Origin of the sequence: Qipengyuania sp. NPDC077410, from assembly GCF_044543405.1 — a bacterium.
Lineage (GTDB): Bacteria > Pseudomonadota > Alphaproteobacteria > Sphingomonadales > Sphingomonadaceae > Qipengyuania > Qipengyuania pacifica.
Map to the genome: position 1 here is coordinate 226178 of NZ_JBITWB010000003.1, position 114648 is coordinate 340825.

Genomic DNA, 114648 nt, shown 5'->3' on the forward strand with positions numbered 1-114648 from the left:
GAGAAACTTCATTGCGAGAGGATGGGGTGGGGCCTAGGTGGCGCATCCCAGAAGAAACGGCACCGCAAACTGGCGGTGCAGACAAGGAAGATCCGGATGGCGACAGTCGCCCCGAATGACGCCGACCTGACCCAGGACGGCCTCCCCGCAAACCCCGAAAGCGTTGTCGTGCGCTTCGCCGGCGACTCTGGCGATGGCATGCAGCTGACCGGCGGTCAGTTCACTCTGTCGACTGCGCTGGCCGGCAACGATCTGGCGACCTTTCCCGATTTTCCGGCAGAAATCCGCGCTCCTCAAGGGACGCTGTTCGGGGTTTCGGCATTCCAGATCAATTTCGGCAGCCGCGAAATCAACACCGCGGGCGATGCGCCCGATGTGCTGGTCGCGATGAACCCCGCCGCGCTCAAGGTGAACCTCGCAGCGCTCAAGCCCGGTGGGTTGATCATTGCCGACACCGGTGCCTTTACCAAGCGCAACCTCGACAAGGCGAAATACGATGCCAATCCGCTGGAGGATGGCAGCCTGGCGAAGTTCGACGTGCTCGCCTTCGACATCAGCGAAAAGACGATCGAGGCGGTCAAGCCTTATGGCCTCGGCAACAAGGATGCGCTGCGGTCAAAGAACATGTGGACGCTCGGCCTTGCCCTGTGGATGTTCGATCGGCCGCGCGAGCCGATCCACGACTGGCTGAGGGGCAAGTTCAAGTCCAAGCCCGATATTGCCGACGCCAATATCGCCGCGCTCGACGCGGGCCATGCCTATGGCGAAACGGCGGAACTGTCCGGCCCGCTTAAACAGCTTCATATCGAACCTGTGCCCAGCGACCCCGGTCTCTACCGGACCGTCACCGGTGCCGAAGCCGTCAGCCTCGGCCTCGTCGCAGGCGCGCAGCTTGCCGAATTGCCGATGTTCTTCGGCGGCTATCCGATCACCCCAGCTTCTGCGATCCTGCATCATCTGGCGCGGCTCAAGGAATTCGACGTCACCACCTTCCAGGCGGAAGACGAGATCGCCGCGATCTGTGCCGCCATCGGCGCGAGCTATGCGGGCAGTCTCGGCGTAACCTCCTCGTCGGGTCCCGGCATCGCGCTCAAGGGCGAGGCGATGGGCCTTGCCATCATGACTGAACTGCCGCTGGTCATCGTCAATTCGCAGCGCGGCGGCCCGTCCACCGGCCTGCCGACCAAGACCGAGCAGAGCGATCTCTATCAGGCGGTCTATGGCCGCAATGGCGATGCACCGATGCCGGTGATCGCCGCCAGCAGCCCGGGCGATGCTTTCGAATGCGCGATCGAGGCCTGCCGGATCGCGGTGCAGTACATGACCCCGGTTATGCTACTGACCGATGGTTACATCGCCAATGCCGCCGAACCGTGGAAGGTGCCGGACCCGGCCGATTTCGCGCCGTTCCCGGTCGAATTCCTCGATCAGCCCAACGACGGCGAGAATTTCCTGCCCTACAAACGGGACGGGAAGGGTGCACGTCCCTGGGTCAAGCCGGGCACACCCGGCCTGATGCATCGCATCGGCGGGATCGAGAAGCACGAGCTGACCGGCAATATCGATTATTCGCCGGACAACCACCAGCGCATGACCGATGCGCGCAAGAACAAGATCGACGGGATTGCGAAGGAATTGGCCCCGCAAGGCGTCACCCTCGGCCCGGACGGCGACGATGCCGGCGGCAAGCTGGCCGTGGTCGGCTGGGGTTCGACCTTCGGCCCGATCCGCCGCGCGGTCGACAATTGCCGCCGCAAGGGAATGGACGTCAGCCACATCCACGTCCGCCACATCTGGCCGATGCCTTCGAACACCGGCGAGCTGCTGCGGAAATACGACAACATCCTCGTGCCCGAAATGAACACCGGCCAGTTCAAGACGGTCCTGCGTGATCAGTTCCTTGTCGATGCTACGCCGCTGACCAAGACCAGCGGCCAGCCGTTCCAGATCGCCGAACTGGAAGAAGCGATCAGCAAATATTTCGACGGTATTCCGGATAATGAAGGCGGTCAGGTCCTAGTCAACGACGACCAGTTGCCGAGCCCCGATGGAGGCGCAGAATGAACGCTCCTGTAAAGATCGAAACCACGCTCAAGGACTGGGAAACCGACCAGGAAGTTCGCTGGTGCCCGGGCTGCGGCGATTATGCCATCCTCAAGGCCGTGCAGCGCACATTGCCGCAACTTGGCGCGGATCCGGCGAACACCGTGTTCATTTCCGGCATCGGCTGCTCCAGCCGTTTCCCCTATTACGTCGAGAGCTACGGTTTCCACACCATTCATGGCCGTGCACCCGCTTTTGCGACCGGCGCCAAGCTGGCCAATCCGGATCTCGATATCTGGCTGGTGACCGGTGACGGCGATGGATTGTCGATCGGCGGCAATCACTTGATGCATGTTCTCCGCAGAAACGTGAACATGCAGATCATGCTGTTCAATAACGAGATCTATGGCCTCACCAAGGGTCAGGCTTCGCCGACCAGCCGGGAAGGGACCAAGTCGCCTTCGACCCCCATCGGCAGTTACGATCATCCCGCACGTCCAGCCGCTTTTGCGCTCGGTGCCGGGGCGCGCTTCGTGGGTCGCGGGTTCGACGTGTCCAAGAACCTTCCCGATGTACTCAAGGCGGCCCATGCCCATCAGGGTGCTGCCTTTATCGAGATTTTCCAGAACTGCATCGTCTACAACAAGGATGTTTTCAACGACTTCGCTGCACCCAAGGGCGCGGAAGATCAGCAGCTCTGGCTCGAAAACGGCCAGCCCATGCTGTTCGCCGGCGGCGCCAAAGGCATCGCCCTGAACCATGAAACCCTCAGCCTCGACGTGGTCGATGTGAATGATGGCGATTGGGAAGCGGCGAAGGTGATCGTGCACGATGTCACCAACCGTTCCATAGCGCATATGCTGGTCGAAATGCCGTTCGGTCCGTTCCCGATGGCGCTCGGCGTGCTCTATGACGATCCACGTCCGACCTTCGAAGCTGCCGCCATGGCTGAAAAGGCTGCGGCGAGCGAAGGCAAGGAAGCCAATCTCGCCAAGCTGCTCGGCAAGGGGCAGACGTGGACGGTGAGCGGCACGACTCAGGACCCGGTCTGAAACCGCTTCGGCAGAATATTGCTTTAATATGAACGATTAGCCTCCTGTCCCGTTGGGAAGGTGAAGACGTCGCGTTTTGCGACGATCTCTAGAACAGGAGGACGTTTTGAAAAATCTCACTATTCTCGCCCTGACCAGTGCTGCCCTGGCCCTTTCCGCCTGTGCGGATAACGACGCCGATGAGACGGCCGTTACCGACACACCCGAAATGGCGACCGAAACGGGCATGATGGCAGATGACGCGATGCCAGTGGGCGGCGAACTGTCCGAAAATCAGCAGACTGCCTATGATGCCATGGACCGCCAGGCTGTGAGCGACGAATATGACGCCAATCGCGACGCGGAAATGGCCAGTGCGAGCGAAAGTGACAGCAGTCCTTCTATGGACGCGTCGCAGTCCAGCGATGATGCGAACGTGAACCCGATACCGCCGCGCTCGGAAATGGATTTTGCCTATCTTGACCGTAATTCGGACGGGAAGCTGTCGGTTGCGGAATATGCGATTTGGGCTGTACCCGCCAATCCGAATACACCTGTCTCCAACGATCAGACGAAGCCTTACATTACGACGGCGCAGATCAACGAAGCGGGACAGACATTCTTCTACTTCGATGAAGATGGCGATAGCTACCTCAGCGACGGCGAATTCTCGGCTGCCCGGGACAGCTCGCGCACGCCGGGTTCTTCCAGCATGTAATTATTGAATCGAAGCCGATTTACTGCGGGGCGGCGATATTTCGTCGCCCCGTTTTGTATCTTTCCTACTTGCAGCGTACCAGTTACGCGCTTTGATATGGTTTTCTTTCAGTCATGTTCTGGCGAATATGTCCGTAAGGGTAGGGCTCCTGCGTCCGAATTTGGTGGGGGGGAATCCTGCATCAGGACTGTGTCAACTCCGTCAACCTGCGGCGGGAAAATGCCCGCGAATCTTGATCTGAACGCCGATGGATAATCTGACGCATAGCCTGGTCGGGGCATTGCTCGGTCAGGCAGGTCTCAAGAAGAAGACGGGTCTGGCCATGCCCGCACTGATCATCGGCGCGAACCTGCCTGATGTGGATGCGGCCTGTTTTTTCTGGCTCGATGGTGTCGAACATCTCGGCTTTCGCCGTGGTATTACCCACGGTCCGCCCGCCTTGGTGCTTCTGCCACTCATCCTCGCTGGATTGCTCTGGGGTTTCGATCGCTGGCAGGCAAGGCGTGGCAGGCGGCCAGCCGCGCGGCGACCGGTGAATTTCAAATGGCTTTATCTGCTCAGTCTTATCGGTTGCTTGACGCATCCGGCGTTCGACTGGCTGAATTCCTACGGCATTCGCCTGCTCGAACCTTTCAGTCACCGCTGGTTCTACGGCGATACGCTGTTCATCATCGACGTGTGGCTTTGGGCGCTGCTCGGCTTCACCACGTGGTTTTCGCTTCGTCGCGAAAAGCGCGGCGGGGACTGGATGCGGCCGGCCCGGATCGGAATACTGATCGCGATGGCCTATATCGGCGGCAATTGGGCGACGTCCCGCTCGATGAGCGAACTGGGCAATATGAACGTCGCCTATGGGAAGCCGATCGCAGCGCCGGTGCCCGTGGCCTTCTGGCAGCGGGACATCATCTTTCCCGATCCTGACGGCAGATACGAGATTTTGCCGTGGTTCTCGGGCCCGTCCAGTCATGTCGAGGTCCGGCATTTTGGCGATGCCTATCTCCCGTCGTGCCGACTGTCCGAATTGGCCAGGACGGACACCCAGGTCGAAGCATTCCTCTTCTGGTCGCGCGCCCCGTTCGTTCAGCGCGACAATAATGGGGCGCTGGCGCTGCGCGACGCACGCTTTACCGATCCGCGTGCGGCGGGCCAGTTCTCGGTCTCGCTGCCGCGCGACGCGTGCTCCGATTTCTTCAGCGAACGGCCGGTTCCTCCCGCTCCGCAGCTTCGTGATCCGCTACCGCCCGAACCGGCCGGTACAGCACCGCCGCCGCAGTGAACGACCACGCAGCACCGCCTAGCCAGCCGGCGACCACATCGCTGGGATAATGCACGCCAAGCATCACGCGGCTCCAGGCGATCATCGCCGACACGATCATTGCCGCGCCGATAAGCGTGTAGCGTACCGAATGCCGGTTGCTGAGCGACGCGAAGGCCAGCGCCATACCGATATAGATCATGGCCGATCCGAAGCTGTGCCCGCTCGGAAAACTGTTGCCGCCAGCCTCGGTCAGGTGTGGCACGATCTCCGGGCGTGGCCGACCGATCAGCCATTTCATGACATTGTTGAGCATCCAGCCAAGAAAGACGGTCGCCGCGAACAGGAAGGCCTCGCGTCGCAAGCTCAGGAACAGTAATGCCGTTACCGCGCCGATCACTATCAGAGTGCTCAGGAAGATGCCGCCCAGGGAAGTCACGTCGCGGACTGCCTCGTGGATGCGTGAACTGCCGACGGGTTCCAGTGCGGCGCCGGTACGATACAGATGAAGGCCCCACTCATCGAATGCGCCGGTTTGTGCATGTGTGACCAGATAGACCATGAGCGCCCAACCGACCCACAGTATTGCTGCCGCCAACAAGGCTTTGCCACGGTCAATCGTGAAGCCGCGCTCCGGCAGAACAACAGTTTCGGCGGCCAGATGCTCGGAATCGTGAATGATGTCGCTCATGCAGTCAGGAACAAGCGCGCCGTGATCCGGGTTCCGCAGGCATGAGTTCTGTTCAGATTGTGTGGCTTCGGCGCGACTTGCGTCTGGCCGATCAGCCCGCTTTCCACGCCGCCGCCCAAGCCGGTCCGGTCGTCCCGGTCTATGTTCTGGATGACGATCGGGCCGGGGACCACGCCTATGGCGGGGCGAGCAGGGTCTGGCTGCATCACTCGCTCGATAGTTTGGCGCGCAGCTTGGGAGCGCATCGTTCGCGCATCTTGCTGCGCCGGGGTGATGCACCGCAGGTGCTCGCCGCGTTGGCCGATGAAATGGGTGCGGCCTGCATCCATGCAATGCGCCATTACGAACCCTGGTGGAAAGAGGCAGAGGACGAACTGCGCGATGCGCTAGGGGGCGATTGCAAGCTCTGTCTCTACGACGGCAACTATCTTCTTCCCCCTGGTAGTGTGACAACGGGTTCGGGAAGCCCGTACAAGATCTATACGCCCTTTTCGAAGGCGATGCTTGACGTCATGCCGCCGCGCGATCCTCTGCCGGAACCAGGCACGATGCATTCGCCCGATAGCTGGCCGGACAGTGCCGATCTGCAAGACTGGAAGTTGCTGCCCGCAAAGCCAGACTGGGCGGGCGGGATCAGCGATTTCTGGGATTTTGGAGAGGCCGCAGCGCACGATCGGCTCGATTGGTGGGCCGACGAAGTGGCCGATTACGACGAGGGGCGGAACCTGCCTTCACAGGACATTACCTCCCGCCTGTCGCCGCACCTTCACTGGGGCGAGATCAGTCCGGCGCAGGTGTGGCACAAGCTCAAAGATAAGCGCTCCGACGGATGGCGTACATTTGCGAAGGAACTGATCTGGCGCGATTATGCGCAGAACGTGATCGATCAATTCCCCGACTATCCGCGCGAAAGTTACCGCGATTACGACGAGCGTAAATTGTGGCGCAACCCGGACGCGGGGCACCTGATCAATGAGGATCTGGAATGCTGGCAGAAGGGCATGACCGGTTATCCGATCGTCGATGCCGGCATGCGACAGCTTTGGCAGACCGGCTGGATGCACAACCGTGTCCGGATGATCGCGGCAAGCTTTCTGGTGAAACACCTGCTGATCGATTGGCGTTACGGAGAACAATGGTTCTGGGACTGTCTCGTCGATGCGGATTACGGCAACAACGGCGTCAACTGGCAGTGGATTTCCGGTACCGGGGTGGACAGCAATATGTTCGTGCGGATCATGGCGCCGCTCACGCAAAGCGAGAAATTCAACTCTGCAGATTATATCCGGGAGTATGTGCCCGAACTGGCCGACCTGTCCGACGATTGTATTCACGATCCGCCCGATGAAAAGCGCGGAGATTATCCGTCCAAGATGATTGGTCACAAGGAGGCGCGCGAACGGGCACTGGAGGCGTATCGCGCGGCCAAGTGATGCTTGAGCGGGACGGCCGGACGCGCCATAGGACCGGCGATGGACATGCCGACAACCCAGCGCGGCCGCGAGCTGCTTTCCGGATCCCAGCGTTTTGCGCGCAAGCCCGGTTGGCTTGCCAGGATCACCGCGCCGGGTTTCGGCAAGATCCTGGACCGGATAGACGCCGCGCTGACTTCCGGTGCAATTTACGGTGTTTTGCCGGATGGAACTCGTCGCGTGCTCGGCGGCCGCGCTCCAGGCTTCGAATGCGAAGTCCAGCTGCGCAGCTGGAACGCTCTCGTTCGTCTTGCCAGCAACGGCTCGGTCGGCTGGTACCAGGCTTGGGAAGCGGGTGAATGGTGGAGCCCGGATCCGGTTCCGCTCTTCGCGCTTTTCATGCAGCATGCAGGGCGACTGGGCGATACGGCGCGTGCCAAGGGCCCTTTTCGCCATGCGCTCAAGCTGGCCCATCTGATCAATCGAAACACCCATGAAGGCGCGCAGAAAAACATCAGCGCGCATTACGATCTGGGGAACGACTTTTACCAGGCATGGCTCGACGCGACGATGAGTTACTCATCCGCTCTCAAGTTGCGCCACGAGGGGCTTGAACCGGCGCAGCGGCGTAAATGGGACGCGCTGGCATCGCGCATCAGTGACGCTCCGAAAGTGCTTGAGATCGGGTGTGGATGGGGTGCGCTCGCCGCGCATCTTGCCTCTCGCGGCGCTTCTGTCACCGCGATCAGTTTGTCCGATGAGCAACTAACATGGGCGCGCGACCATCACGACGTCGCAGTGGATTTCCGCAAGCAGGACTATCGCGATACCGCCGGGCAATATGACGCCATCGTCAGCGTCGAAATGGTCGAAGCGCTTGGGCGTGAATACTGGCCCACATTCATGGATTGCGTGGCGCGGAATCTGAAACCGCGTGGCCGGGCGGCCATCCAGTACATTTCGATGCGCGACGACCTGTTCGAAGATTATGCGAAAAGCGCGGACTTCATCCAGGCCTATATATTCCCCGGCGGTCTTCTCATCAGAACCAGCGAGTTCCGGCAACTTGCCGAACAGCGAGGCTTGTCGTGGCAGGATCAGAAAGACTTCGGTCTGGACTACGCCGAAACGCTGAAGGAGTGGCGTCACAACTTCGATGCCGCGCAGGCAGAAGGGCGGCTGCCGCAAGGGTTTGATGATGGGTTCTGCGATCTGTGGCGGTATTATCTGCAATATTGCGAAGGTGGTTTTCGCGGTGGCGGGATCGACGTGCACCAGGTCACGCTAGTCAAACAGGGAGAAGACAAATGAAACGGCTCTTGATCTCGACTGCCGCATTGGCGCTGGCCGGCTGCGTTTCGACTAATACCGATACGCTTGGCTCGGCAGCACAAACGCCAACAGTTACGCAGTCGACGCCCGAGGATATGGCGAGCCTGGATCCAAGCGATTCCATACTGTTCTGGAGCGACGACCGCCGATCCGAAGCCTTTCGCGACATGGAGGCGCACTTCCCCGGTCTCGAAGTTGCTCCGGCATCTGTCCCACGCCCTTTGCCGCGTTCGACACAGACCTTGCCGGACACGCTTCAGAGTTCGATCCGAACCTATATGACGAGCAGTCACGCTGCCGGGTTTATGGTGCTGAAAGATGGAAAGATCGTGTTCGAAGATTACGGTCTTGGTTTCGGTCCAAGCGGGCGCTGGACCAGCTTTTCGGTGGCAAAGAGCTTCACATCGACTCTGCTTGGGGCGGCGATCAAGGATGGCTTTATCGAAAGCATCGATACTCCCGTTACCCAGATCATTCCGGCCCTCGCTGGCACGGCGTATGAAGGCGTAACCGTCGGCCAGATCGCGACGATGACGTCGGGGGTGGCGTGGAACGAGGACTACAGCGACCCCGATAGCGATGTTGCAAAGATGCTCGGCATCACGCCCGTAGCTGGCGAATCGCAGGCTGTTACCTACGCCCGCACACTCCAGCGCGAAGCGCCTGCGGGCGAGAAATGGGTCTACAAGACCCTCGAAACCAACCTTCTTGGGCTGATCGTGGAAGAGGCGACTGGCAAGTCCCTGGCGGCCTATGCAGCGGAAAAGATCGTTGAGCCGGCCGGTTTCGAAGGTGGCCTATTCTGGATGCAGGATCTGACCGGCGGAAATATCGGCGGTTGTTGCCTTTCGTTGCGGCTCGCCGATTATGCGCGAATGGGCCAGTTTGCACTCGAGGGAGGCAAAGGAGTGGTGCCCGAAGGCTGGTTTGTCACCGCCGGATCGCCGCTGGTCAACTTTGGTCCCCAAGCTCCAGGTTTCGGCTACGGATATCAGTGGTGGACTTATCCAGGCGGCAATTACGGCGCACAGGGCATTTTCGGTCAGGCGATTACGATCGTACCAAAAGAGAAGCTGGTCGTCGCAGTTGTGAGCAACTGGGAGACCGCGACCAGCAGAACCGACCGAGAAGGCTTTCGGGAGCTGGTTGGAAAAATCACCGAAGCACTTGAGGAATAGATCGGCGAAGAATGATGACGGTGGCCTCGGGGCGCGCCGTCATCGCTTGTCACTAGGATGGATTGCCTGTCCGATGCTCGGATGGCGGCCCCAACGTGCTACTCGCTTTGCTCGCAGCGGAATGTCAGTAGGAGCGGTAAGCTCCGTCGCCGCTGTACCGGGCAAGAATGGACTCGTGGACAATCGGGCTCAGCAGTTCGCTGAAAGCGCAGCCGACCATGCAGCTCTCCCACCAGACAACCTGCGCCTGCAGCGATTCCAGACCGGGAAGGGTAAGCCAGCAAAGCTGCCCTTCGTGCATGCGATTGAGTGCTGCCGCCGAAAACCCCGAAATCGAGAGGTCGTGCACAACGGTCTGAAACGCCCGCCCGCCGCTAGCACGCAACTGGCCTGGGATGGTGAGCTTCGTACGCGGAGCACAGCGATCTTCCTGCGCTACGAAGGAGTAGCGGTCGTGTGTATGGTGGATCATGGCTTGCGCCCTTCCGCGGTAAATTCGAAATCGAAACGTCTCGCGTATACGCGACGCGCACTATCGAATATCGCGTTTCAGGGTTGCAAATTCGTTAGGACGGCTGGTTAATTCAGCCTTCGACGCGCTCTCGGTGGAAGCCCTCGAAATCGTTAACGAGTAACTCGACCAAGCGCTTTGCAACCTCTTCGGGCGCCTTTACCGTTTTCGGATCCTCACCCGGATAAGCCTTCGCGCGCATTTCCGTACGAGTCGCGCCAGGATCGAGCACGGCCACTCGTACCTTCGAAATCTTCTCGACCTCCTGCGCATAGCTTTCGAGCAGATTGTCGAACGCGGCCTTGGTGGATGCGTAGGCGGACCAGTACGCGCGCGGGGATGCACCGACGCTGCTTGTCAGGCCTATAACCCGCCCTGCGTCGGCGCGCTTCAACAGCGGATCGAAATTGGCGAGTAGTGCTTGGGAGGCAAGGAAGTTCACTGTCAGCGCCTGGCTCAACTGCTTCCCATCGATTTGCGTAACCGGTGTCAAGGTTGGCAGATAAGCTGCTGACAGAACAAGATAGTCGAGCCTATCCCACCGGCTGCCGATCGCCGAGGCTAGGCGCGCGATTCCGTCACTTTCAGCCAGATCGACCGGCGCGATTGTCGAAGCGCCACCGGCTTCGTGAATGGAGTCTTCCACCTTTTCCAAAGCGCGGACATCGCGTCCGGTGAGGACCACATGTGCCCCGGCTGAAGCGAGTGCAGTTGCGGTCGCAGCGCCGATGCCTTTGCTGGCCCCCGTTACCAGCGCGAGGCGATCTTCCATCGGTTTGGTCATCAGGCGACCTGCTCCGCCGGGAACGCAAGCTGCTGCTGCCGATCCTCGCGCCGCGACAGATCGGTCAACGAGGTCGGATAATCGCCCGTGAAGCAAGCATCGCAGAATTGCGGGCATGCGGAATTACGCGGCTTTTCACCCACCGCACGGTAAAGCCCGTCGATCGACACGAAGGCTAGGCTATCAGCCTTGATAAATTCCCGCATGGGTTCGACATCCATGCGGGCTGCCAGCAACTTGCTGCGTTCAGGCGTATCGACACCATAGAAGCAGCTGTGTGCCGTCGGCGGGCTGGCCACGCGGAAGTGAACTTCCGTAGCTCCGGCATCGCGCATCATCTCCACGATCTGCAGGCTGGTGGTGCCACGAACGATGCTGTCGTCGATGAGCACGATCCGCTTGCCTTCTACCAGAGCCCGGTTGGCATTGTGCTTGCGTTTGACGCCGGCATGGCGGGCGCCGTCGCTAGGCTGGATGAAGGTGCGTCCAACGTAGTGCGAACGAATGATCCCGAGTTCGAAAGGAATTCCTGATTCCTGCGCATAACCGATGGCTGCCGGAACGCCGCTGTCAGGCACGGGAATGACGAGATCAGCTTCGATCGGCTTTTCCCGAGCGAGCTCTGCGCCGATGGCCTTGCGCGCTTCGTAGATGCTGCGCCCGTCGAACACGGAGTCAGGACGGCTGAAATAGACATGCTCGAAAATGCAAGGCCGGGGGGCGTAATTGCCGAAGGGATGCAGCGAATCGACGTTGCCATCGAAACCCACCTTGATCACTTCGCCCGGCTCGACCTGGCGAACGAATTGCGCACCGACGACGTCGAAGGCGACTGTTTCGGAAGCGAAGACGGTCGCATCGCCCATCCGGCCCATCTGCAAAGGACGAATGCCGAGCGGGTCGCGACAGGCGATCATTCCTTCCGGAGTCATGACGATAAGCGCGTAAGCGCCTTCGAGCAGACGCAGGGCATCGATCAGCCGGTCCATCGTCGTCGGATAACGACTGGTTGCCACGAGATGGATGATCACTTCGGTATCGCTGGTCGATTGGAAAATCGACCCACGCCGGACGAGATCTTCGCGGAGCATGCCCGCATTGGAAATATTGCCGTTATGCGCCACAGCGAAACCGCCGCTCGCAAGATCGGCATACAGCGGCTGAATGTTGCGCAGGCCGGAGCCACCGGTCGTCGAATACCGCACATGCCCTGCGGCCATCGTACCGGGCAATTCGGCGATTGCTTCCTGAGAGGAAAAATTCTCCGCCACGTGACCTAGGCCGCGGCGCGTGTAGAATTCGGCGCCGTCGAAGCTTGTTATGCCGGCAGCTTCCTGACCGCGGTGCTGAAGCGCATGCAGGCCGAGCGCGGTAGCGGCAGCGGCATCGGTCGCATTGATGGCACCAAAGACGCCACACTCTTCGCGCAGCTTGTCGCCATCCTCGTCGAGAAACGGGTGGGTAATATTCATCGGAAGGCCTGTCTGCCGCGGCTGATCGGGATGCGCGCTCCAATGGCGATGTTACGCGTCGATTACAAGGGCAGTGCGACGGTTGACCTGTCTCGCCGCATGATTTCATTGCGCGGAAAGGTTCGTCTGCCTACAGGCCTGTTACCTGCAGGCAAAGACAAGGGACGTCTTGATCCTCTCTCCTTTCGAATGGACCATCGCCAAACGCTACTTGCTTCCGGGCAAGGGCGAGGCATTTATTGCGCTTGTCGCGAGCATCTCCATTGGCGTCGTGATGCTGTCTGTTGCCATGCTCGTCGTGGTGATGAGCGTCATGAACGGCTTTCGCGCAGAACTGCTGGACAAGATCGTAGGCCTCAATGGCCATGCCATCGTTCAGGCCTACGGCGGGCGCATGGACGATTGGGAAAACATCCTCCAGGAAGTGCGGCAGACACCTGGCGTGGTGCGCGCCTCGCCTCTTATCGAACAGCCTCTATTGACCAGTTTCAATGGAAGGGTTGAGGCGATTCTGGTGCGCGGTAACACCCCGCAGGACATCCGCAATCTGTCGTCCAAGGTCGTGAGCGGCAATATCGATGAGCTTGCGCCTGGAGCGCGGAAGGTCGCCATCGGCATTCGCCTCGCGGAAAATATCGGTGCGCGCGTCGGCGACACCATTACCGTTATCAATCCGCAAGGACGTTCCACTCCATTTGGCACACTGCCCAGACAGGTCGGTTACGAAGTGGCCGCAATCTTCGAAGTCGGCGTTTACGACTATGATGGGGCGTTTGTAGTCATGCCGATGCAGGACGCGCAAACGCTGCTGCTACTCGGCGATACCGTTCAGATGATCGAGGTCACCGTCAACGATGCCGACAAGGTCGGCGAAATCCTTGCCCCTGTACAGCGTTCGCTCCAGGGACGTGCGGTGGTATCGGACTGGAAGACCATAAACGCGACGCTGTTCGAGGCCTTGCAGGTGGAGCGAGCCGCAATGGCGTTCGCATTGAGTTTCATGGTCTTGGTTGCGGCATTCAACATTCTTTCCAGCCTCGTCATGCTGGTTCGCGCAAAGACCCGGGACATCGCTATCATGCGCACCATGGGCGCGACCAGGCAGAGCCTGATGAAGATTTTCGTGACAACCGGCTTCACGATCGGTGCCATCGGGACATTGGCCGGACTTGCATTCGGTTTCCTGATACTCGCCGGACGCAAGCAGATCGTCGAGGTCATCGGCGCGCTGACCGGGCAGAACCTCTGGGACCCGCAGTATCGTTTTCTGACGACAATCCCTTCCAAGATAGACGGTATGGAGGTCGGCATGATCGTGTTGCTCGCGCTTCTGCTCAGCTTCCTTGCTACCCTTTACCCGGCATGGAAGGCCGCAAGTACCGATCCGGTACAGGTGCTCCGTTATGAATAGGCGCGGTGTGGAACCAGTTGTCGAACTGAAAGGCCTGACACGCAGCTTCCAGCAGGGCGGCGTAAAGATCGACGTTCTGTGCGGGGTCGATCTGGCGATTATGCCCGGCGAGATAGTAGCCCTTCTCGGCCCTTCGGGTTCGGGTAAGTCGACCCTGTTGCAGGCTGTTGGCTTGCTCGAAGGCGGCTTTGGCGGCGAGATCGTGATCGGCGGTCAATCTGCCGAGAAATCAGATTCGCGCGCGCGCACCGTGCTTCGCCGCGAGCATCTGGGGTTCGTCTATCAGTTCCATCATTTGCTCCCCGATTTCGATGCGCGCGAAAATGTGATCCTGCCGCAGCTGGTTGCGGGCACCCCGCGCGCCGAAGCAGAAGCGCGCTCGGAACAATTGTTGACTGCGCTTGGGTTGGGCCATCGGCTCGACCATCGCCCCAGCCAGCTTTCGGGCGGGGAGCAGCAGCGCGTGGCCGTAGCCAGAGGTCTTGCGAACAAGCCGGATCTGGTGCTGGCTGATGAGCCGACTGGCAATCTGGATGAAAAGACGTCGGACAAGGTGTTGGCTGAATTCCTGTCGCTCGTTCGCGGCGAAGGCAGCGCGGCCCTGATCGCGACGCATAACGAACGCCTGGCCCGTAAGATGGACCGCGTGGTTCGATTGCACGAAGGGTTGCTCGAATAGAGGGGGTTGCTCGAATAGAGGACCCACATCGCTCTTTGCTCGTTGATCGGGAAAGGAGATTTTGATGACCGACCATCCAAGTACTTTCAAGGGCGAGGATACCCACCGCGAGGGCGTGCAGTGGGACGACCGCGCAGAGATCCATTCCGCCGAAGACGGCCAGGGTATTCTGGACGGTGGCAAGGGATTGCGCGGAGGCACCCTGGCCCAGATGGTCTCGCAAGTGATGGCCTATCCACCCGCTGAGCGCGGCCGCTTCGTCATTCAAAAGGCCGGAGACCATCGGCTCGATTTGGCTGAGATAGAGGCGCTCGCCGCGCGGGACGACTTCCCGGGTTGATGCTTTACCCCGGCCTTACCATGAGCTCAGATTCGAAGGACTGACCTGCCATGACAACCATTGCTGACTTCACCGTCATAAATAACAAGGGTGAGCAGATCGATCTGAAGCAGAAGCTGGGTAAGATCATTCTTGTCGTGAACACCGCGAGTAAGTGCGGGTTCACACCACAGTACGAGGGGCTCGAAGAACTATTTCAGCAGTACCGGGAACAGGGTTTCGAAGTGCTTGCCTTTCCGTGCAACCAGTTTGGTGGGCAGGAACCGGGCAACGCGAGTGAAATTGCCGAATTCTGTAAAGTGAACTTCGGACTGACCTTTCCCCTAATGAAGAAAGTCGACGTGAATGGCGACGACGCGAGCCCCTTGTTCGACTGGATGAAGGCCGAAAAACCCGGTCTCATGGGGTCGAAGGCGATCAAATGGAATTTCACCAAGTTCCTGATCGACAGAGAGGGCAATGTGGTGAAACGATATGCCCCGACCGACGCACCCAAGTCGATTTCGAAGGATATCGAGAAGCTCCTCTGATCTTCAGGTGAGCTGTGGAGAAGTGAGGCCGGAAGTGACTGGTGAATCGCCGCCGTAATACGCATATTGCAGTGCATGTCGTTCAAGCCCTTCGTCCCTTTCCGTATCCTCTCCGCCTACACCATGCTGGAGGGCGCGATCGACCCGAAGGCGATGGCAAAATTGGCCAAGGAACGCGGCTTTCCCGCTATCGCCATTGCCGATCGCAACGGCCTTTACGGCGCAGTCATGTTCGCGAACGCCTGCAAGGCGGAAGGCATCCAGCCGATCATCGGGACCCTTCTTGGTGTTGCGCGGGATAGCGAAGGGAAGCAGGTCGACTACCTGCCACTCTACGCGCAGGACGAGCAGGGGTACGACAATCTCTGTCATCTCGTCAGCCGCGCCCATCTGGAACGTCCGCTCGAGTTCGAACCCCATGTTCGCCTGACCGATCTTGATGGCCACACCGGTGGGCTCATAGCATTCAGCGGGGCAAGCGAGGGCGCGCTGACGAAGCTTCTGGCCGAGGGACAGCGGAGCCACGCAGAGATCCTCCTGCAAAAACTTCAGGAGTTGTTTCCCGAACGGCTTTACATCGAGTTGGCTCGCCGTGGTAACGAGGTGGAAGAGCGGGCAGAGGCAGCGCTGGTCGAGTTGGCCTACGACCGTGACCTCCCTCTCGTCGCCACAAACCCTGCAAATTTTGCAGAGCCGCATATGCATAAGGCGCATGATGCCATGCTGTGCATTGCCGGATCCACGCATATCGACGCCGACGAGCGGGCGAAGTCGAACCCGGAAAGCTATGTAAAAACCTATCACATGATGGACGAGGCTTTCGACGATCTGCCGGAGGCTGTTCAGAACACGCTCGTCGTGGCGCAACGCTGTGCCTATGCGCCGCCATACCGCAAGCCGATCCTGCCCAGCCTTGCAGGTGACCTCGAAGGCGAGGCGCGAATGTTGGCGGAAGATGCCCACAGGGGTTTAGAAGCGCGTCTCGAACCGTATGGCGAGATGTCCGACGACCAGCGAAAGATTTATTTCGATCGCCTGAAGTTCGAAGTCGATATCATCAATCAGATGGGCTTTCCGGGCTACTTCCTGATCGTTGCCGACTTCATAAAATGGGCCAAGGACCACGATATTCCTGTGGGCCCGGGACGTGGTTCGGGTGCGGGTAGCCTCGTCGCATGGGCTTTGACCATCACGGATCTCGATCCAATCCAGCTCGGTCTGCTGTTCGAACGTTTTCTCAACCCCGAACGCGTCTCGATGCCCGATTTCGATATCGATTTCTGCGAAACGCGGCGGGGCGAGGTGATCCGTTATGTCCAGCAGAAATACGGCCACGATCACGTCGCTCAGATCATCACTTTCGGTAAACTGAAGGCGCGCGCCGTTTTGCGCGACACCGGCCGCATCCTGCAGATGAGCTATGGGCACGTGGATCGCCTCTGCAAGATGGTGCCGAACCATCCGACCGACCCTTGGACGCTGCCAAGGGCGCTGAACGGGGCCGCCGATTTCAAACGGGAATACGACAACGACAATGAGGTGAAGCGCCTCGTCGATCTCGCCATGCAGCTCGAGGGCTTTCCGCGTAACAGTTCGACCCACGCCGCAGGCGTGGTGATCGGTGATCGCCCGCTCGCCCAGCTGGTGCCGCTTTATCGCGACCCGCGGTCGGACATGCCGGTTACGCAATACGACATGAAGAATGTCGAAAGCTCCGGCCTCGTCAAATTCGACTTTCTCGGTCTCAAGACGCTGTCGGTTCTCAAGAAGGCCACCGACCTGCTCAAACGGCGTGACATCGAGATCGATCTTTCGCTTCTGCCGCTCGATGACGCAAAGGTCTACGAGCTCATGAAGAGCGGCAATACGGTGGGGGTTTTCCAGCTTGAATCGGAAGGCATGCGCCGTACGCTGACGGCGGTAAAGCCGACCAATTTCGGCGACATCATCGCGCTTGTTTCGCTATATCGTCCGGGCCCGATGGATAACATTCCGCTGTTCGGCAAGCGCAAGGCCGGTCAGGTGGAAATCGAATATCCGCATGCCAAGCTGGAAGGCATTCTGGCCGAAACCTACGGGATCTTCGTTTACCAGGAACAGGTTATGCAGGCCGCGCAGATCCTTGCAGGATATTCCTTGGGCGACGCCGACCTTTTGCGCCGCGCAATGGGTAAGAAGGTTCAGGCCGAAATGGATGCGCAGCGCGAACGTTTCGTTGATGGCTGCAAGAGAGTATCCGGTATCGACAAGGGCGAGGCCAACGCGCTGTTCGACTTGATCGACAAGTTCGCAGGCTACGGTTTCAACAAGTCTCACGCCGCAGCGTATGCGTTGCTTGCCTATCAGACGGCTTGGCTGAAGGCGCACTATCCTGAAGAATTCTACGCCGCCTCGATGTGCTTCGACATGCATCAATCCGAAAAGCTGGCGATCTTCGTCGACGATGCTCGGCGCAGCGGCATCAAGGTGTTGCCGCCATCGCTGAACTATTCGGAAGCGGAGTATTCGGTCGAGCAGACCGATGACGGTTATGCAGTGCGTTATGCATTGGCTGGCATACGCAACGTCGGCGAGCGAGCTATGGAAGCGATCGTCGAAGAGCGCGAGGCTGCAGGGCGTTTCAAAAGCCTCAAAGATTTGTTCGAGCGTCTGCCCAAGGGCTCCATGAATTCTCGCCAGCTGGAGGCGTTGATCAGTGCCGGGGCGCTCGACGAATTCGAACCGAACCGCGCCAAGCTGTTCGCCAATGCCGACATGCTTTTGGCAGTGGCCGACGCCGCAGAGCGCGAGCGGTCGAGCGGACAGGGCGGATTGTTCGGAGGAGAGGCCGCGCCGGTCGAGGATACATTGCGCCTCAAGGAAGTCGAGGACTGGTCGCTCAGTGAAGCGCGTCACCGTGAGAAAGAGAACATGGGGTTTTCTTTCAAGGAACATGCCACGGCGGTTTATCGGGAAATTTCCAGCGCGCAGGGCGCCCGCTCGCACGCATCTCTGATCGCAGGGGGCGTTCCCGGTGGGGGACGGATGACCGCCGTGATGGCGGTGCAGGTCGAAGGGGCCAGCAAAGGCACTACCAAGCGCGGCAAGCCGTTTATCCGCGCGGACTTTTCCGATAGCTCGGGCCAGTTCAGCGCCGCCTGCTTCGAAGAAGGTCTAGTCGACAGATTCCTCGAATGGGCGGACAAGCAAACCTGCGTGAAGCTCGATGTGGAGCTCGACAGTCCGAGCCCCGATGAGCCGCCCCGCATAACCGTGCGGCATGCCGTCCCGCTCGATGCCGTCCGGGGAAGCATGGCGATGTTGCTGACGCTCGAGGTAGAAAGCGTCGACGCGCTGAACCAGTTGGCAATCGAACTCGGTGAAGACGGGGCAGGGGGCGATGAAGTGATGGCCACATTGCTCACCGGCGATCTGGCGCCGCCCGTCATGCGCCTGGGGCGGGCATTTTCTATCGATGGTGACCTCGCCGAACGCTTGGCAAGCGTGCCCGGCCTTGCCAAGGTGCAACTGACCGCGCGACGAGGAAAGGCAAACTTGCGCCTCGTTGCCTGACGGTCGAACCGACGGGTGAGAGGAGAGTTTATGGCGTTTGGTGCGATGCAGGACTGGAGCATGCGAATTTCGCATGTGATCGATCATGCGGCTCGGGAAGCATCCGGTCGCGAAATCGTAACCCACTGGGCCGATGGCACCGAAACGCGGACGGACTGGGCGGGCATCCATCTGGACGCGCGGAAAATGGCTCAGGCGCTGTTGGCGCTTGGCCTGACAAAGGGTGATCGGGTGGCAAGCCTCGCGATGAACCATTCCCGGCATCTGGTGAGCTGGTTCGGCGTGGCGGGCATGGGCGGGGTGCTCCACACCTGCAATCCGCGGTTGTTCGAAGACCAGCTCGAATACATCGTCAATCATGCCGAAGACAAAGTCATGATCTATGACGCGGCGTTCCAGCCTATCATCGACAAGATGCGCGACAAATGGCCGACGGTCGAACATTACATCTGCTTCGACAGCGGCGAGCATACGACCAGTTTCGAAGACTGGATTGGCGAGCAGGACGGCGAGTTCGAATGGGTCGAGGGGGACGAACGCGATCCCTGCATGATCTGTTACACCAGCGGCACCACCGGCAATCCCAAGGGTGTTCAGTACGAACATCGTTCCACGCTGCTGCACGCGATGGCCGGGCTGCAAACCAGCGCATTCAATTTCAGCGGATCGTCCGTCATGTTGCCGGTGGTCCCGATGTTCCACGCCGCCAGCTGGGGCCTGCCCTATTCGGGGGCGATGGCTGGGATCAAGTTCGTCTTTTCCGCCGTGAACGACCCCGCGGTGCTTTGCGACCTGATGGATCGAGAGGGGGTGACCGACAGTGCTGGTGTGCCGACCGTCTGGCTGGCGACATTCCAGTATTGCGATGCGGAGGGCAAGGATCTGCCCAAGCTCAAATCGGCGACGATCGGCGGTTCCGCTGCGCCGCGGTTCATGATCGAACGGCTGATGAAGAACGGTACGCGCGTGCAGCACGCATGGGGAATGACCGAGACTTCGCCTATCGGGACGGTCGGCGGTCCGACGGCGAACTGGGACGAACTGACCTTCGAAGAGAAGGTGGAAAAGACGATGAAGCAGGGGCGGCCGATCTTCGGCGTCGAACTGCGTACGGTCGATCTGGACGACCGGTCGACCGTTCTTCCGCGCGATGGCGAAGCCAGCGGTGCGCTGCAGATACGCGGGCCGTGGATCATCAAGCGCTATTTCAAGGCGGAAGAGGACGCCACCGATGCGGACGGCTGGTTCGACACCGGCGATGTGGCGATCCTGCATCCCGATGGGACGATGCAGATTACCGACCGCACGAAGGACGTCATCAAGTCCGGCGGCGAATGGATCAGCTCGGTGGAACTCGAAAATGCAGCGGTGGGCCATCCGGCCGTGGCGGAAGCGGCGGCTATCGGCATGCCCCATCCCAAGTGGGACGAGCGACCCGTTCTGTTCGTGGTCAGGAAATCCGGCGCGGAATGCAGTGCCGAGGACGTGACCGCATTCCTTACCGACAAGGTCGCCAAATGGTGGCTGCCCGATGCGGTCGAATTCGTCGACGACATCCCGCACACCGCCACCGGCAAGATCAGCAAGAAAGACCTGCGCGAACGCTTCAGCGACTATACGCTGGGCTGAGGAGGACGCACCATGACACAAAGCTATATCGACCCGAGCAAGACCAATTTCGAAGCATTCAAGGACCTGCCGCGCGATCAGCCGATCCATATGCTGAACCTGCTGCAGTACCGGGACCAGGCGGAATATCCCGAAGGCCATGACAATGCCGGCAAGGACTGGAGCGGGCGCCGGGCCTACAAAGAGTATGGCAAGACCAGCGGCCCGATCTTCCGCCGGGTGGGCGGCGAAATCGTCTGGCGCGGGGCGTTCGAGGCGGTGCTGACCGGGCCGGAAGCGATGCGCTGGCACGATGGCTTTATCGCGCAATATCCCAGCGCGGCCGCGTTCTTCGAGATGATCAAGGACCCCGAGTATCAGAAGGCCGTGGTCAATCGCACCGCCGCGCTGGCCGACAGCAGGCTGGTTCGCTTCAAGCCAGGAGCGATGGGCGAGGGGTTCTAGCCTCCAAGCCTGCGAAAATTTTCACAGTAGCCGCAACTGACCGCCGACGGCCGGTGGGCGGAACCGGGTGCAGTCCAGTTCGAATTTCGATTTGCCCACGCCTGCGCGCTTGCAGGCGAGGCGGAACCTGGCGCGGAAAAGATCGGCCCAGACACCGGTGGGTTTCATGCGGGTGAAGAAGTCGGGATCGTTGTCCCGCGCCTGCCCGTCCTTGGCACGGATCGAGCGGACGATGTTCATGACCTTGTCGCCGCGTTCCGGAAAATGGACCGAGAGCCATTCCCGGAAGAGGGGCGCGACTTCGTGCGGGAGGCGCAGGGGTATCCAGCCGACGCTGCCAATGCCGAGCTGGCCCGCGCGCTGAACGATGTCTTCCATGAATTCGTCGGTAATGGCGGGGATCACGGGAGCGATCGAACAATGGACGGGTATGCCCGCTTCGGCGAGTTTGGCGAGGGCGGCCAGACGCTTCGCCGGAGCCGCCGCACGGGGTTCCAGTTTGGCCGATAGCCGGGGGTCGAGGCTGGTCACCGATATTGCGACCGCAACCAGCCTCTGTTCGGCCATAGCACGAAGCAGGTCCAGATCGTCGCAAACACGATCCGATTTGGTTGTTATCGTCACGGGGTGACGAGCATCGAGACAGACTTCGAGCACCTCGCGTGTGATGCGATAATCCCGCTCGATCGGTTGGTAGGGATCGGTATTCGTCCCCATGGCGATGGGCCGCGGCCGATATTTCGCCTTGGCCAGAGTGGCCCGCAGGATTTCGGCGGCATTGGGCTTGGCGAACAGCTTCGTTTCGAAGTCCAGACCGGGAGACAGATCGTGATAGGCATGCGTCGGCCTGGCAAAACAATATACGCAGCCATGTTCACAACCCCGGTAAGCGTTCACGGACCGATCGAACGCGATATCGGGCGATTGATTGAAGCTCAGGATCGTGCGGGGACGTTCTTCGGTCACCTGAGTGCGCAGCTTGACCGGCGGGCCGTCCAGCGTTTCCATATGATCGCGCCAGTCGCCATCGACTTCGCGCGTGGCGAGGCCGAAGCGTGTCGGCACATCGGCGCCCTGTGCGCCGCGTCCGGGAATCGCTGGTTCGAGACGACGTTCCATGGGCAAGAACATACAGCGAACAAAAGAGCTTTGCCAGCCTGTTTTCGCAAGCCTTGACAGCTATCGCCGCGCATCTGACCGCGGCGCTCCGAAGGGTGAGCGGGGGTGCGGTGCGGCCCGGTGCGGCGAGCTGCGCACAAGCATTCGCGAGACGGCGCAGGTTGACACAGTTGACAGGGTCCTGGGGCGTGCCGAGGCCAAAGGTTCACTAGCGGGTCGATCGACCGTCTGGCATGCCAGCGTCATCACCTGTGCAAGCGCGGAAGGATCGACGCGTGGCTGCCGGACCCTGGTGGGCAGTCCGGGAGCGGTCGGCGATGCGGGCCATCCACACAGGGCATCGACAGTGTCGAAGGTGTCGACAAGCCGGCGATCCCATTCGTGCCCCGCGTCTTCCCGGGCCTGTGCAGCCACTTCGTCGCATTCGTCATCGAGACCACCCAGGAATTCGGCGCTGCTTTCGCTGACCGTCCAGCCGCTGTCGTCGTCGTCCTGATCGTCGTCCTCCGCCGCGCCGTAGAACACCTCGAGCTCTTTCTCGCGATGATTGCGGCGAGCTTCATCGCCTGCCGCGGCGACAGCATCCTTGCGCGCGGGCGGCAGGGCCAGTTCGCCAGTGGCGACACAGTTCAGCAATTCGTCGAAGCGACCGGCATCGGCGCAGGCGGCATTGTCACCGACCATCGCGTCGAGGCGTGCCAGATGTGCCAGCAAAAGCCGCGCATCGTAGCGCCGGCGCGTGCCGACCAGCTCCCCGCGATAATAGATCTGTTCTTCCACCCCTTCGATGGCGCGTTCTGCCAGAGCCTGGACCCCGTTATCCCGCGCCAAGACCAGCGCAGCGGCCCAGCCACGAGCGAAGAACGGATCGCGGCGACGCAGTCGATAGGCCGCTTCGGCGGAGAGATCGACCGCGCGGCAGGCGGCGCGGGCATTCCCGTGAGCCGCCAGCCGGTCGAGAAAGCGCGCCTTCAATTCGGGCGTCCAGTCGCGCGCCGGGACATGGGCAAAGGGTTCGGTAATGTCGGTCATGATCCGCGTCTCCTGTCGGGAATGGAAGCGAATCAGGTCTGTTATGCAGCCGGAGCCGAGTAGGAAAATGAATTCTTGCAGAGGTTCGGCTTGCCGATCGGTGGCGGCATCATGGGTTGCCGGGTCGCCCCCGGCTGCTAGCAATAAAGGCGAAGGCTATCTTTCCCGGAGGCGGGGCATCAGTTCGACGAAGTTGCAGGGACGGTGGCGACTGTCGAGCTGATGCGCAAGGATGCGGTCCCAGCCGTCTTTCACTGCGCCGTTCGAGCCGGGCAGGGCGAAGATATAGGTGCCGCGGGCGAGCACGGCGCAGGCGCGGCTCTGGACGGTGCTGGTGCCGATGGTTTCGTAACTGATCCAGCGGAACAGTTCGCCGAAACCGGGAATGTCCTTGCTCTTGACCTTGTCGAGCGCTTCCGGCGTCACGTCGCGGCCGGTGAGGCCGGTGCCGCCGGTGGTGATGATGCAATCGATCTGTTCGTCGTCGATCCAGCGATGAAGGTGCGCGGCGAGCTGGTTCACATCGTCGCGGCTTATATCGCGATCGGCGAGTTCGTGGCCAGCATCTGCGATGCGTTGGGCAAGAATATCGCCCGACGTGTCATCGGCCGAGGTGCGCGTGTCGGATACGGTCAGCAGCGCGATACGCACTGGCTTGAAGATGCGGCTTTCGTCGATTGGCATAAGCGTGTTCCTTACCTGGCCCGCGGAAACATGGGCCAGTCGTTTTCGGCCAGATCGACCCTGCTTGGCGCATCGGCATCCGCCTGGCGCAGATACATCCAGTAATTGCGCATCACGATGGCGACGTATCCGCGCGTTTCCCAATAGGGGATGCTTTCCATGTAGAGCAGCGGATCGCCCTGATCGCGGATTTCATTTTCCCAGCGCGAAACGGGCGTGGGCCCGGCATTGTACGCCGCCATGACCTTGGGCAGCTTGCCCTGCGTAAAATTGGACGAATTGAGGGATTCGAGCGTGCGCTGGCCGAAGGCGAGATTGACGGCCGGGTCCTTCAGATCCGCGCCCGAGCTCATGTTGATCGATGCGGCATATTCCCGCTGCGTGATCGGCATGATCTGCATCAACCCGATGGCACCGGCCGGGCTGACCACGGTTTCGCGAAAGTTCGATTCCTGCAAGGCATGGGCGAAGGCGAGGGCAGGGTCCACGCGCCATCCACCGACCGGTGCGCGGAAGGTGACCGGATAGCGCAGGCTGGGATGTGCCCCTTCGCCGCGCGGGGCATTATAGGCCATGAAGGTCTGCGCACCCGTGAGGCCCAGCGCACGCGAGAGCCGCGACAATGCGCCGTAATCCTTCGGGTCGCCCGTGCGGACCAGCCAGACGAGATCGTCCGCCGCCGCATCGCGCCGCCCGACTTCCGCCAGCATGACGGCCTGCCGGACCGCGTCTTCCTGGCGCAGATGTTCCCAATCGGCCTGTGTCAGATCGGGCAAGGCGTGGGTCCGCGGAAGGTCGCGGCCCATCTGTTCGTGGGCCAGCATGCCATAGAGGGTTTCCGGGAAGCGCGCGGCGCCGCGCAATTGTTCGGCAGCCTTTTCAGGGAAGCGGCAGCGGATGAATGACCGGCTGGCCCAGTAATGCGCCGCTGCGGTCAGTTCCGGATTGGCGGAGCCGGACGCGCTGCGCTGGAAGGCTTCTGCGGCCTTGTCGCAATCGCCCAGCCGCCATGCGGCGAGCCCGGCGACCCAATCGCCTTCGGCGACCCAGGCACCACTGCCGCCATCGCGGGTCGTATCCGCCATGGCCCAGGCCTGCGCGTCCTGATTTTCGATGTAGTAGCTGAAAGCGACGCGGTAGCGCCATTCCGCCCGCGCATCGCGCGACAGCGTGGCATCCACACCGTCCAGCAGCAGGCGGGCACCATTCGGATCGTCATTGGTGATCCGTTCGAGGATCGCGGCCTTTACGCTTTCCGGCATCGTACCGTCGTTGACCGAACTGGGCCGGATACGCTTGGTCGACCCGGGCTGGCGGACGAGATCGCGTGCCGGGCGCAGATAGGGCGGGTTCACGAGCCCGCGCGTCTGGCCAAGGCGGACGATGGATTCCGCCTGCGGCAGCGCGGAATAGCGCGACAGCCAGCTTTCGATGCGCGGCAGTTCGATGCGCGGACTTTGCGGATGGAGGTAATAGGTCGCCAGTGCCGCGCCATGGAGCGGGCCGTCATCGCGACTGGCCAGCATGACCTCGACCCTGTCCCAGTTCTGGCTGTCGATCGCTTCGAACAGCGAGCCGTAATAGGCGCGGTCGTCCTGCGAGAGGAGTTGCGGGAGGGAAGCCGCGTGCGACCGGGTGAAATATTCCACGCTCCCCTGCGCAAGGGCCGGGGCCGCGTGGAGGGAGGTGGTGGCGGCCAAAGCGGCGGCGGCGAAAATGCGAAGGGTCATCAAGTCCAGTCCAGCCATCGGTTCCAGAAAGTTTCCCGCCGGGCGGCCGAGCGGGCAAGGTTGCGCAGGTCAGGGGCGGCGAGCAGGGGGTAGATCTTGCCGTCACAGTCCAGCGAGAGGGGATCGCGCGCATCTTCGGGCGTCTTGCCGAACAGCGCGAGTTGCGCGCGTCCGAACAGGATCACGCGCTGCGGGGCGGCGAGCGCGATATGGGCCCTGACGATTTCGCCCAGACCGGCACCTGCGAGCTGACCCCAATCGGGCAGGGCCATTGGAGCAGGAAGGGCGCTGGCGATGTAGGCTTCGTGCTGGCCTATGCCCATTGCCGCGATCATGGCATCGACGAATTTGGCGGCGCCGCCCGTCAGCAGTCCTTCGGCATCGTCATCGAAGGGCTGGGGCAAAAGCAGCATCAGCTTCGCGCCTGCAACGCCCCGCGGTGGAATGCGCCGATCGAGCGCGCCATCCGCCAGCGAAGCTTCCGACATCCACCATTCGCGAAATTTTTCGAGCGTGTCGGGAAGGGCGGAGCGATCGATCTGCGTGGCCGCACCTTCGCCCTGTTCGAGCGCGCGTTGCAGCGGGGTCTTGCGCTGTACCGGGGGCGGTGCGGGCGGAGGAGGAGCCGTTACGGCATCGTCGGCCTCCGGCTCGATCAGCCAGCCACTCGGCTCGTCCAGAAAATCGGCATCGACGCCAGCCTCGCGCCACCAGTCGAGCGCGCCTTCCAGGCTTTCGAGCGCCGTGACATCGCGCGAATTCGGGGGATCGGCATGCATCATTACTTGGGCGCGGGTCTTGACCTCTAAAGCGCCACCAATCAAGGCATTCGCAACAGTAAAGCGACGAAAAGAGAGAGACATGAGCGAACGCGAATCCATGCCCTGCGATGTCGTGATCATCGGTGGAGGCCCGGCAGGCCTCGCCGCGGCGATCCGGCTGAAGCAAGTGAACGCGGAACTCGAAGTCGTGGTGCTCGAAAAGGGCAGCGAAATCGGCGCGCATATCCTGTCGGGCGCGGTGGTCGATCCGCGTGCGCTGGACGAACTGCTGCCCGAATGGCGTGACCAGGGCTGCCCGATGGCGGAAACTCCCGTGACGGAGAACCACCACTGGGTGCTGTCCGAAAGCGGAAAATCCGACCTTCCCGAGATGCTGCTGCCGCCTTTCATGAGCAATCACGGCAATTATACCGGATCGCTGGGCAATATGTGTCGCTGGCTGGCCGAGCAGGCCGAAGGTCTGGGCGTGATGGTCTTCCCCGGGTTTCCCGCCGCAGAAGTGCTGTTCGACGACAAGGGTGCGGTGACCGGTATCGTCACGCAGGATATGGGCATCGCCGAGGATGGCAGCCACAAGGCCGATTACCAGCCGGGCATGGAAATCCATGCGAAATACACCCTCTTCGCAGAAGGGGCGCGTGGCAATCTGACCAAGCAGATGAAGGCGAAATTCGACCTCGAGGCCGATTGCGAACCGCAGGTCTACGGTCTCGGCGTCAAGGAATTGTGGGACATCGATCCGGCCAAGCACGAGCCCGGCCGCGTGATCCATACGCAAGGCTGGCCACTGAGCGAAACCGGCACCTGGGGCGGGGGCTTCCTCTATCACCAGGCCAACGGTCAGGTGGCGCTCGGCTTCGTGACCGCGCTCGATTACGCCAATCCGTATGTGTCGCCCTATCAGGAATTTCAGCGCTGGAAGCACCATCCCGACATCGCCGCGATCCTCGAAGGTGGCAAGCGTGTGTCCTATGGCGGGCGCGTGATCAACGAAGGCGGCTGGCAATCCGTGCCCAAGCTGGCCTTCCCCGGCGGCGCGCTGATCGGCTGTTCGGCCGGTTTCGTGAACGTCCCGCGCATCAAGGGCAGCCACACCGCGATGAAGAGCGGGATGCTGGCCGCGGAAAGCATCGCTGCGGCGATCGCCGCCGGTAACGAGCATACCGAGCTGATGGATTACGATGCCGCCGTGCGCGACAGCTGGATCGCAGACGAGCTCAAGAAGGTGAAGAACGCGCAGCCCGCCGTCGCCAAGTGGGGCGAGGATCTGGGTACGGTCATCGCGGGCATCGACATGTGGATGCGCACCCTGAAGATCGGACTGCCGATCACGATGAAGCATCACCGCGATTACGAGATGCTGGAGCGGGCCGACAACTTCAAGCCGATCGCCTATCCCAAGCCCGACGGCGTACTGAGTTTCGACCGGCTGACAAACGTGAGCTTCAGCTACACCAATCATGCCGAAGATCAGCCTTGCCACCTGAAGGTCGCGGACATGGAACTGCAGCGCGAGAGTGAGCTGGAAGTCTTTGCGGGCCCTTCCGCCCGTTATTGCCCGGCGGGCGTGTACGAATGGATCCTGGAAGACGGCGCGGAGCCCAAGTTCCAGATCAATTCGCAGAACTGCATCCACTGCAAGACCTGCGACATCAAGGATCCGAACCAGAACATCACCTGGGTCACGCCCGAAGGCGGCGGCGGACCGAACTACCCGAATATGTAATCGTCAGCGTTGCTTTCTCCATCATTGCGAGGGGGAAAGCGACGCGGCAATCCGGGCGATAACGCCAGGGATTGTTTGGCTTCGCTCGCAATGACGGGGAATTTTGGCGTGGCCCATGTCGAAACCGCATATGCCAAGATCAACCTGGCACTGCACGTTCGCAGGCGGCGGGACGATGGCTATCATGAGCTCGAGACGCTGTTTGCCTTCGTCGATGCGGGGGACGTGCTGACAGCCACCAGCGCGGCGCAGGATGCCGTCACGGTCATGGGCGAGTTCGCGGGCGGTCTCGACAACCCGTTCGACAATCTGGTGGCAAGGGCGCTGGGCAAGGTGCCGCGCGCCGACGGGCTCAGAATCACGCTGGAGAAAAACCTCCCTGTTGCGGCGGGGCTCGGTGGGGGCTCGGCGGATGCCGGCGCCGTTTTTCGCATCGTGAAAGAGCTCCATGGTTTGCCGGACGACTGGCACGAGCGCGCAACTGCACTGGGCGCGGATGTACCCGCTTGTGTCGAAAGTCGTACCTGTATCGGGCGCGGCACCGGCACCGAACTCGAACCGGCAGATGACAGTCTGGCGGGCACACCCGTTCTGCTGGTAAACCCGCGCGTCCCGCTCTCGACAGGGCCGGTGTTCAAGCATTGGGACGAGAAGGATCGCGGCGCCTTGCCCGATGGCGATGCCCGCACGATCACTCTCGACGGGCGAAACGATCTCGAAGCACCCGCCCTTTCGCTGTGCCCGCAGATCGGCGGGGTGCTTGCCGCCTTGCGCGGAACTTCGCCGTTTCTCGCCCGTATGTCCGGTTCGGGCGCGACCTGTTTCGCGCTGTTCGATGACAAGTCAGCGCGGGACGAAGCGGCGGATCGCATGGCCGCCGACCATCCCGGCTGGTGGCAGATGCGAGGAAAGCTCAGATGATCGACGGTCGGCCCTATCGCCAGGTGAATGTGGACGACATTCGACCCGGCGGATTGCTGGTAGTGGCCGATCACGCATCGAACCATGTTCCAGCGGGTATCGAACTGCGGATCGATCGCAGGCTGATGAACGATCATATTGCGATCGATATCGGGGTGGAAGGCGTCGCGGATCGTCTTGCCCGCCGCCACGATCTACCTGTGCACATCGCGACCGTGAGCCGTCTCGTTTGCGATTTCCACCGCAAGGAAGACGAACCTGCCGTTGTTCCGACGACCAGCGACGGGCACCTGATCCCGGGTAATATCGGCGCAGATGTGGAAATGCGGCTCGCACGTTATCATCGACCATATCACGACGCTTTGGCGGCGTTGATCGAACGCGCCCGGCCGCGTATGCTGGTGGCAGTTCACAGCTTCACGCCCAGCCTTGCAACCAGCGACGAAGAGCGACCCTGGGAAGTCGCCCTGCTGTACAATCAGGATGAGAGAGCGGCGCAACATGCCATTCGGCTGTTTCGCGAACAGGGTCTGACAGTGGGCGACAACCAGCCCTATTCGGGCAAGCAACTCAACGCCACGATGGATCGCCATGCCGAGGCAAATGGCATTCCCTACTGCACGGTCGAGATACGACAGGATCAGATCGATACGGCCGCAGGGCAGGCACGCTGGGCGGTAATGCTGGCAGACATCATGGGGCGCGTCGCGCTGGAGGTGTAAAGCCGAGCTTGGCCGGACTACGGGCATTCTTCCGTTAGCGTAGGCTTCGCTGTCTGCTAGGCTTCGCCTTGAAGCCAAGAGAGACCTGCCATGCCCGCCTATCGTTCCCGCACCACCACCCACGGCCGCAACATGGCCGGCGCGCGCGGATTGTGGCGCGCGACGGGCATGAAAGACGGTGATTTCGGCAAACCGATCATCGCGGTGGTCAACAGCTTTACCCAGTTCGTGCCGGGGCACGTGCATCTCAAGGATCTGGGGCAGCTGGTCGCACGCGAGATCGAGGCTGCGGGCGGCGTGGCCAAGGAATTCAACACTATCGCGGTGGATGACGGGATCGCCATGGGGCATGACGGCATGCTCTATTCGCTGCCGAGCCGCGACCTGATTGCCGACAGCGTCGAATATATGGTCAACGCCCACTGCGCCGATGCGATGGTGTGCATTTCGAACTGCGACAAGATTACGCCGGGCATGTTGATGGCCGCGATGCGACTGAACATTCCTGCCGTGTTCGTCAGCGGCGGTCCGATGGAGGCAGGCAAGGTTGTGGTGAAAGGCAAGGAGGTCGCCCTCGACCTGGTGGATGCCATGGTCGCCGCGGCGGACGAAGCCTATTCGGACGAGGAAGTGACGGCCATCGAGCAGAATGCGTGCCCGACCTGCGGCAGTTGCAGCGGCATGTTCACGGCCAATTCGATGAATTGCCTGACCGAGGCACTCGGTCTCTCGCTTCCCGGTAACGGTTCGCAGCTCGCCACGCATGCCGACCGCAAAGGTCTGTTCGAACGGGCAGGGCGGCTGGTGGTGACGCTGGCGAAGCGATATTACGAGGAGGATGACGAGAGCGTCCTGCCACGTTCCATCGCCAGCTTCGAAGCGTTCGAGAACGCGATGAGCCTCGACATCGCGATGGGTGGCTCGACGAATACCGTGCTGCACCTGCTTGCCGCCGCGCATGAGGCGGGGGTCGATTTCACCATGAAGGACATCGACAGGTTGAGCCGCCAGGTTCCCTGCCTGTCGAAGGTCGCACCGGCGAAAAGCGATGTCCATATGGAGGACGTCCACCGGGCAGGCGGCATCATGGCAATCCTCGGCGAGCTGGAAAAGGCAGGCCTGCTTCACACCGCGTTGCCGACCGTACACAGCCCGACCATGGCCGATGCGCTGGATGACTGGGACATTGGCCGCACGCAGAACAACAAGGTCCGCGAATTTTTCGCCGCGGCGCCGGGCGGGGTGCCGACGCAGACCGCCTTCAGCCAGTCGCGCAGGTGGAAAGAGCTCGATACGGACCGCGAAAACGGAGTTATCCGGAGCGCTGAACACGCATTCAGCAAGGATGGCGGGCTGGCCGTGCTCTATGGCAATATCGCGCGCGATGGCTGCATCGTTAAGACCGCTGGGGTCGATGAGAGTATTCTGAACTTCTCGGGCCCAGCAAAGGTTTACGAGAGCCAGGACGACGCGGTGACGGCGATCCTGACGGGGCAGGTTGTCGAGGGCGATGTCGTGGTCATCCGGTACGAAGGGCCGCGGGGCGGACCGGGCATGCAGGAAATGCTTTATCCCACGAGCTATCTGAAATCGAAGGGGCTGGGCGCAGCCTGCGCCCTGCTGACCGACGGCAGGTTTTCGGGAGGAACGTCAGGCCTGTCGATCGGCCACGTGTCGCCCGAAGCCGCGGAAGGCGGCGCGATTGCTTTAGTCGAGGAGGGGGACAGGATCGAAATTTCCATACCCGAGCGCACGATCAATCTTGCCGTGTCCGACGAAGTTCTGGCCGAGCGGCGCGCCGTCATGGAGAAGAAGGGCTGGCTTCCCGCCCAATCGCGAGACCGGCGGGTCTCGCCAGCGCTCGAAGCCTATGCTGCGATGACGACTTCTGCGGCGCGCGGCGCAATCCGGGATGTGGGCCAGTTGAAAACGCGCTGAGACTTGCCCCCGAGCGCCGTGCGTGGCAGCGGCTACGCATGACTTTTCCGCAACGATCCCTCTGGGTTCTTCTGGTTGCATCGCTCGGTCTTGGAGCGTGCGAGGTTTCGCCCGAGATTGCGAGCGAAGGTGGATCAACGATTTCCTGCGCGCTGGGTGGGGCAACCGACTTCACCGGCGAATGCCGTCTCGTCGAAGTAAGCGATGGCAGTGCGAACTACCTCATCATGCGGCACCCGGATGGCGGTTTCCGCAGGCTCGCACACGCCGAAACGGTGTCCGGCCTGGCCGAGTTCGACGGCGCACAGAAGGCGGAAAGCTGGCGCGAAGGGGACGCGGTCGTGCTTGCGATCGGAGAGGATCGCTATCGCTGGGGCCAGCCCGTACGTGACTGAGCCTGTGCTCACCGTCGCCGAGATGCGCGAGGCGGAGAAAGCCGCAATGGATCGCGGGACCAGCGAGTGGGAGCTGATGCAGCGTGCCGGGACCAATGCAGCGCAATGGGTCATGCGCATGGCTGCAGGGCGGCCGGTCACGATGCTTTGCGGACCCGGCAACAATGGCGGTGACGGTTACGTGATCGCGGACGTGTTGAGCCGGGCGGGGTACGAAGTGGACGTGGTTGCGCCCATAGAGCCGAAGAGCGAGACCGCTCGCAGGGCGCGGTCCGCCTTTCAGGGCAAGGTCACTCTTGATGGCGCTCTGCGCACAGGCGTGGCGGTCGATTGTCTGTTCGGGTACGGCCTGGATAGAAAGGTCGAGGAGCCGTTCTCGAAAATACTGGAGAAACTGGCAGCATCCTCCTGTTATAAAATAGCTATCGATGTCCCGAGTGCAGTTCAGAGTGACGCTGCGCGTGTGCTTGGCCCGCTTCCTCGATATGACCTGACGCTGGCTCTCGGCGCGTGGAAGCAAGCCCATTTTCTCATGCCGGCCGTGCCAGCGATGGGCGAGAAGCGACTGGTTACCATCGGGCTTGAGTTCGAAGATGTTTCATCGACGGTTTCCGCCGCGCCGACGATAACTTCGCCCAAGCCCGATGCCCATAAATACAATCGCGGGCTGCTGGCCATCGTGGCAGGGGAAATGCCCGGCGCGCCACTGCTTGCCGCGGAGGCAGCCATGCGCGCGGGGGCGGGCTATGTGAAGCTGTTCAGCGATCATTCTCATCCCGATGCGCCGGCCGAACTCGTGATCGAGCAGGGCAGCCTCGCCGATGTGCTTTCCGACGGGCGGATTTCGGCGTTGCTGATCGGACCGGGACTAGGCCGCGACGACGCGGCTCGTGAAAGGCTGGCCAAGGTTCTGGAAAGCGGAAAACCGGCAGTGCTGGATGCGGATGCGCTGCATCTTCTCGACCCGGAACTTCTGGCGATGGCCGACGCCAAGACCTTGTGCGTTACGCCTCACGCAGGAGAGCTGGCAAAACTCTGCGAGACGTTTGGCGTCACGGCGGAAAGCAAACTCGGTCGGGCTCGCGCATTGGCGGATGTCACCGGCCTGACCGTGCTGGCAAAGGGGCCCGACACCGTTCTTGCGCATGACGGCATGACGTCATTTTTCCCTAGAGGCTCAAGCTGGCTATCCGTGGCAGGGTCCGGCGATGTACTGGCGGGGATCCTGAGTTCGCGGCTCGCAACCCATGGTAATCCGCGGCGTGCAGCCGAAGAGAGCGTATGGCTGCATCACGAAGCGGCGCGCCTTGCATCCCCGGCATTTTCTGCAGGGGAACTTGCTCACGCGGTAAAACCGGCCATGGCGTCCTTCTTGTGAGTGAAACCGAAGAAATCATCCGCATTGCTGCGCGCGGCGATGGCGTCACCGCGTCGGGGAGGCACATTTCCGGCGGCGTTCCGGGCGACACCGTGGGCGAAGATGGCACACTGACGGCAGGCCCGCATCACGCCGACCCGCCGTGCCGACATTTCCCGGTTTGCGGTGGGTGCCAATTACAGCATGTCGATGAAGAGGCGCTACGGCAGTTCGTGACAGACCGCGTCGTCGGAGCCGCCAGGGCTCAGGATCTCGACGTTGGTGAAGTGCTTGCGACGCAGCTGTCGCCGCCACGGTCGCGCCGACGCGCCACCTTGCATGCGCTGAAGACCGCGCAGGGCGCCGTGCTGGGTTTCCGCGAAAGCGGATCGCACCGAATTGTGAACATGCAGGAATGTCATATTCTCGTGCCCGAGCTTTTCGCCCTGGTCGAGCCGCTGAGAAGACTGATCGGTCGTTATGGCGGCCGGCAAGCGGTCGACGTGGAATTGACGCTGGTCGATCAGGGCGTCGATTGTACGCTGAAGGGTATCGAGGCCGATGGGCTGGCTGCGACCGAAGCTCTGCTGGACTTTGCGGGTGAGAATTCCCTGGCTCGCCTTTCTGTGGACCGCGGGTTTGGCCCGGAAACAAGCTGGGAGCCCGAGCCGCTTACCGTTGGGCTGGGCGACATTGCGGTGCCCTTTCCTCACGGTAGCTTCCTCCAGCCCACAGTCGATGGCGAGCGTGCACTGGTCGCCGATGCGTTGGACTTTCTCGATGGCGCAACGACCGTGGCCGATCTTTTTTCAGGCCTCGGCACGTTCGCCTTTGCCTTGGCGGGGCCGCGGAAGGTGCTGGCAGTGGAGGCTGCGCGCGATGCGCATCTCGCCTGCAAGGCGGCTGCGAATGGGCGGCGGATACCGGTGCACACGCTTCATCGTGACTTGTTTCGCAATCCGCTGCAGGCAGAAGAGGCGAGCCGGTTCGGCGCATTGGTTCTCGATCCTCCCCGGGCGGGTGCGCGGGAGCAGGTGGTTCAGATTGCGGCGAGCGAGGCCACGCGCGTGGCATACATCAGTTGCAACCCTGTCAGTTGGTCGCGCGATGCCAGAGTACTGGTTGATGCGGGCTTCCGGCTCGAGAAGCTGCGGCCAGTCGGGCAATTCCGCTGGTCGACGCATGTCGAACTGACCAGTTACTTCACGCGCTAGCGGCGCAGAACCTCGAGGATTTGCGCGCGCAGCCACTCGCTTGCCTGCGGCGTCGAATAGGCATGGTCCGCACCTTTGCAGCGCCTTATCCGCGTGTCCGCAGCGTCCCATCGTTCATCGAACAACTGGGCCGTCCTGTCGGTCTCGGCCAGGAGGATATGAACGGGTCCCGTGGAGCCCGCTATGCCCGCGCGCATCTGATCGGCAAGCGAAGAGGGCGCGGCTTGTTTCTTCGAAGCCTGGCGTAATCCGCGCGCGAGCTTCTTCAGATCGACCTGGCCAGACGCCAGGCGCAGCAGTTCCTTGGGGTTTTTCAGCTTTTCGACATAGCGCGAACGCACTGCAGCAGGCGGCGGTATGTTGTCGCCGTCGTTCTCGATCGTCCACGGATTGCTGAGTACGAGGGCATCACATTCGGCGCCGGCATTTAGCATGAGTGCGCTTGCCGCGTCGCAATTCCCGAACCCGACGACGCGTTCGACCTGCGGTGCCAGTGCACGAAATGCAAGAAGAGCGGCTTCTATGTCTTTGCGTGAATTGCGAAATCCGCGGTTTTGACCCTCGCTGTCCCCAATCCCTCGCCTGTCGAAGCGAAACACCGGAAAACCCGCACGGGCGATGGCGGCAGCAAGGCGAGCTTGAGAATTGAATGCGCCTGCACGAACTTCATTGCCGCCGCTGACGAGGAGCAGCCCGGTCGTTCCGGGCGCACTGTCGAGTGTCGCGCCGCAGCGCGCGTCCTGGCACTCGAAAGAGAACGCGAGCCGTTTCATTTGCTAGGGTCTGTTGCGACGATGGAGGCAAGCGCTGTGGCCTGTGCGAGATCGAAATCGTTTTCTGCGCGCAGCCAGAGCGGCGTTCCGCCCACATCCGCTTGGTCGACGACTGAATAGCCCGGCGGAGCAGCGGAATCTTCGGTTTCGAGTTCTGCGAACAATTCAGGGCCGAGCGGCCACCCGGCAAGTGTGATTCCGCGTTCCCGGCCGGTTTTCCGGAGTTCTTCCGTAATCTCTTCCCGCCCGGCTTCCCGCGCGCTCAGGATGCGCGCCCGGAGCATGTTGCGCAGGATCTGTTGAGGGTTCGGTGGGGCATACAGCCAGCCTCCACCTTCCTTTGGCACCAGCCAGCAACCAGACCGGACGGCGAGAATGTGGGTCGTCGAGAAAGTCTCCACCGCAGCGGCGATGCCGACCCGCCAATGAGCGAGCGACTGGTTGTCCAAGTCCGCCAGACTCTCGTTCCATCCCGGCAGGTCCGGTAGAAAGCAGTCTACGCCGCGCGAATGGAGTTTTCGCATTGTTTCAACGATTTGGTGGCGCAATCTGTTCGCTTCTTCGAACAGGGGAGGGATTACCAGTATCCGTTTTTCGCGCGCTTCGTCGAAACCAAGCACCATTTCCTCACCCACGCCGCCATCGGGCAATGGGCAAGACCAAACTGAATACATGGAGGAGGTCAGCCCTCGATCACCTTCGCTTCGGCAAAGGCAAGGAGGCCGCCGAAGTTTTCCAGCATCTCTCCGTCGACATCGTCATCCTCGATTACAATGTCGAGCCGGTCTTCCATTTCGGTCAGCAATCCGGCCACCGCCATAGAATCGAGCTCCGGCAGATGACCGAACAGGCCTGTGTCTCCAGTGAAGCTGTCTACCTGATCCTGATCGAGCCCGAGAACATCGCGCAGGATCGCGCGGAGCGTCTGGTCGATATCGCTGCGGCTCGGCCCGGTAGGCTCGGCTTGTGCGGTTTCGGCAATCATTGCTTCGGCGTTCCCTGTCGTTGGCCTTCCACTCGAGGCGAAGGCCTTAGCTGGGGCGATTGTGCGGTGCAAGGTGGCGTACAAACGCCTTGGCGATGGCAGGCCAGGCTCGCGGCTGGCGCCAGTCGAGGCAGGTGAGCCTGAAGCGGGGTCGCACCTGTTCCATCCAATCGCGTTTGTAGGCATCGCTGCCCGTCCCGAAATCGACCAGTTCGACCCCGTCGGTATCGATGACATATTCGAATAGAGCGGCACTGAGCGTCGTGCCGGCCGATAAGGGTGTCGCGGCTTCAATGTGCGCGAGCTTGTGAATATAGGCCGTGCCGTTTTCGACCGTCCAGAACTGCGCGGCGACTGGGACGCCGTCCGCGCGCGCAATGCCCAGCCGGATGCGACCGGCTGCGCCTTCAGCCGCTGCGAAAGCTTCGAGAATATCGGCCCGCTCTTCTTCCGGTTTCCAGCTTTCCGAATAGATCGCCTTATAAGCGGCCCAGGCTGTTTGGTCGAACTGTGTGAGGATATCGACGTCGACCTTCTTCGCCTTGCGTTTGAGCGTGGTGCGCATTTTGCCAGGGCGTCCGGCCCAATATTCGGCAAATGTTCGCCCAGCTACGGGCAGGACGTGATTTTCATCGCATTGATCATGCAGCACAAACCAACCCGCCTCCCGGAAAGTTTGCTCCATCTGTTCGGCCGTGCCGTCCTCATCGGGAAGAGGGGAGAGTATGACACGATGCGTTCGCGACCGTAGATCGCGTGCTAATTCGCGAATTAATTCTTGCGACTTTCCAATAGGTCGCCACGTAAAGCTGAACCAATTCGTTAACGAAGAAAGACCATTTGCGTGCCGCTGGAGCGGAACCACCACCCGGTCGTCGCTCCGTTCCGCCAAAGCGAACAGGGGTTGCTCAAGCAGGGCGTACCATTCGAGCCTGTCGAAAGGGCTGCTGGCCGACAGATCAAGGCCTTGCAGTTTGGTAACCGTGTCGTGATAGCTGACTGCGATGTCCAACGGCTTTCCCTCGGAGCGTTAATGCCTGATCCCACGCCCTATCCGCTCGATCAACTGGCCGAGCGCGGGAGTGCACAGGCACCTGCGCTGGTGCTGCGCGATCGCACGCTTACCTTTGAGGAGTTGAGGAAACGTGTCTCGCTTCTGGCCGGATGGCTGGCAAGTCGTGCGGTCAAGGGCGATAGAGTGGCAAGCTGGGCGGCGAAAGGCGAGCTGACTTGCCTGCTGCCATTGGCAGCGGCGCGGGCGGGGCTGGTGCATGTGCCTATCAACCCGCTGCTAAAACGGGCGCAAGTTGCGCATATTCTGGCCGACAGCGGCTCGACCATGTTGATGGGCACGAAGGCGCGCCTGATGTCTCTGGAAGATGAAGATCTACCGCCGGGCTGCGAGGCCCTTGATGAGAGCGAAATATTCGGGTTGGCAGAGGCTGAAGGCGCCGAGTTGCCCCCGTCCCGCCACGATCCCGACGAACTGGCGGCAATCCTTTACACAAGCGGTTCCACCGGCAAGCCCAAGGGCGTGATGCTGAGCCACGCGAATATGTGGCTTGGTGCCGTCAGTGTGGCGAATTATCTTGGCGTTGCAGCGGATGACGTCGTGCTGGCAGTCCTTCCTCTGAGCTTCGATTATGGCCAGAACCAGTTGCTTTCGACATGGTATGCCGGAGCTTGCGCGGTTCCGCTCGACTATCTCTTCCCCAGAGATGTGGCCAAGGCCTGCGCAAAATATGGCGTCACGACGCTTGCCGCTGTCCCACCACTGTGGGTCCAGCTAACCGAGATCGAATGGCCTGCCGAGGCAATCGCCGGGATCCGGAGGCTCACCAATACCGGTGGGGCCCTGACGCGCGAATTGGTACGTGAGCTACGCGCACTCTTCCCGGAGGCACGCCTGTTTCCAATGTACGGCCTGACCGAGGCTTTTCGCTCGACCTATCTCGATCCGGAGCTGGTGGACACGCATCCAACCTCGATGGGCAAGGCGATACCCTTCGCGGAAATCCTTGTGGTCGATGACGAAGGCAAAATTTGCGCGGCTAACGAGGAAGGCGAGCTGGTGCACTGCGGGCCACTGGTGGCGCAAGGATATTGGCAAGATGCGGCGCGGACTGTGGAACGCTTCAAACCCGCGCCCGCTGGCTCAAGATATGGCGGAACGGCCGTATGGTCTGGCGACCGTGTTCGGCGGGATGAGGACGGATTTCTCTATTTTGTCGGGCGGCGTGACGCCATGATCAAGAGTTCGGGCAATCGTATCAGTCCGCAAGAGCTGGAAAGTGCTGCGCTGGCGACCGGATTGGTCGCAGAAGCCGTGGCTCTGGGAGTCAGGGACGAGCGGCTAGGGCACGCCATCCATCTGATCGTCAGGCCGACGCCGACTGCGCTCGACAGCGAGGAAGCGCTCGTGAAAGAGCTTAAAAAGGAACTGCCCAACTTCATGCAACCGCATGTCATTCACTGGCGCGACGAGATGCCGGTAAACCCCAACGGCAAGATCGACCGGACAGCATTGGCTGCGGAGATCGGCGCATGAAGCCGCTGGGGCCCATTCCGCCTGGTTTCCAGGCGATTGACGGTGAATTGGCCGTTGGTGGAAAGCCGGTGAGCCATTGGGCCGAGCAAGCCGGCAGAACCCCGTTGTTTGTGTATTCGCAGACACGGATAGAGCAGCGGTTCGCCCATCTTCGCGAAGCGATGCCAGATCGATTGAAGATAAATTATGCCATAAAAGCAAATAGCTTTGCGCCACTTCTTTCATTCGTGTCGAACCTGGCCGATGGATTGGATATCGCCTCCGGTGGTGAACTGGAAATGGTTCGGGCGACGGGTTTCGATCTGTCTCGCGTGAGTTTCGCCGGTCCCGGCAAGCGCGATGTCGAACTGGAAGCCGCTATTATGGCTGGCGTGACATTAAATCTGGAAAGCGAGGCGGAAGCCGGTCGCGCAATTGCCATCGCCGAACGCCTGGGCTTGACCCCATCGCTGGCGGTTCGGGTGAACCCCGATTTCGAACTTAAAGGTTCGGGCATGAAGATGGGGGGCGGGGCGAAACCGTTCGGCGTCGATGCCGATCGGGTTCCAGCCCTGATCAGGAAGATTGTAGAGGCGGGGTCCAATTTTCGCGGATTGCATATCTTCACCGGAAGTCAGGCTCTTTCCGCCGAGGCGGTAATAGACATGCAGTTCAAAGTCCTCGACTGCGCGGATCGTCTTGCGCGGGAAGCAGACGTTCCATTGCCCAAGCTCAACATGGGCGGCGGTTTCGGCATTCCGTATTTTCCAGGTGACGAACCGCTCGACGCCCACGCGGTGGGGCAGGCGCTCGAGGCGCAGTTTGCCGCATTGCCGGACACTCTGGCGGATGCTGAACTTTTTATTGAGCTCGGGCGTTATCTTGTTGGCGAGGCGGGAGTTTATCTCACTCGCGTGGTCGACCGCAAGGTGAGCTACGGCGAGACCTATCTCGTCACCGATGGCGGCCTTCATCACCAGCTGGCAGCCTCCGGCAATTTCGGCACGGTAGTACGACGAAACTATCCGGTGGCCATCGCCAGCCGGTTCGACGTGCAGCCGGAGGAAGAAGCCAATGTCGTGGGGTGTCTGTGCACCCCGCTGGACCGTTTGGCGGACAAGGCGCACCTGCCACGGGCCGAGGTAGGAGATCTGATCGCGGTGTTCTGCGCGGGCGCTTACGGTGCCAGTGCGTCACCCAGTGCCTTTTTGGGACAGGGTCCTGCAATAGAGATGCTGGTCTGATCAAAACCGACTAATGCAAAATCGCCGTGAAATCTGCGGTTTCGACGGCCTATGGCTAACAGTCTGTTCACCTATTTCGGGCATTAGCTGTTCCATAACGGGGAGTATCGGGCGCGCAACTCGTTCGATGCTTTCCAGGACGATGCCAGGGAAATGATTAATGCGCTTAACCCGAATTGCTTCGCTTACAGCCGGATGCGTTGCCGCTACGCTTGTTCTGGGCGGCTGCGCGAGCGGGCCTGAAACCGAGCTTCCTCCGGCAACCTTCGTCGCCATGCAGGAAGGTCCGGGCGAGGAATATGTGATCGGTCCGCTCGATGAGTTGACCATTCACGTCTGGCGCAATCCGGAACTGGGTGCCGAAAAAATTCAGGTGCGCCCCGACGGCCGAATTACCATTCCGCTTGTGAAAGACATGCCGGCAGTGGGCAAGACGCCGTCCATGCTGGAGGAGGACATCCGCCTGCAGCTGAGCCAGTACATCGAAGATCCGCTGGTGTCGGTCATCGTCAATGAATTCGCCGGTACATTCAGCCAGCAGATCCGCATCGTGGGCGCGACGGAGAAACCGGCTTCGCTGCCGTACCGGGCCAACATGACCGTGCTCGACGCGATGATCGCGGTGGGCGGCCTTTCGGAATTCGCTGCCGGCAATCGTGCGAAACTGATCCGCTTCGACAAGCAGGTTGGAAACCAGCGCGAATATGCGCTGCGCCTGACCGATCTTTTGAAGCGCGGCGACAGCAAGGCCAATGTTCTCCTGCAGCCGGGTGATGTGATCATCATTCCCGAAAGCACCTTCTAAGGATCAGCCGGGGCATGCAGGAAGTCTTCGACGAGATCCGCAGCGCGCTGCATACGGTTTGGAACCGCCGCTGGGTCGCGCTCGGCGTGGCCTGGGTTATTTGCGTCCTTGGCTGGCTGGCGATCGCATTCATCCCCAACAGCTATGAAAGCAGGGCGCGGATCTACGTCGAACTGGAAGATGTCCTGTCCGAACAGCTCGACATATCCGGCGATGGCAAGCAGGCCATCACCAAGGTTCGCCAGACCCTGGTAAGCGGGGTCAATCTGGAACGGGTGATCCGCACCACGAAGCTGGGCGAGAAAGTGGTGACGGATGCGGAGATGCAGGCCGCGGTCAAGAGCCTGACTGAAAGCATCGTCGTCAAAAGCGAGCAGGACAATCTGTTCGAAATTACCGCCACCATCGGCAAATCTAACCTGAGCGATGCTGAAAATGCCGCGCTCGCCAAAGATGTGGTTCAGAGCCTCATCGACATTTTTCGGGAATCGAACGTAGCCGGCAATCGCGGTGAAGTGGCGAGCACGATCGCATTCCTCGACGAGCAGTTGAACGATCGCAAGGCCGAACTGGAATCGGCGGAGCAGCGCCGTCTGACGTTCGAGGCGCAGAACCCCGATCTGGTGGGCGGCACGGCAACGGTCGCGGGGCGTCTGCAGGGCATGCGCACCGAAATGCGAGGTGTGGATGCCGATATCGCTGCTGCGCAAAGCGCGCTTGCCGCCATCAACGGGCAGCTTGCCAGCACGCCGCGCAGCATCATGACGGCCGATAGTGGCGGTGCCCGTAACGCGCTGGCTCAGGCGCAGTCGCAGCTTGCCGCCATGCGTGCGCGCGGCCTCACGGACAGTCATCCCGACATCCAGTCGCAAAAGCGTCAGGTGGAAGCGCTGCGTGAACAGGCTGCAAACGAGCCTGCCGGAACCGGCGGTTCGCCCAACCCGGCCTACACATCGCTTCAGTCCATTCGTGCCGAACGGCAAGCCAATGTCCAGGCGCTGGAGGCACGCAAGGCGGCCTTGCAATCGGATATTTCGGCGCTGATCGCAGCGCAGGCGGATGAGCCCGCCGTTGCCGCCGAGGCCAACCGCATCAGCCGCGATTATCAGGTGCTCAAAGACAAGTATGATGAGCTGCTGAGAAACCGAGAGGAAATGCGCCTTCGTGGTCAGGTTGAAACCGAGCGCAGTGCGTTCAAGTTCGAAGTCATCGACCAGCCGACAGCTCCGCGCAGGCCAGCGGCACCGAACCGCCCGTTGCTCTTGTTCGTGGTCCTGATCCTCGGCATCGGAGCCGGTTCGGCCGTCGCCTTCGTCATGGGGCAGCTCACGTCGAGCTTCACCACATCCGACAAATTGCAGCGCACGCTGGACCTGCCGGTCATCGGGACCATTTCCCGATCGATGACCGACGCCGCACGGCGACACGAAAGATTGCGGTTGAAACAGTTTCTGGCGGGCGCCGGTGGGCTGGGGGCAGTCTGCTTCCTGCTGCTGGCAGTCGAGATGATCCAGGTCGGATCGGTGGCCTGAGGGGATCGTGTCAGTGAACAAGCCAACGAATATCGTACCGCCCAAGGAAGACGCGGGTAAGGACAAAAGCGCATCGCTGTTCGAACGCGCCAGTGGTGCATTCGGTCTTGATGCTCTCGTTCCGGCAGCCGTGCCTAGCAAGCTTGAGGGGGAGCAGGCGAAGAAGTTTGCACCAAAGCGCAAGCCGGAGCCGGCCTCAAAGCGTGTTGCAGAGACGCCCAAGCGGCGTGCATCCGACTGGATCGGTGAGCCCGCGCAGTCGGTGGATGTTGCTGCGCCGGCGGTGGCAGCGCCTGCAGAGTCGGAAACTCCGGCCGTAAAGTTCACCGGTCCCAAACACGAAGTGGTGCGGTCGCTGCTGCGGGAGAACGGCCTGATCGATCCCGACGGCGGCGCATCGACGCTGCTCGAAGAATTTCGCATCGTTAAGCGTCAGGTTCTGTCGGCTGCGAAGGCGGAGGGAAGCCCTAAGGCGCGCCGGGTGCTGGTGTGCTCGCCGCATCCCAACGAGGGAAAGACCTTCTGTGCGCTCAATCTCGCCATCGCTCTGGCAGGCGAGCGCGATCTGGAAGTGCTTCTCGTCGACGCCGATTTCGGCAAGCCGTCGATCATGGACAAGCTGGGCCTGGACGCCGGCAAAGGCTTCATGGACGTTCTTGCCAATCCGGCGGCTCACATCGAAGATTTCGTCGTCGGCACCGATATTCCTGGGCTCTGGGTGCTGCCTGCCGGCCAGCGCACAGGCCGCGATAGCGAATATCTTGCCAGTGAACGCACCTGGTCCGTCCTCAACAGGCTGACACGCGGCGCCCCGAACAGGATCATCGTGTTTGACAGCCCGCCTACATTGGCAGCCACACCTGCCGCCGAACTTGCCAAGCACGTCGGCCAGGCGCTGCTCGTCGCGCGCGCGGACATGAGCAGCCGCGCTGCGCTTGAGGATGCCATCGATCTCCTGTCGGCATGTCCAGACATCAAGCTGGTGCTCAATGATGCGACATTCAGCCCGAGCGGACGCAAGTTCGGAAGTTACTATGGATATGGGGAATAACTCCATGTCTTGTAACGAAAAGGTGTTCTGGTTTGCGCGTGGCCTGCTGCTCCTTGCGATGATGGTTGCGGCGCCGTTGCAAGCCCAGACTTACTCGGGCAAGGATACGACTGCGAACGAAAGCGAAGTCCCCTCGAATGGCCGCGGGCGCATGTCCATCGATCCGTACATCGAATTCAACAATATCGCCGCTTGGCAGATTTCGCCGGTGAGCGACGTGGTGACCTATACGCAGCTTGCGGCCGGCGTTGATGCAACGATTAACGGCCGCAACAACGGCGGCAGCGTTTCACTGCGTTACGAGCGCAATTTCGCCCATCAGTCCGACGGCGCGGATTCGGATACGATTACGGGTCTGGCCCGGGGTTACGCCTCGATCATTCCGCGGGTGCTGACCGTCGAGGCAGGTGCGCTGGCCAGCAGCACGCGCGTCGATGCTCAAGGGCGCTCGGTGTTCAACCCTATCGTGGACGACAATCTGTCGACCCAGACCTATTCGGTCTATGCCGGACCCAACCTTCAGACACGCGCCGGCGATGTCGATATCAGCGCGAATTACCGCATTGGCTATACCCGCGTGGATGGTCCCGATTTCGTGACGGCAGGCGGAACGCCGGCGGACTTGTTCGACGACAGCATCACCCACAGTGCAACGGTGAGGGCCGGAACGCGCCCATACCGTCCCTTTCCGGTGGGCGTTGGCGTAGGTGCCGGCTTCTATCAGGAGGATGTTTCCAACCTCGATCAGCGGGTGCGCGACGCTTATGTACGCGGCGATGTGACCGTTCCGATCACACCGACGCTGGCCTTCGTGGCGGGGGTCGGTGTCGAGGATGTAGAGGTGTCGAGCCGGGACGCCCTGCGTGATGCGGATGGCAATCCGGTGATCGACACAAACGGACGCTTCGTCACGGATCCCGCCGCCCCGCGTGTCATCGCTTACGATGCAAGCGGGCTGATCTGGGATGTCGGCGTCGTCTGGAGCCCCAGCAGCAGGACCCAGCTCGAGGCGCATTTCGGGCATCGGTACGACAGTGAAACATTCTACGGCAGCTTTAGCTGGCAGCCGAACCGCCGCAGCAACCTGCAGATTGCCGTATATGACGGTATTCAGGGCTTCGGTGGACGTCTCAACAACGCGATCGCAGCCTTACCGACCGATTTCAGTGTGATCCGCGATCCGATCACGGGCGAGCTGACCGGCTGCGTTAACACGGTCGACGGTAACGGGTGCATTGACGGTCTGTTCGGATCGCTGAGATCATCGGTCTTTCGCGGACGCGGTGTAGTCGCAAGTTACAGCAGGCAAATCGGCCGGATGACCGCCGGCATCGGGGCCGGATACGACCGCCGCAGGTTTATCGGTGCGCCGGGAACCGTGCTCGAGCTTGCGGATGGCGTAGTCGACGAAAGCTATTACGTGACTGCAGGCGTGTCCGGGCCAGTGGGCTCGCGGGCTTCCTTCGCCATCAACACCTTCGCCAGCTGGTTCGATAGCGGTGCGTTGGGAACGGATAGCGTGCGCGCCATCGGCGCCTCGGGAAGCTATACCGAAGAGATATATCGCAACCTTTCGGCACGTGCCGCCGTCGCCATCTCGATGCTCGACAGCGATCTTGCACCCGATAACTTCACAACTGCATCGGCCCTTCTCGGCCTGCGTTACGATTTCTGATAGGACAGCGCGCCATGTACGAAGAGTTCTACGGTTTCAGCGAGCGCCCCTTCCAGCTCACGCCCGATCCGGCTTTCTATTTCGAGAGCCTCACGCACAAGAAAGCGCTGAGCTATCTTGGCTACGGCCTCAATCAGGGCGAAGGTTTCGTCGTCATCACCGGAGAGGTGGGTTCGGGCAAGTCCACGCTTGTCGCGCATCTGAAGCAGAAGCTCGATGCCGAACGGATGACCGTTGGCGAAGTCGTGACAAGCGCCCTGGACGATGACGAGATGATCCACGTTGCGGCGCGAAGTTTCGGTCTCGACATCGCCGGCGGTGACAAGGCGGCTGCGCTGGCGGCGATCGAATTATTCCTCCACGAAGAGGCACGCAATGGCCGCCGTGTACTGCTGATCGTTGACGAGGCCCAGAATCTCTCGATCGGCGCCCTCGAAGAGCTGCGCATGCTGTCGAATTTTCAGCTGGGCTCACATCCGTTGCTTCAGACATTGCTGCTTGGGCAGCCAGAGTTCAAACAGCTTCTGGCCCAGTCGGATGAACTGGAGCAGTTACGCCAGCGGGTCATCGCCTCCCATCATCTCGAGCCGATGCAGCCCGGCGAAATCGAACCTTATGTGATGCATCGCCTTCAGCATGTGGACTGGACGGGTTCTCCGGAATTCGATGGCAGCATCTGGGTAAGGCTGCACAAGACGACGGGTGGGATACCGCGCAAGGTAAACCAGGTCATGACGCGCCTCCTTCTGCTCGGAGCCGTCGAAGAGAAATCCGTGCTGGACACGGACATGCTCGACGCAGTCGTCGAAGAGATGACTGGTGATGCCGCTGCGGCTGCCGAAGATGCAGCTGCGAAACCGCGTCCTGACCGGGATCTCCCAGCTGCAGACGCGATCGCCAAGGTGAAGGACGAAGCGCGGCGTCCGGCCGCCGATGCACAGGGTGATGCGGAAACCCGCAACAAGGGCTTGCTCGACCACCAGATCGAAGCGATCGAAGCGGCCTTCGCGCACCGTGACAAGCACATGATGGCACTGCGCCGCGAAGTGGAGAAATTGGGACAGAGCAAATCGTCGGGCGAAGTGCCGGACGATCTCGGCCAGCGTCTTGTCGCTATCGAGGCCAGGCTCGACGAGCAGGAGCGGTCCTTGCGCCATGTCCTCACCATGATGATCGACTATTTCGAAACGCAGGGTTCGCGCGCAGCGGCCTGAGATGGCGAGGAGCGAGCGTTGAGCGACAATATGATCGTCAACGGCCTCTCGGTCGACGTGGAAGACTGGTTTCAGGTCGGCGCGTTCGAAAACACCATTTCGCGTGCAGATTGGGATGGGCTGGAACTGCGTGTGGGGGACAACGTTGCACGCATTCTCGACCTGTTCGACGAAGCCGGTGTGAAAGCGACGTTCTTCACCTTGGGCTGGGTGGCAGAGCGCAACCGTGCAGCGATGCAGTCGATCGTCAACCGGGGCCACGAATTGGCGAGTCACGGTTACGATCACACACGGGTCTTTACCCTCACGCGCAACCAGTTTTTCGCCGACCTTGCCAAGGCGCGCTCAATTCTGGAAGATGCCAGCGGAAAAGCCGTTACCGGCTATCGTGCGCCCAGCTTTTCTATCGATGCGCGCAATCCATGGGCGCATGAAGTCCTGGCAGAACATGGCTATGCCTATTCGTCATCGGTCGCTCCGGTAGTCCACGATCACTATGGTTGGCGCGAAGCGCCGCGTTTCGCATTTGATCCTGTGCCCGGCAGTGATCTCGTCGAAATTCCGGTCACAACTGCGCTGTTTGGTAAACGCCGCCTTGCAGCAGGCGGTGGTGGGTTCTTTCGCGTGCTGCCCTACAGCTTCACCCGCTGGGCGATCAGGCAGGTCAATTCCGATCACCGACCCGCGGTATTCTATTTCCATCCATGGGAGGTCGATCCGGACCAACCGCGGGTGTCCAACGCTTCGGTGCGATCGCGGTTGAGGCATTACACCAATCTATCCAGAATGACTGGCAAGTTGTCCGACCTGCTCGGCGATTTTGCCTGGGGTAGAATGGACGAACTCGCGGCAAAGGAAAGATCACGCAGCGTGAAGTGGGCCGCATGAACGCGCCGATCAGTCACACCGCGACTATTCGGCAGGCGGACTTGAGCGACAAGGCCGACGTGGCACGGATCGAACGCTTTGTAGCGGAACGCGGCGGCAGCGTCTTTCACCGTCCGGCATGGCTGCACGCGGTCGAGCGGGGCACGGGCAATTCAGCGGTGGGGCTGATGCTGGAGCGCGGCGGCGGCGTCGTAGGCTGGTTGCCGCTAACCGAGATTCATTCGGCGATCTTCGGGCGCGCCTTGGTATCGAGCGGTTTCGGTGTAGGAGGCGGGGTATTAGTCACGCGCACCGAAGATGCGGAGAAATTGTGCCGGGCGGCGCAGGAAATAGCCCTGCGCCGTTCCGCCTCAACAGTTGAATTGCGCGGCGGAACCGCTCCGCCCGATTGGCTGGTTATCGATGGCAAGCATGCAAACTTCGCTGCGGATCTGGCGGAAGACGACGATGCGCAATTGCTCGCTATTCCCCGGAAAGCACGCGCTGAAGTTCGCAAGGGGTTGGCGAATGACCTTTCGGTGAGCATCGGAAGTGACGGGCAGGAGCGATCCGCCCATTACGCCGTTTACGCCGAAAGCGTGCGCAATCTCGGGACGCCGGTGTTCCCGCGTGGTCTCTTCGATGCTGTTTTGGATATCTTCGGAGATGATGCGGACATTCTGACGGTTCGCCAACAAGGTGTTCCAGTGGCAAGCGTGCTGTCCCTCTATCATGACGAAACGGTCATGCCGTTCTGGGGCGGCGGAACCTGGGCGGCGCGCCACCTGCGCGCCAATGAGCGGATATATTACGAACTGATGTGTCACGCCCGCCGGAGGGGATGCGTTCGCTTCGATTTCGGGCGCTCGAAAGTCGGAAGCGGGCCGTTCGCGTTCAAGAAGAACTGGGGGTTCGAACCGCAGCCCTTGACCTATTTCACCTGGTCGGCGCCGGGCACAGCAGCGCGAAATGTCGATCCGACTGATGAGGGCTATTCCGCCAAGATCGCTCTTTGGAAGCGGTTGCCTTTGCCGATCGCGAACCGGCTGGGTCCTTGGATCGCGCGTGGGCTGGGCTGACATGGGAGAGATACTGTTCCTTGCGCACCGCGTTCCCTTTCCGCCGGATCGCGGCGACAAGATCCGCTCGCATCACTTGCTCAAGGGTTTGGCTAAACTGGGGCCTGTGCATGTAGGCACCTTTGGCGAAACATCGCATGATATGGCGCAGAAGAGCGACCTTGCGTTGGTTGCCAAAACACATGCGCTGATCGAACGCACCAAGCCGCTGCCGCAGGCGGGTATCGAAGCGGTGTTGAAGGGTAAGCCGGTCAGCCTCACCGCCTTCGATCACGCTGCTATGCGCCGCTACGTTGCCAAGACTTTGGGCAACCACCGGATCGACACGATTTTCGTCTTTTCGAGCCAGATGGGGCAGTACATTCCGGACGACTTCGCGGGTAGGGTCGTGATCGATCTGTGCGATGTGGATAGCGCCAAGTTCGAAGCTTATGCCGACGCCGGCCAGCGCAGGTGGATCAATCTCCGCGAGGGGCGGCTGCTTGCCACAGAAGAGATGCGGTTGGCCAACCGTGCGGATACCACCTTGCTGATCAGCGATGGCGAGGCCGCGCTTTTCCGGTCACGGATCGATAGGTTGGAAGAGGCCGATATTCGGGCGCTTGGCAATGGCATCGATGCCGAATTCTTCGATCCGGCACATGTGCCGGTGCAGCCTGATCTGGAAGAGGGGGAGGGGCCCCAGCTGCTGTTTACGGGTCAGATGGACTATCCCCCCAATGTGGCTGGGGCGGAATGGATGGTAGAGAATGTCATGCCCGAACTGCGCAAAATGCATGATCGGGCGCGTTTTCATATCGTGGGACGTGCACCTGTGGCGAGCCTCAGGAACCGGCATGGTGAAAACGGCGTGCGCGTATGGGGGGAGGTATCGGACATCCGGCCTTTCCTGAAATCTGCCGATCTCGTCGTGGCGCCGCTGCTGATAGCACGCGGGGTGCAGAACAAGGTTCTGGAGGCCATGGCCATGGCGAAGGCGATTGTGCTGACGCCGGGTGCGGCCACCGGAATAGAAGCACAGGACGATTTTCACTTTGCGGTGGCACACCCCGATGCGCCTGAAATGCTGCGGCGGATCGCGACGCTGCTGGCGGATGAAGGCACGCGCGCCGAGATGGGCAGGGCCGCCCGCGATTTTGTGCTGGCGAACATGAGCTGGGACAGCGTCGACATTGAACTTGAGCGTTTGCTCGTGAGCGGCGACACTGGACGCGATGCAGCCTGACCTTGCCATTACCGGACAATCGATTGCGGGCCGCGGCCGCAGCGCGGCGCTGTTTGCGTTGGGTTGGGCGGGGCTGTTCGCAGCTACGCTAAGGGAATGGTCGGCGATGGCCCATCAGTGGTGGAACATCGACACCTACAGCCATATCCTCCTGATCCTGCCCATACTGGCATGGCTCGTCTGGATACGCCGGGATGAAGTGGCACGGGTCGAGGCCCGGGGCTGGTGGCCGGGCTTTCTTTGCTGCCTGCTTGGTCTTGCCATCTGCTTCGTCGGTCGGTCGGCTGACATCAATCTGATCGCGCAACTGGGCGTGATCGTGGCATTCCAGGGTGCGACCTGCGGGATACTCGGCCTCAGAGTTGGGCTCATCCTCGCCTTTCCTCTGGCCTACATGTTCTTCCTCGTTCCTTTCGGAGACGAGATCATTCCGCCTTTGCAGTATGTCACCGCAGAAATGGCAACCGCACTCACACGGTTCAGCGGTGTCGAAACGGTCGCAGATGGCATCCATATCGACACGCCTGCCGGACTGTTTATCGTGGCGGAGGAATGTTCGGGGGTGAAGTTCCTCGTTGCCATGGTCGCGCTTGGGGTGCTGGTTGCATACAGCTGCTTTGCGAGCTGGAAACGCCGGATGCTGTTCCTGCTGGCCTGCGTGATCGTGCCGATCGTGGCCAACGGCATTCGGGCATGGGCAACGATTTTCATTGCCCAGTATGTCGGCGCGGAAGCCGCCGGCAGTTTCGACCATATTGTCTACGGCTGGTTCTTCTTCGGTATTGTCATCGCCCTGGTTCTGGGAGTGGCCTGGCGCTGGTTTGAGCGCGAGCCGGAAGAGGCAGGCTGGAACGCGCAGCAGGTTTCGGCCCTGCCAATGTTGCAAAGGCTGGAAGGCAACGGTGCCAGTCCCGCGCTTGTCCTTGGCGCGACACTTACTGCCGCTTTGGTCTTTGCCGTAATGCCGCGGCTCGGCTAGGCCCGCTCGCATATGTGCGGGATCGCCGGGATTTTCCATTACGAGACGGTAAAGCCGGTCGATCCCAAACGGGTCGAACGGATGACCGACGCGTTGGCGCACCGCGGTCCCGACGGTAGCGGCGTCTGGACTGCACCGGGCGTCGGACTTGGTCACAGACGCCTGTCGATCATCGATCTCGACGGATCCCCACAGCCCATGCGTTCGGCAGACGGGCGCGCCGTGATCGCGTTCAACGGCGAGATATACAATTATCGCGAACTGCGCCGCGAACTGGAGCGCGGCGGAGCACATTTCCGGACCGATGGCGATACCGAGACCATTCTTGCCGCCTGGCAGAAATGGGGCGTGGATTGCCTGTCCCGGCTCGATGGGATGTTCGCATTTGCGCTCTACGACATCGACCGGCGGCAGCTCTTCCTCGCCCGCGACCGTTTCGGGGTAAAGCCGCTTTATCTGGCGCAACTGGAGGGCGGCGCGCTCGCCTTCGCCAGCGAAATGAAGGGCCTTCTGGCCAATCCGCTGATGCGCCGAGTGATCGATCCACTGGCGATCGAAGATTATATGACTTGGGGCTATGTGCCCGATCATCGCGCCATCCTGAAAGGGGTTGAGAAGCTTCCGGCAGGACATTTCCTGCTACTGGATCATGGCCGCGCGCCTGGCCCGCCCCAGCAATGGTGGGACATGGATTTTACCAGGCGTGAGACCGGGCGAACCGAAGACCTATCTGCGCAGCTTCTCCACCTGATGCGCGAAGGCGTGACGAGCAGAATGGTTTCCGACGTTCCTCTGGGCGCGTTTCTGTCCGGAGGCGTCGACAGTTCATCCGTCGTCGCGCTGATGAGCGAGAGCAGCGCCGCGCCCGTCACCAGCTGTTCCATCGGGTTCGATGTCGAAAGTGTCGATGAGACGGCTTACGCGCGACAGGTCGCCAAACTGTTCGCCACCGACCACCACGAACGGATCGTATCCTCCGACCAGTTCGGCGATGTCGACCGGATCGCGGCGATCTTCGACGAGCCATTCGCGGATGCGAGCGCGCTGCCGACCTTACGGGTATGCGAATTGGCGCGCGAACATGTGACTGTGGCATTGTCGGGCGATGGGGCCGATGAGGCGTTCGCCGGATATCGACGTCAGGCATTCCATGCACGCGAAGAGCAGGTGCGCTCCGTTCTACCGAGTGGGCTGCGCGAACCGGTGTTCGGAACGCTCGGACGTCTGTGGCCGAAAGCGGACTGGGCACCGCGACCGCTGCGCGCGAAAACTACCCTGCTGTCTCTCGGGGGCAGCGGTGAAGCTGGCTATGCACGGGCTTTGGCAATCCTTTCGCCCGAGCAGCGCGAATTGCTTTATGATGCGGCGTTCCTGCGCGAACGTGGCGATTATCGGGCGGAGCAACCGCTGGAAAAGCTGATGCGAGATGCGCCAGCGCGAAGCGGTCTCGACCGGGCGCAATATGCCGATCTCAAGTTCTGGCTGCCCGGAGACATCCTGACCAAGACCGACCGGACGAGTATGGCAGTAGGTCTGGAGGCGCGCGAGCCGCTGCTGGATCATCGCCTGATCGAATTCGGTGCGCGTCTGCCGCACCGTGAGCGTCTGCGCGGTACGAGCGGCAAATGGCTCATGAAGCGCACGATGGAGCGCTATCTGCCCGACGACATATTGTATCGGCAGAAGCAGGGTTTCGTCACGCCGCTGGCGGAATGGTTTCGTGGACCACTGGCAAGCGAGGCGAGGGCGATCGCATCCAGCGAGCTGCTCACGGGCAACGGACTGTTCGCCCGCAAGGCGCTTGCACGGCTTGCGGACGAACATATTTCGGGGCGGTCCGATCATGGCCGCGTCCTATGGCAATTGCTGATGCTGGAGCGTTCGCTCCGTCATCTCAAGCCGAGCGCTTAGCGCGCGTCGACCAGCACGATCTCGGCGTCTTCGAGCGCTTCGACAAGGATTTCCGTCTCGCCGGTCACAGCGATGCCATCACGTGGTTGAGCCTCGATCCCGTTGACCTTTACCCGTCCCGTGGGGGCAACGAGATACTGGTGGCGTTCGCCCGACGTGGTCCATGTGGCGGTCTGTCCAGCAGCGAGTGTCGTTGCGGCAACCTTGGCGTCGGTACGAATGGGGAGGGCATCGTCGACTTCGGGCGTGCCGCTCGCAAGAATGGCAAACCCGCCTTCGCGCGTCGCTTTCGGAAATTCGCGCTGACCCCAGCCCGGCTTTTCGCCCGTACGATCAGGGATGATCCAGATCTGGAAAAGCGTGGTGTCTTCGCTTTCCAGATTATATTCGGCATGGGTGATACCGGTGCCTGCGCTCATCACCTGAACATCGCCGGCGGCGGTGCGGCCTTCGTTACCCAGGCTGTCACGATGAGTGATCGCTCCTGTGCGCACGAAAGTGACAATCTCCATGTCGCGGTGCGGATGCGGGGGGAACCCGGATTGACCCTGGATCGTGTCATCGTTCCAGACCCGGATGTTGCCCCACCCCATACGGTCGGGATCATGATAATTGGCAAAGCTGAAATGATGACGCGCATCGAGCCAGCCGTGATTGGCGTGCCCAAGGGAAGCGAAAGGACGAATATCGATCATGGTCAAAGTCTCACATCGGCGGGGTGTTAACGCCGGTATGCGCCTGATGTGGGACCGACGAGAGAGCCGTCAAGAAACACCGCTGTAACTGCCCCGGCAGGCTTAGGCGACACCGTGACCGCGAGCCATGTAGTCGCTGCTCTGCATTTCCTTCAGGCGACTTACGGTCCGTTCGAATTCGAATGCCCCGTCGCCGGCGGTATACAGGTTTTCCGGTTCGGCGGCAGCCGTTGCAAACAGCTTCACATTGTTTTCGTAGAGCGCATCGACCAGCTTGGTAAACCGGATGGCCTCGTTGCGGTTGTCGGGCGACATGGCGGGAATTCCGACAACGATCACGGTATGGTAGGCATGTGCGATGGCGAGATAGTCTGCCGCCCCGCGATTTTCGCCGCATAACCGCTTGAAGCTGAAAACACCCACGCCCTTGAGGCTTTTGGGGACGTGCAAGGTCCGCCCGCCACCGAGATCGAGATCGGCGCTGGGCACGTTGGCGGCATCTTCCGGCTTGTAATCGGTCAGGCGGAAGAAGGCTTCGCGCACCTGCGCAGTGGCATCATCCCCGAGCGGGGAATGCCAGGTTGCGATGTCCCCCAGCCGGTCCATTCGGTAGTCGGTAGGCCCATTGAGCGAAACGACATCGAGATCTGCCTCTATCAGGTCGATGAAGGGCAGGAAGAGGGAGCGGTTCAGACCGTCCTTGTAAAGATCGCGGGGAGGCCGGTTGCTGGTGGTAACGATCGTAACACCCTGATCGCGGATAAGAGCCGTGAAGAGGCGCGCCATGATCGCGGCATCGGCCGTATTGTTGACGACCATCTCGTCGAATGCGAGGCAGCGCACGTCCTGCGCGATATCGCGAGCGACCTTGCCAGTCGGATCGCCCGGATCGGATTCACGGCGCTCGCGAATGCGGCGATCGACCTCCAGCATGAACTCGTGGAAATGCGCGCGTCGCTTTTCATCGATGCCCAGAGTTTCGACGAAGAGGTCCATGAGCATGGATTTGCCGCGGCCGACGCCGCCCCACATGTAGACGCCCTGCGGGTTAGCCTTTCTGGCGCGGAACAATTGCGAAAGCAGACCGCCTGAACTTTCCGCCTCCAGATCCTTCTGCAGCCGGTCCAGCCGTTCGGCAGCGCGGCGCTGGTCGGGATCGGAACGCAATTCGCCAGCGGCGACCAGCCGCTCGTAGCGGGTGAGCATACCGGTCATGAGGCAGGGCGACGCTTCATCTTCTTTACGATACCGGAGAAGCTGGCAACGGTATGATCTTCCTGTTCCACGATACCGCGCACGAATACCATGCTGCCGGTCTCCCGAACGATTTCGCACACCGCATCGAGCGGGCGATCGGGTTTCCCGCCGCCGACGAACTGGGTGGAAAGTTCCACTGTCACCGACGGGCCGGCATTGCCGGATCCGATCGTGTGCATGGTGGTAAACAGGCTGATGTCGATCAGCGACAGCGTCACCGCACCATGAACGATGCCCTGCAGGTTTTCATGGCGCCGCTCAGGGAACATGCGCAGGCGCGCTTTCCCGTCATCGTCCACACGGGTGATGAGCTTGCCCATCACCGCGCCGTTGAACAGCGTCCGATCTTTCAGGTTCCAATGCCGCCAGCCGGGATTTTCCGGATCTGGACCGTGTTCGAAAACGTCGTCGGGTAGTGCCAAGGGATCAGATCGCGCGTTCGGCGATCATCTTCTTGGTTTCGGCAATCGCCTTCGCTGGGCTTAGCCCCTTGGGGCAGACGTTCGCGCAGTTCATGATCGTGTGGCAACGATACAGGCGGAACGGGTCTTCGAGCTGGTCGAGACGTTCGCCGGTCATCTCGTCGCGGCTGTCCGCCAGCCAGCGATAGGCCTGCAGAAGGATTGCAGGGCCGAGGAATTTGTCGGAATTCCACCAGTAGCTCGGGCATGCGGTCGAGCAGCAGGCGCACAGGATGCATTCGTAGAGCCCGTCCAGCTTTTCACGCTGTTCCGGCGTCTGCAGACGTTCCTTGCCCGATGGGGTCGTCGATACCGTCTGCAGCCAAGGGCGGATGCTGGCATACTGGGCATAGAAATGCGTGAAGTCGGGAACGAGATCCTTGATCACGTCCATGCTGGGAAGCGGCGTGATCCGCACTTCACCTTTCAGATCTTCGATAGCGGTAGTGCAGGCGAGACCGTTCTTCCCGTTCATGTTCATTGAACACGATCCGCAGATCCCTTCGCGGCAGGACCGGCGGAAGGTCAGCGTCGGATCGATTTCGTTCTTGATCTTGAACAGGGCGTCGAGAACCATCGGACCGCAATCGTCCAGATCGATCTCGAACGTGTCGTAACGCGGGTTTTCCCCGCTGTCGGGATCGTATCGGTAGATCTTGAACTTGCGGATGCGCGCGCCGCCTTCGGCCTTGTGGTCGCGGCTCTTGCCGGTGATCTTCGAATTCTTGGGAAGGGTGAAGGTCGCCATGTGCAGTATCGGTCCTGTTGCTTGGTGAAACCCATTAGCGCTTGTGGCGCATGGTGCAAGGGCGTGCGCATGCACAATTCGACGAGTTGGCCCGGCAACTGCCGCACAGAGACGCCGGGAACCGCTTGGCCGGGCAATGGTCTGAACAGATATCATGGCGACAGAAAAGACAGTGCGCCGGGCCGCGATCTTTGGCGCGAGTGGTGGCATCGGGAACGCACTTGCGACGGCTCTGGCAGATCGCGGCGCGGATGTCTGGGCGGGCAGTCGCTCGGGCCGGGCGGTTGACAGTCGGTTTCGGGGGTTCCGGTTCGACCTGACTGACGAGAACTCGATTGCTGCTGTGGCGGAGCAAATGGCCGAAAATCCGCCCGACATGGTGCTGGTCGCAACCGGTGTTCTGACACTTGCCGACGGGACCGGGCCCGAGCGATCGTTCCGCAAGCTCCGCGCAGAGGCCATGGAAGAAGCGTTTCGCATCAATACGATCGGACCTGCGCTTATCGCCAAGCATATGCTGCCGCTGCTGGCGCGCGATAGGTACGCGTTCTTTGGGGCGTTGTCGGCCAGGGTCGCATCCATTTCCGACAATGGACTGGGTGGATGGCACAGCTACCGCGCCAGCAAGGCGGCGCTCAACATGCTCCTGAAGAATTTCGCGATCGAGATGAAACGGACGCACAAGGGTGCGGTCGTGGTCGGCCTGCATCCCGGGACCGTCGATACGGACCTTTCCACGCCGTTCCAGTCCAACTTGCCGGATGGTCAGGTTGTCCCCCCCTGCGCAGGCGGCGGCCAACCTGCTCGCTGTGATCGATAGCCTCGAACCGGGCGACAGCGGGAAGCTGTTCGACTGGCAGGGAGCGGAAATTACTGCCTGAGGGCTGGGTGAACTTTACGGTGTAAGCAGGCGATCGCACCGTTCCCTCGTCCCTTTACGGACAGGAAGAAACGACTTGTCGCCGTCAAGAAACAGCGTAGCCTTCGATTTGTCGCGCAACCGGAGGATATTGCGCTGTGGGGATGAAAGCCTGGTACGATGACCACGTGATGCCGCGAGTGATCACGGCTGCATGCGGGCAAGAAGGGATCGAGAAGCGGCGGCGCCAGATCGTGCCTCTCGCCCGAGGCCGGGTTTTCGAGATCGGCTGTGGTGGCGGGCTGAATCAGGCACTTTACGACGCCGACGCGGTCACATCGTTCTCCGGCATAGACCCGCATGCGAAACTTCTAGATGGGGCTCGTAACCGCGCCCGCGCGAAGGGCTGGAATGTCGATATTCGCCAAGGTGTGGGGGAGGACATCCCTTTTCCGGACGGATCTTTCGATACCGTAGTATGCACTTACACGCTGTGTTCGGTCGATGATCCCACGAGTGTGCTATCCGAATTGCGACGGATTCTAGCTCAAAATGGAAGGCTTCTGTTCCTGGAACATGGGCGTGCGCCCGATGCGGCGGTCGCTCGTTGGCAGGAGCGGATCGAACCGGTGTGGAAGCCATTGGCGGGCGGCTGTCATCTGACCCGCCCGATCGGCTCTGCCCTGCGAGCGGCAGGCTTCGCTGTGGAACCCCTCGGCCAGGCCTATCTTAAAAAGACGCCCAAGGTGATGGGGTGGATGGAATGGGGTGTAGCGCGCAAGGCGTAAGGATCGACGAGCCATCGGCCCGCCGATCCTTTTCATGACCTAGTCGTCTCCGAAAGTCCGCTGCCACCAGCCGCGCTTCGGCGCGGGGGCCTCTTTCGGCTGTTCAGGGGCTGCGTCCGGCGTTGCCGGCAGATCGGCTTCAGGCTGTGCTTGCGAAGCTTCGCTCGCAGGGTCAGCCTCGGCCTTGGCAGCCGTCTTCTTGGCGGGAGCCTTCCGGCGTGTCCGCTTCGGTTTTTCTTCTTCGATAGCCGTTTCAGGCTGCTCGGGCGCAGCTTCGACAGCAGGTGCTTCGGCGTCGGCCTTTTTCTTGCGCGGTGCGCGCTTCTTCGGCTTGGGCTTTTCGGCCTCTTCCGGTTCCGCTGCCGCTTCGGGCTCGACCTTCTTCTTGCGGGGTGCGCGCTTTTTCGGCTTCGGTTTTTCTTCGGCTTCCGTATCGGCAGCAGCCTCGGCCGTTTCCGGTGAGTCTTCGGGGCCAGCGACAACAGCCATGTCTTCTACGACCGCTTCGGAAACTTCACCGAGTTCATCGGTGTCTTCCGAAGTCATATCGTCCGACTTCTTTCCGCGACCACGTCCGCCACGGCGACGGCCACTGCGGCGACGGCGCTTCTTCGGCTTGTCGTCGCCGTCTTCATCATCGCTTTCGTCGCGCGTCTCGTCCGAAGCTTCGTCGCCGTCGTCGTCATCATCGCCGTCTTCGTCGTCGCGCTGGCGATTCTTGTTGCGACCACGGCCACCGCGCCGGCGGCGGCGCTTCTTGCGGGGACGATCATCGTCGTTCTCGTCCTCGTCGGTTTCCTCATCCTGCTCGGGCAGGTCTTCTTCGTCGTCGTCGTCTTCCTGAACGATAGGTTCGAAGCGCGGGGCATCTTTCGGCTTCGGCCCGTGGCTCGAGACGGTCATCTTCGCGCCTTCTTCCTCACCCTCGGGCACGACTTCGACCGTTACGCCATAGCGCTGTTCAATCTCCATGAGATCGGCGCGCTTTTCGTTCAGGAGATAGATCGCCGCTTCGGTGCTGGCGGCAAGGCGAATGATCGATCCCTTGCCCTTGGCCGCTTCGTCTTCGATCAGGCGAAGGGCGGACAGACCTGCGGAAGATGCAGTGCGGACGAGACCGGTACCATCGCAATGCGGACAATCACGAGTGGTCGCTTCGAGCACGCCGGTGCGTAGACGCTGGCGGCTCATTTCCATCAGGCCGAAGCTGGAGATACGACCGACCTGAATACGGGCCCGGTCGTTCTTGAGCGCTTCTTTCATCGCCTTTTCGACCTTGCGGGTGTTCGAATGATGCTCCTGATCGATGAAATCGATGACCACCAGACCAGCCATGTCGCGCAGACGCAGCTGGCGAGCGATTTCGCGCGCTGCCTCGAGATTGGTGTGAAGCGCCGTCTGCTCGATATTGTGCTCTTTGGTCGAGCGTCCGGAGTTGATGTCGATCGACACCAGCGCTTCGGTCGGATTGATTACGAGATATCCGCCCGACTTAAGTTGAACGACCGGATCGTACATGGCCTTCAGTTCGTCTTCCGCACCGTAGCGCTGGAACAGAGGCACCGGATCAGAATACTGTTTAACCCGCCGTGCGTGGCTGGGCATCAGCAGCTTCATGAATTCCTTGGCCGATTTGTAACCAGGTTCACCCTCGACCACGACTTCTTCGATGTCGCGATTGTAGATGTCGCGGATTGCGCGCTTGATAAGGTCGCTGTCCGAATGGATCAGTGCCGGTGCGCTGGAGGACAAGGTACGTTCGCGAATTTCATCCCAAAGGCGGGCGAGGTAGTCGAAGTCGCGCTTGATTTCCGTTTTGGTGCGGCTGAGCCCAGCCGTTCGGACGATAAGGCCCATCGATTTGGGCAAGCTCAGATCGGAGACGACCTGCTTGAGCCGCTTGCGGTCAGATGCCGACGAGATCTTGCGGGAGATACCGCCACCATGACTGCTGTTCGGCATGAGGACCGTGTAACGCCCGGCCAGGCTGAGATACGTCGTTAATGCAGCACCCTTGTTGCCGCGTTCTTCCTTGACGACCTGGACGAGAAGAACCTGGCGGCGCTGGATGACGTCCTGGATCTTGTAGCGACGGCGCAGCGCCATGCGCTTGGCGCGGGCTTCGTCGACTTCCTTGGCACGGCTCCGGCCACCTTTGCCCTGACGGCGTCCACGGCCGCGGCGGTTGCGGTCGCGACCTCGCGATCGACCGTCTTCGTCGGAATCCTCATCGGACGAATCGTCATCGTCATCGTCGCCATTTTCCATGTGGCCTTCTTCGATCGTAGCGACATCGTCCTTGTCGGACGTATCGACTTCTTCGAGGCCATCTTCGGCAAGGTCTTCGGCGAGCGCTTCGGAGCTTTCATCATCCGCGTCGTACTCGTCGCCCGGCATTTCGCCGCGTTGCTCTTCCTCATCGCGCAGTCGCTGCTCTTCTTCTGCAGCTTCGGCTTCCGCAGCGAGCAGGGCTTCGCGGTCTTCCTTGGGTATCTGGTAATAATCGGGATGGATTTCGCTGAAAGCCAGGAAACCGTGACGGTTGCCGCCAAAATCTACGAACGCTGCCTGAAGCGACGGTTCGACCCGGGTTACTTTAGCTAGATAGATGTTTCCTTTGATCTGCTTGTGATCGGCAGATTCGAAATCGAATTCCTCAATCCGGTTGCCTTTGAGCACCGCCACCCGGGTTTCTTCCTGGTGGCGCGCATCGATTAGCATGCGCGTTGCCATTGATATGTCTCCAGCCGCGACGGGCCAGGTGTGATCCTGAATCTGCGCGGCGTATTTTGTTGGAAAGTCCGCGGCCCGATCCGGGCTTCGCGGTGTTTGTGAACCGGCCAGTTCCAGCAATTGCATGGGGCCGGGTATTTGTGAGTGCCAAGCTTGCCTTGCGCATCTGCAGCGCTGTCCGGCCCGAAATAGCGGCAAAGGCAATCGCCTGCGCTGCTGTTATCGGGGAGAAACGGGCCATGTCCGGCATCAACCTGTATTAATTTGGGCTTTCACGGCGGAAGCCGTTGTGGCCTGAAAAAGAACGGCTTTTTTCGGTGACCCTCTTCGTCGCGCAATATTCGCGCCGATCGGAGGCACCTCGTAACCGATGAGCCATCGCTAGCACCGTGGGTTTCGCACGGCAACCATATTGCGTCATTGGATAACAAGGCGGTAACCGTGCCCGTAATGACGATGCGCGCGCAAATCCTTTTGCTGACGTTGCTGCCGCTCGCAGTGCTGGCTGTGTTCGCCATGACACCCGTGCGTATTCCCGTGCCTGAGATAGGTCGGGGCTACGTCGTTCATATCGAACTTCCCGTTGCGGATACGCCAGGATCGCTTCCAGACGTGGCGGGGGCGAACAGCGCACCGCTGGTTGTGATAGATGCCGGCCACGGAGGACATGATCCCGGGGCGGCGGGTCAAGGCTATCGAGAAAAGACTATCGTGCTCGATCTGGCGAGGGCACTGCGCGACGAGCTCGAAAAAGGGGGTGGGGTGCGCGTCGCACTGACGCGAGACGAGGATCGCTACCTTGTTCACGCCGAGCGGGTCGATATCGCCCGCAAGCTCGGTGCCGATCTGTTCATATCGATCCATGCCGATAGTGCCGGAGACGCTGCCGATGTAACGGGGGCCAGCATCTATACGCTGTCTAACCAGGCTTCCAGCCAGGCGGCTGCTCGTTTCGCCGAACGGGAGAATGCATCCGACCGATTAAACGGTGTCGATGTCGGCGGTGAGAGCGACGCTGTAAGCACCATACTGGTCGAATTATCGCAACGCAGGACGCAGGAAAAGTCGGACGAGCTCGCCCGGCTGATCCTTCGCGAGGCTGACGGGGTCATCGATTTTCATCCGCAGGCGCGCCGATCGGCAGCACTGAAGGTTTTACGCGCGCCAGACGTGCCATCGATCCTGTTCGAAAGCGGCTTTATTACCAACGAAGAGGATGCGCAGCGTCTTGCTTCTCCCGAAGGTAGAACACGGTTCGCCGAAGTCATGGCGCGGGCTATCCGCATTTATTTCGCGCGACAGCAAGAAAGCTGACCGGCTAACACTCTTCGTTCTGGCGAATTACAGAATTGGCGTGCTAGAGGCCGATCCCATACCATGTCCGAGCAGTCAGCCCTTCAATATTATCGCTATCGTATCATGCGCGACCCCAAGCGCCTGATCGATTGGTTCAATGACAATTGGGCGCATAGCCGCAGGCTGCGCTTCGCATGTTACCTTGGCGGGTTCGCCATCGTCATGCTCCTGCTGGCATGGGCGACGCTCGGTCGCAATCTTCCCGACGCCGAATCGCTGCTGGAATATGAAACGCCGTTGCCCACGGTAGTGCGCGGCATCGATGGCGAAATCGTCAACACTTATGCCCGCGAACGGCGCGTCCAGCTCCAGTATGTGGATTTTCCGGAGAAACTGATCGACGCGTTCCTTTCTGCCGAGGACAAGACCTTTTTCAGCCACGGCGGGGTAGACATTACCGGAACGGCAAACGCGGTAATCGATTATGCCACGAAGTTTGGTTCCGGCCAGCGCGCGGTGGGTGGCTCGACCATTACCCAGCAGGTCGCCAAAAACCTGCTGCTGGGCGACGAATATTCGGTTACCCGCAAGCTTAAGGAAATGGTCCTCGCCACGCGCATCGAAAGCGTTCTGACCAAGCAGGAAATCCTCGAACTGTATTTGAACGAGATCCCGCTTGGGCGACGCAGCTTCGGTGTGCAGGCTGCCGCTCGCGCTTACTTCGACAAGGATGTCGGTGATCTCGATTTGAACGAGATGGCGTTTCTGGCCATCCTGCCCAAGGCACCCGAGCGTTACGGCCGCGCCCGCTATCACGACCTTGCTATCACCCGCCGCAACTTCGTGCTCGACCAGATGGTCGCCAACAATTTCGTCACGGCCCAAGAAGCCGCTGCGGCCAAACGTCAGGATCTGGGCCTCGTCCAGCAGCGCAGCGAGCGTTCTGCCGATGCCGGCTATTTTCTCGAAGAAGTCCGCCGCCAACTGATCGATAAGTTCGGCGAGACGGCAGACGATGGCCGAAACAGCGTTTATGCTGGTGGGCTGTGGGTGCGCACTTCGCTGGATACCGAGCTTCAGCTTGCGGCACGCGACGCGCTGCGCAAGCAGTTGATGAGCTATCATGGCAATCGCGGCTTTACGAAGCCTATCGCGACACTCAATCCCGACAATGGCGATCTGACGTCGCAGTTGGCGTCATCGAACATTTCGATCAATTACGAAGACTGGCGTGTGGGCGTGGTGACTGCCCCCGGGCGGATTGGCTTTTCCGATGGCGAAGAGTTTGCCTTGTCGGGCGGGCCTTCGTCGCTGGCCGTCGGCGATGTTGTTGCTGCGGTCAAATCCGGTAGCGGTTATGCGATCCGCGGCGTGCCCGAAGTATCGGGCGCATTTCTGGCAGAAGCCCCACAAACCGGACGCATTCTCGCAATGCAGGGCGGCTTCGATAGCCGACTTGGCAGCTTTAATCGCGCGACCCAGGCGCTTCGACAGCCCGGTTCCACCATCAAACCGTTCGTCTATGCTTCCGCGCTCGATCACGGCATGACGCCGGCCACGCAGGTCCCGGACCAGACCTTCTGCGTGTGGCAGGGCGCCAATCTTGGCGATAAATGCTTCCGCAACTTCGGTGGCGGGGGCGGCGGTGTCCACACTTTGAGGTGGGGTCTCGAACAGAGCCGCAACCTCATGACGGTCCATATCGCGGACGACACCGGCATGGACAATGTGATCAAGACGATCGACCGCATGGGGATCGGCAAATACGAACCGTATTATTCCTTCGCCCTGGGTGCCGGCGATACGACCGTTGCGCGAATGGTGAATGCCTATGCCGCACTGGCCAATTGGGGGCGCCAGAATGATGGTTCTGTCATAGACTACGTCCAGGATCGCGACGGCAAGGTAATCTATCGGACCGATCGTAGGAATTGCACCGGCTGCAACATGGCTGAATGGGATGGACAGCCGATGCCGCGTTTCGAAGTTTCAGGCAGGCAGGTGCTCGATCCGCGGACTGCATTCCAGATGGTTCACATGCTGCAGGGCGTCGTAACCCGCGGGACAGCCGTGCGTCTGCGCAGCCTCGACCTGCCGCTTTTCGGAAAGACGGGCACCACCAACGGCCCTACCAACGCCTGGTTTGTCGGTGGCTCGCCCGATATCATCGCAGGCATGTATGTCGGTTTCGATCAGCCCCGCAATCTTGGCGGATGGGTGCAGGGCGGCAATACGGCTGCGACAATCATGAAGCGCTTTATCGAGGCGACGAAGGATCGTTGGCAGGCCGAAGATTTCGTTGCACCGCCGGGCGTCCGCATGGTCAAGATTGATCGTCGCAGCGGCAAGCGCGTGTTCGAAGGAACGCCTTCGGACGAGCCGACAGCGTCGATTATCTGGGAAGCTTTCAAGCCCGATACGGAGCCACCGCGCGCCACACGGTCGGACGAGATTGCAGCCAAGCGTAATGAGATTCTCGAACTCATTCGTCTGGCGAGGCAGGGTGCGCAGCGTGCACAGGCCAACCAGGATGGCGTCCGTGCCGACGACTTTGTCGAGGAGCAGGGCGGAATATATTGATCGCGGCTTGGCAGGGGCGCTTCGAAGGTCCATTATAGGTGCCATGAAGATACTGCGCACAGTCATCGTTGCGGCCGCCCTCGGCCTTTCCGCTTCGCCCGCTCTCGCTGCTTTGGATAAAGGCGCGGAGGCACCGCGGTTTACCGCGCAGGGCGCGATGGCAGGCAAGCCGATCCGGGTCGATCTGGCCACTTCGCTCAAAAAGGGCCCGGTCGTCCTCTACTTCTTTCCGGCAGCTTTCACATCGGGCTGCAATCTGGAGGCCCAGGCTTTCGCCGAGGCAATGGATGACTTCCGCAAGGCGGGGGCTACCGTGATCGGCATGACCGGTGGCAATACCAATCAGTTGCGCGAATTCTCTGCCAAGCATTGCGCAGGCCAGTTTCCCGTTGCTACCGCGTCTAAGGACCTGATCGAGCGCTATGACGTTTCGCTGGGCCTTGGGGCAGACAAGGCCGGATGGAGCGACCGAACGACTTATGTCATCGATCGCGATGGCAAGGTGGCTTTTTCTTATTCGAACCTGAAGCCACAGGAACATGTGGCACGCAGCCTCGCGGCGGTGCGTTCGCTCGCGCGCAAGTAAGCCGCCTGCAGCATCTTCCCCGCGCCGCGCGTCTGCGCTAGGCGGCGCGCCCGCACATCTTTTGCCAGGAGAGTTCCATGCGTGCCGAAGGGCAGGCCCATATCGAAAGGATCGAAGCCGCATTGGCACTGGTCCGCCAGTCGCTCGACTGGGAGCGGGCGTTACGCCGGCTCGACGAGCTCGATGCGCGCGTTCAGGACCCCAATCTGTGGGATGATCCGAAGCAGGCGCAGGCTGTCACGCAAGAGCAGAAGCGCCTCGAAACGGCGATCAATACTGTCCGCGAGATCGAGGCCGAGATGGCAGATGCCATGGAGTTCGTCGAAATGGGCGAAGCCGAAGGCGATGCCGAAGTGGAGCGGGAAGGGCTCGATACTCTGGCGAGTCTGGGCGAACGTGCCGATCGCGACAAGGTGCAGGCTTTGCTTTCAGGCGAGGCTGACGGGAACGATACCTATCTCCAGATCAACGCGGGCGCGGGCGGTACCGAGAGCCAGGATTGGGCGGATATGCTCCTGCGCATGTATGCGCGCTGGGCGGAACGTCGTGGTTTTAAAGTGGAAACTGTTGAATATGCGGCCGGCGAACAGGCCGGGATCAAGAGTGCGACTCTGCTGATCAAGGGCGAGAACGCCTATGGTTATGCCAAGACCGAGAGCGGTGTTCACCGCCTAGTTCGCATAAGCCCATACGACAGCTCCGCGCGGCGCCACACCAGCTTCAGTTCGGTATGGGTATATCCCGTGATCGACGACGACATCGACATCGAGATCAATCCATCGGATCTGAAGATCGATACCTATCGCGCGTCCGGAGCGGGCGGACAGCACGTTAACACGACCGACTCAGCTGTACGAATCACGCACCAGCCCACCGGCATCGTCGTCGCGAGCCAGAACGATCGCAGCCAGCACAAAAACCGTGCGACCGCCATGAACATGCTGAAAGCGCGCCTTTTCGAGCGCGAGATGGCAGAGCGCGAGGCCGCGGCTTCGGGGGAATATCAGGAGAAGAGCGAGATCGGGTGGGGGCATCAGATCCGGTCCTATGTTCTCCAGCCGTATCAGATGGTGAAAGATTTGCGCACCGGTGTGCAGTCTCCGACGCCGGATGACGTATTGGATGGTGCGCTTGATCAGTTCATTTCGGCTGCCTTGGCGCAGCGAGTAACTGGCGAGACGGTCGATGTGGAGGATGAGGATTGAAACCCGTTGCGGCCTTGATCCTTCCGCTTGCCATGCTTGGCGCGTGCAAGGGGCAGGTTCTCGTCGGTGACGACGAGCCGCGCTTTCCTGAGCCAGACAGGGCTGTGTCCGACCTGGGTTCGAACCAGTTTTCGACTGAAGACCAGCGAGACAGTCGCGGCGAAGCGAAGACGGTGATGGACCTCGCCGAAATAGAAGACGGAATGACGGTGGCCGATATTGGCGCTGGAAACGGCTATTACACCGTCCGACTTGCGGAACGGGTTGGCGCGGATGGGCGGGTGTTGGCGCAGGATATCGATCGCGATGCTCTCAACCATTTGGGCCGGCGGATCGAACGGCAAAGGCTTGAAAACGTATCGATCCGGCAGGGCGAGCTGGCTGATCCCAAGCTGCCGGAAAACAGTTTCGACCGCATCTTCATGGTGCACATGTATCACGAGATCGCACAACCTTACGAATTTCTGTGGCGCATGTGGCCTGCCTTAAGAAAAGGTGGGCAGGTGATCGTGGTCGACATCGATCGTGCGACGGACAAGCACGGGATCGATCCCTTGCTGTTAAGCTGCGAGTTCAAAGCCGCAGGGTATGAACTCGTCACCTTCAAAGATTCGCCTGAACTGGCCGGGTACTATGCACAGTTCAAGGCAGCCGCTACGAGGCCGGAACCCGGAGAGATACAGCCATGCCGCGGCGAACGTGCCGCGCTGGGCAACGAGGCGCAGGGCGCCCGCAAAGAAAAGAAAGCGTAATTCAATGAGTTTCAAGGGTCTGGAGCCGATAAGCTATGGCGGCAAGGAAGTCTGGCCACTGGTCGAAGGTGGCAAGGGCGTTTCCGCAACCAACCATCTGAGCTCCGGCGCATGGGCAGCAGCGGGCGGCATTGGAACTGTCAGCGCAGTCAATGCTGACAGCTACGACGACGATGGCAATCCGATCCCCCAAGTTTACCCGCAGGCGACGCGTAAGGAGCGGTTCGAGCAACTGGTTCGTTATGCCATAGACGGCGCGACCGAACAGGTGAAGCGCGCCCATGAAATTTCCGGTGGCAAGGGCGCCATCAATATCAACGTGCTGTGGGAAATGGGTGGTGCGCAGCAGGTTCTGGAAGGTGTGCTCGAAAACTGCCCGGGATTGGTCACCGGCGTGACTTGCGGCGCAGGTATGCCGTATAAACTTGCGGAAATCGCGGCGCGTTACAACGTCCACTATCTGCCCATCGTTTCCTCGGCCCGTGCCTTTCGGGCATTGTGGAAGCGCAGCTACTCCAAGGTTCCCGATCTCATGGCAGCCGTGGTCTATGAAGATCCCTGGTTGGCCGGCGGACATAACGGCCTGTCCAACGCCGAAGATCCGACCAAGCCTGAAGATCCATACCCTCGTGTCGCTGCGCTGCGCGAGACTATGCGCAAGGAAGGCGTGTCGGAAGATACCGCCATCGTCATGGCGGGCGGCGTGTGGTTCCTGCGCGAATGGAACGACTGGATCGACAATCCCGAAATCGGCAAGATCATGTTCCAGTTCGGAACTCGTCCGTTGCTGACGCATGAGAGCCCGATCCCGCAGATCTGGAAGGACATGCTTCGCACGGTGGAACCGGGTGATGTGCTGCTGCACAAATTCAGCCCGACAGGCTTTTATTCCAGTGCGGTAAAGACCCCCTTCCTCTACGACCTGATGCATCGGTCGGATCGGCAAATTCCAATTTTCAAGCGCGATGAGGAAGATGGCACCGTTCCACTGTCGGATCACGGTAAAGCCAAGTATTTTTGGGTTCATCCTGGCGACCAGCGCAAGGCGCTGTCGTGGATGCACGAAGGATTTTCCGAGCCGCTGAAAACTCCCGACGATACAGTGGTCTTCGTGACCCCGGAAAGCGCTGAGCAAATTCGTGAGGACCAGCAAGCCTGTATGGGGTGTCTGTCGCACTGCCAGTTCAGCAGCTGGAAAGATCACGATAATCACACAACCGGCCGGCTCGCCGATCCGCGAAGCTTCTGTATTCAAAAGACTCTCCAGGATATCGCCCATGGGGGCGATCCGGACGAGAATCTCGCCTTTGCGGGGCATGCTGCCTATCGCTTTAAACTAGACCCGTTCTATTCCAATAATTTCACGCCGACCGTGAAGGAACTGGTCGACCGTATCCTGACAGGTGACTGATTTGGAGGTCGGCGTTGCCAACTTCGCCGACGCCGATGTTCGCGATCTAATCGCTCTGCATCAGCGGCAAATGTATAATGCATCGCCGCCAGGAACGTCGTTCGCCCTTGATCTCAGCGGCCTCGAACGACCCGATGTGACGGTCTTCGATGCAAGGCAGGACGGCGAGTTGCTTGGCATTGGAGCGCTCATGCAGCTTTCGTCGGCAATGGGCGAGATCAAGTCCATGCGTACAAAGGAACTGGCACTTCGCCGCGGTGTGGGGCAGGCATTGCTGGACGCGATCACGTTTGCCGCCCGAGACAGGTCTTTGAAACTCTTGGTGCTGGAAACCGGAACGGGACCTGTCTTCGAACCGGCAAACCGCCTCTACCTGCGAAATGGCTTCGCTCGGCGAAGCGCCTTCGGCAATTATGTCGAAACGGAATTCAACGTCTTCTACGAAAAACGTCTCTGACTGTTCAGGCCAGCCCGGTCAGGACCTGATCGGGCGGTCGGTGGCCATCCGCCCACATACGAATGTTGGCGATGACCTTCATGCCGCTTTCTTCGCGCCCTTCGAGGGTGGCACTTCCAATATGGGGAAGGGTCATCACATTCGGATGCCGGATCAGGCGGGCATCGACATGCGGCTCGTCCGGATAGACATCGAGACCTGCTCCCGCAAGTTTTCCAACCTCTAAAGCCGCGATGAGCGCTTCCTGATCGACGAGGTCGCCGCGCGCCGTATTGATTAGGCTTGACCCATCTTTCATCAGGCCGATCCTCTGTGCGTCGATCATGTGATGCGTATCCGGACCTGCTGGACAGTGCAGCGTCAGGATGTCGGCCTCCGACATCAGTCCATCGAGGCTGTCCACCCAACGGGCGCTGAACATACGCTCAACGGCTTCGGGCAGCCGTTTGCGATTGTGGTAAGCGATTTCCAATCCGAAAGCGCGGGCACGATGCGCGACAGCCTGGCCTATGCGGCCCATACCGACGATGCCCAGAACCTTCCCAGCGAGCTTTGCGCCAAGTAGGGCAGTTGGCGTCCAGCCGGACCATTCACCGCTCCTGATGAGCTCGACACCTTCGCGGATACGGCGCGGCACGCCAATGATCCCTGCCATGGCAAGATCAGCAGTATCGTCAGTGAATACGCCTGGCGTATTGGTGACGAGAATATGGCGCTCCGCTGCGGCTTCAAGGTCGATATGCTCCGTTCCTGCGCCGAAATTGGCGATCAGACCGAGGTCCTTTCCGGCGGCGGTTATCATATCGGTGTCGATCCGGTCCGTCACTGTCGGGACCAGCACATCGCAATCTTTCATAGCTGCGGTCAGATCATCACGTGTTAGCGGGTTGTCGTCCGCATTGAGCACGACATCGAATAGGTCGACCATGCGGTCTTCCACGCTTGGCATCAAATGCCGCGTGACGAATACCCGGGGCTTACGTTCGAGACGTTTGGAGTGCGTAGAGTTGGTGCTTGCCATCGAATTGCATCGCTAGGACGGCGCCGGGTCGATGGTCAAGGATTTGGGCGGGGAAGCTGTTGCCAATCGCGTTGACTGTTCGCCAAATTTCTTCAATTCGTGACTGCATGGTCATGCGACTTTTTCTTCCCTTTCTTGTTCTTCTCGGTTTGGCCAGCACAGTGCAGGCTCAGGACCGCGATGTGCCCTATTGGGCCACCATAAGGGCTAGCGAGCTTAACATGCGAGTAGGGCCGAGCGCGGACTATCGTATTGATTGGGTCTACCATCGTCCGGGCCTGCCAGTGAAGGTTGTGAGGCTGATGGAGGGCTGGCGTCTGATCGAAGATCCGGACGGCGCGCGGGGCTGGGTTGTCGCCCGCCTGTTGAGTCCAGATCGGGGCGCCATCGTGATAGGAGACGCGTCGACCGAATTGCGCGACGGTGCGTCTTCAGGGTCGGACATCAAATGGCGCGTTGCACCTGGCGTCGTGGGCGTACTTGGCGATTGCGACGATGGCTGGTGTGAATTTTCCATCGGGGGCCGGCGGGGATATATTCTTGCGTCCCGCCTCTGGGGGGCGGGACCTCCGTAACCCTCAGTTCGCTACGGGGCGAACGGTGTAGCTATCGCTACCATCGACACCCGTTGTAGTGAACGTGCCATCTTCGGAGAGGGACGAATTGATCCAGCAGCGTTCTTGCTTGTCTTCTCCCGCACCGGACGGATCGAAGCACGCTTTTCCGCGATCGTCGCGCCATCGGCCTGTTACGATTGTCTCACCATCCGGATCGCGTGTCAGATAGGTACCATCCTGTTCTATCACCATCTGGAAATAGAGACTGCCGTCGCTGCTCTCGATCGAGTAGACTCCGGGTGCCAAGACATAGGCATCTGGCGAGGGAGCTTTTTCATCGTTTTCGGTGGTGTCGTATGCGTAGGGGGCTTCTGTTTCTTGACCGCAACCCGTCACGAGCAGGCCCGCCAGCGTCAGGGTAAAGGCCGTCGAAAAGCGCGATGGCAAACGCCCCGATCTGCTGGCCATCTAGGTGCCCGGAGTACTTGTGGGTGTAGCGCCGCCATTGACCTTGCGCACCGTAGTCGTGTTGCCATCCTCATCCTGCATTGCAAAGCTGCCGTCTTCTCCGGGGGCTGCGCCGGTGTAGCATTCTTCGCTTTCGTTACCTTCCGGATCGAAGCACATCGCACCGTCATCACCGGTTCGCCATTTGCCGCCACCGGTTCGATCACCGTCTGGCGTAGTCTCGACGTATGTTCCGTCCGAGTTGATGGTTTGCAGCGTTACACTGCCATCGGCTAATTTGATTTCGTAAGTGCCGGTTACGTCACCCGTAGCAGTCCCGCTAGCGGTTGCAGCCGCGGTGTTGGTGGATTCCGGCGTTTTTTCCTCTTTCGAACCGCATGCGGCGAGCGCAGCGCAAGCGGCGAAGACCATAAGCTTTTTCATCGGTTCTCCCTTTCGCGGGCACAACGCGCGCGAAAGGGGGAGGGTCCCGAAAATCAGACGAGTTCGACCGCCACCGCCGTCGCTTCACCGCCACCGATGCAGAGGGATGCGATTCCGCGCTTCTTCCCCTGTTCCTTAAGTGCGTTGAGAAGGGTGACGATAATCCGCGTACCGCTCGCCCCGATAGGGTGTCCAAGCGCCGTGCCACCGCCATTCACGTTGATCTTGTCGTGAGGGATGCCGATGTCACGCATGGCGAACATCGCGACGCAGGCAAAGGCCTCGTTCACTTCCCACAAGTCGACGTCGTCAGCCGACCATCCGGCATTTTCGAGAACCTTGTTAATAGCGCCGACCGGAGCAACCGTGAATTCGGATGGTGCCTGGGCATGGGCTGCCATGGCAACAATCCGGGCGACGGGGGTCTGTCCATTTTTCTCCGCAACACTCTCACGGGTCAGCACAACGGCGGCGGCGCCGTCCGAAATCGAGGACGAAGTCGCAGCCGTAATTGTCCCATCCTTGGCGAAAGCCGGACGTAGCGTAGGAATCTTGTCGGGCTTGCCCTTTCCGGGCTGCTCGTCGTGTTCGACAGTTACTTCGCCGGCGCGGGTGGAGAAGGTGACCGGCACAACTTCCCCAGCGAATGCGCCGTTTTCGATGGCCGCGTTTGCACGTCGGAGCGATTCAATCGAATAAGCGTCCATTTCTTCGCGGGTGAGCTGGTACTCGTTTGCCGTGTCCTGGGCGAAAGTGCCCATCGCACGGCCTTCTTCGTACGCATCTTCCAGGCCGTCGAGGAACATGTGATCGTAAGCAGTGTCATGTCCGAGGCGCGCACCGCTACGGTGCTTCTTCAGCAGATATGGCGCATTGGTCATGCTTTCCATGCCACCGGCCACGACGTAATCGATGGTGCCGCTCGCCAGCGCTTCTGCGCCCATGATAACAGTCTGCATGCCACTGCCGCAGACCTTGTTGACTGTGGTTGCCTGAACCGACTTCGGGAGGCCGGCCTTGATGGACGCTTGCCGCGCAGGGGCCTGACCGAGACCTGCAGGAAGAACGCAGCCCATGTAGGTGCGATCAAACTTATCGGCGGAAACACCCGAGCGTTCGACCGCTGCTTTAACCGCTGTCGCGCCGAGATCGGTTGCCGAAACATCCGCGAGCGCGCCCTGCATTCCCCCCATTGGGGTCCGGGCATAAGACAGAATGACGACGGGATCGGATGCGCTGAACTGGGGCATGCTTGTGCTGGTCCTTGTGTTCTGGAATATCTCGCTGCCGAGATAGGATGTGCGTCGCTGCGACGCAACATGGACCGAGGGAGTTTAGGATGGTTGAAGATCGCAGAGCGGCAATGGAAGCCGTGCTTAGGAAGCAGCGCTCCGCCCACCATCAGATGCGTCCCGAGCCCATGAACCTGCGCAGGGATCGCATCGAACGCGCTATAACTTTGTTGAAAAAGCACGGCGATGATCTGTGCAAGGTGATGGCGGCCGATTTCGGAAACCGTTCACCGCTTCAGTCGATGATTACCGACATTGCGGGAACGGCGAATTTCGGAAAATATTGCCTCAAGAACATGGACAAGTGGGCGCGGGCAGAAAAGCGCCACGTCCAGTTTCCCTTGGGCCTGCTCGGAGCAAAGGCAGAGGTTCGTTACGAGCCCAAGGGTGTGGTCGGGATATTGTCGCCCTGGAATTTCCCGGTGAACCTCAGCTTCGGTCCCCTCATGCAGGTATTTGCCGCCGGTAATCGTGCGATGATCAAGCCGAGCGAGTTTACTGAAAAGACCAGTTTGCTCACCAAGGAACTTATCGAGGAATATTTCACGCCAGACGAATGTGCTGTCTTCACCGGGGGGCCGGAAGTTGCCGCTGCTTTCAGTGAACTTGCATTCGATCACCTGGTTTTTACGGGATCGACCGCAACAGGGCGCAAGGTCATGGAGGCGGCGTCCAAAAATCTCGTACCCGTGACGCTCGAATTAGGCGGAAAATCCCCTGTATTCATGGGCGAAAGCGCCGATTTCGCGAAGGCTGGGGAACGCGTGGCCCTGGGCAAGATGATGAATGCAGGCCAGATATGTCTGGCTCCGGATTATCTATACGTGCCCGAAAGCAAAGTGGATGAGGCGATCCACAGTGTATGGGAGGGGACTGCGGCCATGTACCCCTCGCTGCTCGACAACGAGGATTATGCCAGCATCGTTACAGACAGGCATTTTGATCGCCTGCAGGCGATCGTAGCAGATGCGCGCGACAAGGGTGCGGAAGTGATCGAGGTCAATCCCGCCAACGAGGATTTCTCCAACACCAATGCGCGCAAGATGCCGCTGACGATCCTGAAGAATGTCAGCGAAGACATGAAGGTGATGAAGGAAGAAATCTTCGGACCGGTTCTGCCGGTAAAGACCTATGCCGATATCGATGAGGCTATTGACTACGTGAACCAGCACGACCGTCCGCTGGGGCTGTACTATTTCGGACAGGACAGCAGCGAGCGCGAGAAGGTGCTGAGCAAAACCATCAGTGGCGGCGTGACCGTGAATGATGTTCTGTTCCACGTTTCGATGGATGATCTACCGTTCGGTGGAGTGGGGCCGTCTGGCATGGGCAGCTATCACGGGGTCGAGGGATTTCGCGAGTTCAGCCATGCTCGCAGCATCTATACACAGCCAAAAATCGACGTTGCCAAACTGGGCGGCTTCAAGCCGCCATACGGAGCGGCCACAGAAAAAGCTGTCAAAACCATGATGAAATAGCGGGCCGGGTGTGGAGCGCGGCGCATGTCGCGGATTTATTGCGAATAGTTCGCATTTCTCCACCCTTGCACCATCTGGGTGAGGGGCCTAGAGGCGGGCGCGAAAACAAGCTCCCCGTGCCTAGGAATCATTCGTGGTCGACCTCGAACAATACCTGCCCATCCTGATTTTCCTGTTCATTGCCGTTGGTCTTTCGGCATTGTTCGTATTCCTCCCGATGGGTGTTTCGCGGCTAACTGGGGCTCACAAGCCCAATGCCGAGAAAAACAGCGAATATGAATGCGGATTTCCCGCATTCGAGGATTCGCGCAGCCAGTTTGATGTTAAATTTTATCTCGTTGCGATCAGCTTCCTGCTGTTCGACCTCGAAGCGTCCTTTCTCTTCCCGTGGGCAGTCAGTCTGCAATTCACAGGGTGGGAAGGCTGGATCGGTATGATGATCTTTCTCGGCATCCTCGCCGTAGGCCTCGCCTACGAGTGGAAGATGGGCGCCCTGGATTGGGAATAACGCCATGAACAATTCAACCATTATCACTCCGCCCAACGCTGTTCCTGCCGCCCAGGGTGGCGAGGTGCGTCAGCCCGAAGCGGACTATTTCAATGCGCTTCAGACCGAGGTGAACGACAAGGGATTCCTCGTCACCAGCACCGAAGATCTGTTCCAGTGGGCGCGCACCGGTTCGCTATGGTGGATGACGTTCGGCCTTGCCTGCTGTGCGGTCGAGATGATTCATGTGAACATGCCGCGTTATGACATGGAGCGTTTTGGTGTCGCCCCACGTGCCTCACCCCGCCAGTCGGACGTGATGATCGTTGCCGGTACGCTGTGCAACAAGATGGCGCCTGCCCTTCGCAAGGTCTATGACCAGATGTCGGAGCCGAAATACGTCATCTCGATGGGAAGCTGCGCCAATGGGGGTGGCTACTACCACTACAGCTATTCCGTCGTGCGTGGGTGCGACCGGATCGTACCGGTCGACATTTACGTCCCGGGGTGCCCACCGACAGCAGAGGCGCTTTTGTACGGTGTCATGCAGTTGCAGCGAAAGATTCGCCGCTCGGGAACGATCGAAAGGTAAGGCCGAATGGCAACGTTACATTCCGCGCCCCGCTTTACCGTGATCGACGGGCTGAAGAGTGCGCTCAGCGAGGCGTTGGGCGATCATCTGCTCGGCGCCCATGAGGAACACGGAGAGCTGTTGCTCACCGTAAAGCGTGACAGCGTTGAGGACGTGCTTCGCATGCTGCGCGACGAGCACAAGTATCAGCAGTTGATGGAGATCGCAGGTGTTGATTACCCGAGCCGTGCCGAACGGTTCGAAGTGGTCTACATGCTGCTTTCCTTGACGACGAATAGCCGGATCATGGTGAAGTGTTCGGCTTCGGAAGATACTCCGGTTCCTACTGTCACGACGCTGTGGCCGAATGCGGGATGGTTGGAACGCGAAGTATTCGACATGTACGGGGTGCTTTTTGCCGGCAACTCGGACCTTCGGCGCATCCTCACCGATTATGGGTTCGAAGGCCATCCCTTCCGCAAGGACTTCCCGCTTACGGGCTATCATGAATTGCGCTACTCGGAAGATGAAAAGCGCGTCGTCTATGAGCCTGTCGAACTCGCACAGGATCTTCGACAGTTCGATTTCATGAGTCCATGGGAAGGGGCGGATTACGTTCTTCCCGGCGATGAAAAGGCAGATACGTCTCCGGTAGATGAGCCCAAGACGACCGAGAAGCCATCCGATACCGGTGCTGGGGCCAAGGCTGATAAGCAGGCGTCTGAAAAGGTCACTGCGGGAGCACCCGCCGAGAAAGATGGTGGTGAAGAGGCTCCCGCGCCGGAGCCTACCGAGGATCAACCCGCACGCCCAAAACGCAAGGGCAAAACAAGCGATACTGCCGAAGCGACCGAGCCGAAAAAGAAGCGTGCCCCGGCGAAGCGTAAGCCTGCTGCGGCCAAGAAGGATCCGAAGTGATGAGTAGGCTTCTTTTTATCGCGCTACCATTGGCTCTTACGGCCTGTTCTTCAGAACCCTCCCAGCAGGAGGGCGCCGATGATTTTGCCAACCGTATTGGGCAGAATGAATCGGCGGCAGTTGACGGGATGGCCAATCCGGACAAGCCCAATACTGCCAATGCACAACCGCCCCAGGGTGCCGATCTTACCCAGCTTCAGAAGTTGGGCGATATCGGCGGCGTCAATCTTGGTGCACGCGAAGGCGGTTGCACCTTGATGATTGGCAAGGATGAGATGATCATAGCAGGCGGTGTCAGTGACCGTGCGATACCGGGCAAAGCCGTTGTCAGGATCGGCGACAGCCTGACGACTGTCGATGCATCGGTCGGTGGTCTTGACGCGGTCAATAGTGGCACGACCTTCGAAGGTGAAGGTTTTACCGTTACTGTTTCCCCGGCAGAGGGTGATCAGCAGCGCCGTCCTGCCAATGTCCTCGTACGGGATGCAGCCGGCAAATCACAAAGCTACAGCGGCAATTGGATCTGCGGATGAGCCACGCCATGCATCTAGAAGAATCGCCGACTACCGGCGACGAGGTGATCACCAACTACACGATCAATTTCGGACCGCAGCACCCTGCGGCGCACGGAGTTCTTCGTATGGTGATGGAACTCGACGGTGAGATCATCGAGAGGGTCGATCCGCATGTCGGCCTGCTGCATCGCGGCACCGAGAAGCTGATCGAGCACAAGACGTATCTGCAGGCGCTGCCCTATTTTGATCGGCTCGATTACTGCAGCCCGCTCGCGCAGGAATACAGCTACGTTCTTGCGATTGAGAAGCTGCTCAACGTCCAGGTGCCCGAGCGCGCTCAATATCTGCGCGTACTGTTCGCCGAATTGACCCGCATCTGCAATCACATGCTCAACATCGGTGCGCACGTCATGGATGTTGGCGCCATGACGCCCAACCTTTGGGTTTTCGAACTGCGCGAAGACTGTCTGAATTTCTTCGAGCGCGCTTCTGGAGCGCGTATGCACAGCGCGTGGTTCCGCCCAGGCGGCGTACATCAGGATGTACCCGAGAAACTGCTCGTCGATATCGGCAACTGGATCGACACGCGGCTGCCCGAACTGTTCGGTGATGCCATGAGCCTCGTTCTCGACAATCGCATTTTCAAGCAGCGGAACGTCGATATCGCTGTGGTGAGCAAGGACGATGCGGTGGCTTGGGGCTTCTCCGGCCCGATGATCCGTGCAGCGGGTATTCCATGGGATCTGCGTAAGAGTCAGCCATACGATGTGTACGACCGTATGGAGTTCGACATTCCCGTCGGCACCAATTCGGATTGTTACGACCGCTTCGTGGTCCGCGTGAAGGAAGTGTACGAAAGCGCCAAGATCATGAAGCAGTGCCTGGCACAAATGCCGGGCGGCCCGATCTGCTCTGACGATCGCAAGGTTTCGCCGCCCAAGCGCGCGGAAATGAAGCAGTCGATGGAAGCGCTGATCCACCACTTCAAGCTGTATACAGAGGGCTTCCACGTGCCGGCCGGTGAGGTCTACGTGGCGACAGAAAGCCCAAAGGGTGAATTTGGCGTCTATCTCGTCAGCGACGGCTCGAACAAACCTTACCGCTGCAAGATACGTCCGACGGCTTTCAGCCACCTCCAGGCAATGGATTTTATGAGCAAAGGTCACATGCTGCCCGACGCCACTGCCATTCTCGGCGCCATCGACGTCGTCTTTGGGGAGTGTGATCGCTGATGGCCGACCGTAACCCCGCACCCGACACTCCCGAACTGCGCGAGCGCTGGGGTGCTTTCGAGTTTACCGAAAGCTACCGTGAGCGCGCGGACAAGGCGATTGCACGCTATCCCGAAGGGCGCCAGCGTTCAGCGGTGATGCCGCTGCTCGACCTTGCCCAGCGGCAGGTCGGAGAAGAGACCAACACGCAGGGCTGGCTGCCACTGCCGGTGATCGAATATGTCGCCGACTATCTCGATATGCCTGTCATCCGCGTACTCGAAGTCGCCAGCTTCTATTTCATGTATAATATGAAGCCCGTGGGTAAGTACCACGTTCAGGTTTGCGGAACGACACCCTGTATGCTGCGCGGTTCCGACGGCTTGTTCGAGACCTGTAAGAAGCGTGGCATGAGCAAGGGTCACGTCTCTGACGATGGCTTGTGGACCCTCACCGAGGTCGAATGCATGGGCAATTGCGCTACCGCGCCCATGGTCCAGATAAACGACGACAATTACGAGGATCTCACGCCCGAACGGCTCGACGCCATTCTCGATGAACTGGCCGCGGGCAAGCAGCCCAAGACCGGCACCCAAATCGAAGGCAAGCGCACTAGCGAACCTGAAGGTGGTCCCACCACATTGAAGGACATGGTCGGCGCAAACCACGATTACCGGGGGGAATGGTAATGGAAGTCGTCACCATCCTCGTTGCATTGGTACTCGCGTGGATCGCGTGGAAGGTTCTCGTCGGTATCGTTAAATTTGGCGCACTCGCGATTATTGCAGTCGCCGCAATCTATCTCCTCTCGCAAGGGGGCGCATTCTGATGCTTGCCGATAAGGACCGCATCTTCACCAATTTGTATGGCTTTCAGGACTGGGGCCTGAAAGCGGCGCAGCAGCGTGGCGACTGGGATGACACCAAGTCGCTGATCGCGCGCGGGCATGACGATATCATCGAGGAAATGAAGGCTTCCGGTCTTCGTGGTCGTGGTGGTGCTGGCTTCCCGACCGGCCTCAAATGGTCTTTCATGCCAAAAGAGAGCAAAGACGGACGTCCTAGCTTTCTCGTCATCAACGCTGACGAATCCGAACCCGGATCCTGCAAGGACCGCGAGATAATCCGCCACGATCCGCACAAGCTGATCGAGGGCGCGCTAGTCGCTGGTTATGCCATGCGGGCAAGGGCGGCATACATTTACATCCGCGGCGAATATATCCGCGAAGCGGAAACCCTGCAGGCTGCGATCGACGAAGCGTATGATGCTGGTCTGATCGGGAAAAACGCGAGCAAGTCGGGTTACGATTTCGATGTGTTCCTGCACCGCGGCGCAGGCGCCTACATCTGCGGTGAGGAAACCGCGATGATCGAGAGTTTGGAAGGCAAGAAGGGCCAACCGCGCCTCAAGCCGCCGTTCCCTGCAGGTGCGGGCCTTTATGGCTGTCCGACGACAGTCAACAATGTCGAATCCATTGCGGTCGTGCCGACCATTTTGCGTCGAGGAGCGAGCTGGTTCAGCTCTTTCGGTCGCGAGAACAACAAGGGTACCAAGCTGTTCCAGATCAGCGGGCATGTAAACAAGCCCTGCGTGGTCGAAGAAGCGCTAAGCATCCCGTTCAGCGAATTGATCGAAAAGCATTGTGGCGGCATCATCGGTGGCAAGGACAATTTGCTCGCTGTGATTCCGGGTGGATCATCAGTTCCGCTCGTTCCGGCCGATCAGATCTGGGACGCGCCGATGGATTTCGACGGGCTCAAGGATCTGGGATCGGGGCTCGGTACGGCGGGCATCATCGTGATGGACAAATCGACGGATATCGTCCGCGCAATTTCCCGGATCAGCTATTTCTACAAGCACGAAAGCTGCGGTCAGTGTACACCTTGCCGTGAAGGCACGGGATGGATGTGGCGCATGATGGAGCGTCTGCGCACAGGCGATGCTGCGATCGAGGAAATCGACATGCTGCAGCAAGTCACCAAGCAGGTTGAAGGTCACACCATTTGTGCATTGGGCGATGCGGCAGCGTGGCCGATCCAAGGGTTGATCCGCCACTTCCGCCCCGAGCTTGAACGCCGGATCGAAGAACACAACGCCAAGTTTGCCGAGGCAGCTGAATAATGCCCAAAGTCACCGTAGACGGACAGGAAATCGATGCTCCTGACGGCGCGACCGTCCTGCAGGCCTGCGAGCTTGCCGGGAAGGAAATTCCGCGCTTCTGCTATCACGAACGGCTGAGTATCGCTGGAAACTGCCGCATGTGTCTGGTCGAGGTAAAGCCTGGGCCGCCGAAACCGCAGGCAAGCTGCGCGCTACCGGCGACCGAGGGGCAGGAGATCCGCACCGATACGCCGATGGTGAAGACCGCGCGCGAAGGCGTGATGGAATTCCTGCTGATCAATCACCCCCTCGATTGCCCGATTTGCGATCAGGGCGGCGAGTGCGACCTTCAGGATCAGTCGGTTGCTTATGGCCGCGGTGGTTCGCGCTACGAAGAAAACAAGCGCGCGGTAACCGAGAAGTATATGGGGCCACTGATCAAGACGGTCATGACCCGCTGTATCCACTGCACACGGTGTGTACGCTTCAGCGAGGAGATCGCGGGGGTCGACGAGATCGGCGCAGTCGGTCGCGGCGAGGACATGCAGATCACCACCTATCTCGAGCAGGCGGCTGAGCATGAGCTGTCGGCCAATGTGATCGATCTGTGTCCTGTCGGTGCACTCACGTCGCGCCCTTACGCGTTCGAAGCGCGTCCATGGGAGCTCAAGAAGACGCTGAGCATCGATGTGTCCGATGCGATCGGTGCCAACATTCGGCTCGACAGTCGTGGTCGGGAAGTCATGCGTGCGCTCCCGCGCATCAACGATGACGTCAACGAAGAATGGATTTCCGACAAGGCACGTTATCAGGTCGATGGCCTGTCGAGGCGTCGGCTCGACAAAGTGTTCATGCGCACGAAGGGCGGACTAAAGCCCGCGACCTGGGACGAGGCCTTCAAAGCGATCGCCACGGCCAAGCCAGGCAAGGACATTGCCGCAATTGCGGGCGACATGGTCGATTGCGAAACGATGTTCGCAGCAAAGTCTCTGTTGAAAGCCAGTGGTTCGTCCCTGCTCGAAGGTCGCCAGACGGGAATGGATTACGACGTTTCCAACCTCGCCGCAGTGAATTTCAATTCGACGCTGGCTGGTATTGAGACTGCAGACGCCATCCTGATCGTGGGGAGCCATATTCGCTGGGAAGCACCCTTGGTGAATGTGCGCATTCGCAAGGCAGTAAAGCGCGGCGCCAAGGTTTTCGTGATCGGGGCGTTCTGGGACACGACGTATCCGGCGGTATTCCTAGGCGACGAGCTGTCGTCGCTGGGTGAGCTACCCGAAGCAGTGGCTGAAATCTTCAGTTCGGCCGAACGGCCCGCCATCATCATGGGGGGAGCGGCTCTGGCCCACGGCGCATTGGACGCTGGCCTTGCTTTTGCTGAGCAGTTCAATCTCGTCCGCGAGGGCTGGAACGGCTTCAACGTTCTGCATTTCAGTGCTGCGCGGATGGGCGGGCTGATGCTCGGCTTTGCGCAGAAAGGCGGGATGAAGGACATCGTCACGGCCAAGCCCAAGGTAGTCATCAGCCTCGGCGCAGACGAAATGGACTTCGAACCCTTCGCCGATGCGCTGAAAGTCTATGTCGGCCATCATGGCGACAAGGGCGCGCATGCGGCTGATATCATCCTGCCTGGCGCGAGCTACGCCGAGAAGGATGGAACCTACGTCAATACGGAAGGTCGCGTGCAGTTCGCCGAGAAGGCCGTGTTCGCACCAGGTGATGCTCGCGAGGATTGGACGATTCTCCGCGCCCTTGCCGACGCTCTGGGCGTTTCGGTCGGGTTCGACAGTTTTGCCGAGCTTCAGGCGGCAATGATCGCCGAAGTTCCCGCGCTTGGCGAAGAAGGCCTTGCCTATTTCGGTGCTATGCCCAAGGCGTCCGCCAATGCCAGGGCGGATGGCACCATTTCGGCCTATCCGATCAAGGACTTCTACCTGACCAATGCGATTGCGCGGGCAAGCGCAGTAATGCAGCAATGTTCGGCTGAACTGCTTGGCGGCGGTGAACTGGCGGAGGCAGCGGAATAATGGCATTCCCGATCATCCCACTCGCCATCATCGGTGCCAGCAGCCTTGCCGTCTGGCGCGGCTTCCGCAGCGATAACAGCAACAAATCCAGCGCCGCCAATGGTTGGCGCAACGAAGCCTATTCCACGCGCGAGAAAGCAGGGAAGGGCAGGAAGCACAAATGACCGAATTCTTCCAATCCCTCGGCATGAACTACGAATGGGCGTGGTTCGTTGCCACTATTGCCGGCATCCTGTTGATTGCTCTGCCGCTAATGCTGTCGGTGGCGATGATTATCTATGTCGATCGCAAAGTCTGGGCGGCGATCAACCTGCGTCGCGGGCCGAACGTGGTCGGCCCCTTCGGCCTGTTGCAAAGTTTTGCCGATGGTCTGAAGGTCTTCCTGCAGGAAACCATTATTCCGAGCGCGGCGAACAAGGGCATATTCCTGCTTGCGCCTATCCTTACCTTCACGGTGGCGCTTGCTGCATGGGCCGTCGTTCCTTTCAGTGCCACGGCAGTACTCGCCGATATCAATATCGGGCTGCTGTACATTCTCGCGATCAGTTCACTGTCGGTGTACGGCGTGGTGATGAGCGGATGGGCCAGTAACTCCAAATATCCGTTCTTTTCCGCCATGCGCGCCGCGGCTCAGATGATTTCGTACGAAGTCTCGATCGGGTTTATCTTGGTTTGTGTGGTGCTGTTCGCAGGTACATTCAATTTGAATGATATCGTACGCTCTCAGCAAGGGTTTGGCCTCGGCATCGTCAATGCCTATGTCATTCATCCGCTGCTGTTCCCGATGTGGGTAATGTTCTTCATTAGCTCGCTCGCGGAGACGCAGCGCGTTCCCTTCGATCTTACCGAAGCCGAAAGCGAACTCGTTGCCGGTTATCAGACCGAATATTCCTCGATGAGCTTCGCGCTCTTCTGGTTGGGTGAATATGCCAACATCCTGTTGATGTGCATTCTCAATGCCCTGCTGTTCTGGGGTGGCTGGCTGCCGCCGATTGACTGGGCACCACTGTATTACGTGCCCGGCATTGTCTGGCTTCTGCTCAAGACTTTCTTCTTCTTCTTCATGTTCAGCTGGGTCATGGCGACGGTTCCGCGCTATCGTTACGACCAGCTGATGCGCCTGGGCTGGAAGGTGTTCCTTCCTATCAGCCTCGGTTTTGTTGTTGTCATTTCGGGCTATCTGATGGCCACGGGACATTTCGGATGAGTATCGCGCAAACCATCAAAGCATTTACCTTGTGGGAGTTCGTGAAGGCGCATGCCCTCACGCTGAAGTACTTCTTCAAGCCCAAGGTGACGATCAACTATCCGTTCGAGAAGAACCCGATCAGTCCGCGATTCCGGGGTGAGCACGCGCTGCGTCGCTATCCCAATGGCGAAGAGCGCTGCATCGCCTGCAAACTGTGCGAAGCTGTCTGCCCCGCGCAGGCAATAACCATCGAAAGTGAACCGCGTGAGGACGGCAGCCGTCGCACCACGCGCTACGACATCGACATGACCAAGTGCATCTATTGCGGTTTCTGCCAGGAAGCGTGCCCGGTCGATGCAGTCGTCGAAGGGCCGAACTTCGAATACGCCACCGAAACGCGTGAAGAACTGCTTTATGACAAGGCGAAACTGCTGGCGAACGGGGACAAGTGGGAGCGTGCCATTGCCGCGAACCTTGAAGCCGATGCGCCGTACCGTTAGGGGCCCGCGCCAAGGGATATGACATCGTGATCCAGACGCTCGCCTTTTATCTTTTCGCTGCGCTCGTCATCGCCAGCGCCGTCATGGTCATCATGGCGCGCAACCCGGTGCATTCGGTGCTTTGGCTGATCCTCGCGTTCTTCAACGCGGCCGGCCTGATGGTTCTGGTTGGGGCTGAGTTCATCGCCGCACTTCTGGTCATCGTTTATGTCGGCGCGGTAGCCGTGCTGTTCCTCTTCGTGGTGATGATGCTCGACATCGATTTCGCCGAACTGCGCGCTGGGTTCGTAAAGAACTTCCCGCTCGGCATCATCATTGCGCTTATTTTGGCGGCGGAGCTGATTTTCGGCATCGGCGCCTACCAGGCCGGACGGATCGAACTCGGCGTTGCGAGTGGTGCGACGTCGCCGATCCTCGATGCGTCGAACACCGCCAGCATCGGTGCAGTCCTGTTCAGCGACTATCTCTTCCTGTTTGAAGCGGCCGGGCTTGTACTGCTAATCGCCATGATCGGCGCGATCGTATTGACGCACCGCAAGCGCCCCGGTGGGCGCGGACAGCAGAACATTACCAAGCAGGTTCGTCGCAATCCGAACGAGGCAACCGTCATGAAGCAGCCCACCGTGGGCGAGGGGGTCGAGCTGTGATCGGTATCGAGCATTATATCGTGGTGAGTGCGATGCTCTTCGTACTCGGCGTGCTTGGCATCTTCCTCAATCGGAAGAACATCATCGTCATCCTGATGGCGATCGAGCTCATCCTGCTCAGCGTTAACATTCAACTCGTTGCCTTCAGCGCGTTTCTTGGCGATCTGGTCGGACAGGTATTTGCGATGTTCGTCCTGACCGTCGCGGCGGCCGAAGCCGCAATCGGGCTCGCCATTCTGGTGATCTATTTCCGTGGCCGCGGCACCATCGCGGTAGACGATGTCGACCGGCTCAAGGGGTAAGCCACGGTGCATTCGATACTCATCATTGTTTTTCTGCCGCTGATCGCGGCGATCGTTGCAGGGTTCACCAACAAGTCTGCGCCGAGTGTGTTCGCAAAAGCGATCACGACAGGCGCGCTCTTCATTGGCGCTGCGCTGAGCTGGCCCATTTTCCTGGGCTTCGTGGGTGGTACGTATGAGCCTACCGTCGTGCCCGTGCTCAAATGGGTTCAGTCCGGCACCCTGACGTTCGACTGGGCACTTCGGGTCGACACACTGACCGCGATCATGCTGGTGGTGATCAACACTGTATCGGCTCTCGTCCACCTTTACAGCTGGGGCTATATGGACGAAGACCCGGACCAGCCGCGCTTCTTCGCCTATCTCTCGCTGTTCACCTTCGCCATGCTGATGTTGGTGACGGCAGACAATCTGGTTCAGATGTTCTTCGGTTGGGAAGGCGTTGGCCTCGCGTCCTATCTGCTGATCGGGTTCTGGTTCCGGAAACCGAGCGCTGGCGCTGCTGCTATCAAGGCTTTCGTCGTCAACCGCGTGGGCGACCTTGGCTTCATGCTCGGGATATTCGGCACTTACCTGGTGTTCGACACCGTATCGATCAGTGAAATCCTTGCCGCTGCGCCGGGCATGAGCGGAGCGACTATCGGCTTCCTGGGATACACCGTTCAGACAATGGATGTTCTGTGCATCCTCCTTTTCATTGGTGCGATGGGCAAGTCTGCGCAGCTTGGCCTGCACACTTGGCTTCCCGACGCGATGGAGGGCCCAACGCCTGTATCGGCACTGATCCACGCCGCCACCATGGTGACGGCAGGCGTATTCATGGTGTGTCGTCTGTCCCCGATGTTCGAAGCGGCTCCAGTGGCGCTCGGTATGGTCACCTTTGTCGGTGCGGCTACTTGCATTTTCGCAGCGACCGTTGGCACGACGCAGTGGGACATCAAGCGTGTGATCGCGTACTCGACCTGTTCGCAACTCGGCTACATGTTCTTCGCTGCGGGCGTCGGCGCTTATGGCGCGGCGATGTTCCACCTTTTCACGCACGCCTTTTTCAAGGCGCTGCTATTCTTGGGCGCCGGATCCGTCATCCATGCGATGCACCACGAGCAGGATATGCGCTATTACGGAGCGCTTCGTAAGCACATCCCACTCACATTCTGGGCGATGATGGCAGGTACGCTCGCGATCACCGGTGTTGGCATCTATCATCTTGGCGCAGGCTTTGCCGGTTTTTGGTCGAAGGATGCCATCCTCGAGGTGGCCTACGGGCGCGGCACGGAGCTCGGTAACTTCGCTTTCTGGATGGGTACGTTCGCAGCTCTGCTGACCAGTTTCTACAGCTGGCGGCTCATGTTCCTGACGTTTTGGGGCAAGCCGCGCTGGGCAGAGAGTGAGCATATTCAGCACGCCGTCCACCATGGCCACGATGCATCGGACGAACACAATCCTGCATCGCAGGAAGACGCCGGGCATGATGCACATCATCCAGTGCCGTCCAAGGATTACGAAGCAGGCACGGCAGGCTATCATCCGCACGAAAGCCCGCTGACGATGCTCATCCCGCTCGTCATCCTTTCGGTGGGAGCAGTGCTGGCCGGACAGGTTTTTGCACCGACATTCCTCGACGATGCAGCGTTCTGGGGTAGCTCGATCTTCTATAACGAACCGCTGATCCATGCGATGCATGGTGTGCCGTATCTCGTGAAGTATGCCGCCTTTATCGTGATGCTACTTGGACTGATTGTCGCGTGGTATGCCTATATCAAGGATACATCGGTGCCGGCGAAAGCTGCCGAACAGCTCGGCCCGGTTTACCGTTTCCTCTACAACAAGTGGTATTTCGACGAGCTATATCACTACCTTTTCGTTGTGCCGGCCTTCTGGCTTGGCCGCCAGTTCTGGAAGCTCGGCGATGTCGGCACGATCGACCGGTTCGGTCCAAACGGCGTTGCCTGGGTGGTCGAGAAGGGCGCCGTTGGTGCCAAGAGGTTCCAGACCGGTTATCTTTATAGTTATGCGCTAGTGATGCTCCTCGGGCTTGTCGCGGCGATCACCTGGATGCTGTTCTGATGGAGTTTCCCATCCTCTCTCTGATGCTCGCGGTTCCGCTCGTCGGCGCCATTGCTTGCCTGTTCCTCGGTGCGCAGAGTGCGCGCATGGTGGCTCTTGTCGCCACGCTCGCGAACCTCGCGCTGGGCGTCGCGCTGTGGCTCAACTACGACATCGGCGGCGCGCAGTGGCAGTTCGTCGAACGGGCCGAGATATTCGCCGGGTTCAGCTACGCTCTGGGCATCGACGGTATCGCACTGATGCTGATCATGCTGAGTGTGTTCCTCATGCCGATCTGCATCCTGGCGAGCTGGGATTCGATCACCAAGCGCGTCGGCGAATACATGAGTGCCTTCCTGCTGATGGAAGTCCTGATGATCGGCGTCTTTGCCGCTCAGGACATGTTCCTGTTCTACATCTTTTTCGAAGCAGGCCTCATTCCGATGTATCTTATCATCGGTGTCTGGGGCGGCGATAACCGTATCTACGCGTCGTACAAATTCTTCCTCTATACGCTTCTCGGGTCGGTGCTGATGCTGATCGCGATGATGTGGATGGTGAATGAAGCAGGCACGACCGATATTCCCACGCTACTGAACTACGATTTCGATCCACAGGCGCAAACCTGGCTCTGGCTTGCCTTTTTCGCCAGTTTCGCCGTGAAAATGCCGATGTGGCCGGTGCACACGTGGTTGCCGGACGCACACGTCCAGGCGCCGACCGCCGGTTCCGTGATCCTGGCGGGTGTTCTGCTCAAACTCGGTGGATACGGTTTTATCCGGTTCAGTCTGCCGATGTTCCCGGAAGCCAGCGCTCAATTTACCTGGCTCATTTTCATCCTGTCGATGGTTGCCGTGATTTACACTTCGCTCGTCGCTCTCGTGCAGAACGACATGAAGAAACTGATCGCGTACTCCTCGGTCGCCCATATGGCGATCGTTACGGCCGGTCTGTTCGCCTTCAATGCGCAGGGGCTTGAAGGTGCAATGATGGTCATGCTCGGCCACGGTCTCGTGTCGGGCGCGCTCTTCCTGTGCGTGGGTGTAATCTACGATCGGCTGCATACTCGCGAAATTGCACGGTATGGCGGGCTTGCCATCAACATGCCTAAATATGCGCTGTTCTTCATGCTGTTCACGATGGCATCCGTCGGACTGCCGGGCACAAGCAACTTCGTTGGCGAATTCCTTGCACTGGCGGGTCTTTACAAGGTTTCGACACTGGTGACGCTCGTTTGCACCACCGGCATCATTCTCGGTGCTGCCTACATGCTCTATCTTTACCGCCGCGTGGCTTTTGGCGAACAAATCAACGAAGATGCCGCGCGGATGCCCGACCTCAATGCCCGCGAATGGGCCATGTTAGCCCCAATCGCGGCCGCCGTGCTGTGGATGGGCGTTTACCCCGAAAGCTTTCTTGCCCCCATGCGTCAGGACATTGCCGCTCTAGAAGCGCGTATCGCGCGCGCCGCACCTCATTTCGACGCCGACAATGTGATCGGCACCCCGCGCGAGCATAACGCGAACTACGTCGCTGCTGCGCATGGCGAAGAGGGGGCGCACTGATGTCTTACGCGACGTCTTTTTACCTCACGGGCGCGGAAATCGGCCTATCGCTCGCGGCGCTCGCTTTGCTGCTGGTTGCGGCATGGACTGGAACGAAATCGGCCAGGATGGTCACTATCCTCAGTGTAGCGGCCCTGGTCGGTGCTGCGATCTTCAGTATGGGTTTGTTTGAACGGGCCGCAGGTGAAGTCGCTGGCCGCGCCTATGGCGATCTCTATCGCGCTGACGCTTTCGGCAGCTTTGCAAAGATCCTGATATATTTAGCCGCTGCGGCCATTCTTGTAATTACACCGCGTTTCTTCACACAACGGGCGAGCTACCGGGCCGAATACCCGGTGCTGATGCTGTTCAATGCTGTCGGCATGGGCATGATGGTGTCCGCCACCGATTTGATGACCCTGTATATCGGTCTCGAGATGTCTAGCCTGTCGAGCTACGTTCTCGCCAGCTTCCTCAAGGAAGACAGCCGATCCAGTGAAGCCGGTCTGAAGTATTTTGTTCTTGGTGCCCTGGCATCCGGCATCATTCTTTACGGTGTGAGCCTGGTCTATGGGTTCACCGGATCGACGAATTACGAAGGTATCCGCGCCGCATTCGATGCAGGTTTTTCGACCGGCGCATTGTTCGGTGTGGTTTTCGTGCTCGCCGGCCTAGCCTTCAAGGTTAGCGCCGTGCCGTTCCACATGTGGACGCCGGACGTCTACGAAGGCGCGCCCACGCCAGTCACGGCTTTCTTCGCTACCGCGCCAAAGGTAGCTGCCATGGCAATGCTTTTGCGCATGGCCATGGATCCGTTCGGCGGCGAAGTGGACAGTTGGCGTCAGATCGTCATTTTCGCAGCACTCGCTTCGATCGTGGTCGGTGCCCTGGGCGCGATTGGCCAGCAGAACCTCAAGCGCCTGCTTGCCTATTCATCGATCAATAACGTTGGCTTCATTCTCATCGGTCTTGCGGCCGCGACCCCCGCAGGCGTGGCTGCATCGCTTACCTATTTGGCTATCTACGTAGCTATGGTTCTCGGAAGCTTCACTGCCCTGTTGATGCTGCGCGATCCCGCCGGCAACAATCTCGAGACGTTTACCGACATATCCGGTCTTTCGACCAAGCGACCGGCTCTGGCTTGGGCCTTGCTCGCGCTGATGTTCAGCCTTGCCGGTATTCCGCCCTTGTTCGGCTTCTGGGGCAAATTTGTCGTCTTCCAGGCCGCGGTACAGGCTGATCTTGTCGCTCTGGCTGCAATCGGCATAGCCGCAAGCGTGATCGGCGCTTTCTACTATCTGAAGTTCATCAAGGTCATGTTCTTCGATGAGCCGCTGCGCGAGATTGAAGCGGAGAGTCCAGTGTCGCATTGGGCAGTGCTTGCGATCTGTGTCGCAATCATCTCGCCGCTCGGTTACCTCCTTACCTTGCCGCTTGGTGACTGGACGGCGCAGGCTGCAGCCTCTTTCGTCGCGGCGATGTGATCCGCTTCGTCACCGAAACCGGTTCTACCAATACGGACCTTGCTAGCGAACTGCGTGCGGGCATGGCAGTGCCCGAAGGCGAGTGGTTGGTAGCCGACCGACAGGTGTCGGGCCGCGGGCGTCAGGGGCGCGCCTGGTTCGATGGTTACGGCAACTTCATGGGCTCGACCGTGGTGCACCTGTCACCCCGTGATCCCAATCCGGCAACGCTTGCCCTTGTCGCTGGCGTGGCCGCATATGAAGCTGTTTCGGGCGTTCTTGCCGATCCGAGCTTATTGAAGCTCAAGTGGCCAAACGACCTTCTTCTACGGAATGCAAAGCTCGCCGGCATCCTCCTCGAGCGGGAAGGGAATGCCGTGATCGTCGGTATGGGGGTCAATCTCGTCGCCGCTCCGGATTTGCCCGATCGCAAAACGATTGCGTTGACAAACTTCGGGCCGCCTCCGGACCGTGAAATCTTCGCACGTTCATTATCCTATGCGTTCGACCAGGAGCTTGATCGTTGGCGGACCTACGGGCTCGAACCTCTCATTCGGCGCTGGGAGAGTGTTGCCCACCCAAGAGGAGCATCGCTCACGGTTAATGTACCGGGCGAGCAGCGTATCGAAGGGGCATTCGACGGTCTTACAGCAGAAGGGACCCTGCTACTGCGCTTGGAGGATGGCTCGACGCGTGCCATCCACGCAGGTGATGTAATGCTCGCGAATGAAGGGAACTGAGCGATGTTGCTCGCTGCCGATGTCGGAAATACGAATGTTGTTTTCGCGCTGATCGAAGGGCGCGAGATAAAGTCGCGCTGGCGTATAGCAACCGACCCGCGCCGAACGGGAGACGAGTATGCAGTGTGGTTGCTCCAGCTCGCCGAATTTCAGGGCTTCGACAAGAGCGACATTACACAGGTCATCATTGGTTCGGTCGTCCCCCGCGCGATCCACAATCTCACTGTCCTTTCCGAGAAGTATCTCGGCATAACGCCGCTTATTGCGGGGCAGGACGGGGCGCAATGGGGCTTCGAGCTGGACATCGAACAACCCAGTTCGCTGGGCGCCGATCGGGCGCTAAATACGTTGGCTGCTCATGCGAAATACGATGGTGACCTGATACTCGTCGATTTCGGTACTGCGACGACGTTTGATGTCATCGATTTCAACGGTGCTTACAAGGGAGGCATCATTGCACCCGGCATAAATCTTTCGCTCGATGCCTTGGTCGGCAACACGGCTAAGCTCCCACGCATTGCGATAGAAAAACCCGCCAATGACAGCGTTATCGGACGCAATACCGAAAGCCAGATGCTTATCGGTGTCTTCTGGGGCTATGTCGCCTTGATCGAGGGGCTGATTGCCCGAATGAAGAAAGAGATCGGTCGTCCTGCAAGAGTAGTTGCAACAGGCGGACTGGCCATTCTGTTCGACGAGCATACCGACTTGTTCGATGCAGTCGATGCCGACCTTACGTTGGAAGGTTTGGCCATATTAGCGGAGCGAGCGCCTTGAAGAAGGATTTCACCCCCGAAGACGAACTGCTTTTCCTCGCACTTGGCGGGTCGGGCGAAATCGGAATGAACGTCAATCTCTATGGTTGTCAGGGCCGATGGTTGATGGTCGATCTGGGCATGACCTTCTCGGGAGACCAATACCCCGGTGTGGATCTCGTCTTTGCAGATCTGGAATTCATCGAGGATCGTGCCGACAAGCTTGATGCGATCGTGCTGACCCATGCACACGAAGATCATATCGGCGCGGTACCGTATTTCGCTGCCGAACTGGACGTGCCGATCTATGCCACACCGTTCACGGCTGACCTCGTGCGGCGAAAGCTTGAAGAAGCTGGCTTGGTGGGCAGGGTGGAACTGCGGGTGATCGACGCCGATCATGGCAGCTTCACAGTAGGCCCTTTCGAAATAACGTATATTCCGCTGGCGCACTCTATTGCCGAAGGCAACGCCTTGCTGATCGACACACCCCACGGCCGCGTGTTCCATACGGGCGACTGGAAGCTCGATGAAGATCCGATCATCGGCGAGCCGACCACTGAAGAAGAACTGGCCGCAATCGGAGACGAGGGCGTTCTTGCGCTGGTTTGCGATAGCACCAACGTTTTCAATCCTTCCCCGAGCGGATCTGAAGGCGCGGTGCACAAGGGTCTGCTGGAAGAGGTGCAACGCCACAGCGGGAAGCGTGTTCTGGTCACCACGTTTGCCAGCAATGTTGCCCGCCTCCAGACGCTGGGCGATGTAGCGCGCGAGACTGGCCGTCAGCTATGCGTTGCGGGGCGGTCGCTCGACCGAATTATCGAAGTGGCGCAGGACAACGGCTATCTCGAAGATCTGCCTGAGCTTATCGATTTCGACAGCGCCATGAGCCTTCCCCGTGGTGAAGTTTTGATACTGGCCACGGGCGGGCAGGGCGAACCTCGCGCAGCCCTGGCCCGCATTGCCGACGAAAATCACCCAATCGAACTTGTCAGCGGCGACGTGGTGCTATTTTCCAGCCGTCAGATCCCGGGCAACGAGATTTCCATCGGTGCGGTGCAGAACAAGCTGGCCGAACGGGGCATCACCATGGTGACCGACCGCGAGAGCATGATACATGTTTCCGGCCATCCGGGGCGTCCGGAACTCGAAGCTCTGTATGGGTGGCTTCGTCCCGACATTCTCGTGCCCGTTCACGGCGAAATGCGGCACATGCAGGAGCAGGGTAGGTTGGGGAAGGCCAGCGGCATCCCCGATCAGGTCGTTCAGCAAAATGGCGACATGGTTCGATTGGCTCCAGGCGCACCCGGAAAAATCGGGGATGTCCGCACCGGCCGCCTCGTCCTCGACGGCGATATAATCGTGCCGGCCGATGGAGAGGCGATTGCCATGCGCCGGCGCATCATGCGCGAAGGCGTCGTGATCGTCGCGCTGGACGGGGACCTCAATCCCAGGATCGACAGTCTCGGATTACCGCTCGACGAAGATTATGCCGATTTCGTCACCGAAGCGACGTCAGATATCAGAAGCGCCATCGGCAAATTGCGCGGTGCGGATCGACGCAACGAACAGAGCGTGCACGAAGCCGCACGGCTTGCAGCACGGCGGGCTGCGCAACGGTGGTCGGGCAAGCGGCCGCAAGTCCGCGTGATTGTCCCCAATCTATAGGAGCCAAGGCGATGCAGTGGACGAGCGTCCTCGCCATTTATTTCCTGTTCTTCGTGTTCAGCGCGTTCATCCTGCTGCCCTTCGGCGTGCGGACGCATGACGAGGCGGGGCTCGAGATGGTGCCGGGGCAGGCTGACAGCGCGCCGGCTGAATTCCGCGGAGGACGCCTGCTGCTGCGCGCAGCGGTTCTCGCGGCATTCGTGACGACGGCCTATGTGCTGAACTACATCTACGGTTGGATCACCGTGAACGACATCATGTTCTGGGGGCCATGGGCGGACTGACCTCTACCGCAAGCGCTCCAGCGCCTGGGCGAGAACTACGTATAACTTACCCATATCGCTGCTGAGCAGCGTCACGCTGACGGCGTTGCCGTCGCGGGTGGAGAGCATGGTGCGGAGCATGGCTTCGAAGTCGTGAATGTAGCGACTGACGTGCTCGCGGAAGTCGTGGTCGCTGTCGTACAGATCGGCGATCTCGCGTGCCTCGGCATTGTCGAGGAGGCGCACGGCACGGCGGGTGAATATCCCGCGATCGCCCCGCAGATAGCTGGCCCAGGCGGTGTCGGTAATCTCGGTGGAGAGCGCCTTGGCGATATCGATCGCGTTCGAGTTCAGGCTTTCGCTGATGAGCGCGACGCGGCGCGAGAAGTCGTTGCCGACATCCTCTGTCGCCCGTTCGCGGGCATGCGCTATGCGGCTTTCCAGATTACCAGTGAGTTCGTTGACCTTCGCCAGCTGATCGCGGAGCTGACGCATGACCTCGCGCCCGGTCTCTGCCGACCGTTCGGTCGCGGCATCGAGCGAAGCGATGGCCTGTTCGGTGTGTTCCTGCAGGGACCTGTCGATCGCCTCGGCGCTCTGCTCGCCAACCTTTTCGGCGATCCGTGCGATCCGTTCAGCCTGTTCGGCCTCGATCGCGGTCAGCGCGTTGCGCGCGCTGCTTTCCAGTGAGGCGATCGCGTCGCGCAGTTCGCCCTGCGCATGGGCTGAGAGTTCCCGGCTCTCGTCGCTGAGAGCTGCAACACTTGCGCGCAAACGCTCGATCCCATCGACCTGAGCGGCGGCAGTTTCGCCAAAGCGAGCCTGGAATTCATCGACACCGTTCATCGCATCGCGGCTGCGGGCTTCGGCAGCTGCCATGCTGGACGTCAGCATCTCGCCAGAGGCTTTTGCCTGATCGAGCAGGTTGCGAACCTCGTCGGCGCGGTGTTCGATGTTGGCCAAGCGCGTTTCGCTGGCTTCCATGGCGACAGGAAGGTCTTCGCGGCTATGCTTGGCGCTCGCCTGGATCAGTTCGAGCAGGCGCACGCTGGCATCGGTCAGCGACGAAACAGCCATGTCCGTTCCGTCCAGCGCATCGCGGCTTTCGGCCAGTTTCGCATTGAGCGCTTCGATCCCTTCGGAGAGTTCGACGCGTGCTTCACGTCCGTGCGACGAAACCCGTTCGAACGTCGTGCTGAGGGCTGCAATTCTGTCACCGAGCTCTTCGCCTTCCGCTGCCAGCAACGAAAGCTGTTCTGCCTGCTGGGCGCGACGATCCGAGATCGCTTCGTCGAGCTTGGCGAAATGGTCGGTCAGGCTGGCGTGCGCGGCTTCTTCCGCCTCCCGGAATGCGGCTTGGCGTTTACCCGTTTCTTCCGCGAAGAGCCGGTTCCGCTCGGCAATCCTGCCATCGACCGCTTCCGCTTCGCTGAACAATTCCTGCAATTTGGAATTGGCAGAATCGAGGGCTTCCTGATCGATACGGGCAACGGCGGCAACCGCTTCGCTGAGGCGCTTCTGCATGGCTTCAATCTGACTTGCCCAAGCCGAAAGAGCAGCAGCTTCGCCATCGCGCACTTCATCGGCGAATTCGCTGCTTTCGCGCCGAATCTTCTCCAGACGGTGATTGAGTTCATCCATTGCCGCGTCGCGTTCGGCAGCCGATGCGGCTTCCGTATCGGCCATTTCATGCCGCAGGCTTTCGAAGCGACTGCGGATCGACGCCAGTGCGTCGACTTCCCTGCTGTCCAGTTCGCCGCGGAAGATCTCACTGTTTTCACGCAGTTCGCTAAACCGCTGTTCCGTAATGTCGGCAAGCTGATCGGCCTGCGCCGCGAATGCTTCGAGAGACGCATCGACACGTTTGCGCAGTGACGCGACCTGCCTTTCGCTGGCCGCGCCGAATTCGTTGAGCCGCTGGAAGCCTTCGATCAGGTCGTCGAGATGGCCGCTCGCCTGACGACCGGCGCCGCCGATCTGGTTGGACACATCCTTTGCCGAATTCGCTATGACGGGCAGGTTGTTCCGCAACTTGTCCATATTGTCCAAAGCGTTGGCACTGACAGTGGCGATCGTTTCCACCCGGTCACCGTTTTCGACGATCAGAGCTTGCAGGCGATCGGCATGTTCCGAAAGACGGTCCGTCGCAGTGCGGCCGAGGTAATCGAGGTCCCGCGTCTGGCTCGTGAGGAATTCCCGCGCGAGGCTCAATTCCCGGTTGATGACGGCCAGTCGAGCTTCAAGCTCTGCCGATTGGGTCGACAGGGAATAAGCAACTTGTGAAAACCGTCGCGCTTCCCGGGTCGAGTTCCTCATGGCGACAAGCCACAGCGCAACTACGAGCAATACAGGCCCGGCCCATTGCGATACGAGCGCGGTCCAGGCGGCGGGGTCGGTGCCGGCCATGATTTCGGCCTGACGTGCCCAGAGGAAGAAGGCAGTCCAGCCAAGCACGGCGAAAATTGCCAGGGCGGGCGCAACCCACCGTCTCGCCTGGCCGGGCTCGTCTTCCGACCAGTCTTCTTCGAAGAGAGGTTCGTCTTCGACTAAGGTTTCGTCAATAACACCCTGGGAATTAGCCATTTCCGGAGCATCTACTTCAGCCGGGTGATCGACTGCCTGTATCAATGGGTGCTTTGTCATCGAGGTGAAATCTATCACCAATCCGCACAGCCTTAAACTCTAATTAACCTCTTTACCGGGGAGTGTGACCGCGACGTATCACTTACCCTCGCAAGACTATCTGTCGCTTGCTCTCACAGAAAATGTAAGGACTGGGTTGGCGACCACCCATTACCGCCCCTAGAAGCGGCTTTCGTCGTTCAGAACCTGTCCGGAGTTAATGTTGCGCATCGCCCTGCTGTCTGTGCTTGATGGCCAATCCGATCCGCGCAAAGTGCCAGCCCCTTTCCGCAGGCTGGCAGGCGCGCGGCTAGTCGAACGACAGCTCGACATCGCGCTGGCTGCCGGATGCGAAAGCATCGCGTGCCTTGTCAATGTGGTCGGCCGGGAGGTGATGGACCTGCAGCACCGCGCAGAGGCCGCCGGCGCGCGGTTCATAGCAATTCGCGAACCGCGGAAACTGTCCGGACTGGTGACTGCGAGCGACGAGTTGCTCGTTATCGCGCCCGGTATCCTGCCCGATGACGAGGTCATCCTGCGCCACCTGGCGAAGCCGTGTATTCTCGCTTTTCCAGAAGATCCGGCAATCAACCGGGGCTACGAACGCATCGATGCGCATTTCGCCTGGGCAGGTGCATTGCTGACGAAGGGCAATGCGGTTGAAACCCTCGCACAGCTACCCGGCGACATCGATGCGCCTTCGGCTCTTTTGCGGATAGGGTTGCAGAGCGGAATGAGGACTGTCCCGCTGGAAACGCGGCTCCTGGAAGAACATATCTGGTTGCGGGATCCCTCTCCCGAAGAGCTCGCCTTCCGCGAAAAAAGCTGGGTTTCGGGCCATGCCGATGTTGCTGCGTTTACCGCACCCGGCCTCGCCATCGCCGAGCGCATGGGAGTGCGGCTTGCGCAGGACACGATTGGTGGGCGCCTGCCGAGAATTCTCGCGCTAAGCGCCGCGCTCTCCGGGCTTCTCGCGCTGTCGTCGGGGATCGGGGGCTGGCTGCTGCCTGCCTTCGGCCTGGCGATCCTGGCGGCCTTGCTTTTCGCGATGGAAGAAGTGGTGAGGCGCGTATCTAATGCAGGGCAGATCAAACCCCGCGTGCCGCCGTTAATTCAAGCGATCACGATCCTGTTCGACCCGTTGCTGGTCATATTGATAGCTCTGGCTTCACCTGAAGACACCGGTTGGCTGCGGCTTTTCGTGCCAGCGATACTGTTCGGACTGCTGCATCTTGGCGACCGGATCAGCGTACCGCGCTGGCGGCGCAGTTATGCCGACAGGGTTCTTTTGACGGTAATGTTGCTTCCCGCGGTGATCCTGGGCGTGACACAACCGGTGGTGGCGGTTCTTTCCCTCGCCATTCTGGTAACACTTTTTCTTACTTCCGGTCCGCGCGACTAACGCGGATTTAACCATGTTAGCTTTACCGACGAACCATGCCGATGCCTGATGCATCCACCCCGGTCGCTGGCGACCACGAAAGCCTGCGCGATGCCCTCGTTCGCGGGAATGCGACGCTTGCGCGTATTGGTCCCATTCTTGCCCACCTGATGGCGGCACCGGACCACTCCCTTTTCAGTGACGAGATCATCGCGCGTATCCGGGGAATGTGTCACCACCTCGCGTGGCAGGTCCTGCGAGCGCAGGCCGAGGCGGCAGGTCAGGCGGGCCGCGAGGCTTTCGCCGAACGCCATGGCGCGGCGTTGGCGGAGCATATGCTCGCCACTCCGGGTCTGCTGGCGCATTGCCACGCCCTGGCGCTGGAATGGCAGCTGACGGAACGGCTCGAGACGCAGTACGGCATCGATCCTGTACTGTCGCCGCTGGTGCAGGAGCTGATCGCATCCGAAGACAGCGGGCTGGCCAGTTCGGCAATGGCTTCGCTGACGGCGCAGGCGCGTTTCGCCCAGGCGCAGCGCCGGATGGAATTACCGCTGGCGGAACTGCCGGGGGACATCTTTCACGATTTGCTTATGAACTGGCGTGCCTATAGCGGGCAGCTTCGTTCCGATGCCATGATCCGGGCCGAAGCGAAGTTGCGCAACGCCTTCGATGAAGGGGCCGGAAGGATCGCACTGATGTCCCGGGTGATTGCCAGCATGGGAGGCGAGGGCAGGCGGGCGCTCGATATCGATCATGGCGGGGCGGCCTTCTATCTTACAGCATTGGCAACGCGAACCGGACAATCGAGGGTGGCGGCCGTGCTTTCGACGAATCACGAGCAGACTGCGCGTCTGGCCCTGGGACTGCGCGGCGCCGGTCTCGACAGCGCGGAAGTGGAGCGGCAGGTCCTCCGGATCGATCCGAAGGCGGTGCCCCCTCGCGAGATCGCCGAAATGCCACCTGAAGCCGCGCGACAGATCCTGTCCGAATCTGCAAGCGCTGGAGTCGTGTGATCATGGCCTCTGTCGAAAGCCGATATATCGCGACTGCCAAGGCCGACGCCGAAGGAAGGTTGATCGAAGCCGACGAGGTGCTGGCGCGGCTGCAGCAAGCCTGTGGCGGGACCATCGGTTCCCGGATCGCCATTCCGGAGCTTCTCGCCCTTGTCGAAAAGGCCCAGAGATATGGTTTGCGCCTCGCCCGTCAGTTCGAGGCGGTGGACGGCGAAAATCGGGTCACGGCGTGGGTGGAAATAGCGCCACAGCCGAGTGACGAAGATGGAGACTCCGGCAGCACTATCGATGTGGTCAGCTGGCATAGCGAGTGTCTTCCGCCGGAAAACGACATCGAGGCCGCGCGCAGGCGTGTCGAAATAAACCGCCATCTTGCCGATTGTACCGCAAGGCTCGATTCCAGCCAGCGGCTGCTCTCCATTGATACGCAGGCCCCCGATCTCGCCGAATTTGCCGATGCGGCCCTTGCTAATGTCGGCAAGCCCTGGACGGATCTGGTCAGTTTACCGGGTAACAGCCATCAGCAGCCGCTTCATTGGCGTCTGCTCGACGGTACCAAGTGCACTGTCGAAGGATCGAGCCGCAGCTGGACGGCACACCTCGAGCCCCTGGGGCAGCCACAACCGGGCAGCGCGGGTTTCGTCCTTTACCTGACGGCCGACAGCCCGCTGTCGGCAGGCCTGACGAACGAAGAGGCTGCAGGTCCCGACGGACCCTCCTTTGGCCGAGATCTGACACCTGTCCTGCGTCAACCGATCAACCGGATCATCGCCAATGCGGAGACCATCCGCACGAAGCTGGCGGGACCGCTGGCCGACGAATACAGTTCCTACGCTGCCGACATCGCGACAGCGGCCCAACACCTGCTGGCGTTGATCGACGACCTGTCCGATCTCGAAGTCGTCGAGTCGGACGATTTTGCCACGGCACCGGACAGGATCGAACTGGCCGATGTCGCGCGCAGAGCCTGCGGCATATTGGGGGTGAGGGCGCGCGAGAAAGGGATCACGCTGGTGGCGCCTCCGGAAGGCGAAAGCCAGCTGGCGATCGCCGAATTCCGCCGCGTGCTGCAGATTCTGCTGAACCTTGTCGGCAATGCGATCCGGTATTCGCCGGAGGAAAGCCAGGTGTGGATCAGGCTCGATCGGATTGGAAACCGCGCGCTGATCACCGTGGCCGATCAGGGGCACGGACTTGAAGATGCGCAGAAGGAACAGGTCTTCGAGAAATTTGAACGCCTTGGCCGCAGCGGGGATGGGGGCTCCGGTCTGGGGCTGTATATCTCGCGCCGGATCGCGCGCGCGATGGATGGCGACCTGACGGTCGAAAGCGCGCCGGGTCTTGGCGCGCGTTTTACCCTGTCGGTACCTGCGGCTGATGAAATGCGGGAAATACCGCGCTGATCAGCGTCTCGCCGACGCTCGCCAGAACAAGAACAACCCGATCAGGAAGGTGATGCTGCCGTAGATGGCCCATTGCCGCTCGGCGAGCATGAAACTTTCTGCAGGCCACATGACAATTCCGAGGCCCTGAAGTGCCCACAGGCCTCCGGAGAGCATGAGAGCTACTCCGAAGACCATGAGGACGAAGCGCATCTTAACGATCGCCGATGGCGACATAGTCGCGTTGGGTCGGACCGGTATAGAGCTGGCGCGGACGGCCGATAACCTGTGCGGGATCCGAAATCATCTCGTTCCACTGCGCGACCCAGCCGACCGTGCGAGCAAGGGCGAAGAGGGCCGTGAACATGGTGGTCGGGAAGCCGATCGAGTTCAGGATGATGCCGGAATAGAAGTCCACATTGGGGAAGAGCTTCTTTTCCTTGAAGTAATCGTCGTTGAGCGCGAGCTCTTCGAGCCGGAGCGCGGTTTCGAAAACTGGATCGCTGACGTTGAGCGCTTCGAACACTTCGCGAAGCGTTTTCTGCATGACCGTCGCACGCGGATCGTAGTTTTTGTAGACGCGGTGACCGAAGCCCATGAGACGGAACGGGTCGTTCTTGTCCTTGGCGCGTTCGATGTAGTGCGGAATTTTGTCGGGCGAGCCGATTTCCTGCAGCATGTTGAGCGCGGCTTCGTTCGCGCCGCCATGCGCAGGGCCCCACAGACAGGCAATGCCGGCCGCGATGCAGGCGAAGGGATTTGCACCCGACGAGCCGGCAAGACGTACGGTCGATGTCGACGCGTTCTGCTCGTGGTCGGCGTGAAGGATGAAAATCCGGTCCATCGCGCGCTCGATCGCAGGATGGATTTCGTATTCTTCAGCCGGAACGCCGAAGGTCATGCGCAGGAAGTTGCCGGTGTAGCTCAGCGAATTCTTCGGCTGCATGAAGGGCTGGCCGACCGAATATTTGTAGGCCATTGCCGCAATCGTCGGCATTTTCGCGATGAGGCGGTGGCTTGCGATCTTGCGCTGTTCGGGGTCCGAAATGTCGGTGCTGTCATGGTAGAACGCCGACAGCGCGCCAACCACACCGCACATGATGGCCATGGGGTGCGCGTCGCGGCGGAAACCCTGGTAAAACTGGCGCAGCTGATCGTGCACCATGGTGTGGCGCGTGATCGTGTAGGTGAAATCGTCGAGCTCGTCCTGCGACGGCAGTTCGCCGTTGAGCAGGAGGTAGCTGACTTCCATGAAGCTGGAATTTTCGGCAAGCTGGCCGATCGGATAGCCGCGATGGAGCAGGACCCCTTCTTCGCCGTCGATATAGGTCAGCGCGCTTTCGCAGCTTGCCGTCGACTTGTAGCCGGGATCGTAAGTGAACTTGCCCGTCGTTCCGTAAAGCTTGCGGATATCGACCACATCCGGGCCAACACTGCCCTGCAGCACGGGAAATTCCTGGGTCTGTCCACCCAGATCAAGAGTTGCCTGCTTATCGGCCACGCGTGTCTCCTCAGTCGTTCTCTTCGGTGCCTGTGGGCGAGGCCTGCGCGTCTATGCGAAGCAGCGACTCTTCCTTGCCCAACAGGACCAGCACATCGAAAATGCCGGGGGACGTGGTAGTCCCCGTCAGCGCTGCGCGCATGGGCTGCGCGAGCTTGCCAAGGCCCAGTTCGAGCTTCTCAGCATACGATTTCGTAGTGGCTTCCAGAGCCTCGCTTGTCCAGTCATTTTGCACATGCAGCATTTCCGACAATCCGGCGAGGCGCTGGCGCGCTTCATCGTCCAGCAGGCCAGCGGCTTTGTCGGTCATTTCCAACGGCCGTTCCGCAAACAGAAACGCCGCGCCCTCGACCAATTCGTTGATCGATTTCGCCCGCGTCTTGAGGACCGGCATGGCCTGGGTCAGAAGATCGAGATCGGCCTGTCTGTCCATTCGCGCAGCCACGATTTTAGCGAGACGCGCGTCGTCCGCCTCACGGATATAATGGCCGTTGAGGTTCTGCAGCTTCTTGATGTCGAAGCGCGCCGGGCCTTTGCCCACGCCGTCGAGATCGAAGAGTTCTATCGCTTCCGACTTGGTGATTTCTTCACGGTCGCCATGTCCCCAGCCGAGGCGAAGGAGATAATTGAACAGCGCTTCGGGAAGGACACCTTCTTCGTCCCGATAGCTTTCGACGCCGACAGCACCGTGGCGCTTGGACATCTTCGCACCGTCGGGCCCGTGGATCAGCGGAACATGACCATAGACCGGATCGGGCCAACCGCCCTCGATTTCATCCATGGCGCGGATGATCGGCAACTGGCGGAATGCGTTATTGAGATGATCGTCGCCGCGGATCACATGGGTTACACCCATGTCGTGATCGTCCACCACAACGGCGAGCATATAGGTCGGGGTCCCGTCGGCACGCAGCAGGACATAGTCGTCGATCTCGGCATTCTTGACCGTAACCTCGCCCTGAACCGCGTCGTGGATCGTGGTTTCCCCGTCGGTCGGAACCTTCAGGCGGATGACGAACGGCGCGCCGTCCGGCGCCTCGCTTTCGCTGCGGTCACGCCAGCGGCGATCATACCGCATGGGCTGCTTGTTTGCCCGCTGCTCGGCTCGCATTTGCTCCAGCTCTTCGGGAGTGGCGAAGCACTTATAGGCGTGGCCGGCTTCCAGCAGTTTGTGGGCAACTTCGGCATGGCGTTCGGCCCGATCGGACTGGAATACGGGGGCATCGTCGAAGTTGAGACCAAGCCAGTCCAGGCCTTCGATAATCTTGTCGATAGCGTCTTGGGTGCTGCGTTTCTGGTCGGTATCCTCGATCCGCAGAAGCGTGCGGCCGCCGTGATGGCGCGCATAGAGCCAGTTGAACAGTGCCGTCCGCGCACCTCCGATATGCAAATAACCGGTAGGAGAGGGAGCGAAGCGGGTGACGACCGGAGAAACCTTGCGGTCACTATCGCTTGCCATTTTCTCTCATTTCCTTTCAAACACTTGCATGGCGAGGCAGGGGACGCCTTCAATACCTATGGGGGATGCGGGCGATACGGCCCGCGAGACAGTGCCGCGCACTTGGCGTACGCACGGTGTCTTGTCCAGTTCCGCGCGCAAGTTTGAAGCGTTTCTGGAGGCCGCCGAGTTCGACCGCGGGCCCTGGCTTACCGTTGCGTTCGGGTGCGGAATCGGACTGTGGTTCTATCTTGCCGCTCCGTGGCAGTGGGTTGCGATGATTTCAGCATTCTTGGGAATGGCTGTTCTCTCGTGGGCGGGTTGGCGCCATCATCCCGGTCGCGCATTCACTCTTGCCGCAGTTATTTCATTGGCTCTGGCGATTTCTGCAGGCGTGTCGGTCGTGTGGGCCCGATCGGCGATGGTGGGCGCAGAACCAATTGCCTATCCACGTTTCGAGCGGATCGATGGGCGGGTCCTGAGCCGGGAAGAGCAGCCCGCAGAAGACAGGGTTAGGTTGGTCCTGGCCGCGCGCGACGGCGAGACGGGAAAAGCGCACGCATATCGGGTCAATGTGCCGCTGTCTGCGGACAACCCGGAATTGCGAGAAGGTGCCAGGGTCAGGCTGTCGGCACGTCTCATGCCTCCGTCGCCGCCGATCGTTCCCGGTGCGTACAACTTCGCCAGACGAGCCTGGTTCGATGGGCTAGCCGCAACTGGATCGGCTGTCGGCGATGTAGAGATCGTCGAGCCGCCTGGCGCTCCCCGACTGTCCATAGCATCCGCTCAACGACAGCTCTCGCGACACGTTCGCGCCAATCTCGAAGGAACGTCCGGTGCCATCGCAGCCACCCTGGCGAGCGGGGACCGCGGAGCGATTCCCGAAGCAGACGAGGAGGCGATGCGAGATTCCGGGCTGACCCATTTGCTGTCTATCAGCGGCCTTCACGTGAGCGCGATCATAGCTGCGACCTATTTCCTGGTTCTGAAGCTGCTCGCGTTCTGGCCTTGGCTGACGCTGCGCATCCGGCTGCCGCTGGTGGCCGCCGGGGCATCGGCTATCGCTGGTATTGGCTATACACTGCTTACCGGCGCCGAAGTGCCGACCGTGCGTAGCTGTATCGGAGCTCTGCTCGTACTCGTCGCTTTGGCTGTAGGACGAGAACCACTGTCCATGCGGATGATCGCCATCGCGGCGGGAGTCGTGCTCGCGTTGTGGCCGGAATCGCTCGTCGGGCCGAGTTTCCAGATGAGTTTTGCGGCAGTCATCGCCATCGTATCGCTCCACAATGTGCGTGCGGTACGGGACTTTCTCGCACCGCGACAGGAGAGCTGGCTGCGTCGCATGTCGAGACGGGCGGCAATGCTGTTCCTGACCGGACTGGTCATTGAGCTGGCCTTGATGCCAATCGTCTTATTCCATTTCCATCGCGCCGGTGTTTATGGAGCGGCGGCCAATCTGATCGCCATTCCGCTGGTCACATTCATATCGATGCCGCTGGTGGCGCTTGCTTTGGCGCTCGATCTGATCGGAGCGGGCGCGCCGGCGTGGTGGCTGGTGGGCAAGTCGCTCGACCTGCTGCTGGCCATTGCCCATTTCTTCGCCGAGCAGCCGGGGTCGGTCAAACTTGCGCCGCGTATCGGCATGGGAGCGATAGGGTTATACGTGGGCGGGGCGCTCTGGCTGGCGTTATGGCACGGCAGGGCGCGCCTGCTGGGTTTTGGGCCAATTATCGCCTCTGCCGTGCTGATGATCACCGCCCCGATACCCGATATCCTCATTACGCGTGACGGACGCGACATAGGCGTTGCCAACGAGGCCGAGCGGTTGCTGGTTCTGCACGATCGTGAGAGCGGATATGCTCAGGACAATCTGCTCGAACTGGCCGGTACGGATCAGAGCCCTATCGAGATTGCCGACTGGCTGCGCAGCCGGTGCAGCGACCAGTTTTGCGTCTTCGCTTTAGAGCGGGGTGGGCGACCCTGGTCCGTCCTCGTCGCGCGCAATAGAGATCTCGTGGAAGAGCGGGCGCTGGCCGCGGCTTGCATGCGGGCCGACATCGTCATTGCCGACCGTTATCTACCGTACAGTTGTCAGCCGCGCTGGCTCAAAGCGGACAGAAGGTTTCTCGACCGGGAAGGGGGCGCTTCGATCTATCTGGCAGACCAAAAGATCGATACGGTCGCCCAGGATCAGGGCGAGCATGGATGGTGGCGCGCGCCGCGTGAGTAGGCGCGCGCCAGCAAATCAGTGGTAGCGGCGGAGCAGGCCCGCCAGTTTTCCCTGAACCTGAACCCGGTGGGGTTCATAAACTTGCGCTTCGTATGCACCATTGGCCGGATCGAGCACGACGCGGCCTGCATCCTTGCGAAGATATTTCAGAGTCGCTTCTTCGTTGTCGACAAGTGCCACGACGATCTCGCCATCGCGGGCCGTGTCCGTGCGTTTTACCAGAGCGAAGTCGCCATCGAAGATCCCGGCTTCGATCATGGAATCTCCGGAAACCTCCAAAGCATAATGTTCGCCCGGACCGAGCAGCGCGGCCGGCACGGGCATGCTGGACTGACCTTCGATCGCTTCGATCGGGGCGCCGGCGGCAATCCGCCCATGAAGCGGAACATTGATGATGTCGTTTGCCGGTTCGGGCGCCACCGCCTTTGCCGGGATCGCAGCCGATACGGCGTCGTTAGCCGCCACCGGAGCGGGCGACCCCATCACGGCATTTTCAGGAAGCTTGACCACCTCCAGCGCACGCGCCCGATTGGGAAGGCGCCGGATGAAGCCGCGTTCTTCGAGTGCCGAGATCAGGCGGTGTACGCCCGACTTGCTCTTCAGATCGAGCGCTTCCTTCATTTCTTCGAAGCTGGGGGAAATGCCGGTGTCTTCCAGACGCTGCTGGATGAACCGGATCAATTCGTGCTGCTTGGCGGTCAGCATTGTGCGAACTCCGTATCGCGTGTTCACAAAAGGCGTGAACGAATGCGGAACAATTAAGCAACCAAAATAACAAAGTCAAGCAATTCAGCCGTTCCTTGCGGAACAACCGTTCATGGTTCGATCCGGATCAGGGCGCTGAGAAACCGCTGTCGTTAAGCTTTTCGGTCGCGCAGGGGAGACATGGACCACATGGACCACTGTACAAGGGGATAAAAAGTCACCCCGCACCGAGGCCGAAATCGCGCCAGAACGCAGCGGGTTTGGTCTGGAGCTGATACCTTTAACCGGTCAGCAGCGTGTAGGACAGATCAGTTCCCGAGCAGCATGCGAGTTGCCGCTTCGACATCGCGTTGGCGCATCAGGCTTTCGCCGACTAGGAAGCTGTTCACCCCGGCGTGTGACAAGCGCTGGCAGTCTTCGAATAGAGAAATGCCGCTTTCGCCGACCAGAAGCGAACCCTCCGGTGCCAGAGGCGCCAAGGCTTCGGTCGTGGCGAGATCGGTCGAGAAGGTCCGCAGGTCCCGGTTGTTCACGCCAATGAGGCGCGACTGTAGCAATGCTGCACGTTCCATCTCTGCGTGATCATGGACTTCTACCAATACGTCCATGCCATATTCCACCGCGGCCCGTTCGATCTCCACCATCGCACCATCATCGAGTGCGGCGACTATGATCAGGATCGCATCAGCGCCGAGTGCGCGCGCTTCGGCCACCTGCCAGGTATCGACCATGAAATCCTTGCGCAGGACGGGCAATTCGCAGGCCGATCGCGCTTCGACCAGATAATCTTCGTGACCCTGAAAATACGGGGCGTCGGTGAGAACCGAAAGGCACGCAGCGCCCCCTGCAGCATAGGCGCGGGCATGGGCAGCGGGATGGAAATCTTCCCGGATCAAGCCCTTCGAGGGTGAAGCCTTCTTGATTTCGGCGATGAGGCCGAAGCCGGACCGTTCCGCACGTTCGAGCGCAGAGCGGAAACCACGCGGGGCGGTCTGTTCGCGAGCGGAAGCGTCGAGATCGGCCAGCGACCGCATGCGCTTGCGTGCGGCCACTTCTTCTCTTTTGGTGGCGCAGATTTGTTCTAGCTTGTTCATATCAGGCGGCCATTGCGATCCAGCTTTCGAGCAAGGTCCTGGCTTTGCCGGAATCCAGTGCTTCGGCGGCGACTTCGGCGCCTTCCGTCCAGTCGTCCGTACGGTCGGCTACGATCAGAGTGGCCGCGGCGTTGAAAAGTACCGCGTCGCGATAAGGTCCGGGTGTGCCCGCAAGCAGGGCTTCCAGCGCGCGGGCATTGTGACGGGGATCGCCACCGCGAATAGCCTCGACCGGGGCGTGGGGCAGATTGGCATGTACCGCCAGCACCCGGCGCATCTCGAAATCGTTGCCCTGAACGTCTGCCAGTTCGTTGCCGCCGGCAAGGCTCAGTTCGTCCAGCCCTTCGTCTCCCGAGGCGATGAAGGTGCGTTCGGTGCCCAGCTTTGCCTTGGCTGCGGCATAGATGGGGACATAGGCCGGGCGCGCGATACCGATAAGCTGCCGCTTCACGCCGGCCGGGTTCGAAAGCGGACCCATCAGATTGAAGATCGTACGAACGCCAAGCTTCTGGCGAATGGGCTGGATCCGACCCATGGCCGGGTGATGGTTCTTGGCGAAAAGGAAGCAGATCCCGAGTTCCGCCAACGTCTTCTCGGCACTTTTTCCTGCAGCTTCCATGTCGAGGCCGAGTACCTCGAGCGTGTCGGCCGCGCCGGATTTGCTGCTGGCGGCCCGATTGCCGTGTTTGGCGACGGGCACGCCGCAAGCTGCGACGACGAGGCTGACAGCAGTCGAGACGTTGAGCGTGTGGTGTCCGTCACCCCCGGTTCCGCAGCAATCGACCGTGCCTTCGGGCGCGTCGACGGGAATGAGCCTTTGCCGCAGCGCGCGCGCAGCGCCGGCGATCTCGTCAGATGTTTCGCTGCGCGCGGACATATCGACCAGGAAACGTGCGATCGCATCGTCATCGGTTTCACCGTCGAGGATCCAGCCGAAAACCTCTTCGGCTTCCGCTTCCCCAAGATGTTGCTTTGCGTCGGGAAGCGTTTTCATGCCGGGACCCTGGCGGCGATGCCGCAGATTTCGAGGAAGTTGGCGAGCAGGGCGTGACCATGTTCGGTGGCGATGCTTTCCGGGTGGAACTGGACCCCGTGAATGGGCAGATCCCGGTGTCGGAACCCCATGACGCTGCTGCCGTCGAGGCCCGGTGTTTCGCTGGTGGCATTCACGTCGAGGCAGGGGGGAATGTCTTCGACCACGAGCGAATGATAGCGCGTTGCCGTAAACGGAGACGGCAGTCCGGCAAATACGCCAGTGGCATCGTGTGTGACGGGTGACGTCTTGCCGTGCATCAGCCCCCCGCGGACCACGCGTCCGCCGAAAAACTGGCCGATGGATTGATGGCCGAGGCACACACCGAGCAACGGCTTTCCGGCGTCTGCACATGCTGCCACCAGATCAAGGCTGACGCCGGCTTCATTGGGCGTGCAGGGGCCCGGCGATATGAGATAACCTGCGTGACCTGCCAACAGAGCTTCATCGGCAGTGACGGCATCGTTACGCACGACTTCGACCTCAGCCCCCAGTTCCATCAGGTAATGGACCAGGTTGAAGGTAAAGCTGTCGTAATTGTCGATTACGAGGATTGATCGGCGGTCGGTCATTCGTGGCGTCAATGGAGGCGCGATGCGCGGCTTTCAAGCAAGGAAAGCTGCGGGATGCGAAACGTCGGCGTGACGTCAGGCTTTCTTGCCTGCCAGCTTGTCTGTCGCCTTAACCAAACCGTCGACGATCCCGGTTTCTCCTGCGCTGTGCCCCGCATCGTGAACAATCCAAAGGTCGGCTTCGGGCCAGGCCTTTTTCAACTCCCACGCGGAGACAGGCGGAGTGCAGATGTCGTGGCGGCCCTGGACGATGATACCCGGAATGCCGGCGAGCCTGTCGACGTTCTTCAGCAATTGCGCCTCTTCGAGGAAGAAATCCTCGAGGAAGAACTTGGCGCAGATGCGGGCAAAGGGAACGGCCTTGGAAGGATCGGCAAAACTGTCGAGCAGGGCGGGATCGGGAAGAAGTGTGGCGACGGTTCCTTCCCACAACGACCATTCCCTTGCCGCGGCAAGGCGCGTGTCTTCGTCATCGCTGGTCAGACGCTTGTGATAGGCCTTCACGAGGTCGCCGCGTTCGGCTTCTGGAATGAGGCCGGTGAAGTCGTCCCACTGTTCGGCCATTATTTCGCTGGCGCCGTAGGAATAGAGCCAGTCTTTTTCCTTTTGCCGGCCGAGGAACACGCCGCGCAATACGAGCTCGCTCACCCGCTCGGGATATTTCTGGGCGTAGGCGAGGGCAAGGGTGGAGCCCCAGCTGCCGCCGAAAGCCTGCCATTTTTCATGCCCGCACATTTCGCGCAGACGTTCGATATCTTCGACTATGCGCCAGGTATCGTTGTTTTCGATTTCAGCGAAAGGAAGCGATTTGCCGCAGCCGCGCTGGTCGAACAGAAGCACGTCATAAAGTTCAGGGTCCCATTGGCGGCGATGGGCAGGCGACATCCCGCCACCCGGACCGCCGTGAAGGAAGACGGCCGGTTTCGCCCCCTTGGTGCCGACGCGTTCCCAATAGAGCGAATGGCCTTCGCCGACATCGAGCATCCCGGTTTCATAGGGTTCGATCTCGGGATAGAGGGCGCAGCGCGTATCGGTCATTCGGAAGCTTTCTTTCTAACCACGACGATGGGGCCGATCGGGGCCCCGGTATCGAGCCGTTCCGTGGCGGGGTTCCAGAGCTGGGAAACATTCCCGTCCAGATACAGCGCGTTCTTCACGTGCAGCTCGTCCTTGTAGAAACGGGCGAGCTTGCCGAACGAAATCGGCGCATTCGAGATCACGAAATGCGCGCGGCCTTCATCGTCCACGCCAACCGCGTTGCGTACGAATTTAGACGGTCCGTCGCGCGTGATTTCCGGGTGAATCTTGCCATCGACCACCAGCATGGGGCCGGATTGCGTCCCGAATTGAGGACGCTCCGTCACATTTTCCAGAAACCAGTCAGTCGCGCGCACTGCCCATTCGCCATCGGTGCCGTAGAAAACGCCATTGGGGTTCATGTGGAAGTTGCCTTCGCCATCGGCGGTGTTGAGCGGATGCAGCCGTTCCGAATCTTCCACGAAATACCCGATCGGTTCGCCGTCATCGTCGAACATGCCTGCATTCATGGCAAAGGCGATGGTCTGCGCATCGGTGGCCGCTGCGAAGTCGGTCAGGCTGCGATAGAACTTGCCGTCACGTCCAAGTGCCATGCTGATGCTGTGACGCGCCGGCACGGCAAGGCAATGCGTGACCGGCGTATCTTCGAAAATGATCGAACGGCAGGCGCTTTCGACCTGGCTTGCGAGCGTTTCGGTCGGGGTCGGATCGGGCGTGGGATCCACCTGCGCTTGGCCATCGATGCGTGCGCGGGCGACGGGTTCGCCTTCGGGCTGTGCTTCGCAAGCAGTCAAGGCCAGAAGGGCGAGGGCGGCGATTGTAATTCTCATTGACCGAATCCGGGCTCCCTCGCGAGGCGTACGGCTTCCTTGGCCGCAGCGAGCAGGGCGCTCGCCTTCGCTTCGCATTCTTTCTGTTCATAGGCGGGATCGCTGTCGGCGACTATACCTGCTCCAGCCTGTACATGCATCATGCCGTCCTGGACCACGGCTGTGCGCAATACGATGCAGCTGTCTACCGAACCGTCGGGGGCAAAGTAGCCGACGCCACCAGCGTAGGGGCCGCGCGTCGCCGGCTCGAGTTCGGCAATGATCTCGCAGGCGCGGACCTTGGGCGCCCCGCTGACGGTGCCCGCAGGGAAGCCGGCGAACATTGCATCGATCGCATCCTTCGACGGATCGAGCCGCCCGGTGACGTTGCTGACGATATGCATGACGTGGCTGTAGCGTTCGACAGTGAAGCTCTCAGTCACGGTAACGGTCCCGGACGCGGCGACGCGACCGACATCGTTGCGTCCGAGATCGAGCAGCATCAGATGTTCGGCGCGTTCCTTGGGATCGGCGAGCAGGTCCTGTTCGGCAAGCCGGTCTGCCGCAGAATTGGCGCCGCGCGGCCGTGTGCCGGCAATCGGCCGGATGGTGACCTCGCCATCGCGCACGCGTACGAGGATTTCCGGGCTGGAGCCGACAATGGCAAAGCCGGGCATGTCGAGAAAATAAAGAAAAGGCGATGGGTTCACGCGCCGCAACGCACGATAAAGGTCCATCGGCGGGAGTGTGAAAGGCGAAGTGAAGCGCTGAGAGAGGACGACCTGAAAAATGTCGCCAGCCGAAATGTAGTCCTGAGCCTTGAGAACCATCGTTTCGTAATCCGCGGCGGACATGGTCGGGGCCAAGGAAGGTTCGGGATGGTCCGTCACGGCCTTTGCGGATGGTGGTAATTGCTGAGCAAGCTTGCGCAGAACGTCGTCGATCCGTTCGCCAGCAAGTTCCATCGCCAATTCGTCCCAGACTGGTGCGACGCAGAACAGCGCGTCGCTCAGCCGGTCGAAAACAAGCAGGACCGTGGGCCGTACAAACAGCATGTCCGGCAGGTCGAGTTCGCCGTGTGGAGGGCGGGGCAGCTTCTCCACGAGGCCGATCGTTTCGTAGCCGAAATGGCCGACGAGGCAGGCGAGAGCTGGCGGCAATTCATCGGGCACATCGCAGCGGCAGGATTCCACCAATGCGCGAAGATTTTCGAGGGTGCCGCCTTCACAAGCGTGAAAGGCATGGTGATCGTTCTGCCAGTCGCGATTGATCTCCGCCCGATCGCCGGTCGCCCTGAACACGAGATCCGGATCGAGACCCATGAGACTGTAGCGGCCGCGCACGTCGCCGCCTTCCACCGACTCGAGCAGAAAATCGCCGCGGCCTTCGCAAAATAGCTTGAGCGCCGCCCCGACAGGCGTTTCGGTATCTGCGACCACCTGCCGCCAGACCAGCGCAGGCCTGCCGTCAGCTAGCGCTTTACGCGCCTGGTCGACGCCTTTGAGACTTGTGCTCAAATGCGCCTCAGTTGCCGATCAGCTGCTTGCGAACAGCATCGATAGCCGACGGATTGCGCGATACACCCAGCTCTTCACGCATGGCGAGGCGGAGCTGTTCGGCATATTCTTCGCCGATCAGGGGCCCCATCTGACGGGTAGCCTGTTCGATCAGCGGGTCGTCCTTGGCGATGTCGTCCATGGTAATGTCGTTGACCTTGACCACGAAGAACCCGGTGTTGCCGCCGGCATCGAGCTTTTTCGTGGTGCCTTCGGCCATGCTGAACAGGAGGGCGAGAGGTGGCGGTACGCGCTGCTCGCGCTGGCGAGCGAGATCCTCGCGCGTCATATCAACCGATTGAGCCGGGGGCACGCGGCGGTCTTCTGCAGCAAGGGCCGCCTGCATCGTGCTGCCCTTGCGCACCCGGGCCATCACCCGATCGGCAGCGGCCTGTGCCGCCTTCATGCCCTCGGTTGCACGCCAGCGCGCTTCGACGAGCTGTTCGATTTCCTGGTAGGGGGCGACAGCGGCGCCGGTGATGTCGCCGACTTCATAGACGAGATAAGTCTGTCCGCCATCGACCGGTGCGATCTCGGGCTCTTCCACTTCCATCTGAAAAGCCGTGGCGAGTGCGGGGCGCAGGACGTCTGGCACGGACTGTTCCGGATTTTCGAACATGCGGCCGTCGGCGAGCGTCGGTCCGGTGGTCGACAGCTGAAGATCCAGATCGTCGGCAACTTCGGCGAGCGTAGCGCCGTCGCGCAGCTGCTCCTCAATCTCGGTAGCGAGATCGGCGAGGCCGCGAACGCGCTTTTCTTCGCGAAGCGTGTCGGAGATTTCTCCGCGGACATCAGCAAGGGTGCGGGCCGGGGTGGCATCCACCGAATCGATGCGTGCAACGTGCCAGCCAAGCGAACTGCGGGCGGGCGTTGTCATCGCGCCATCTGCCGCGGCGAAATATGCTGCGGCAACGGCGGGAGAGGATTGCGCGGCCAAAGCAGTGCGTGTGACGTCCAACACCGGTGACGCGCGCAGACCCGCTTCCCGTGCAACCTGTTCGAAGGAGGCGCCGCCAGCAACGCGGTCGCGAATCGACTTTGCCGCCGCTTCGGTGGGTACGATCAATTGCGTGAAGTTCCGCGTTTCGCTTGCGGCATATTGTTCGGCGTCGCGCTTGTAGCGGGCTGCGATCTCGGCCTCGGTCGGTTCGATCCGATCGCCCAAGGCATCAGAATCGAACGTGGCGTAGCGGATTACGCGGCGCTCGGGGCGGACGAAAGCTTCCCGGTTGGCGTTGTAATAAGCACGTAGAACTTCAGGATCGGCGGCGCCCGACGGGGCGTATGTTGCAGCGGGCAGAAGGGCGATGGAACCCTGGCGGCGTTCCTTGAACAACTGTGCATAACGGTAGGCCAGCTTGTTCGGCACCGACGCCCCGAAACTGGCCGGTATCAGCAATTGCTGCGAAAGCAGTCCGACACCGAGATCGCTGCGGACCTGAGCATCGCTGATCCGTTGCATGGCCAGCGCCTGGCGATATGTCTGTTCGTCGAAATTGCCGTCGGCGCCGCGAAAGGCGGGGATCATGCGAATTTCGCTGTTCAGCAGATTCTCTCCGGCACGGAACCCGTATTTTCTGGCGTATCCCTGGATCGCGTTGCGATCGATAAGAGCTTCCAGAACCAGTTCCAGCTGACCGCTGCCGACGAATTCCGGCATGGAAAGCGTGGGATCTTCCTGCCGAAGACGGTCGAGGCCATTATTCGCAGCCACTACCAGATCGGCAGTGCCGATCTTTTCATCACCGACCACAGCGACGCGATCACCGCCTGCGATTCCACCGAATGTGCCGGTGCTGGAAACGTCTGCGCTGGCAAAGGCGAGGGCTATAAGGCCAAGGAATGCCAGAGAGATGGCAAGGCCGAGTTTGGTCTTGAAGAAGTTGCGGAAGAACTGGAACATGATCTGCGGGCGATCCCATCGGGTTGCTGCTGTCGTTCTGGCGGGCCGGAACGGGTTGGGGCGCTTTATCCGCCCTGCGACCCATGAGCAACAGGCTGCAAAGGGTTTTGACGCGGGAAGAAACCTTGTCTAGCGGAGCGCAACTCTTGCCCCATATAGCGGGGCCCTCACTCAGACAATTTGCAGGACGTACCCATGGCCGAACGGCCCTACATCGTTGGAAACTGGAAAATGAACGGCACGCGCGCCATGCTTTCGGAAGCGCGCGCCATCGATCGTGCGGCCCAGCGCTACATGAAGGTCGAGGTTGCCGTCGCGCCACCTTACACTCTGATTCACGCGGTTCATAAGGAAGCCGAGCAGATCGGAATCGGTGCACAGGATTGCCATTCCGGCGCCGAAGGCGCGCACACCGGTGATATCAACGCATCGATGGTGGCCGATGCCGGCGCGAAGTTCGTCATACTGGGACATAGCGAACGGCGCCAGGATCATGCCGAAACCAACGAGTTGATCAACGCGAAGATCGAATCGGCGCTGGAAGCCGGCCTTCGCGTGATACTTTGCTGTGGCGAATCGCTGGAAACCCGCGATGCGGGAGAGGCGGAAAGCTTCGTTCTGGGTCAGCTTCGCGCAGCGTTGCCGATTTTTCAGGATCCGGCAGACCGGCTCACCATCGCGTATGAGCCGATCTGGGCCATCGGCACGGGCCGTACCGCGACGGTTGAAGACATTGCCGCCATGCACCGCGCTATTCGCGCTCTACTGGATGAGACCTTTGGCGAAGATGTTTCTGCCAAGGTTCGCATTCTTTATGGCGGTTCGGTGAAGCCGGATAACGCGCGCGAGATTCTTGCGGTGCCCGAAGTGGGTGGCGCGCTTGTCGGCGGTGCCAGCCTTTCGGCCGAAAACTTCCTCGGCATCGTCGTGGGCGCCTCGGAAGCCGAAGAGGTATAAGCAGGCCCGCCTTGCCGTTTTCCGCTCGCGCGCCTAAATGCGCGTGAGCCCAGCCAATCACATTCCAAGAGTACTCGCATGTTCCTCTTCCTTACCGTCGTTCAGGCGATCGTCGCAGCCGCGCTAGTCGGCGTCATCCTGATGCAACGTTCGGAAGGCGGCGGCCTCGGAGTGGGCGGCAGCCCGTCCGGCATGCTGAGTGCCCGCGGTGCTGCGGACTTTCTGACCCGGTCCACCAAGTGGCTTGCCATTCTTTTCGTCGTTCTGTCGATCGGCCTTGCCGCAGTTGCGGTCGAGACGACGGGCGGCGATGCGATCGAATCGACACTTGATCGTACGGTCGCTCCGGCCCCGCCCGCAGACCCGCTCGGCCCGGCAACCACCGATCAGCCTGCCGCCACCGGACAGGAAGCGCCCGCGAATCCCGACCCGCTGGCAACCCCAGCCGAATAATCTTCAGAACATCGCAGGCTTGTGGATTGCGCCGCATGCTCGGCGCGATTTGCAGCTGTTTGCGCTTGCCCCGACTCAAACACTAAGCTTAAGGCCCGACTCCCATGGCGCGGTATATATTTATCACCGGCGGCGTGGTCTCCTCGCTCGGCAAAGGTCTCATGGCAGCATCGCTTGCTGCTCTCCTCCAGGCGCGTGGCTACAAGGTCCGTATTCGAAAATTCGACCCCTATCTCAATGTCGATCCAGGGACGATGTCCCCGTATCAGCATGGCGAAGTCTATGTGACGGACGATGGGGCGGAAACGGACCTGGATCTAGGCCATTACGAACGCTTTACCGGGGTGTCGGCGCATCAGGGCGACAACATCACTTCCGGTCGTATCTATCAGGACATCATCGCCAAAGAGCGGCGGGGGGATTATCTCGGCGCGACGGTG

At 60.4% G+C, this 114648-nt stretch carries 105 protein-coding genes and 1 pseudogene (1 of these 106 running past the window's edge); 72 read left to right on the forward strand and 34 right to left on the reverse strand.

Annotation, left to right across the window (positions count from 1 at the left end; translation table 11 throughout):
* Nucleotides 1-96: 96 nt before the first annotated feature.
* From ACIGGE_RS14710 to ACIGGE_RS14725, 4 genes are all read left to right on the forward strand, one after another.
* Nucleotides 97-2064 (forward strand): 2-oxoacid:acceptor oxidoreductase subunit alpha, encoded by a 1968-nt coding sequence (locus ACIGGE_RS14710; RefSeq protein WP_397490921.1) that lies wholly within the window; start codon nucleotides 97-99, stop codon nucleotides 2062-2064.
* Complete coding sequence (locus ACIGGE_RS14715) at nucleotides 2061-3095, forward strand: 2-oxoacid:ferredoxin oxidoreductase subunit beta (RefSeq protein WP_397490922.1); 1035 nt, start codon at nucleotides 2061-2063, stop codon at nucleotides 3093-3095. The genes ACIGGE_RS14710 and ACIGGE_RS14715 overlap by 4 nt, the downstream gene beginning before the upstream one ends.
* 106 nt (nucleotides 3096-3201) lie before the next feature.
* Nucleotides 3202-3792 (forward strand): hypothetical protein, encoded by a 591-nt coding sequence (locus ACIGGE_RS14720; protein ID WP_222828029.1) that lies wholly within the window; start codon nucleotides 3202-3204, stop codon nucleotides 3790-3792.
* A gap of 247 nt (nucleotides 3793-4039) precedes the next feature.
* Entirely contained in the window at nucleotides 4040-5068 is a 1029-nt protein-coding gene (locus tag ACIGGE_RS14725) for a metal-dependent hydrolase (protein ID WP_397490923.1), read from the forward strand.
* Here the strand turns inward: ACIGGE_RS14725 and ACIGGE_RS14730 are convergent.
* The gene (locus ACIGGE_RS14730) at nucleotides 4983-5738 is read right to left on the reverse strand and encodes a phosphatase PAP2 family protein (RefSeq protein WP_397490924.1); all 756 of its coding nucleotides are present in this window, start codon (nucleotides 5736-5738) and stop codon (nucleotides 4983-4985) included. The genes ACIGGE_RS14725 and ACIGGE_RS14730 overlap by 86 nt on opposite strands.
* Nucleotides 5739-5779: 41 nt before the next feature.
* Here ACIGGE_RS14730 and ACIGGE_RS14735 point away from each other — a divergent pair, with 41 nt between their 5' ends.
* The 3 genes from ACIGGE_RS14735 to ACIGGE_RS14745 are packed head-to-tail and all read left to right on the forward strand — an operon-like array spanning nucleotide 5780 to nucleotide 9660.
* On the forward strand, nucleotides 5780-7171 hold the full coding sequence (locus tag ACIGGE_RS14735) for a cryptochrome/photolyase family protein (protein WP_397490925.1): 1392 nt from the start codon (nucleotides 5780-5782) through the stop codon (nucleotides 7169-7171).
* Nucleotides 7172-7210: 39 nt separating this feature from the next.
* A complete protein-coding gene (locus ACIGGE_RS14740) occupies nucleotides 7211-8461 on the forward strand; it encodes a class I SAM-dependent methyltransferase (RefSeq protein WP_397490926.1) in 1251 nt (416 codons plus the stop codon).
* Nucleotides 8458-9660 (forward strand): serine hydrolase domain-containing protein, encoded by a 1203-nt coding sequence (locus ACIGGE_RS14745; protein ID WP_397490927.1) that lies wholly within the window; start codon nucleotides 8458-8460, stop codon nucleotides 9658-9660. The genes ACIGGE_RS14740 and ACIGGE_RS14745 overlap by 4 nt, the downstream gene beginning before the upstream one ends.
* Before the next feature lie 124 nt (nucleotides 9661-9784).
* Here the strand turns inward: ACIGGE_RS14745 and ACIGGE_RS14750 are convergent, their stop codons facing one another.
* The 3 genes from ACIGGE_RS14750 to purF form a co-directional block, all read right to left on the reverse strand.
* The gene (locus ACIGGE_RS14750) at nucleotides 9785-10132 is read right to left on the reverse strand and encodes a PilZ domain-containing protein (protein WP_221598312.1); all 348 of its coding nucleotides are present in this window, start codon (nucleotides 10130-10132) and stop codon (nucleotides 9785-9787) included.
* A 112-nt stretch (nucleotides 10133-10244) separates the two neighbouring features.
* Entirely contained in the window at nucleotides 10245-10955 is a 711-nt protein-coding gene (locus ACIGGE_RS14755) for an SDR family NAD(P)-dependent oxidoreductase (protein WP_397490928.1), read from the reverse strand.
* The gene (gene purF, locus ACIGGE_RS14760; RefSeq protein ID WP_103023707.1) at nucleotides 10955-12427 is read right to left on the reverse strand and encodes an amidophosphoribosyltransferase; all 1473 of its coding nucleotides are present in this window, start codon (nucleotides 12425-12427) and stop codon (nucleotides 10955-10957) included. Before purF ends, ACIGGE_RS14755 begins: the two co-directional genes overlap by 1 nt.
* A gap of 169 nt (nucleotides 12428-12596) precedes the next feature.
* Between purF and ACIGGE_RS14765 the strand changes: the two genes are divergently transcribed.
* From ACIGGE_RS14765 to ACIGGE_RS14795, 7 genes are all read left to right on the forward strand, one after another.
* Complete coding sequence (locus tag ACIGGE_RS14765) at nucleotides 12597-13838, forward strand: lipoprotein-releasing ABC transporter permease subunit (protein ID WP_103023708.1); 1242 nt, start codon at nucleotides 12597-12599, stop codon at nucleotides 13836-13838.
* Complete coding sequence (locus ACIGGE_RS14770; protein WP_397490929.1) at nucleotides 13831-14517, forward strand: ABC transporter ATP-binding protein; 687 nt, start codon at nucleotides 13831-13833, stop codon at nucleotides 14515-14517. Before ACIGGE_RS14765 ends, ACIGGE_RS14770 begins: the two co-directional genes overlap by 8 nt.
* Nucleotides 14518-14581: 64 nt before the next feature.
* Nucleotides 14582-14857 carry a hypothetical protein gene (locus ACIGGE_RS14775; protein ID WP_103023710.1) on the forward strand — a complete coding sequence of 92 codons (276 nt, stop codon included), beginning with the start codon at nucleotides 14582-14584 and terminating at the stop codon, nucleotides 14855-14857.
* A gap of 50 nt (nucleotides 14858-14907) precedes the next feature.
* Nucleotides 14908-15387 carry a glutathione peroxidase gene (locus tag ACIGGE_RS14780; protein ID WP_397490930.1) on the forward strand — a complete coding sequence of 160 codons (480 nt, stop codon included), beginning with the start codon at nucleotides 14908-14910 and terminating at the stop codon, nucleotides 15385-15387.
* Between the two features lie 75 nt (nucleotides 15388-15462).
* Complete coding sequence (gene dnaE / locus ACIGGE_RS14785) at nucleotides 15463-18939, forward strand: DNA polymerase III subunit alpha (protein WP_397490931.1); 3477 nt, start codon at nucleotides 15463-15465, stop codon at nucleotides 18937-18939.
* A gap of 30 nt (nucleotides 18940-18969) precedes the next feature.
* Nucleotides 18970-20568 carry a long-chain fatty acid--CoA ligase gene (locus ACIGGE_RS14790; RefSeq protein ID WP_247714430.1) on the forward strand — a complete coding sequence of 533 codons (1599 nt, stop codon included), beginning with the start codon at nucleotides 18970-18972 and terminating at the stop codon, nucleotides 20566-20568.
* A 12-nt stretch (nucleotides 20569-20580) separates the two neighbouring features.
* Nucleotides 20581-21012, forward strand: a complete 432-nt coding sequence (locus ACIGGE_RS14795; protein WP_103023713.1) for a DUF1330 domain-containing protein — start codon at nucleotides 20581-20583, stop codon at nucleotides 21010-21012.
* A 21-nt stretch (nucleotides 21013-21033) separates the two neighbouring features.
* On the opposite strand, the gene ACIGGE_RS14800 is transcribed toward ACIGGE_RS14795, so the two are convergent.
* The 5 genes from ACIGGE_RS14800 to ACIGGE_RS14820 form a co-directional block, all read right to left on the reverse strand.
* Nucleotides 21034-22131 (reverse strand): PA0069 family radical SAM protein, encoded by a 1098-nt coding sequence (locus tag ACIGGE_RS14800; RefSeq protein ID WP_103023830.1) that lies wholly within the window; start codon nucleotides 22129-22131, stop codon nucleotides 21034-21036.
* A gap of 60 nt (nucleotides 22132-22191) precedes the next feature.
* Nucleotides 22192-23163, reverse strand: coding sequence for a hypothetical protein (locus tag ACIGGE_RS14805; protein ID WP_397490932.1), 972 nt, complete (start codon nucleotides 23161-23163; stop codon nucleotides 22192-22194).
* Nucleotides 23164-23319: 156 nt separating this feature from the next.
* Nucleotides 23320-23847: a molybdenum cofactor biosynthesis protein B gene (moaB, locus tag ACIGGE_RS14810; protein WP_397490933.1), complete on the reverse strand. Its 528-nt coding sequence runs from the start codon at nucleotides 23845-23847 to the stop codon at nucleotides 23320-23322.
* A gap of 11 nt (nucleotides 23848-23858) precedes the next feature.
* Nucleotides 23859-25595 carry a transglycosylase SLT domain-containing protein gene (locus tag ACIGGE_RS14815; protein WP_397490934.1) on the reverse strand — a complete coding sequence of 579 codons (1737 nt, stop codon included), beginning with the start codon at nucleotides 25593-25595 and terminating at the stop codon, nucleotides 23859-23861.
* Nucleotides 25577-26440, reverse strand: coding sequence for a hypothetical protein (locus tag ACIGGE_RS14820; RefSeq protein ID WP_397490935.1), 864 nt, complete (start codon nucleotides 26438-26440; stop codon nucleotides 25577-25579). The genes ACIGGE_RS14815 and ACIGGE_RS14820 overlap by 19 nt, the downstream gene beginning before the upstream one ends.
* Between ACIGGE_RS14820 and ACIGGE_RS14825 the strand changes: the two genes are divergently transcribed.
* The 7 genes from ACIGGE_RS14825 (at nucleotide 26439) to ACIGGE_RS14855 (ending at nucleotide 34632) form a co-directional block, all read left to right on the forward strand.
* The gene (locus tag ACIGGE_RS14825) at nucleotides 26439-28085 is read left to right on the forward strand and encodes an electron transfer flavoprotein-ubiquinone oxidoreductase (protein WP_397490936.1); all 1647 of its coding nucleotides are present in this window, start codon (nucleotides 26439-26441) and stop codon (nucleotides 28083-28085) included. The two genes, ACIGGE_RS14820 and ACIGGE_RS14825, sit on opposite strands and share 2 nt — an antisense overlap.
* A 90-nt stretch (nucleotides 28086-28175) precedes the next feature.
* Nucleotides 28176-29006, forward strand: coding sequence for a 4-(cytidine 5'-diphospho)-2-C-methyl-D-erythritol kinase (locus tag ACIGGE_RS14830; RefSeq protein WP_397490937.1), 831 nt, complete (start codon nucleotides 28176-28178; stop codon nucleotides 29004-29006).
* The gene (locus ACIGGE_RS14835; protein WP_397490938.1) at nucleotides 29003-29728 is read left to right on the forward strand and encodes an N-formylglutamate amidohydrolase; all 726 of its coding nucleotides are present in this window, start codon (nucleotides 29003-29005) and stop codon (nucleotides 29726-29728) included. The genes ACIGGE_RS14830 and ACIGGE_RS14835 overlap by 4 nt, the downstream gene beginning before the upstream one ends.
* 90 nt (nucleotides 29729-29818) lie before the next feature.
* Nucleotides 29819-31666: a dihydroxy-acid dehydratase gene (gene ilvD, locus ACIGGE_RS14840; protein ID WP_397490939.1), complete on the forward strand. Its 1848-nt coding sequence runs from the start codon at nucleotides 29819-29821 to the stop codon at nucleotides 31664-31666.
* Nucleotides 31667-31704: 38 nt separating this feature from the next.
* Nucleotides 31705-32061, forward strand: coding sequence for a hypothetical protein (locus tag ACIGGE_RS14845; protein WP_397490940.1), 357 nt, complete (start codon nucleotides 31705-31707; stop codon nucleotides 32059-32061).
* Nucleotides 32054-33439, forward strand: a complete 1386-nt coding sequence (locus ACIGGE_RS14850; RefSeq protein WP_397490941.1) for an NAD(P)H-hydrate dehydratase — start codon at nucleotides 32054-32056, stop codon at nucleotides 33437-33439. The genes ACIGGE_RS14845 and ACIGGE_RS14850 overlap by 8 nt, the downstream gene beginning before the upstream one ends.
* Nucleotides 33436-34632: a class I SAM-dependent RNA methyltransferase gene (locus tag ACIGGE_RS14855; RefSeq protein ID WP_397490942.1), complete on the forward strand. Its 1197-nt coding sequence runs from the start codon at nucleotides 33436-33438 to the stop codon at nucleotides 34630-34632. The genes ACIGGE_RS14850 and ACIGGE_RS14855 overlap by 4 nt, the downstream gene beginning before the upstream one ends.
* On the opposite strand, the gene ACIGGE_RS14860 is transcribed toward ACIGGE_RS14855, so the two are convergent.
* From ACIGGE_RS14860 to ACIGGE_RS14875, 4 genes are read right to left on the reverse strand one after another with little or no spacing between them, the layout of a single operon-like run.
* Nucleotides 34629-35405: a hydrolase 1, exosortase A system-associated gene (locus tag ACIGGE_RS14860; RefSeq protein ID WP_397490943.1), complete on the reverse strand. Its 777-nt coding sequence runs from the start codon at nucleotides 35403-35405 to the stop codon at nucleotides 34629-34631. The genes ACIGGE_RS14855 and ACIGGE_RS14860 overlap by 4 nt on opposite strands.
* A complete protein-coding gene (locus tag ACIGGE_RS14865) occupies nucleotides 35402-36079 on the reverse strand; it encodes a hypothetical protein (protein ID WP_397490944.1) in 678 nt (225 codons plus the stop codon). The genes ACIGGE_RS14860 and ACIGGE_RS14865 overlap by 4 nt, the downstream gene beginning before the upstream one ends.
* A gap of 8 nt (nucleotides 36080-36087) precedes the next feature.
* Entirely contained in the window at nucleotides 36088-36390 is a 303-nt protein-coding gene (locus ACIGGE_RS14870) for an acyl carrier protein (RefSeq protein ID WP_103023727.1), read from the reverse strand.
* Between the two features lie 46 nt (nucleotides 36391-36436).
* On the reverse strand, nucleotides 36437-37402 hold the full coding sequence (locus ACIGGE_RS14875) for a GNAT family N-acetyltransferase (RefSeq protein ID WP_397490945.1): 966 nt from the start codon (nucleotides 37400-37402) through the stop codon (nucleotides 36437-36439).
* A 21-nt stretch (nucleotides 37403-37423) separates the two neighbouring features.
* Between ACIGGE_RS14875 and ACIGGE_RS14880 the strand changes: the two genes are divergently transcribed.
* The 12 genes from ACIGGE_RS14880 (at nucleotide 37424) to ACIGGE_RS14935 (ending at nucleotide 52499) form a co-directional block, all read left to right on the forward strand.
* Complete coding sequence (locus ACIGGE_RS14880; RefSeq protein WP_397490946.1) at nucleotides 37424-38938, forward strand: acyl-CoA ligase (AMP-forming), exosortase A system-associated; 1515 nt, start codon at nucleotides 37424-37426, stop codon at nucleotides 38936-38938.
* Complete coding sequence (locus ACIGGE_RS14885) at nucleotides 38935-40161, forward strand: pyridoxal-dependent decarboxylase, exosortase A system-associated (RefSeq protein ID WP_397490947.1); 1227 nt, start codon at nucleotides 38935-38937, stop codon at nucleotides 40159-40161. Before ACIGGE_RS14880 ends, ACIGGE_RS14885 begins: the two co-directional genes overlap by 4 nt.
* A gap of 160 nt (nucleotides 40162-40321) precedes the next feature.
* The gene (locus tag ACIGGE_RS14890; RefSeq protein WP_103023730.1) at nucleotides 40322-40966 is read left to right on the forward strand and encodes an XrtA/PEP-CTERM system exopolysaccharide export protein; all 645 of its coding nucleotides are present in this window, start codon (nucleotides 40322-40324) and stop codon (nucleotides 40964-40966) included.
* Between the two features lie 14 nt (nucleotides 40967-40980).
* The gene (locus ACIGGE_RS14895; protein ID WP_397490948.1) at nucleotides 40981-42498 is read left to right on the forward strand and encodes an XrtA system polysaccharide chain length determinant; all 1518 of its coding nucleotides are present in this window, start codon (nucleotides 40981-40983) and stop codon (nucleotides 42496-42498) included.
* A gap of 13 nt (nucleotides 42499-42511) precedes the next feature.
* The gene (locus ACIGGE_RS14900; RefSeq protein ID WP_397490949.1) at nucleotides 42512-43549 is read left to right on the forward strand and encodes a capsular biosynthesis protein; all 1038 of its coding nucleotides are present in this window, start codon (nucleotides 42512-42514) and stop codon (nucleotides 43547-43549) included.
* Nucleotides 43550-43553: 4 nt separating this feature from the next.
* Nucleotides 43554-45224 carry a preprotein translocase subunit YajC gene (locus tag ACIGGE_RS14905; protein WP_397490950.1) on the forward strand — a complete coding sequence of 557 codons (1671 nt, stop codon included), beginning with the start codon at nucleotides 43554-43556 and terminating at the stop codon, nucleotides 45222-45224.
* A gap of 14 nt (nucleotides 45225-45238) precedes the next feature.
* Nucleotides 45239-46438, forward strand: a complete 1200-nt coding sequence (locus tag ACIGGE_RS14910) for an XrtA/PEP-CTERM system-associated ATPase (protein ID WP_221598335.1) — start codon at nucleotides 45239-45241, stop codon at nucleotides 46436-46438.
* Nucleotides 46439-46468: 30 nt separating this feature from the next.
* Entirely contained in the window at nucleotides 46469-47326 is an 858-nt protein-coding gene (locus ACIGGE_RS14915) for an XrtA system polysaccharide deacetylase (protein ID WP_397491012.1), read from the forward strand.
* Complete coding sequence (locus ACIGGE_RS14920) at nucleotides 47323-48384, forward strand: FemAB family XrtA/PEP-CTERM system-associated protein (RefSeq protein ID WP_397490951.1); 1062 nt, start codon at nucleotides 47323-47325, stop codon at nucleotides 48382-48384. Before ACIGGE_RS14915 ends, ACIGGE_RS14920 begins: the two co-directional genes overlap by 4 nt.
* Nucleotides 48371-49609, forward strand: a complete 1239-nt coding sequence (locus ACIGGE_RS14925; RefSeq protein WP_397490952.1) for a TIGR03087 family PEP-CTERM/XrtA system glycosyltransferase — start codon at nucleotides 48371-48373, stop codon at nucleotides 49607-49609. Before ACIGGE_RS14920 ends, ACIGGE_RS14925 begins: the two co-directional genes overlap by 14 nt.
* Nucleotides 49599-50588: an exosortase A gene (xrtA, locus tag ACIGGE_RS14930; RefSeq protein ID WP_397490953.1), complete on the forward strand. Its 990-nt coding sequence runs from the start codon at nucleotides 49599-49601 to the stop codon at nucleotides 50586-50588. Before ACIGGE_RS14925 ends, xrtA begins: the two co-directional genes overlap by 11 nt.
* 12 nt (nucleotides 50589-50600) lie before the next feature.
* A complete protein-coding gene (locus ACIGGE_RS14935; RefSeq protein ID WP_397490954.1) occupies nucleotides 50601-52499 on the forward strand; it encodes an XrtA/PEP-CTERM system amidotransferase in 1899 nt (632 codons plus the stop codon).
* Here the strand turns inward: ACIGGE_RS14935 and ACIGGE_RS14940 are convergent.
* From ACIGGE_RS14940 to ACIGGE_RS14955, 4 genes are all read right to left on the reverse strand, one after another.
* Nucleotides 52496-53194: a pirin family protein gene (locus ACIGGE_RS14940; protein ID WP_397490955.1), complete on the reverse strand. Its 699-nt coding sequence runs from the start codon at nucleotides 53192-53194 to the stop codon at nucleotides 52496-52498. The two genes, ACIGGE_RS14935 and ACIGGE_RS14940, sit on opposite strands and share 4 nt — an antisense overlap.
* Before the next feature lie 102 nt (nucleotides 53195-53296).
* A complete protein-coding gene (zapE, locus tag ACIGGE_RS14945; RefSeq protein WP_397490956.1) occupies nucleotides 53297-54409 on the reverse strand; it encodes a cell division protein ZapE in 1113 nt (370 codons plus the stop codon).
* Entirely contained in the window at nucleotides 54406-54873 is a 468-nt protein-coding gene (locus ACIGGE_RS14950; RefSeq protein WP_301642951.1) for a PaaI family thioesterase, read from the reverse strand. The genes zapE and ACIGGE_RS14950 overlap by 4 nt, the downstream gene beginning before the upstream one ends.
* 4 nt (nucleotides 54874-54877) lie before the next feature.
* Nucleotides 54878-55660, reverse strand: coding sequence for a succinate dehydrogenase iron-sulfur subunit (locus tag ACIGGE_RS14955; RefSeq protein ID WP_103023741.1), 783 nt, complete (start codon nucleotides 55658-55660; stop codon nucleotides 54878-54880).
* Between the two features lie 154 nt (nucleotides 55661-55814).
* Between ACIGGE_RS14955 and ACIGGE_RS14960 the strand changes: the two are divergent.
* A pseudogene (locus ACIGGE_RS14960) lies at nucleotides 55815-56541 on the forward strand (SDR family NAD(P)-dependent oxidoreductase).
* 136 nt (nucleotides 56542-56677) lie between these two features.
* Nucleotides 56678-57307 carry a class I SAM-dependent methyltransferase gene (locus ACIGGE_RS14965; RefSeq protein ID WP_397490957.1) on the forward strand — a complete coding sequence of 210 codons (630 nt, stop codon included), beginning with the start codon at nucleotides 56678-56680 and terminating at the stop codon, nucleotides 57305-57307.
* A gap of 39 nt (nucleotides 57308-57346) precedes the next feature.
* Here the strand turns inward: ACIGGE_RS14965 and ACIGGE_RS14970 are convergent, their stop codons facing one another.
* Complete coding sequence (locus tag ACIGGE_RS14970; protein ID WP_397490958.1) at nucleotides 57347-60040, reverse strand: ribonuclease E/G; 2694 nt, start codon at nucleotides 60038-60040, stop codon at nucleotides 57347-57349.
* Between the two features lie 450 nt (nucleotides 60041-60490).
* Here ACIGGE_RS14970 and ACIGGE_RS14975 point away from each other — a divergent pair, with 450 nt between their 5' ends.
* The 7 genes from ACIGGE_RS14975 to ACIGGE_RS15005 all read left to right on the forward strand — a co-directional run bounded on the left by ACIGGE_RS14975 (nucleotide 60491) and on the right by ACIGGE_RS15005 (nucleotide 68327).
* Nucleotides 60491-61354, forward strand: a complete 864-nt coding sequence (locus ACIGGE_RS14975; RefSeq protein WP_397491013.1) for an N-acetylmuramoyl-L-alanine amidase — start codon at nucleotides 60491-60493, stop codon at nucleotides 61352-61354.
* A 63-nt stretch (nucleotides 61355-61417) separates the two neighbouring features.
* The gene (locus ACIGGE_RS14980) at nucleotides 61418-63916 is read left to right on the forward strand and encodes a penicillin-binding protein 1A (protein WP_397490959.1); all 2499 of its coding nucleotides are present in this window, start codon (nucleotides 61418-61420) and stop codon (nucleotides 63914-63916) included.
* A 43-nt stretch (nucleotides 63917-63959) separates the two neighbouring features.
* Nucleotides 63960-64502, forward strand: a complete 543-nt coding sequence (locus ACIGGE_RS14985) for a peroxiredoxin (RefSeq protein ID WP_103023746.1) — start codon at nucleotides 63960-63962, stop codon at nucleotides 64500-64502.
* A gap of 77 nt (nucleotides 64503-64579) precedes the next feature.
* The gene (gene prfB, locus ACIGGE_RS14990; protein ID WP_196846060.1) at nucleotides 64580-65707 is read left to right on the forward strand and encodes a peptide chain release factor 2; all 1128 of its coding nucleotides are present in this window, start codon (nucleotides 64580-64582) and stop codon (nucleotides 65705-65707) included.
* Between the two features lie 32 nt (nucleotides 65708-65739).
* Nucleotides 65740-66459, forward strand: a complete 720-nt coding sequence (locus tag ACIGGE_RS14995) for a class I SAM-dependent methyltransferase (protein WP_397491014.1) — start codon at nucleotides 65740-65742, stop codon at nucleotides 66457-66459.
* A gap of 4 nt (nucleotides 66460-66463) precedes the next feature.
* Nucleotides 66464-67870, forward strand: a complete 1407-nt coding sequence (locus ACIGGE_RS15000; protein WP_103023748.1) for a nitronate monooxygenase family protein — start codon at nucleotides 66464-66466, stop codon at nucleotides 67868-67870.
* The gene (locus ACIGGE_RS15005) at nucleotides 67863-68327 is read left to right on the forward strand and encodes a GNAT family N-acetyltransferase (RefSeq protein ID WP_234003158.1); all 465 of its coding nucleotides are present in this window, start codon (nucleotides 67863-67865) and stop codon (nucleotides 68325-68327) included. The genes ACIGGE_RS15000 and ACIGGE_RS15005 overlap by 8 nt, the downstream gene beginning before the upstream one ends.
* 4 nt (nucleotides 68328-68331) lie before the next feature.
* On the opposite strand, the gene ACIGGE_RS15010 is transcribed toward ACIGGE_RS15005, so the two are convergent.
* Complete coding sequence (locus ACIGGE_RS15010; RefSeq protein ID WP_397490960.1) at nucleotides 68332-69348, reverse strand: 2-hydroxyacid dehydrogenase; 1017 nt, start codon at nucleotides 69346-69348, stop codon at nucleotides 68332-68334.
* Nucleotides 69349-69569: 221 nt separating this feature from the next.
* On the opposite strand from ACIGGE_RS15010, the gene ACIGGE_RS15015 reads away from it, so the two are divergent.
* Nucleotides 69570-69923, forward strand: coding sequence for an SH3 domain-containing protein (locus ACIGGE_RS15015; RefSeq protein WP_397490961.1), 354 nt, complete (start codon nucleotides 69570-69572; stop codon nucleotides 69921-69923).
* A gap of 3 nt (nucleotides 69924-69926) precedes the next feature.
* Here the strand turns inward: ACIGGE_RS15015 and ACIGGE_RS15020 are convergent, their stop codons facing one another.
* From ACIGGE_RS15020 to ACIGGE_RS15030, 3 genes are read right to left on the reverse strand one after another with little or no spacing between them, the layout of a single operon-like run.
* Nucleotides 69927-70373, reverse strand: coding sequence for a hypothetical protein (locus tag ACIGGE_RS15020; protein ID WP_375245595.1), 447 nt, complete (start codon nucleotides 70371-70373; stop codon nucleotides 69927-69929).
* Nucleotides 70374-70796: a hypothetical protein gene (locus tag ACIGGE_RS15025; RefSeq protein WP_221598351.1), complete on the reverse strand. Its 423-nt coding sequence runs from the start codon at nucleotides 70794-70796 to the stop codon at nucleotides 70374-70376.
* A gap of 53 nt (nucleotides 70797-70849) precedes the next feature.
* A complete protein-coding gene (locus tag ACIGGE_RS15030; RefSeq protein ID WP_375245597.1) occupies nucleotides 70850-72046 on the reverse strand; it encodes a thiolase family protein in 1197 nt (398 codons plus the stop codon).
* Nucleotides 72047-72135: 89 nt separating this feature from the next.
* On the opposite strand from ACIGGE_RS15030, the gene ACIGGE_RS15035 reads away from it, so the two are divergent.
* The 22 genes from ACIGGE_RS15035 to ACIGGE_RS15140 all read left to right on the forward strand — a co-directional run bounded on the left by ACIGGE_RS15035 (nucleotide 72136) and on the right by ACIGGE_RS15140 (nucleotide 92536).
* A complete protein-coding gene (locus ACIGGE_RS15035; RefSeq protein ID WP_397490962.1) occupies nucleotides 72136-73566 on the forward strand; it encodes a coniferyl aldehyde dehydrogenase in 1431 nt (476 codons plus the stop codon).
* A 133-nt stretch (nucleotides 73567-73699) separates the two neighbouring features.
* Entirely contained in the window at nucleotides 73700-74074 is a 375-nt protein-coding gene (ndhC, locus tag ACIGGE_RS15040; protein ID WP_103023755.1) for an NADH-quinone oxidoreductase subunit A, read from the forward strand.
* A gap of 4 nt (nucleotides 74075-74078) precedes the next feature.
* A complete protein-coding gene (locus tag ACIGGE_RS15045) occupies nucleotides 74079-74645 on the forward strand; it encodes an NADH-quinone oxidoreductase subunit B family protein (RefSeq protein WP_173830024.1) in 567 nt (188 codons plus the stop codon).
* Nucleotides 74646-74651: 6 nt separating this feature from the next.
* The gene (locus ACIGGE_RS15050) at nucleotides 74652-75542 is read left to right on the forward strand and encodes an NADH-quinone oxidoreductase subunit C (protein ID WP_397490963.1); all 891 of its coding nucleotides are present in this window, start codon (nucleotides 74652-74654) and stop codon (nucleotides 75540-75542) included.
* Nucleotides 75542-76075 carry a hypothetical protein gene (locus ACIGGE_RS15055; RefSeq protein ID WP_397490964.1) on the forward strand — a complete coding sequence of 178 codons (534 nt, stop codon included), beginning with the start codon at nucleotides 75542-75544 and terminating at the stop codon, nucleotides 76073-76075. The genes ACIGGE_RS15050 and ACIGGE_RS15055 overlap by 1 nt, the downstream gene beginning before the upstream one ends.
* Nucleotides 76076-76083: 8 nt before the next feature.
* Nucleotides 76084-77289 (forward strand): NADH-quinone oxidoreductase subunit D, encoded by a 1206-nt coding sequence (locus ACIGGE_RS15060; RefSeq protein ID WP_369828427.1) that lies wholly within the window; start codon nucleotides 76084-76086, stop codon nucleotides 77287-77289.
* Nucleotides 77289-77957: an NADH-quinone oxidoreductase subunit NuoE gene (nuoE, locus tag ACIGGE_RS15065; RefSeq protein ID WP_103023759.1), complete on the forward strand. Its 669-nt coding sequence runs from the start codon at nucleotides 77289-77291 to the stop codon at nucleotides 77955-77957. The genes ACIGGE_RS15060 and nuoE overlap by 1 nt, the downstream gene beginning before the upstream one ends.
* The gene (locus ACIGGE_RS15070; RefSeq protein WP_158246628.1) at nucleotides 77957-78097 is read left to right on the forward strand and encodes a hypothetical protein; all 141 of its coding nucleotides are present in this window, start codon (nucleotides 77957-77959) and stop codon (nucleotides 78095-78097) included. The genes nuoE and ACIGGE_RS15070 overlap by 1 nt, the downstream gene beginning before the upstream one ends.
* Entirely contained in the window at nucleotides 78097-79389 is a 1293-nt protein-coding gene (gene nuoF, locus ACIGGE_RS15075; RefSeq protein WP_196846070.1) for an NADH-quinone oxidoreductase subunit NuoF, read from the forward strand. Before ACIGGE_RS15070 ends, nuoF begins: the two co-directional genes overlap by 1 nt.
* Nucleotides 79389-81398 carry an NADH-quinone oxidoreductase subunit NuoG gene (gene nuoG, locus ACIGGE_RS15080; protein WP_397490965.1) on the forward strand — a complete coding sequence of 670 codons (2010 nt, stop codon included), beginning with the start codon at nucleotides 79389-79391 and terminating at the stop codon, nucleotides 81396-81398. Before nuoF ends, nuoG begins: the two co-directional genes overlap by 1 nt.
* Nucleotides 81398-81562 (forward strand): hypothetical protein, encoded by a 165-nt coding sequence (locus ACIGGE_RS15085; RefSeq protein WP_158246629.1) that lies wholly within the window; start codon nucleotides 81398-81400, stop codon nucleotides 81560-81562. Before nuoG ends, ACIGGE_RS15085 begins: the two co-directional genes overlap by 1 nt.
* Nucleotides 81559-82605: an NADH-quinone oxidoreductase subunit NuoH gene (nuoH, locus tag ACIGGE_RS15090; RefSeq protein ID WP_103023762.1), complete on the forward strand. Its 1047-nt coding sequence runs from the start codon at nucleotides 81559-81561 to the stop codon at nucleotides 82603-82605. The genes ACIGGE_RS15085 and nuoH overlap by 4 nt, the downstream gene beginning before the upstream one ends.
* Complete coding sequence (gene nuoI, locus ACIGGE_RS15095; protein WP_050601230.1) at nucleotides 82602-83087, forward strand: NADH-quinone oxidoreductase subunit NuoI; 486 nt, start codon at nucleotides 82602-82604, stop codon at nucleotides 83085-83087. Before nuoH ends, nuoI begins: the two co-directional genes overlap by 4 nt.
* 26 nt (nucleotides 83088-83113) lie before the next feature.
* Nucleotides 83114-83734 carry an NADH-quinone oxidoreductase subunit J gene (locus tag ACIGGE_RS15100; RefSeq protein WP_103023763.1) on the forward strand — a complete coding sequence of 207 codons (621 nt, stop codon included), beginning with the start codon at nucleotides 83114-83116 and terminating at the stop codon, nucleotides 83732-83734.
* A complete protein-coding gene (gene nuoK / locus ACIGGE_RS15105; RefSeq protein ID WP_103023764.1) occupies nucleotides 83731-84036 on the forward strand; it encodes an NADH-quinone oxidoreductase subunit NuoK in 306 nt (101 codons plus the stop codon). The genes ACIGGE_RS15100 and nuoK overlap by 4 nt, the downstream gene beginning before the upstream one ends.
* A 6-nt stretch (nucleotides 84037-84042) precedes the next feature.
* Nucleotides 84043-86103 (forward strand): NADH-quinone oxidoreductase subunit L, encoded by a 2061-nt coding sequence (nuoL, locus tag ACIGGE_RS15110; protein WP_397490967.1) that lies wholly within the window; start codon nucleotides 84043-84045, stop codon nucleotides 86101-86103.
* Nucleotides 86103-87647 (forward strand): NADH-quinone oxidoreductase subunit M, encoded by a 1545-nt coding sequence (locus ACIGGE_RS15115; RefSeq protein WP_397490968.1) that lies wholly within the window; start codon nucleotides 86103-86105, stop codon nucleotides 87645-87647. The genes nuoL and ACIGGE_RS15115 overlap by 1 nt, the downstream gene beginning before the upstream one ends.
* Nucleotides 87647-89110 carry an NADH-quinone oxidoreductase subunit NuoN gene (gene nuoN, locus ACIGGE_RS15120; RefSeq protein WP_397490969.1) on the forward strand — a complete coding sequence of 488 codons (1464 nt, stop codon included), beginning with the start codon at nucleotides 87647-87649 and terminating at the stop codon, nucleotides 89108-89110. The genes ACIGGE_RS15115 and nuoN overlap by 1 nt, the downstream gene beginning before the upstream one ends.
* Complete coding sequence (locus ACIGGE_RS15125; RefSeq protein WP_397490970.1) at nucleotides 89107-89829, forward strand: biotin--[acetyl-CoA-carboxylase] ligase; 723 nt, start codon at nucleotides 89107-89109, stop codon at nucleotides 89827-89829. Before nuoN ends, ACIGGE_RS15125 begins: the two co-directional genes overlap by 4 nt.
* Nucleotides 89830-89832: 3 nt before the next feature.
* Nucleotides 89833-90606 (forward strand): type III pantothenate kinase, encoded by a 774-nt coding sequence (locus ACIGGE_RS15130; protein ID WP_397490971.1) that lies wholly within the window; start codon nucleotides 89833-89835, stop codon nucleotides 90604-90606.
* Nucleotides 90603-92252, forward strand: a complete 1650-nt coding sequence (locus tag ACIGGE_RS15135) for a ribonuclease J (protein WP_397490972.1) — start codon at nucleotides 90603-90605, stop codon at nucleotides 92250-92252. The genes ACIGGE_RS15130 and ACIGGE_RS15135 overlap by 4 nt, the downstream gene beginning before the upstream one ends.
* Nucleotides 92253-92263: 11 nt before the next feature.
* Nucleotides 92264-92536, forward strand: coding sequence for a DUF1467 family protein (locus ACIGGE_RS15140; RefSeq protein WP_103023770.1), 273 nt, complete (start codon nucleotides 92264-92266; stop codon nucleotides 92534-92536).
* 3 nt (nucleotides 92537-92539) lie between these two features.
* Here ACIGGE_RS15140 and ACIGGE_RS15145 read toward each other — a convergent pair whose 3' ends face one another.
* Complete coding sequence (locus ACIGGE_RS15145; RefSeq protein WP_397490973.1) at nucleotides 92540-95098, reverse strand: ATPase; 2559 nt, start codon at nucleotides 95096-95098, stop codon at nucleotides 92540-92542.
* A 259-nt stretch (nucleotides 95099-95357) separates the two neighbouring features.
* Here ACIGGE_RS15145 and ACIGGE_RS15150 point away from each other — a divergent pair, with 259 nt between their 5' ends.
* From ACIGGE_RS15150 to ACIGGE_RS15160, 3 genes are read left to right on the forward strand one after another with little or no spacing between them, the layout of a single operon-like run.
* Nucleotides 95358-96539, forward strand: coding sequence for a hypothetical protein (locus ACIGGE_RS15150; RefSeq protein ID WP_397490974.1), 1182 nt, complete (start codon nucleotides 95358-95360; stop codon nucleotides 96537-96539).
* A gap of 41 nt (nucleotides 96540-96580) precedes the next feature.
* Nucleotides 96581-97534, forward strand: coding sequence for a hypothetical protein (locus ACIGGE_RS15155; RefSeq protein ID WP_397490975.1), 954 nt, complete (start codon nucleotides 96581-96583; stop codon nucleotides 97532-97534).
* A gap of 2 nt (nucleotides 97535-97536) precedes the next feature.
* Nucleotides 97537-98937, forward strand: coding sequence for a sensor histidine kinase (locus ACIGGE_RS15160; protein ID WP_397490976.1), 1401 nt, complete (start codon nucleotides 97537-97539; stop codon nucleotides 98935-98937).
* On the opposite strand, the gene ACIGGE_RS15165 is transcribed toward ACIGGE_RS15160, so the two are convergent.
* Genes ACIGGE_RS15165 through gltX form a run of 3 tightly spaced genes read right to left on the reverse strand, consistent with a single transcriptional unit; the run spans nucleotide 98938 to nucleotide 101876 of the window.
* The gene (locus tag ACIGGE_RS15165) at nucleotides 98938-99129 is read right to left on the reverse strand and encodes a hypothetical protein (protein WP_103023775.1); all 192 of its coding nucleotides are present in this window, start codon (nucleotides 99127-99129) and stop codon (nucleotides 98938-98940) included. It abuts the gene before it with no gap.
* Between the two features lies 1 nt (nucleotide 99130).
* A complete protein-coding gene (locus ACIGGE_RS15170; protein WP_103023776.1) occupies nucleotides 99131-100417 on the reverse strand; it encodes a citrate synthase in 1287 nt (428 codons plus the stop codon).
* A 10-nt stretch (nucleotides 100418-100427) separates the two neighbouring features.
* On the reverse strand, nucleotides 100428-101876 hold the full coding sequence (gene gltX / locus ACIGGE_RS15175; protein WP_397490977.1) for a glutamate--tRNA ligase: 1449 nt from the start codon (nucleotides 101874-101876) through the stop codon (nucleotides 100428-100430).
* 121 nt (nucleotides 101877-101997) lie between these two features.
* Between gltX and ACIGGE_RS15180 the strand changes: the two genes are divergently transcribed.
* Nucleotides 101998-104088: a ComEC/Rec2 family competence protein gene (locus ACIGGE_RS15180; RefSeq protein WP_397490978.1), complete on the forward strand. Its 2091-nt coding sequence runs from the start codon at nucleotides 101998-102000 to the stop codon at nucleotides 104086-104088.
* Between the two features lie 15 nt (nucleotides 104089-104103).
* Here ACIGGE_RS15180 and lexA read toward each other — a convergent pair whose 3' ends face one another.
* The 8 genes from lexA to ACIGGE_RS15220 form a co-directional block, all read right to left on the reverse strand.
* Entirely contained in the window at nucleotides 104104-104793 is a 690-nt protein-coding gene (gene lexA / locus ACIGGE_RS15185) for a transcriptional repressor LexA (RefSeq protein ID WP_397490979.1), read from the reverse strand.
* Between the two features lie 308 nt (nucleotides 104794-105101).
* Complete coding sequence (gene trpC / locus ACIGGE_RS15190; RefSeq protein ID WP_221598369.1) at nucleotides 105102-105887, reverse strand: indole-3-glycerol phosphate synthase TrpC; 786 nt, start codon at nucleotides 105885-105887, stop codon at nucleotides 105102-105104.
* 1 nt (nucleotide 105888) lies between these two features.
* Nucleotides 105889-106881 carry an anthranilate phosphoribosyltransferase gene (gene trpD / locus ACIGGE_RS15195; protein WP_397490981.1) on the reverse strand — a complete coding sequence of 331 codons (993 nt, stop codon included), beginning with the start codon at nucleotides 106879-106881 and terminating at the stop codon, nucleotides 105889-105891.
* A complete protein-coding gene (locus ACIGGE_RS15200; RefSeq protein WP_196846088.1) occupies nucleotides 106878-107492 on the reverse strand; it encodes an aminodeoxychorismate/anthranilate synthase component II in 615 nt (204 codons plus the stop codon). The genes trpD and ACIGGE_RS15200 overlap by 4 nt, the downstream gene beginning before the upstream one ends.
* A gap of 75 nt (nucleotides 107493-107567) precedes the next feature.
* Nucleotides 107568-108530 carry a prolyl aminopeptidase gene (gene pip, locus ACIGGE_RS15205; RefSeq protein WP_221598372.1) on the reverse strand — a complete coding sequence of 321 codons (963 nt, stop codon included), beginning with the start codon at nucleotides 108528-108530 and terminating at the stop codon, nucleotides 107568-107570.
* A complete protein-coding gene (locus ACIGGE_RS15210) occupies nucleotides 108527-109360 on the reverse strand; it encodes a phosphodiester glycosidase family protein (RefSeq protein ID WP_397490982.1) in 834 nt (277 codons plus the stop codon). Before ACIGGE_RS15210 ends, pip begins: the two co-directional genes overlap by 4 nt.
* Nucleotides 109357-110856: an anthranilate synthase component I gene (gene trpE, locus ACIGGE_RS15215; protein WP_397490983.1), complete on the reverse strand. Its 1500-nt coding sequence runs from the start codon at nucleotides 110854-110856 to the stop codon at nucleotides 109357-109359. Before trpE ends, ACIGGE_RS15210 begins: the two co-directional genes overlap by 4 nt.
* Before the next feature lie 7 nt (nucleotides 110857-110863).
* Nucleotides 110864-112798, reverse strand: a complete 1935-nt coding sequence (locus ACIGGE_RS15220) for a SurA N-terminal domain-containing protein (RefSeq protein WP_397490984.1) — start codon at nucleotides 112796-112798, stop codon at nucleotides 110864-110866.
* 195 nt (nucleotides 112799-112993) lie between these two features.
* Between ACIGGE_RS15220 and tpiA the strand changes: the two genes are divergently transcribed.
* The 3 genes from tpiA to ACIGGE_RS15235 all read left to right on the forward strand — a co-directional run.
* A complete protein-coding gene (gene tpiA, locus ACIGGE_RS15225) occupies nucleotides 112994-113755 on the forward strand; it encodes a triose-phosphate isomerase (RefSeq protein ID WP_272020104.1) in 762 nt (253 codons plus the stop codon).
* Nucleotides 113756-113833: 78 nt separating this feature from the next.
* Complete coding sequence (secG, locus tag ACIGGE_RS15230; protein WP_301642918.1) at nucleotides 113834-114208, forward strand: preprotein translocase subunit SecG; 375 nt, start codon at nucleotides 113834-113836, stop codon at nucleotides 114206-114208.
* 104 nt (nucleotides 114209-114312) lie between these two features.
* Nucleotides 114313-114648, forward strand: the 5' end (the start) of a protein-coding gene (locus ACIGGE_RS15235; protein ID WP_103023789.1) for a CTP synthase. It continues 1299 nt past the right edge of the window; only the first 336 of its 1635 coding nucleotides appear in the window; it begins with the start codon at nucleotides 114313-114315; the stop codon falls past the right edge of the window.

Coding starts and splice junctions, on each gene's coding strand:
- ACIGGE_RS14710 (WP_397490921.1), top strand. CDS start 97: ATGGCGACAGTCGCCCCGAATGACGCCGACCTGACCCAGGACGGCCTC.
- ACIGGE_RS14715 (WP_397490922.1), top strand. CDS start 2,061: ATGAACGCTCCTGTAAAGATCGAAACCACGCTCAAGGACTGGGAAACC.
- ACIGGE_RS14725 (WP_397490923.1), top strand. CDS start 4,040: ATGGATAATCTGACGCATAGCCTGGTCGGGGCATTGCTCGGTCAGGCA.
- ACIGGE_RS14730 (WP_397490924.1), bottom strand. CDS start 5,738: ATGAGCGACATCATTCACGATTCCGAGCATCTGGCCGCCGAAACTGTT.
- ACIGGE_RS14735 (WP_397490925.1), top strand. CDS start 5,780: ATGAGTTCTGTTCAGATTGTGTGGCTTCGGCGCGACTTGCGTCTGGCC.
- ACIGGE_RS14740 (WP_397490926.1), top strand. CDS start 7,211: ATGGACATGCCGACAACCCAGCGCGGCCGCGAGCTGCTTTCCGGATCC.
- ACIGGE_RS14745 (WP_397490927.1), top strand. CDS start 8,458: ATGAAACGGCTCTTGATCTCGACTGCCGCATTGGCGCTGGCCGGCTGC.
- ACIGGE_RS14750 (WP_221598312.1), bottom strand. CDS start 10,132: ATGATCCACCATACACACGACCGCTACTCCTTCGTAGCGCAGGAAGAT.
- ACIGGE_RS14755 (WP_397490928.1), bottom strand. CDS start 10,955: ATGACCAAACCGATGGAAGATCGCCTCGCGCTGGTAACGGGGGCCAGC.
- purF (WP_103023707.1), bottom strand. CDS start 12,427: ATGAATATTACCCACCCGTTTCTCGACGAGGATGGCGACAAGCTGCGC.
- ACIGGE_RS14770 (WP_397490929.1), top strand. CDS start 13,831: ATGAATAGGCGCGGTGTGGAACCAGTTGTCGAACTGAAAGGCCTGACA.
- ACIGGE_RS14775 (WP_103023710.1), top strand. CDS start 14,582: ATGACCGACCATCCAAGTACTTTCAAGGGCGAGGATACCCACCGCGAG.
- ACIGGE_RS14780 (WP_397490930.1), top strand. CDS start 14,908: ATGACAACCATTGCTGACTTCACCGTCATAAATAACAAGGGTGAGCAG.
- dnaE (WP_397490931.1), top strand. CDS start 15,463: ATGTCGTTCAAGCCCTTCGTCCCTTTCCGTATCCTCTCCGCCTACACC.
- ACIGGE_RS14790 (WP_247714430.1), top strand. CDS start 18,970: ATGGCGTTTGGTGCGATGCAGGACTGGAGCATGCGAATTTCGCATGTG.
- ACIGGE_RS14795 (WP_103023713.1), top strand. CDS start 20,581: ATGACACAAAGCTATATCGACCCGAGCAAGACCAATTTCGAAGCATTC.
- ACIGGE_RS14800 (WP_103023830.1), bottom strand. CDS start 22,131: ATGGAACGTCGTCTCGAACCAGCGATTCCCGGACGCGGCGCACAGGGC.
- ACIGGE_RS14805 (WP_397490932.1), bottom strand. CDS start 23,163: ATGACCGACATTACCGAACCCTTTGCCCATGTCCCGGCGCGCGACTGG.
- moaB (WP_397490933.1), bottom strand. CDS start 23,847: ATGCCAATCGACGAAAGCCGCATCTTCAAGCCAGTGCGTATCGCGCTG.
- ACIGGE_RS14815 (WP_397490934.1), bottom strand. CDS start 25,595: ATGGCTGGACTGGACTTGATGACCCTTCGCATTTTCGCCGCCGCCGCT.
- ACIGGE_RS14825 (WP_397490936.1), top strand. CDS start 26,439: ATGAGCGAACGCGAATCCATGCCCTGCGATGTCGTGATCATCGGTGGA.
- ACIGGE_RS14820 (WP_397490935.1), bottom strand. CDS start 26,440: ATGTCTCTCTCTTTTCGTCGCTTTACTGTTGCGAATGCCTTGATTGGT.
- ACIGGE_RS14830 (WP_397490937.1), top strand. CDS start 28,176: ATGACGGGGAATTTTGGCGTGGCCCATGTCGAAACCGCATATGCCAAG.
- ACIGGE_RS14835 (WP_397490938.1), top strand. CDS start 29,003: ATGATCGACGGTCGGCCCTATCGCCAGGTGAATGTGGACGACATTCGA.
- ilvD (WP_397490939.1), top strand. CDS start 29,819: ATGCCCGCCTATCGTTCCCGCACCACCACCCACGGCCGCAACATGGCC.
- ACIGGE_RS14845 (WP_397490940.1), top strand. CDS start 31,705: ATGACTTTTCCGCAACGATCCCTCTGGGTTCTTCTGGTTGCATCGCTC.
- ACIGGE_RS14860 (WP_397490943.1), bottom strand. CDS start 35,405: ATGAAACGGCTCGCGTTCTCTTTCGAGTGCCAGGACGCGCGCTGCGGC.
- ACIGGE_RS14865 (WP_397490944.1), bottom strand. CDS start 36,079: ATGTATTCAGTTTGGTCTTGCCCATTGCCCGATGGCGGCGTGGGTGAG.
- ACIGGE_RS14870 (WP_103023727.1), bottom strand. CDS start 36,390: ATGATTGCCGAAACCGCACAAGCCGAGCCTACCGGGCCGAGCCGCAGC.
- ACIGGE_RS14880 (WP_397490946.1), top strand. CDS start 37,424: ATGCCTGATCCCACGCCCTATCCGCTCGATCAACTGGCCGAGCGCGGG.
- ACIGGE_RS14885 (WP_397490947.1), top strand. CDS start 38,935: ATGAAGCCGCTGGGGCCCATTCCGCCTGGTTTCCAGGCGATTGACGGT.
- ACIGGE_RS14890 (WP_103023730.1), top strand. CDS start 40,322: ATGCGCTTAACCCGAATTGCTTCGCTTACAGCCGGATGCGTTGCCGCT.
- ACIGGE_RS14895 (WP_397490948.1), top strand. CDS start 40,981: ATGCAGGAAGTCTTCGACGAGATCCGCAGCGCGCTGCATACGGTTTGG.
- ACIGGE_RS14905 (WP_397490950.1), top strand. CDS start 43,554: ATGTCTTGTAACGAAAAGGTGTTCTGGTTTGCGCGTGGCCTGCTGCTC.
- ACIGGE_RS14910 (WP_221598335.1), top strand. CDS start 45,239: ATGTACGAAGAGTTCTACGGTTTCAGCGAGCGCCCCTTCCAGCTCACG.
- ACIGGE_RS14915 (WP_397491012.1), top strand. CDS start 46,469: ATGATCGTCAACGGCCTCTCGGTCGACGTGGAAGACTGGTTTCAGGTC.
- ACIGGE_RS14920 (WP_397490951.1), top strand. CDS start 47,323: ATGAACGCGCCGATCAGTCACACCGCGACTATTCGGCAGGCGGACTTG.
- xrtA (WP_397490953.1), top strand. CDS start 49,599: ATGCAGCCTGACCTTGCCATTACCGGACAATCGATTGCGGGCCGCGGC.
- ACIGGE_RS14935 (WP_397490954.1), top strand. CDS start 50,601: ATGTGCGGGATCGCCGGGATTTTCCATTACGAGACGGTAAAGCCGGTC.
- ACIGGE_RS14940 (WP_397490955.1), bottom strand. CDS start 53,194: ATGATCGATATTCGTCCTTTCGCTTCCCTTGGGCACGCCAATCACGGC.
- zapE (WP_397490956.1), bottom strand. CDS start 54,409: ATGACCGGTATGCTCACCCGCTACGAGCGGCTGGTCGCCGCTGGCGAA.
- ACIGGE_RS14955 (WP_103023741.1), bottom strand. CDS start 55,660: ATGGCGACCTTCACCCTTCCCAAGAATTCGAAGATCACCGGCAAGAGC.
- ACIGGE_RS14970 (WP_397490958.1), bottom strand. CDS start 60,040: ATGGCAACGCGCATGCTAATCGATGCGCGCCACCAGGAAGAAACCCGG.
- ACIGGE_RS14975 (WP_397491013.1), top strand. CDS start 60,491: ATGACGATGCGCGCGCAAATCCTTTTGCTGACGTTGCTGCCGCTCGCA.
- ACIGGE_RS14980 (WP_397490959.1), top strand. CDS start 61,418: ATGTCCGAGCAGTCAGCCCTTCAATATTATCGCTATCGTATCATGCGC.
- ACIGGE_RS14985 (WP_103023746.1), top strand. CDS start 63,960: ATGAAGATACTGCGCACAGTCATCGTTGCGGCCGCCCTCGGCCTTTCC.
- prfB (WP_196846060.1), top strand. CDS start 64,580: ATGCGTGCCGAAGGGCAGGCCCATATCGAAAGGATCGAAGCCGCATTG.
- ACIGGE_RS14995 (WP_397491014.1), top strand. CDS start 65,740: ATGCTTGGCGCGTGCAAGGGGCAGGTTCTCGTCGGTGACGACGAGCCG.
- ACIGGE_RS15000 (WP_103023748.1), top strand. CDS start 66,464: ATGAGTTTCAAGGGTCTGGAGCCGATAAGCTATGGCGGCAAGGAAGTC.
- ACIGGE_RS15010 (WP_397490960.1), bottom strand. CDS start 69,348: ATGGCAAGCACCAACTCTACGCACTCCAAACGTCTCGAACGTAAGCCC.
- ACIGGE_RS15015 (WP_397490961.1), top strand. CDS start 69,570: ATGCGAGTAGGGCCGAGCGCGGACTATCGTATTGATTGGGTCTACCAT.
- ACIGGE_RS15020 (WP_375245595.1), bottom strand. CDS start 70,373: ATGGCCAGCAGATCGGGGCGTTTGCCATCGCGCTTTTCGACGGCCTTT.
- ACIGGE_RS15025 (WP_221598351.1), bottom strand. CDS start 70,796: ATGAAAAAGCTTATGGTCTTCGCCGCTTGCGCTGCGCTCGCCGCATGC.
- ACIGGE_RS15030 (WP_375245597.1), bottom strand. CDS start 72,046: ATGCCCCAGTTCAGCGCATCCGATCCCGTCGTCATTCTGTCTTATGCC.
- ACIGGE_RS15035 (WP_397490962.1), top strand. CDS start 72,136: ATGGTTGAAGATCGCAGAGCGGCAATGGAAGCCGTGCTTAGGAAGCAG.
- ACIGGE_RS15045 (WP_173830024.1), top strand. CDS start 74,079: ATGAACAATTCAACCATTATCACTCCGCCCAACGCTGTTCCTGCCGCC.
- ACIGGE_RS15050 (WP_397490963.1), top strand. CDS start 74,652: ATGGCAACGTTACATTCCGCGCCCCGCTTTACCGTGATCGACGGGCTG.
- ACIGGE_RS15055 (WP_397490964.1), top strand. CDS start 75,542: ATGAGTAGGCTTCTTTTTATCGCGCTACCATTGGCTCTTACGGCCTGT.
- ACIGGE_RS15060 (WP_369828427.1), top strand. CDS start 76,084: ATGCATCTAGAAGAATCGCCGACTACCGGCGACGAGGTGATCACCAAC.
- nuoE (WP_103023759.1), top strand. CDS start 77,289: ATGGCCGACCGTAACCCCGCACCCGACACTCCCGAACTGCGCGAGCGC.
- ACIGGE_RS15070 (WP_158246628.1), top strand. CDS start 77,957: ATGGAAGTCGTCACCATCCTCGTTGCATTGGTACTCGCGTGGATCGCG.
- nuoF (WP_196846070.1), top strand. CDS start 78,097: ATGCTTGCCGATAAGGACCGCATCTTCACCAATTTGTATGGCTTTCAG.
- nuoG (WP_397490965.1), top strand. CDS start 79,389: ATGCCCAAAGTCACCGTAGACGGACAGGAAATCGATGCTCCTGACGGC.
- ACIGGE_RS15085 (WP_158246629.1), top strand. CDS start 81,398: ATGGCATTCCCGATCATCCCACTCGCCATCATCGGTGCCAGCAGCCTT.
- nuoH (WP_103023762.1), top strand. CDS start 81,559: ATGACCGAATTCTTCCAATCCCTCGGCATGAACTACGAATGGGCGTGG.
- nuoI (WP_050601230.1), top strand. CDS start 82,602: ATGAGTATCGCGCAAACCATCAAAGCATTTACCTTGTGGGAGTTCGTG.
- ACIGGE_RS15115 (WP_397490968.1), top strand. CDS start 86,103: ATGGAGTTTCCCATCCTCTCTCTGATGCTCGCGGTTCCGCTCGTCGGC.
- nuoN (WP_397490969.1), top strand. CDS start 87,647: ATGTCTTACGCGACGTCTTTTTACCTCACGGGCGCGGAAATCGGCCTA.
- ACIGGE_RS15130 (WP_397490971.1), top strand. CDS start 89,833: ATGTTGCTCGCTGCCGATGTCGGAAATACGAATGTTGTTTTCGCGCTG.
- ACIGGE_RS15140 (WP_103023770.1), top strand. CDS start 92,264: ATGCAGTGGACGAGCGTCCTCGCCATTTATTTCCTGTTCTTCGTGTTC.
- ACIGGE_RS15145 (WP_397490973.1), bottom strand. CDS start 95,098: ATGGCTAATTCCCAGGGTGTTATTGACGAAACCTTAGTCGAAGACGAA.
- ACIGGE_RS15150 (WP_397490974.1), top strand. CDS start 95,358: ATGTTGCGCATCGCCCTGCTGTCTGTGCTTGATGGCCAATCCGATCCG.
- ACIGGE_RS15155 (WP_397490975.1), top strand. CDS start 96,581: ATGCCTGATGCATCCACCCCGGTCGCTGGCGACCACGAAAGCCTGCGC.
- ACIGGE_RS15160 (WP_397490976.1), top strand. CDS start 97,537: ATGGCCTCTGTCGAAAGCCGATATATCGCGACTGCCAAGGCCGACGCC.
- ACIGGE_RS15165 (WP_103023775.1), bottom strand. CDS start 99,129: ATGCGCTTCGTCCTCATGGTCTTCGGAGTAGCTCTCATGCTCTCCGGA.
- gltX (WP_397490977.1), bottom strand. CDS start 101,876: ATGGCAAGCGATAGTGACCGCAAGGTTTCTCCGGTCGTCACCCGCTTC.
- lexA (WP_397490979.1), bottom strand. CDS start 104,793: ATGCTGACCGCCAAGCAGCACGAATTGATCCGGTTCATCCAGCAGCGT.
- trpC (WP_221598369.1), bottom strand. CDS start 105,887: ATGAACAAGCTAGAACAAATCTGCGCCACCAAAAGAGAAGAAGTGGCC.
- trpD (WP_397490981.1), bottom strand. CDS start 106,881: ATGAAAACGCTTCCCGACGCAAAGCAACATCTTGGGGAAGCGGAAGCC.
- ACIGGE_RS15200 (WP_196846088.1), bottom strand. CDS start 107,492: ATGACCGACCGCCGATCAATCCTCGTAATCGACAATTACGACAGCTTT.
- pip (WP_221598372.1), bottom strand. CDS start 108,530: ATGACCGATACGCGCTGCGCCCTCTATCCCGAGATCGAACCCTATGAA.
- ACIGGE_RS15210 (WP_397490982.1), bottom strand. CDS start 109,360: ATGAGAATTACAATCGCCGCCCTCGCCCTTCTGGCCTTGACTGCTTGC.
- ACIGGE_RS15220 (WP_397490984.1), bottom strand. CDS start 112,798: ATGTTCCAGTTCTTCCGCAACTTCTTCAAGACCAAACTCGGCCTTGCC.
- tpiA (WP_272020104.1), top strand. CDS start 112,994: ATGGCCGAACGGCCCTACATCGTTGGAAACTGGAAAATGAACGGCACG.
- secG (WP_301642918.1), top strand. CDS start 113,834: ATGTTCCTCTTCCTTACCGTCGTTCAGGCGATCGTCGCAGCCGCGCTA.